The 113530-nt window shown below is 62.2% G+C and carries 113 protein-coding genes and 1 pseudogene (1 of these 114 cut by a window edge); 48 read left to right on the forward strand and 66 right to left on the reverse strand.

The features are described from left to right. Positions 1-2213: DUF5801 repeats-in-toxin domain-containing protein (locus tag FJ942_RS00005; protein ID WP_210240107.1), on the reverse strand; the 2213-nt coding region annotated here is incomplete at its 3' end. A gap of 323 nt (positions 2214-2536) precedes the next feature. On the opposite strand from FJ942_RS00005, the gene FJ942_RS00010 reads away from it, so the two are divergent. Continuing rightward, a complete protein-coding gene (locus FJ942_RS00010; protein WP_140555703.1) occupies positions 2537-3505 on the forward strand; it encodes a transglutaminase-like cysteine peptidase in 969 nt (322 codons plus the stop codon). Positions 3506-3633: 128 nt separating this feature from the next. Here the strand turns inward: FJ942_RS00010 and FJ942_RS00015 are convergent, their stop codons facing one another. The 7 genes from FJ942_RS00015 to FJ942_RS00045 form a co-directional block, all read right to left on the reverse strand. After that, positions 3634-4269 (reverse strand): ribbon-helix-helix domain-containing protein, encoded by a 636-nt coding sequence (locus tag FJ942_RS00015; RefSeq protein WP_140515174.1) that lies wholly within the window; start codon positions 4267-4269, stop codon positions 3634-3636. Then, a complete protein-coding gene (locus tag FJ942_RS00020; RefSeq protein WP_140897046.1) occupies positions 4259-5548 on the reverse strand; it encodes an HlyD family type I secretion periplasmic adaptor subunit in 1290 nt (429 codons plus the stop codon). The genes FJ942_RS00015 and FJ942_RS00020 overlap by 11 nt, the downstream gene beginning before the upstream one ends. Before the next feature lie 45 nt (positions 5549-5593). Further along, positions 5594-7726, reverse strand: a complete 2133-nt coding sequence (locus FJ942_RS00025; protein WP_140897047.1) for a type I secretion system permease/ATPase — start codon at positions 7724-7726, stop codon at positions 5594-5596. A gap of 40 nt (positions 7727-7766) precedes the next feature. Continuing rightward, positions 7767-9215, reverse strand: a complete 1449-nt coding sequence (locus FJ942_RS00030) for a TolC family protein (RefSeq protein ID WP_140663378.1) — start codon at positions 9213-9215, stop codon at positions 7767-7769. Positions 9216-9603: 388 nt separating this feature from the next. Then, the gene (locus tag FJ942_RS00035) at positions 9604-10017 is read right to left on the reverse strand and encodes an MAPEG family protein (protein WP_140564442.1); all 414 of its coding nucleotides are present in this window, start codon (positions 10015-10017) and stop codon (positions 9604-9606) included. Positions 10018-10093: 76 nt separating this feature from the next. Further along, positions 10094-10582, reverse strand: coding sequence for an SRPBCC family protein (locus FJ942_RS00040; protein ID WP_140564441.1), 489 nt, complete (start codon positions 10580-10582; stop codon positions 10094-10096). After that, the gene (locus FJ942_RS00045) at positions 10579-10896 is read right to left on the reverse strand and encodes a metalloregulator ArsR/SmtB family transcription factor (RefSeq protein WP_210243338.1); all 318 of its coding nucleotides are present in this window, start codon (positions 10894-10896) and stop codon (positions 10579-10581) included. Before FJ942_RS00045 ends, FJ942_RS00040 begins: the two co-directional genes overlap by 4 nt. Before the next feature lie 261 nt (positions 10897-11157). Here FJ942_RS00045 and FJ942_RS00050 point away from each other — a divergent pair, with 261 nt between their 5' ends. Genes FJ942_RS00050 through FJ942_RS00060 form a run of 3 tightly spaced genes read left to right on the forward strand, consistent with a single transcriptional unit; the run spans position 11158 to position 13896 of the window. After that, positions 11158-12048 carry a D-amino-acid transaminase gene (locus tag FJ942_RS00050; protein WP_140564468.1) on the forward strand — a complete coding sequence of 297 codons (891 nt, stop codon included), beginning with the start codon at positions 11158-11160 and terminating at the stop codon, positions 12046-12048. A 16-nt stretch (positions 12049-12064) separates the two neighbouring features. Then, complete coding sequence (locus FJ942_RS00055; RefSeq protein ID WP_140897049.1) at positions 12065-13093, forward strand: P1 family peptidase; 1029 nt, start codon at positions 12065-12067, stop codon at positions 13091-13093. 2 nt (positions 13094-13095) lie between these two features. Next, positions 13096-13896, forward strand: coding sequence for a M55 family metallopeptidase (locus tag FJ942_RS00060; protein ID WP_140525154.1), 801 nt, complete (start codon positions 13096-13098; stop codon positions 13894-13896). Here FJ942_RS00060 and FJ942_RS00065 read toward each other — a convergent pair. Beyond that, on the reverse strand, positions 13883-14863 hold the full coding sequence (locus FJ942_RS00065) for a LysR family transcriptional regulator (RefSeq protein ID WP_140897050.1): 981 nt from the start codon (positions 14861-14863) through the stop codon (positions 13883-13885). The genes FJ942_RS00060 and FJ942_RS00065 overlap by 14 nt on opposite strands. A gap of 294 nt (positions 14864-15157) precedes the next feature. Here FJ942_RS00065 and FJ942_RS00070 point away from each other — a divergent pair, with 294 nt between their 5' ends. The 7 genes from FJ942_RS00070 (at position 15158) to FJ942_RS00100 (ending at position 23712) form a co-directional block, all read left to right on the forward strand. Beyond that, positions 15158-16783, forward strand: a complete 1626-nt coding sequence (locus FJ942_RS00070) for an amidohydrolase (protein WP_140897051.1) — start codon at positions 15158-15160, stop codon at positions 16781-16783. A 67-nt stretch (positions 16784-16850) separates the two neighbouring features. Next, positions 16851-18443 carry an ABC transporter substrate-binding protein gene (locus FJ942_RS00075; RefSeq protein WP_140515182.1) on the forward strand — a complete coding sequence of 531 codons (1593 nt, stop codon included), beginning with the start codon at positions 16851-16853 and terminating at the stop codon, positions 18441-18443. 111 nt (positions 18444-18554) lie between these two features. Then, positions 18555-19490, forward strand: a complete 936-nt coding sequence (locus FJ942_RS00080) for an ABC transporter permease (RefSeq protein ID WP_140497345.1) — start codon at positions 18555-18557, stop codon at positions 19488-19490. Between the two features lie 3 nt (positions 19491-19493). Beyond that, positions 19494-20315, forward strand: coding sequence for an ABC transporter permease (locus tag FJ942_RS00085; RefSeq protein ID WP_140497347.1), 822 nt, complete (start codon positions 19494-19496; stop codon positions 20313-20315). Continuing rightward, complete coding sequence (locus tag FJ942_RS00090) at positions 20312-21229, forward strand: ABC transporter ATP-binding protein (RefSeq protein ID WP_140671970.1); 918 nt, start codon at positions 20312-20314, stop codon at positions 21227-21229. The genes FJ942_RS00085 and FJ942_RS00090 overlap by 4 nt, the downstream gene beginning before the upstream one ends. Then, positions 21226-22176 carry an ATP-binding cassette domain-containing protein gene (locus FJ942_RS00095; RefSeq protein WP_140671968.1) on the forward strand — a complete coding sequence of 317 codons (951 nt, stop codon included), beginning with the start codon at positions 21226-21228 and terminating at the stop codon, positions 22174-22176. The genes FJ942_RS00090 and FJ942_RS00095 overlap by 4 nt, the downstream gene beginning before the upstream one ends. Before the next feature lie 9 nt (positions 22177-22185). Further along, positions 22186-23712: a M81 family metallopeptidase gene (locus tag FJ942_RS00100; RefSeq protein ID WP_140671967.1), complete on the forward strand. Its 1527-nt coding sequence runs from the start codon at positions 22186-22188 to the stop codon at positions 23710-23712. A gap of 143 nt (positions 23713-23855) precedes the next feature. On the opposite strand, the gene FJ942_RS00105 is transcribed toward FJ942_RS00100, so the two are convergent. The 3 genes from FJ942_RS00105 to FJ942_RS00115 all read right to left on the reverse strand — a co-directional run bounded on the left by FJ942_RS00105 (position 23856) and on the right by FJ942_RS00115 (position 26149). After that, the gene (locus FJ942_RS00105) at positions 23856-24767 is read right to left on the reverse strand and encodes an alpha/beta hydrolase (RefSeq protein ID WP_140671965.1); all 912 of its coding nucleotides are present in this window, start codon (positions 24765-24767) and stop codon (positions 23856-23858) included. A gap of 395 nt (positions 24768-25162) precedes the next feature. Next, complete coding sequence (locus tag FJ942_RS00110) at positions 25163-25903, reverse strand: SDR family oxidoreductase (RefSeq protein ID WP_140897052.1); 741 nt, start codon at positions 25901-25903, stop codon at positions 25163-25165. A gap of 33 nt (positions 25904-25936) precedes the next feature. Beyond that, positions 25937-26149, reverse strand: coding sequence for a 4-oxalocrotonate tautomerase family protein (locus FJ942_RS00115; RefSeq protein WP_140497359.1), 213 nt, complete (start codon positions 26147-26149; stop codon positions 25937-25939). A gap of 125 nt (positions 26150-26274) precedes the next feature. On the opposite strand from FJ942_RS00115, the gene FJ942_RS00120 reads away from it, so the two are divergent. Continuing rightward, positions 26275-27213: a LysR family transcriptional regulator gene (locus FJ942_RS00120; protein WP_140897053.1), complete on the forward strand. Its 939-nt coding sequence runs from the start codon at positions 26275-26277 to the stop codon at positions 27211-27213. A 58-nt stretch (positions 27214-27271) separates the two neighbouring features. Here FJ942_RS00120 and FJ942_RS00125 read toward each other — a convergent pair whose 3' ends face one another. From FJ942_RS00125 to coxB, 5 genes are all read right to left on the reverse strand, one after another. Continuing rightward, complete coding sequence (locus FJ942_RS00125; RefSeq protein ID WP_140555689.1) at positions 27272-28642, reverse strand: cytochrome c; 1371 nt, start codon at positions 28640-28642, stop codon at positions 27272-27274. A 107-nt stretch (positions 28643-28749) separates the two neighbouring features. Next, entirely contained in the window at positions 28750-29091 is a 342-nt protein-coding gene (locus FJ942_RS00130) for a hypothetical protein (protein ID WP_140497365.1), read from the reverse strand. A 1-nt stretch (position 29092) separates the two neighbouring features. Next, positions 29093-29695, reverse strand: coding sequence for a cytochrome c oxidase subunit 3 (locus FJ942_RS00135; RefSeq protein ID WP_140497367.1), 603 nt, complete (start codon positions 29693-29695; stop codon positions 29093-29095). Then, positions 29692-31635: a cytochrome c oxidase subunit I gene (gene ctaD, locus FJ942_RS00140; protein WP_140555688.1), complete on the reverse strand. Its 1944-nt coding sequence runs from the start codon at positions 31633-31635 to the stop codon at positions 29692-29694. The genes FJ942_RS00135 and ctaD overlap by 4 nt, the downstream gene beginning before the upstream one ends. Next, entirely contained in the window at positions 31632-32621 is a 990-nt protein-coding gene (gene coxB, locus FJ942_RS00145; protein WP_348640483.1) for a cytochrome c oxidase subunit II, read from the reverse strand. The genes ctaD and coxB overlap by 4 nt, the downstream gene beginning before the upstream one ends. Before the next feature lie 353 nt (positions 32622-32974). Here coxB and FJ942_RS00150 point away from each other — a divergent pair, with 353 nt between their 5' ends. From FJ942_RS00150 to FJ942_RS00165, 3 genes are all read left to right on the forward strand, one after another. Continuing rightward, positions 32975-33286: a hypothetical protein gene (locus tag FJ942_RS00150; protein WP_140555686.1), complete on the forward strand. Its 312-nt coding sequence runs from the start codon at positions 32975-32977 to the stop codon at positions 33284-33286. 406 nt (positions 33287-33692) lie between these two features. Then, a complete protein-coding gene (locus FJ942_RS00160) occupies positions 33693-34988 on the forward strand; it encodes an Nramp family divalent metal transporter (RefSeq protein WP_140650311.1) in 1296 nt (431 codons plus the stop codon). 85 nt (positions 34989-35073) lie between these two features. Continuing rightward, positions 35074-35562 carry a hypothetical protein gene (locus tag FJ942_RS00165; protein ID WP_140497376.1) on the forward strand — a complete coding sequence of 163 codons (489 nt, stop codon included), beginning with the start codon at positions 35074-35076 and terminating at the stop codon, positions 35560-35562. Between the two features lie 69 nt (positions 35563-35631). On the opposite strand, the gene FJ942_RS00170 is transcribed toward FJ942_RS00165, so the two are convergent. After that, complete coding sequence (locus FJ942_RS00170; RefSeq protein WP_140897054.1) at positions 35632-37743, reverse strand: catalase; 2112 nt, start codon at positions 37741-37743, stop codon at positions 35632-35634. A 292-nt stretch (positions 37744-38035) separates the two neighbouring features. On the opposite strand from FJ942_RS00170, the gene FJ942_RS00175 reads away from it, so the two are divergent. Then, positions 38036-38599 carry a sigma-70 family RNA polymerase sigma factor gene (locus FJ942_RS00175; protein WP_140555722.1) on the forward strand — a complete coding sequence of 188 codons (564 nt, stop codon included), beginning with the start codon at positions 38036-38038 and terminating at the stop codon, positions 38597-38599. Here FJ942_RS00175 and FJ942_RS00180 read toward each other — a convergent pair whose 3' ends face one another. The 12 genes and pseudogenes from FJ942_RS00180 to FJ942_RS00230 form a co-directional block, all read right to left on the reverse strand. Continuing rightward, positions 38600-38752 (reverse strand): hypothetical protein, encoded by a 153-nt coding sequence (locus FJ942_RS00180; RefSeq protein WP_181165412.1) that lies wholly within the window; start codon positions 38750-38752, stop codon positions 38600-38602. Between the two features lie 185 nt (positions 38753-38937). Continuing rightward, the gene (locus FJ942_RS28725) at positions 38938-39156 is read right to left on the reverse strand and encodes a hypothetical protein (protein ID WP_224519089.1); all 219 of its coding nucleotides are present in this window, start codon (positions 39154-39156) and stop codon (positions 38938-38940) included. Positions 39157-39369: 213 nt separating this feature from the next. Further along, positions 39370-40212, reverse strand: a pseudogene (locus tag FJ942_RS28730) (methyltransferase domain-containing protein); the annotation flags it as partial. Beyond that, complete coding sequence (locus tag FJ942_RS00190) at positions 40157-41137, reverse strand: GNAT family N-acetyltransferase (protein WP_181169760.1); 981 nt, start codon at positions 41135-41137, stop codon at positions 40157-40159. The gene FJ942_RS00190 and the pseudogene FJ942_RS28730, both read right to left, overlap by 56 nt. Before the next feature lie 8 nt (positions 41138-41145). After that, entirely contained in the window at positions 41146-42210 is a 1065-nt protein-coding gene (locus FJ942_RS00195; protein ID WP_140497386.1) for a glycosyltransferase family 4 protein, read from the reverse strand. After that, the gene (locus tag FJ942_RS00200; RefSeq protein WP_140897055.1) at positions 42207-43043 is read right to left on the reverse strand and encodes a PIG-L family deacetylase; all 837 of its coding nucleotides are present in this window, start codon (positions 43041-43043) and stop codon (positions 42207-42209) included. Before FJ942_RS00200 ends, FJ942_RS00195 begins: the two co-directional genes overlap by 4 nt. Positions 43044-43050: 7 nt before the next feature. Next, positions 43051-43977 (reverse strand): beta-xylosidase, encoded by a 927-nt coding sequence (locus FJ942_RS00205; RefSeq protein WP_140497390.1) that lies wholly within the window; start codon positions 43975-43977, stop codon positions 43051-43053. Beyond that, positions 43970-44731, reverse strand: a complete 762-nt coding sequence (locus tag FJ942_RS00210; RefSeq protein WP_140497392.1) for a TIGR04290 family methyltransferase — start codon at positions 44729-44731, stop codon at positions 43970-43972. Before FJ942_RS00210 ends, FJ942_RS00205 begins: the two co-directional genes overlap by 8 nt. A gap of 2 nt (positions 44732-44733) precedes the next feature. Next, positions 44734-45531 carry a sugar phosphate nucleotidyltransferase gene (locus tag FJ942_RS00215; protein WP_140497394.1) on the reverse strand — a complete coding sequence of 266 codons (798 nt, stop codon included), beginning with the start codon at positions 45529-45531 and terminating at the stop codon, positions 44734-44736. Next, complete coding sequence (locus FJ942_RS00220; protein WP_140897056.1) at positions 45531-46631, reverse strand: glycosyltransferase; 1101 nt, start codon at positions 46629-46631, stop codon at positions 45531-45533. The genes FJ942_RS00215 and FJ942_RS00220 overlap by 1 nt, the downstream gene beginning before the upstream one ends. 14 nt (positions 46632-46645) lie before the next feature. Further along, positions 46646-47242 (reverse strand): histidine phosphatase family protein, encoded by a 597-nt coding sequence (locus tag FJ942_RS00225; protein ID WP_140515201.1) that lies wholly within the window; start codon positions 47240-47242, stop codon positions 46646-46648. Then, positions 47239-48342: an inositol-3-phosphate synthase gene (locus FJ942_RS00230; RefSeq protein WP_140515202.1), complete on the reverse strand. Its 1104-nt coding sequence runs from the start codon at positions 48340-48342 to the stop codon at positions 47239-47241. The genes FJ942_RS00225 and FJ942_RS00230 overlap by 4 nt, the downstream gene beginning before the upstream one ends. Before the next feature lie 434 nt (positions 48343-48776). Between FJ942_RS00230 and FJ942_RS00235 the strand changes: the two genes are divergently transcribed. Beyond that, positions 48777-50249 carry a hypothetical protein gene (locus tag FJ942_RS00235; RefSeq protein ID WP_246679622.1) on the forward strand — a complete coding sequence of 491 codons (1473 nt, stop codon included), beginning with the start codon at positions 48777-48779 and terminating at the stop codon, positions 50247-50249. A gap of 3 nt (positions 50250-50252) precedes the next feature. Here FJ942_RS00235 and FJ942_RS00240 read toward each other — a convergent pair whose 3' ends face one another. From FJ942_RS00240 to FJ942_RS00280, 9 genes are all read right to left on the reverse strand, one after another. Continuing rightward, positions 50253-50438, reverse strand: a complete 186-nt coding sequence (locus tag FJ942_RS00240; RefSeq protein ID WP_140497402.1) for a hypothetical protein — start codon at positions 50436-50438, stop codon at positions 50253-50255. 139 nt (positions 50439-50577) lie between these two features. Then, positions 50578-51618 (reverse strand): UDP-glucuronic acid decarboxylase family protein, encoded by a 1041-nt coding sequence (locus FJ942_RS00245; RefSeq protein WP_140525130.1) that lies wholly within the window; start codon positions 51616-51618, stop codon positions 50578-50580. A gap of 23 nt (positions 51619-51641) precedes the next feature. Beyond that, entirely contained in the window at positions 51642-52745 is a 1104-nt protein-coding gene (locus FJ942_RS00250; protein WP_140497406.1) for a glycosyltransferase, read from the reverse strand. After that, the gene (locus FJ942_RS00255) at positions 52745-53836 is read right to left on the reverse strand and encodes a glycosyltransferase (RefSeq protein WP_140878752.1); all 1092 of its coding nucleotides are present in this window, start codon (positions 53834-53836) and stop codon (positions 52745-52747) included. Before FJ942_RS00255 ends, FJ942_RS00250 begins: the two co-directional genes overlap by 1 nt. After that, complete coding sequence (locus FJ942_RS00260; protein WP_140897057.1) at positions 53833-54963, reverse strand: glycosyltransferase; 1131 nt, start codon at positions 54961-54963, stop codon at positions 53833-53835. Before FJ942_RS00260 ends, FJ942_RS00255 begins: the two co-directional genes overlap by 4 nt. Before the next feature lie 2 nt (positions 54964-54965). Beyond that, the gene (locus FJ942_RS00265; protein WP_140897058.1) at positions 54966-56066 is read right to left on the reverse strand and encodes a glycosyltransferase family 4 protein; all 1101 of its coding nucleotides are present in this window, start codon (positions 56064-56066) and stop codon (positions 54966-54968) included. After that, positions 56051-57343: a TIGR04295 family B12-binding domain-containing radical SAM protein gene (locus FJ942_RS00270; protein ID WP_140525127.1), complete on the reverse strand. Its 1293-nt coding sequence runs from the start codon at positions 57341-57343 to the stop codon at positions 56051-56053. Before FJ942_RS00270 ends, FJ942_RS00265 begins: the two co-directional genes overlap by 16 nt. Further along, positions 57340-58419, reverse strand: coding sequence for an NAD-dependent epimerase/dehydratase family protein (locus tag FJ942_RS00275; protein ID WP_140497416.1), 1080 nt, complete (start codon positions 58417-58419; stop codon positions 57340-57342). The genes FJ942_RS00270 and FJ942_RS00275 overlap by 4 nt, the downstream gene beginning before the upstream one ends. Continuing rightward, positions 58416-59522: an SDR family NAD(P)-dependent oxidoreductase gene (locus FJ942_RS00280; protein ID WP_140663342.1), complete on the reverse strand. Its 1107-nt coding sequence runs from the start codon at positions 59520-59522 to the stop codon at positions 58416-58418. The genes FJ942_RS00275 and FJ942_RS00280 overlap by 4 nt, the downstream gene beginning before the upstream one ends. 216 nt (positions 59523-59738) lie before the next feature. Here FJ942_RS00280 and FJ942_RS00285 point away from each other — a divergent pair, with 216 nt between their 5' ends. Beyond that, positions 59739-60011: a hypothetical protein gene (locus tag FJ942_RS00285; protein WP_140497420.1), complete on the forward strand. Its 273-nt coding sequence runs from the start codon at positions 59739-59741 to the stop codon at positions 60009-60011. 40 nt (positions 60012-60051) lie between these two features. Here FJ942_RS00285 and FJ942_RS00290 read toward each other — a convergent pair whose 3' ends face one another. Then, on the reverse strand, positions 60052-60648 hold the full coding sequence (locus tag FJ942_RS00290) for a response regulator (RefSeq protein WP_140497422.1): 597 nt from the start codon (positions 60646-60648) through the stop codon (positions 60052-60054). Between the two features lie 268 nt (positions 60649-60916). Between FJ942_RS00290 and FJ942_RS00295 the strand changes: the two genes are divergently transcribed. Continuing rightward, complete coding sequence (locus FJ942_RS00295) at positions 60917-64024, forward strand: CheR family methyltransferase (RefSeq protein ID WP_140555674.1); 3108 nt, start codon at positions 60917-60919, stop codon at positions 64022-64024. Continuing rightward, complete coding sequence (locus FJ942_RS00300) at positions 64021-64392, forward strand: response regulator (RefSeq protein WP_140515210.1); 372 nt, start codon at positions 64021-64023, stop codon at positions 64390-64392. Before FJ942_RS00295 ends, FJ942_RS00300 begins: the two co-directional genes overlap by 4 nt. A gap of 404 nt (positions 64393-64796) precedes the next feature. Here FJ942_RS00300 and FJ942_RS00305 read toward each other — a convergent pair whose 3' ends face one another. The 3 genes from FJ942_RS00305 to FJ942_RS00325 all read right to left on the reverse strand — a co-directional run bounded on the left by FJ942_RS00305 (position 64797) and on the right by FJ942_RS00325 (position 69973). Beyond that, entirely contained in the window at positions 64797-65975 is a 1179-nt protein-coding gene (locus FJ942_RS00305; RefSeq protein ID WP_140497428.1) for a zinc-dependent alcohol dehydrogenase, read from the reverse strand. A gap of 72 nt (positions 65976-66047) precedes the next feature. Then, positions 66048-66833, reverse strand: a complete 786-nt coding sequence (locus FJ942_RS00310; protein ID WP_140729454.1) for an SDR family NAD(P)-dependent oxidoreductase — start codon at positions 66831-66833, stop codon at positions 66048-66050. A gap of 806 nt (positions 66834-67639) precedes the next feature. After that, positions 67640-69973, reverse strand: a complete 2334-nt coding sequence (locus FJ942_RS00325; RefSeq protein WP_140897059.1) for an FdhF/YdeP family oxidoreductase — start codon at positions 69971-69973, stop codon at positions 67640-67642. 142 nt (positions 69974-70115) lie between these two features. Between FJ942_RS00325 and FJ942_RS00330 the strand changes: the two genes are divergently transcribed. The 7 genes from FJ942_RS00330 to FJ942_RS00360 all read left to right on the forward strand — a co-directional run bounded on the left by FJ942_RS00330 (position 70116) and on the right by FJ942_RS00360 (position 74175). After that, positions 70116-70370: a hypothetical protein gene (locus FJ942_RS00330; RefSeq protein WP_246675619.1), complete on the forward strand. Its 255-nt coding sequence runs from the start codon at positions 70116-70118 to the stop codon at positions 70368-70370. A gap of 34 nt (positions 70371-70404) precedes the next feature. After that, entirely contained in the window at positions 70405-71007 is a 603-nt protein-coding gene (locus FJ942_RS00335) for a diguanylate cyclase (protein WP_140515214.1), read from the forward strand. 139 nt (positions 71008-71146) lie between these two features. Continuing rightward, positions 71147-71383, forward strand: coding sequence for a hypothetical protein (locus FJ942_RS00340; RefSeq protein WP_140497440.1), 237 nt, complete (start codon positions 71147-71149; stop codon positions 71381-71383). A 476-nt stretch (positions 71384-71859) separates the two neighbouring features. Further along, positions 71860-72246 (forward strand): hypothetical protein, encoded by a 387-nt coding sequence (locus tag FJ942_RS00345; RefSeq protein ID WP_224647132.1) that lies wholly within the window; start codon positions 71860-71862, stop codon positions 72244-72246. Continuing rightward, positions 72243-73463, forward strand: coding sequence for an Nramp family divalent metal transporter (locus FJ942_RS00350; protein WP_140497442.1), 1221 nt, complete (start codon positions 72243-72245; stop codon positions 73461-73463). Before FJ942_RS00345 ends, FJ942_RS00350 begins: the two co-directional genes overlap by 4 nt. Further along, positions 73463-73822 carry a hypothetical protein gene (locus FJ942_RS00355; RefSeq protein WP_140897060.1) on the forward strand — a complete coding sequence of 120 codons (360 nt, stop codon included), beginning with the start codon at positions 73463-73465 and terminating at the stop codon, positions 73820-73822. Before FJ942_RS00350 ends, FJ942_RS00355 begins: the two co-directional genes overlap by 1 nt. Positions 73823-73824: 2 nt before the next feature. Next, positions 73825-74175 carry a hypothetical protein gene (locus FJ942_RS00360; protein ID WP_140685196.1) on the forward strand — a complete coding sequence of 117 codons (351 nt, stop codon included), beginning with the start codon at positions 73825-73827 and terminating at the stop codon, positions 74173-74175. A gap of 82 nt (positions 74176-74257) precedes the next feature. Here FJ942_RS00360 and FJ942_RS00365 read toward each other — a convergent pair whose 3' ends face one another. Beyond that, positions 74258-74587 (reverse strand): hypothetical protein, encoded by a 330-nt coding sequence (locus FJ942_RS00365; protein WP_140515219.1) that lies wholly within the window; start codon positions 74585-74587, stop codon positions 74258-74260. Between the two features lie 247 nt (positions 74588-74834). Between FJ942_RS00365 and FJ942_RS00370 the strand changes: the two genes are divergently transcribed. Together FJ942_RS00370 and FJ942_RS00375 are read left to right on the forward strand one after the other, a co-directional pair. Further along, positions 74835-75581, forward strand: coding sequence for a DUF4142 domain-containing protein (locus tag FJ942_RS00370; protein WP_140685197.1), 747 nt, complete (start codon positions 74835-74837; stop codon positions 75579-75581). Positions 75582-75602: 21 nt separating this feature from the next. Further along, on the forward strand, positions 75603-76196 hold the full coding sequence (locus tag FJ942_RS00375) for a general stress protein (RefSeq protein ID WP_140628925.1): 594 nt from the start codon (positions 75603-75605) through the stop codon (positions 76194-76196). 138 nt (positions 76197-76334) lie between these two features. Here the strand turns inward: FJ942_RS00375 and FJ942_RS00380 are convergent, their stop codons facing one another. From FJ942_RS00380 to FJ942_RS00410, 8 genes are all read right to left on the reverse strand, one after another. Then, complete coding sequence (locus FJ942_RS00380) at positions 76335-76496, reverse strand: hypothetical protein (RefSeq protein ID WP_140497454.1); 162 nt, start codon at positions 76494-76496, stop codon at positions 76335-76337. 83 nt (positions 76497-76579) lie between these two features. Beyond that, positions 76580-77050, reverse strand: a complete 471-nt coding sequence (locus tag FJ942_RS00385) for a YbhB/YbcL family Raf kinase inhibitor-like protein (protein ID WP_140897061.1) — start codon at positions 77048-77050, stop codon at positions 76580-76582. A 133-nt stretch (positions 77051-77183) separates the two neighbouring features. Further along, positions 77184-77321 carry a hypothetical protein gene (locus FJ942_RS28395; protein ID WP_181167175.1) on the reverse strand — a complete coding sequence of 46 codons (138 nt, stop codon included), beginning with the start codon at positions 77319-77321 and terminating at the stop codon, positions 77184-77186. 154 nt (positions 77322-77475) lie between these two features. Continuing rightward, positions 77476-77994: a ferritin-like domain-containing protein gene (locus FJ942_RS00390; RefSeq protein WP_140497458.1), complete on the reverse strand. Its 519-nt coding sequence runs from the start codon at positions 77992-77994 to the stop codon at positions 77476-77478. Between the two features lie 227 nt (positions 77995-78221). Beyond that, entirely contained in the window at positions 78222-78770 is a 549-nt protein-coding gene (locus FJ942_RS00395; protein ID WP_140561660.1) for a DUF6496 domain-containing protein, read from the reverse strand. Between the two features lie 120 nt (positions 78771-78890). Next, the gene (locus FJ942_RS00400) at positions 78891-79349 is read right to left on the reverse strand and encodes a DUF1772 domain-containing protein (RefSeq protein WP_140896929.1); all 459 of its coding nucleotides are present in this window, start codon (positions 79347-79349) and stop codon (positions 78891-78893) included. Between the two features lie 80 nt (positions 79350-79429). Then, a complete protein-coding gene (locus tag FJ942_RS00405; protein WP_140515223.1) occupies positions 79430-80095 on the reverse strand; it encodes a dienelactone hydrolase family protein in 666 nt (221 codons plus the stop codon). 29 nt (positions 80096-80124) lie between these two features. Beyond that, positions 80125-82116, reverse strand: coding sequence for an erythromycin esterase family protein (locus tag FJ942_RS00410; RefSeq protein WP_246676633.1), 1992 nt, complete (start codon positions 82114-82116; stop codon positions 80125-80127). Positions 82117-82408: 292 nt separating this feature from the next. Between FJ942_RS00410 and FJ942_RS00415 the strand changes: the two genes are divergently transcribed. Beyond that, positions 82409-82600, forward strand: a complete 192-nt coding sequence (locus FJ942_RS00415) for a DUF2934 domain-containing protein (protein ID WP_140497466.1) — start codon at positions 82409-82411, stop codon at positions 82598-82600. Between the two features lie 81 nt (positions 82601-82681). Here the strand turns inward: FJ942_RS00415 and FJ942_RS00420 are convergent, their stop codons facing one another. From FJ942_RS00420 to FJ942_RS00440, 5 genes are all read right to left on the reverse strand, one after another. Next, positions 82682-83110, reverse strand: coding sequence for a hypothetical protein (locus FJ942_RS00420; protein WP_140515225.1), 429 nt, complete (start codon positions 83108-83110; stop codon positions 82682-82684). A gap of 252 nt (positions 83111-83362) precedes the next feature. After that, a complete protein-coding gene (locus FJ942_RS00425) occupies positions 83363-84193 on the reverse strand; it encodes a sensor histidine kinase (RefSeq protein ID WP_140819019.1) in 831 nt (276 codons plus the stop codon). 3 nt (positions 84194-84196) lie between these two features. Further along, on the reverse strand, positions 84197-84397 hold the full coding sequence (locus FJ942_RS00430; protein ID WP_140819017.1) for a hypothetical protein: 201 nt from the start codon (positions 84395-84397) through the stop codon (positions 84197-84199). A 178-nt stretch (positions 84398-84575) separates the two neighbouring features. Continuing rightward, the gene (locus FJ942_RS00435; RefSeq protein ID WP_140896927.1) at positions 84576-85349 is read right to left on the reverse strand and encodes a Crp/Fnr family transcriptional regulator; all 774 of its coding nucleotides are present in this window, start codon (positions 85347-85349) and stop codon (positions 84576-84578) included. Next, a complete protein-coding gene (locus FJ942_RS00440) occupies positions 85346-85735 on the reverse strand; it encodes a response regulator (protein ID WP_140655479.1) in 390 nt (129 codons plus the stop codon). The genes FJ942_RS00435 and FJ942_RS00440 overlap by 4 nt, the downstream gene beginning before the upstream one ends. A 231-nt stretch (positions 85736-85966) precedes the next feature. Here FJ942_RS00440 and FJ942_RS00445 point away from each other — a divergent pair, with 231 nt between their 5' ends. Beyond that, on the forward strand, positions 85967-86188 hold the full coding sequence (locus tag FJ942_RS00445; RefSeq protein ID WP_140497477.1) for a hypothetical protein: 222 nt from the start codon (positions 85967-85969) through the stop codon (positions 86186-86188). Between the two features lie 121 nt (positions 86189-86309). On the opposite strand, the gene FJ942_RS00450 is transcribed toward FJ942_RS00445, so the two are convergent. Beyond that, entirely contained in the window at positions 86310-86609 is a 300-nt protein-coding gene (locus FJ942_RS00450; RefSeq protein WP_224519082.1) for a DUF1236 domain-containing protein, read from the reverse strand. Positions 86610-86986: 377 nt separating this feature from the next. Between FJ942_RS00450 and FJ942_RS00455 the strand changes: the two genes are divergently transcribed. Next, entirely contained in the window at positions 86987-87565 is a 579-nt protein-coding gene (locus FJ942_RS00455; RefSeq protein WP_246679624.1) for a DUF1236 domain-containing protein, read from the forward strand. A 93-nt stretch (positions 87566-87658) separates the two neighbouring features. Here FJ942_RS00455 and FJ942_RS00460 read toward each other — a convergent pair whose 3' ends face one another. Genes FJ942_RS00460 through FJ942_RS00470 form a run of 3 tightly spaced genes read right to left on the reverse strand, consistent with a single transcriptional unit; the run spans position 87659 to position 90348 of the window. Continuing rightward, positions 87659-88768: a mannonate dehydratase gene (locus FJ942_RS00460; RefSeq protein ID WP_140515229.1), complete on the reverse strand. Its 1110-nt coding sequence runs from the start codon at positions 88766-88768 to the stop codon at positions 87659-87661. 10 nt (positions 88769-88778) lie between these two features. Next, positions 88779-89564, reverse strand: coding sequence for an SDR family oxidoreductase (locus FJ942_RS00465; protein ID WP_140897063.1), 786 nt, complete (start codon positions 89562-89564; stop codon positions 88779-88781). Continuing rightward, on the reverse strand, positions 89557-90348 hold the full coding sequence (locus FJ942_RS00470) for a FadR/GntR family transcriptional regulator (RefSeq protein ID WP_224671760.1): 792 nt from the start codon (positions 90346-90348) through the stop codon (positions 89557-89559). The genes FJ942_RS00465 and FJ942_RS00470 overlap by 8 nt, the downstream gene beginning before the upstream one ends. 134 nt (positions 90349-90482) lie before the next feature. Between FJ942_RS00470 and uxuA the strand changes: the two genes are divergently transcribed. From uxuA to FJ942_RS00535, 13 genes are all read left to right on the forward strand, one after another. Further along, entirely contained in the window at positions 90483-91667 is a 1185-nt protein-coding gene (gene uxuA, locus FJ942_RS00475) for a mannonate dehydratase (RefSeq protein ID WP_140525113.1), read from the forward strand. A 129-nt stretch (positions 91668-91796) separates the two neighbouring features. Then, a complete protein-coding gene (locus FJ942_RS00480; protein ID WP_140564404.1) occupies positions 91797-92945 on the forward strand; it encodes an extracellular solute-binding protein in 1149 nt (382 codons plus the stop codon). Next, positions 92945-93796, forward strand: coding sequence for an IclR family transcriptional regulator (locus tag FJ942_RS00485; protein WP_140564403.1), 852 nt, complete (start codon positions 92945-92947; stop codon positions 93794-93796). Before FJ942_RS00480 ends, FJ942_RS00485 begins: the two co-directional genes overlap by 1 nt. Before the next feature lie 27 nt (positions 93797-93823). Then, complete coding sequence (locus FJ942_RS00490) at positions 93824-94855, forward strand: sugar ABC transporter substrate-binding protein (RefSeq protein ID WP_027027652.1); 1032 nt, start codon at positions 93824-93826, stop codon at positions 94853-94855. A 132-nt stretch (positions 94856-94987) separates the two neighbouring features. Beyond that, positions 94988-95971: an ABC transporter permease gene (locus FJ942_RS00495; RefSeq protein WP_140515234.1), complete on the forward strand. Its 984-nt coding sequence runs from the start codon at positions 94988-94990 to the stop codon at positions 95969-95971. Next, positions 95961-97493 (forward strand): sugar ABC transporter ATP-binding protein, encoded by a 1533-nt coding sequence (locus FJ942_RS00500; protein ID WP_140564402.1) that lies wholly within the window; start codon positions 95961-95963, stop codon positions 97491-97493. Before FJ942_RS00495 ends, FJ942_RS00500 begins: the two co-directional genes overlap by 11 nt. Positions 97494-97496: 3 nt before the next feature. Continuing rightward, complete coding sequence (locus tag FJ942_RS00505; protein WP_140515236.1) at positions 97497-98492, forward strand: ABC transporter permease; 996 nt, start codon at positions 97497-97499, stop codon at positions 98490-98492. 2 nt (positions 98493-98494) lie between these two features. Further along, positions 98495-99280 (forward strand): SDR family oxidoreductase, encoded by a 786-nt coding sequence (locus FJ942_RS00510; RefSeq protein ID WP_140497497.1) that lies wholly within the window; start codon positions 98495-98497, stop codon positions 99278-99280. 22 nt (positions 99281-99302) lie between these two features. Then, a complete protein-coding gene (locus FJ942_RS00515) occupies positions 99303-100508 on the forward strand; it encodes a CaiB/BaiF CoA-transferase family protein (protein ID WP_140515238.1) in 1206 nt (401 codons plus the stop codon). Positions 100509-100510: 2 nt separating this feature from the next. After that, on the forward strand, positions 100511-101299 hold the full coding sequence (locus FJ942_RS00520; RefSeq protein ID WP_140497502.1) for an enoyl-CoA hydratase/isomerase family protein: 789 nt from the start codon (positions 100511-100513) through the stop codon (positions 101297-101299). Beyond that, a complete protein-coding gene (locus FJ942_RS00525) occupies positions 101296-102312 on the forward strand; it encodes a hypothetical protein (RefSeq protein ID WP_140897064.1) in 1017 nt (338 codons plus the stop codon). The genes FJ942_RS00520 and FJ942_RS00525 overlap by 4 nt, the downstream gene beginning before the upstream one ends. After that, on the forward strand, positions 102309-104096 hold the full coding sequence (locus FJ942_RS00530) for a CoA-transferase (protein ID WP_140897065.1): 1788 nt from the start codon (positions 102309-102311) through the stop codon (positions 104094-104096). Before FJ942_RS00525 ends, FJ942_RS00530 begins: the two co-directional genes overlap by 4 nt. 6 nt (positions 104097-104102) lie before the next feature. Then, entirely contained in the window at positions 104103-104945 is an 843-nt protein-coding gene (locus FJ942_RS00535; protein ID WP_140555648.1) for an SMP-30/gluconolactonase/LRE family protein, read from the forward strand. A 14-nt stretch (positions 104946-104959) separates the two neighbouring features. Here FJ942_RS00535 and FJ942_RS00540 read toward each other — a convergent pair whose 3' ends face one another. From FJ942_RS00540 to FJ942_RS00560, 5 genes are all read right to left on the reverse strand, one after another. Further along, the gene (locus FJ942_RS00540; protein ID WP_140515241.1) at positions 104960-105880 is read right to left on the reverse strand and encodes an ABC transporter permease; all 921 of its coding nucleotides are present in this window, start codon (positions 105878-105880) and stop codon (positions 104960-104962) included. A gap of 31 nt (positions 105881-105911) precedes the next feature. Then, a complete protein-coding gene (locus tag FJ942_RS00545) occupies positions 105912-107006 on the reverse strand; it encodes an ABC transporter permease (protein ID WP_140897066.1) in 1095 nt (364 codons plus the stop codon). Next, on the reverse strand, positions 106990-108537 hold the full coding sequence (locus FJ942_RS00550) for an ABC transporter ATP-binding protein (RefSeq protein WP_140555645.1): 1548 nt from the start codon (positions 108535-108537) through the stop codon (positions 106990-106992). Before FJ942_RS00550 ends, FJ942_RS00545 begins: the two co-directional genes overlap by 17 nt. Before the next feature lie 98 nt (positions 108538-108635). Then, a complete protein-coding gene (locus FJ942_RS00555) occupies positions 108636-109730 on the reverse strand; it encodes a BMP family ABC transporter substrate-binding protein (protein ID WP_140555643.1) in 1095 nt (364 codons plus the stop codon). After that, complete coding sequence (locus FJ942_RS00560) at positions 109727-110560, reverse strand: GntR family transcriptional regulator (RefSeq protein WP_140497518.1); 834 nt, start codon at positions 110558-110560, stop codon at positions 109727-109729. The genes FJ942_RS00555 and FJ942_RS00560 overlap by 4 nt, the downstream gene beginning before the upstream one ends. A 249-nt stretch (positions 110561-110809) precedes the next feature. On the opposite strand from FJ942_RS00560, the gene FJ942_RS00565 reads away from it, so the two are divergent. The 3 genes in view from FJ942_RS00565 to FJ942_RS00575 are tightly spaced (at most 31 nt apart) and all read left to right on the forward strand, a layout consistent with a single transcriptional unit that may run on beyond the window. Continuing rightward, positions 110810-111667, forward strand: coding sequence for an aromatic ring-hydroxylating dioxygenase subunit alpha (locus FJ942_RS00565; RefSeq protein WP_140497520.1), 858 nt, complete (start codon positions 110810-110812; stop codon positions 111665-111667). Positions 111668-111698: 31 nt separating this feature from the next. Next, positions 111699-112589: an aromatic ring-hydroxylating dioxygenase subunit alpha gene (locus FJ942_RS00570; RefSeq protein WP_140561634.1), complete on the forward strand. Its 891-nt coding sequence runs from the start codon at positions 111699-111701 to the stop codon at positions 112587-112589. A 21-nt stretch (positions 112590-112610) separates the two neighbouring features. After that, positions 112611-113530, forward strand: partial view of a Rieske 2Fe-2S domain-containing protein gene (locus FJ942_RS00575; RefSeq protein WP_140561633.1) — the 5' portion only. The gene runs 847 nt beyond the window's last position; 920 of the gene's 1767 nt are visible here — the first part of the coding sequence; it begins with the start codon at positions 112611-112613; its stop codon lies off the right edge, out of view.

The following is a 113530-nucleotide window of genomic DNA, read 5'->3' on the forward strand; positions in this document are numbered from 1 at the left end:
GTGGTCGCCGTCTCGTCAAGCGCTACCGTAACGCCGGTGGCGGCGACAGCCGTCACCTTCGGCCCGTCGTCGTCGAAACTGATCTGGCCCGAGACGTCGGCGCTGGCGCTGGCGGAGTCGCCATCGCTATCCGTGATCGTGACCTTCACGGCCAGCGAGCCGGCGGTGAGTGCAACCGTGTCGTCGGGATTACCGGTGTCGGAATGGTGGAGCGACAGATATTGCTCGACGGTCACCTTGCCGGTGGCCGGATCGATCGACAGCGCGAACGCGGCCTCGCCCTTGAACGCGCCGCCCTGCACGACTCCGACAACCACTCCGTTCGCAAGCGTCTGCAAGGTGATCGTTGAGCCGTCGGTGACGGTCAGGCCGGAAACGGCGTTCGTGACGCTCAGCTGATAGACGGTGGCGGTGCTTGCCGCCGGGCCGTCGCCGCCGAACAGCGCCGTCACATTGACCAGGGCGCCGTTGCTGGTGCCGGAGGTGATCGCCCCGGTACCGCCGATATCGGGATCATCGCCCTTGACGATGGTTCCTGTGTTGATCGCAGCCGCCATGCTCAAGGCCTGCGTTTCGTCGAGTGAGACCACGGCGCCGGCGTCGGCGACGACTGTTACCAAAGGTCCATCGTCGTGGAACTGGATCGCGCCGCCGATCTGGGCACCGCCGAATGCGCTGTCGCCATCGAAGTCGGTGACGGTCACCGAGGCTGTGATCTTGCCCGAGAGGGTCAGCACGTCGTCATGGGCAGCAGCGCTCGATCCATCGACAGTGTGCTCCAGCGGAGCGTATTGGGTGACCGTAAGCGTGCCATTGCCGTTGATGACGATGGTAAAGGCGGTGTGGGTGCCGCCGTTCTGATAAGTGCCGGTGACCGTCGTCGCATTGGTCTGCAGCAGCGTGATCGCAAAATCGCCAATGGCCGTCTTCAGGCCCGAATCGAGCGATGCGACATTGCCGGTCAGGCCCAGCGCATAGGCGATGCCGCCGCCGGCGGCGGCGCCGTCGGCACCGAAATTGGATGCAACGGAAATAATCGGGTTGGCGCTCGTCACATCGATCGGAAAGCCGGCCGGCGAACCGGCATTGGTTTCATCGAGCACCGCGGAACTGGCTGCCGTGTTGCCCACCGTCAGGGCAGGGCTGTCGTCCTCGACGATCACGGTCATGTTGGCCGTTGCCGAGCCGCCGAACGGATCCTGCACGGTAACCGGGACGACGATGGAGAGGTCATCCTCGAAACCGGCCAGCGGGTGGTCGAGGGGACCGAGCAGGGCGATCTGGAAGGTTCCCGTGCTCGCATCCGTGATGGTGACGCTGATCACGACGTCCGATCCGACCCTGCCGACGAGATGCGTCGAATCGACCAGTTCCCACACGACGTCGGTGCCGTGCGAGGTAAGCGTCGTGGCAGGCACTCCGAGGCCGTAGGTCAGCGGATCGCCATTGGGATCCGTAGCGCCGAAGCTGCCGTTGATCACCGAAAGATTCGATTCGTCGAAGGGTGAGCCGGGATCGCCGTCCGGGTTTGCGCCGGAAAGCCCTTCTTCCGACACGCGGACGGTGAGATCGCCAAATTCCGGGTTCGCATTGGGAAGGAACAGTTCCCGCCTCTCGGCCTGCCCGAACTGCAGATCGGTCGGCGGCAAGAGCGCCGAAAGATCAAATCCATCGCCGATGCCGCCAGGAGGAATTTCAAAATTTCCACCGGCGCTCGAGGTCGAACCTCCAGGGCCAGCCGACATCGAACCATCGGCGCCGAAGGCGACATCCACATGGCTCGCCTCGAGCGCGGCGATCAAGGCGACGCGCGGCACCTCGACATCGCCAAGGACGAAGGTCGGCACGTTGAGCGCGCCGTCCTTGATCACGATGACCGAGCCGTCGGCCTGTTCGAGCACGAGATTGTGGCCGTCAACCTTGATGTTGTCGATCGAGACGTTCGCCGGAAGCTTCACGACGTTGCCGGCGTCGGCGACGTATTCGTGCGGCGCGGCTGCCGCCTGGGCCTTCGCCTCCGCGGGTGCTTCCGCCGGCGCGCCACTGCCCACATCGACCGGCACTGGTTCGGCCGCTGCCGGCGCGGCCTGTTGCGTCGAAGCCGCCTGTGCGACCTGGAACTCTGCCGGCGAGGTCTGGTCGTGACGTTCACTGGCCATGGAATGCTCGTCCCACGAACCCGAAACGGCGTCCAATTCGTTATTGATGGTCATTGCTTGTACCCCTCCGGCATTTCCCCGAAAGAGACAGCGGCAACCATTACTTTGCAACCGTCCGTCAATCTACTTTATATACCATTATATGCCTACAATGGCATTTTTTACGCGTGGTAAACTGGGAGCATATATTCTGTTATATAAGTCGATAGGTGCCAGTGCGGATGAGGCCTCGCCCCCGGTTGCATGGTAAATAGAAGTATAAATTCAAATAAAATTTTACGAAAAATAGGGGAAACAAGTTTCGTCGCCATTATCTACCTTCATTGCCAATAATTTGAGACAAGATCGGTACCGTCCACAGTCAAAAGGTGGGCGTTATGAAAAAAGAAAAAACCGCGCCGGGAACAGCCGGCCTCAAGCTACTCTTGCTGACGATCAGCCTCGCAGGCCTGCCGCAGCCATCGCTCGCGAGCGTCCATTTAGAGGACACCGCTTCGGTCGGCGGGCTTGTTGAAGACGTGCGGATGCCGCCCAGCCTGGGCGGCGTTTCCCTGGAAAGATTCCAGCCTTGGCGATCGGCGGTAGGATACCAGCCCGACCTGGTTTCCATGAGTTACACGATCGACGATGCCCAAGCGGGCGTTGCGCCGGCGCCTGCGAATGCCGGAATTGATCCCATCAAGACGGCAACGATTATCCCCGGCGTGTTCGGCTCGGTCGCGTTGTCCATGCATAACTTTCCCGTCGCCGCGCGGTGGGCACCGGTCTACCAGGCAATTGTCGGCTGCTCGGCGGGCAGTGCCTGCGAGCAGAAGAGCGCGGCTTTTGCCAGGCTGATCTCGTCGGCACAGGGCAAAGGGTTCAGCGAGAAACTGTCATTCGTCAACAGCGGCATCAATCACCTGATCGCCTACAGGAAGGACAGCGTCATCTATGGCAAGCTCGATTACTGGGCAAAGCCCACCGAGGTGCTCGATAAGCGCGCCGGCGACTGCGAGGATTTCGTCATACTGAAGATGACGGCGCTGCTGAGGGCCGGCATCCCCGCGCAAAGCATGGCGTTGGTTGTTCTCCAGGATCGCAGGCGGGGATTCTTCCATGCGGTCCTGTCGGTAAGCACGGCAAGTGGCGTGTTCATTCTCGACAGCCTCAACAACACCGTGCTGCGCGACAGCGATCTCCCCGATTATGTGCCGCTTTATTCCTTCAGCACGGACCGAGCCTGGATCCATGGTTCGAGATCGGGCAGCGCGCAGGTCGCGGAGATCAAGGGCGGTTTTGCAGGCGTCGCGCCCGGCGAGGGATTGCAGCCCGACACGGCTTCTGGAGCGCTTGCCCGTCGGTGAGCAACCGCGGTTCGCCGGCTTTTATGGAAAACGCCGAACCGCTCTATCTCTTTGTTTTGCGCAATTCCCAAGGGAAAGCGCTACACGCTTTTCCCGGGAAGCGTTTCGCACTTTTCCTGGAACTGCTGCTAGCCGCTGACGAATGCCATCAGCAGGTCCTGCCCGACCAGCGGTGCTCGCACGGCATTCAATTGGCCGCGATATCGGCGTTCGCCGGCGCCGATGACGAACCCGCTGGCGACCGGAATCTCGCCATTGGCATCCAGCCGCGCGAAGATGTCCGCCACGTTGAGATCGAGCGCCAGCCTGAGATCCTGACGCCCGTCATCGCTCGGCGCCGTCGGCAATTGGCGCTTTACCAATTGTTGGAACGGAGCGTTGAAGGTCAGGATCTTTTTCGACGATGAAAGGGCGAAGGCGGGCGAGGGGCAGGCGACCAGTATCGCGGTGATCGTCCTGATCGATGCAAGCCTCTTCAACGTCAGGTTTTCTTCCGTCAAGTCACGAATGCAGGCAACCCTGATCGCCGACGTCAGATTGCCGGCCGGAGGCTGGCTCTCGGCGATCTCATCGACAAGCATGCCGATCGTGCATTTGCGGCTTTCCGCCATCTGCCTGAGCGACGTCCAGAACGTCCGCTCCAGGCGGATGCCGCGGCGGATGCCGCGGCGCGCGACAACCCGGAACTCCATGCCGAGGTCTTCCGTGGCCATCGGCACGAGCAACCGCTCGAGAACAGCGGGAGGCGTGGCGCTATCGTTCACTCATCGCCTCCTCTCGTGCCTTGTTGATGGGTTTCAGCAGGTAGGTCAGGATCGTCTTGCGGCCGGTCTTGATGTCGACGGAGCAGATCATGCCCGGGATGATGGAATAGGTCTTGTCATCCCGCGTCAGCGTCGACCTGTCGGTCGCGACGCGCACCTGATAATAGGGCTCGCCTGTCTTCTGGTCGACGAGACTGTCGGCGGTGATGTTCGAGACCTTGCCTTCGATGCCGCCGAAGATCGAGAAATCATAGGCGGTGACCTTGATCAGCGCCTCCTGGTCCGGCCGGATGAAGGCAACGTCGCGGGGCGAAACCCGCGCTTCGACCAGCAAGGTCTCCGAAGTCGGAACGATGCCGGCGACCACCGCGCCGGGCTGCACGAAGGCGCCAACCGTATTGATGTCAAGCGTGTTGACGATACCGTCGACTGGAGAACGGATGTCGGTGCGGGCCACCTTGTCGGTCGCGCCGCGAATGGTTTCATCGACCACCGAGAGGTCAGCCAGCGCCTGCGTGAGGTCGCTCAGCGCCTCCTGTTGCAGCTGCAGGCCGAGCTCGTCGACCTGAAGCTGGGCCTCGGTGATAGCCGATTTGGCTTTCTTGGTGGTTTCTCCAGCAAGCGTCAGCTGCCCATTGAGCTCGGTCTGCTCGCGTTCGACCCGGAGTTGCTCGGTTCGCGCCATCAGGCCTTTCTTGACCATGGCTTCGACCAGCTTTGCCTCCTGGTCGCTGACGACCAGATTCTTCGTGAGGCGATCGGAATTGGCGGTCGCCTCGTCCAATTCCTTCTCGCGCTGATCGAGGCGCGACTTGAGAACCGACAGCTTGACTTCGAAGTTGTCGCGGCGGGCCACGAGCAGCTTCTGCTCGTTGTCGCAGATTTCCGGGGCGACTTTCTGGATTTCGGCTGGACATGGAAATTCGCCTTGCAGATCGCCGCTCTGCTCGAACTTCAGCCGTGCAATGCGGGTCTGTAATGCCCGTGCCTTGGCCTGTTGCTCGCCAAGGCTGGAGGTGTTGAACGTATTGTCGAGGCGGATGATGAGGTCGTTCTTCTTCACGACCTGCCCGATCTTGACGGCAATTTCCTGGACGACGCCCGGCTCGCTGGCCTGGATGATCTGCGTTTTGGAAGCAGGTATGACCTTGCCGTCGCCGCGTGCGATTTCATCCACCTCGGCAAAGGACGCCCAAGCGACGGAAGACACGAAGAGTGCACCTATGATAAATATGGACGCCGACGCAAAGAGCGGCGGCCGGTCTTCTCTTGCAAGCATTTCCCACGGCCCCAACGCATTGAATACTTTGATAGTTTTCGTTCTTCAGGTGCTTTTTTTCTGCAGCGCCTGTATCACTTGGTCCTTTGGTCCATCGGCAACGATCCTGCCTTGCTCGATGACGATAAGCCGGTCGGCAAGTTCGAGCATGCTGAAGCGGTGCGTCGAGACGATCAGCGTGGTGTTTCGATCGAAAGCCACTTTGAGCTGCTTGATCAGTTGACGCTCGGAAGCCAGATCCATCGAGCCGGACGGCTCGTCCAGGAAGACGACTTTCGGTTTCGTCAGCAACAGCCGGGCGATCGCCATCGTCTGTCTCTGGCCGCCCGAGAGATTGGTGCCGCGCTCGCCGACATTCATGTCATAGCCACGCGGGTGGCGGGAGACGAAATCGTCGACGCCGGCGGCCTTGGCCGCTTCGACGATCTGCTCATCGGTCGCCTCCGGACAGGCCATCAAAAGATTTTCCTTGATGGTGCCTGAAAACAGATCGTTCGCCTGCGCGACGATGCCGACGGCGGCGCGAACCTCGGAGGGGTGGTATTGACGGATGTCGATGCCGTCCAGCAGCAGTTCGCCGGAACTCGGCAAGAAAAGCCTGCCGATCAGCCGCCCCATCGTCGTCTTTCCCGATCCTATGCGGCCGATGATGCCGATCCGCTCCCCCGGCTTCACGGAGAAATTCAGGCCGGTCAGGACTTCGTTCTCGGAGCCGGGATAGGTAAAGCCGACGTTCCGGAACACCATGGCGCCGTTGCGGATGGGCCGGTTGACGAAGCCCACAGTGTCCGGACGATCCTCCGGCTGAGCCATGATCGAATTCACCATCCGCAAAGAGAGCATGGCCTGGCGCAATCTGGACAAGGTGATGGCGATCTGCCCGAGCGGGGCCACAGCCCGGCTGGCCAGCATGACGGTGCCGATGATGGCTCCGGTGGAGACATGTCCTTCGGAGAAGGCGTAGGCGCCGGCCACCACCAGCGCGACGGTGACCAGCTGCTGGATGGCCTGCGTTATATTGCCGGCGGCGGCCGAAAGCTGCTTGATCTTCTCGGAGGTGTTGGAGGCGTTTTTGGAATGCTCTCCCCATTTTCGCAACAGGTAGGCTTCGGCGCGCAGCGACTTGATCGTCTCCAGCGTGGAAATGGATTCGACCAGCAGCGCCTGGCGCTGCGAGGCCTCGTTCATGGAGGCCGCCACACGCTTGCCGATGCGCCGCTGCGTGACCAGTCCGACGATCACCGACGCGACGAAGGCCAGCGCGGGTATCATGACCAGCCAGCCGCCTATCGCATAGATGACGAGGAGAAAAACAAACACGAAAGCCGTGTCGATGAACACGCTGATGGTGTTGGACGTGAAGAATTCGCGCACGAATTCATATTGGGTCACGCGATTTGCGTATTCGCCCGTCGAGCCCGGCCGTGCCGCCAGAGACGAGTTCAGCACCTTCTCGAACAGCATGTATGAAATGCGCAGATCCGCCTTGCGCCCGGCATAGTCGATGAGCGATGCCCGGGAGGTCTTTAGCAGCAGGTCGAACAGGATGACCGCGCCGATGCCGATGGCCAGCACCCAGAGCGTCGATATCGCTTTGTTCGGCAGGATTCTGTCGTACACGTTCATGGTGAAGATCGGCGAGGCGATGGCGAGCAGATTGATGAACACCGCCGACAGGACAACCTTCGAATAGGTGCGCCAGAACGGCCCCATCGTTCCCGTCAGCCAATGTCGCCGCTCGATTTTCGGCGCCGAGCCGACGCTCATGGCCTCCGTCGCGTTGGCGTAGGTGATCGAGAAGGACGCACCGCCGCTGATATAGCTGTTGGCCAGTTCCGACCGGCTGATCGTGGTGCGCCCGTCCTCCTGGGGAGCGGTGAAATATTCGCCGGCTTCACCATCGGCCAGCAGCGCGACCGGCAGCTGGCTGACGCGAAAGACGATCGCGGGGAGGTCGATGCGCCCCCGAACAAAGTCGCGCTGGCTGAACTCGGTTATTTCAAGGCCGACGCGCTCGGCAAGATGCCGGATCGCGTCGATGTCGATGCGCGTTTCCGCCAGCGGCACGCCGGCAAAGAGCACGGTTTCGGCGCTGGGGCGGCCGAGATATGCGGCGACGGCCGAAAAGCAGGCCTTGAAAGCCTCTTTCGGTGACAGGATGTTGGGTTGCTGGTTCACGATCCGCCCGCGGGGACTCTCGATCGATCCTTAGGCCCGCCTATTTTTTCCTGACCGGTGCCAGAATATCGAACGGCACGTCGTTTTTCTGTTCCGAGGGCGTGCGCGCATAGGTTTCGGTGTCGGCCGTTTCCGGCGCGGCGAACTCGGTCCGCGCGTATGCCGTAGCCTGTTTTGGCGGGTGGACGTCCATCGTTTTCAGCAACTGCCCGGTCGCCGCCAGAAGCCGATATTGCGCGAAAAGGGATGCGTAGGACGCGGTGTCGGCCAGTGTCGCGGTGTTGAATCGCGTGTTCTGCGCATCGAGCACGTCGAGCAACGAGCGCTGACCGACCTTGAACTGTTCGCGATAGGACGCGACCAGCTTTTCGTTGGAGGCTGCTTGTAGCTTCAGGGTCTTGGCCAGATCGGCCTGCCGGAAGCGACGATCCCATGACGTGCGAACGGCTTCCTCGATCTCTCGGAGAACCTGGTGCATCGCGAGCCGCTGCTCGCTGGTGCGGCGGATCTGCTCCTGCTCATTGGCCTTGTCGATGCCGCCCCGATAGAGATTCCAGCGCAACACCAGACGTGCCTGCAGATCGGATGCGTCTCCATTGTCGCCGTCAATGTCGTAGCCCGCCCGGGCAGAGCCTTCGGCAATGATCGAAGGGCCGTATTTCGCGCGCGCCGCGTCCACCAGCGAGGCCGCCGCGGCAATATCGCTGTTGGCCATGTGGACGCGCGGGTTGCTCTCGCGCGCAAGGCCCAGCGCATCGTCCAGCGACCTTGGCAGCGTGCCGGACACGTCGGCCGGCCTCGCTGCATTGGTCAGCGGCTTGCCGACAGTCTTGAAAAACCGTATCCGCGCGGCCTCCAGTTCCTCCGACGCTTCCTGCATGCGGGCCTTGGCCGCGAACAGCCGCTCCTCGGCCTGTTGCCGGTCGGCTTCGTTCAACCCGCCGCCGGCAATGCCTTCCTGGATGTCGTGGAGGATTGCTTGATGGAAGCCCAGGTTTTTCTTTGCCTCGGCAACAATCGAAGCCTGGAGCATGTATTCGAGGTAGTCCTGGACAACAGAGAGGCCGATGAATTCCGACCGTTCCAGCACTCGAAACGACGCGCCATCGACGCGGGAGGCCTGGCGGTTCAATTCTGCGCGCCTTGCGCCGCTGTCATAGAGCGTCTGCGAAACGGTCAGGTCGGTTTCTGCCGGGTAAAGCGCGTCGTCCTCTATCGAGAGTGCGCGCCGTGATGAATTGTCGAGACGACGAGCGCCAGCCGACGCCTGCAGGTCGACGCTGGGCAAATAGAGGCCCTTTGCCTGACGCAATTCGAACTCGATCGCTTCGCGATTTTCTATCGCCTGGCCGATCTCCGGATTGGATTCGACCGCTACCGCCACCGCCTCCTTGAGCGTGAGGGCGTTCGCCCCCCCGCAAGTCAGCATCGTAGCCGCCATCAAAAGACCAAGGCGCTTGCCTATGGCCGACATGCCAGTTCTGTTCATTTAGCCCACCCGTTTCCCCAACGCCTTCCTCAAGGCGCTTAAGCGGGCCAACCCCAAGCCCACCATTGCCGAATTACCCGATATATTCAGAAAATACGTGAGCGAATATTAATTTAGGCGACTCTAAATGGGTTTTCCCAGTCATGAGCAGCGACATGTAGCAAAAATAACACATAACAACGGGGCCGATGGGGGTGGGAGAATGCCGATCGGCTGCAACGAAAAATGCCTTGGTTGGAGCGGTGAGGGCTCTTTTTGAAAAATCGCGCAGTGGTTCCCAACAGTTGGACACGTTTGCCCGGGCCGAGACGGTGGCGCTGTTGCCGAACGGGGATGCCGGACGCGGACTATAAAACGGATGTAGCCTCCGATAAGTGCCGATAACGCGTCAATGGAATGCTGCCCATCCAGTCACAAGGATAAGGGCAAGCGTAACCAGCGCTCCCGAAACGTACAGAACCGTCCTGACACTGCCTCCCTTTGCGGCGTTTCCGCCACGTAGGTAGATTCCCAGATGAATCAGGCGTATCGCCAGGTGCAGCCCCACAAGCGTCGCCAAAGTGGTCGGTCCAACACCAACCATCATCGCCAGCACCGCGGGCACGACAAAGGGCGCCAGCGCCTCAACCGAGTTCATGTGGACGCGGTCGATCCTGTAGAGCCTGTTGTGGTCGTCCGCCGGGACTACCGGTCCTGAAAGTACCCCTGCAAATCCCTTGGACGAACCGGAATAGACCGCCAACACCACCGACAGCAAACAAAGCGTAAGCACGCCGAGGATGCTTAACCAATAGACTTCCATGTTGTCTCTGCTCCTGGAATCTCAGTGGGCGATACGGTGCTTGCGAGTCATACCCCCATGAACTGCAACGCGGTTGTCAGGCTGCCCGATGGTTGAACAGGCCGTGGAACCGTTGCAGGTAGAGCGGCCAGCCCTGATCGCTATCAACTGCACCCCTCACGCCCTCCCAGCCTTGCCCATGGCGCTCGAAATGCCGGTGCTCGATCTCAACCCGGGTTCTGTTCTCGGTCTCGGCCGTGAATCGGACCTCCCATTCGCTCGTCTTGTTCGGGTCGGTCTCGATCTGCCACCGAGGGCTGATGTCCCAGCTCAGAACCAGCCGGCTGGGCGGATCGTAGGCCAACACACGAGCCCAGCGGCACTCGCTGCCATCCACACCTCGGTCGTAAACGTGCCCTCCGACCCGGGGTTCGAAGATCGTTTCTGCGATCGGAACGGCAAGAAGATTGTGCTCTCGAGGTTTGAATCTCCCGAAATCCTCGGTGAAAACCTTGAAGGCATGCACAATGGATGCCTCGACGACGACGAAATGCCTTACGGGCGCGAGTGCAGGATCCTTACTCATGCTTGATCCTTTTTTGGATACTCGACGGCTAATTTGTAGCCCGCCAGGGTCTTGCTCCAGAACTGGTCGATTTCCGCGCGCAGGCCTGCCAGCCCATCCTGATCGATACGGTATATGCATTCCTTGCCCGAGCGCGTGTCGGCCACAAGCCCGGCAGCCTTGAGTATCTTCAAGTGCTGAGAGACAGCCGGCCGGGTTACAGGCAGGGCACGAGCAAGTCCGCTGACCGAGCAGGGCTGTTCGACCAGCAGTTCGAAGATCGTGCGCCTTGTCGGATCTCCGAGCGCTGTCCAGTAGTTCGCGTTAGTCACCACTAACACGAACTTAAATCGATGGCCGCGATCTGTCAATATCGGGAGGTCAACGATGCGTCATCCAAGCCTCCGTCCGGCTCCGCGGATTAAAGGAAACCATTTCAGCGACCTGCGCTCGCTCGTGGCGTGAACCATGCGGCCGTCGCAGGGAGTGTCCGTTGCGCTTTGACGTGATCGGCATACCGAATTGCATTTTTTGAATTGGTCTTTGCCGACCTGCCTTGGCATTTATCGAGCAGTCAGTTGAAGCTGGGATCGAGGATGGCCAAAGTGGCGCAAGTCTATTGCAATCGGCGTTACATGCCCGAAGACGAGGCGCGCATCGGTCTCTTCGATCGGGGATTCCTCTTTGCAGACGCGGTCTACGAGGTGACCGCCGTGATCGGCGGCAGGCTGATAGACAATGATTTCCATCTCAATCGTCTCCAGCGGTCGCTTGCCGAGATATGTATTCCCATGCCCGTGACGCTGCCTGAGATGGAAGCCATTCAATTGGAACTGATCTCGCTCAACGGATTGGATGAAGGAACGGTCTATCTCCAGATTTCGCGCGGCGAAGCCAAGCGCAATTTCCTGTTTCCCGATGATCTTGAGCCGACCATGGTCGCCTTCACAAGCGCCCGCAAACTCGTAGGAACCAAGGCTCAGGCCGAAGGCGTCGCCGTCGACCTGGCGCCTGATCCGCGCTGGGCGCGGCGCGACATAAAGACTGTCATGCTGCTGGGGCAGGTTCTGGCAAAGCATGCTGCAAGCGAGAAAGGCTTCGATGATGTCTGGTTTGTCGAGGGTGGACAGGTGACCGAGGGCGCATCGGCGACGGCTTTCATCGTTACGCACGACGGCCGTGTCATTACTCGCGCCAATTCTCAAGCCATCCTGCCCGGCTGTACGCGGCGAGCAGTGGCGCGTCTATGTGAAGACCAGGGCATTTTGTTTGAAGAGCGTGCGTTCTCGCCAGAGGAGGCGTTTTCGGCGGCGGAAGCGTTCCTGACCTCCGCCTCCAGCCTGGTCACCCCCGTCATCCGTATTGCCGGCCACAGGATCGGAAACGGCCAACCTGGTCCATTGACACGCCGCCTGCAGGAAATTTACGTCCAGACAGCTTTTGCAGAGATGAACGGGCATGCGGCCGGAAGAGCGGCCCTTGCTTGATGAGTGGGATGTGAAAATGGGCGCGGCACGGCGTTTAGGCCTTTGCATGGGGCGGCTGCCGCCCGGCCCGAACAATGCGATCACGGACGTGCCGGGTGTCCTGGTCGGCCATAAGACGATCATCGCCGACGGGCTGGCGACAGGCGTCACCGCCGTCTTGCCCCATGGCGGCGACCTGTTCAGATCCAAGGTCAGGGCGGCGGTCGATATCATCAACGGTTTCGGCAAGTCCGTCGGGCTCATGCAATTGTCCGAACTGTGCACGATCGAAACGCCGATCCTTCTGACCAACACGTTCTCGGTCGCACCATGTGCGGAGGCGCTGATCAAGCGTGCCATTGCCGCCAACCCGGAGATCGGGCGCAAGACCAGCACGGTCAACCCCGTCGTTTGCGAATGCAACGACGGCGGCATCAATGATATTCAGGCAATGGCGGTCACCCGGCATGACGCCGAAGCGGCGCTGGATGCCGCGAGCGCCGGTCCGGTCGAACAGGGCAGCATCGGCGCCGGCACCGGAATGACGTCGTTTGGCTTCAAGGCGGGTATCGGCAGCGCGTCCAGGTCTGTCGAGATCGGGTCTCGCGCCTTCACGCTTGGCGCTCTGGTGTTGTCCAACTTCGGCAGGGCAGGGGATCTTGTCCTCCCGGATGGCCGCAGAGCCGATCCCAGAGGGCTCGGCGAGCCTGAAAGCGGGTCGATCATCATCATTCTCGGCACGGATATTCCTCTTGACGACCGGCAATTGAACCGTGCCGCCAGCCGGGCCGGCGCCGGCATTGCCCGCCTCGGTTCGTATTGGGGACACGGCAGTGGCGATATCGCCATCGCCTTCACGACCGCCGATCCTCTGCCGCACGTCTCGCCTTCACCGTTCATTTCGATTTCGCGTGTCGATGACAGATACATCGACCTCGTTTTCGAAGCGGTTGTGGAAACCACGGTCGAGGCCGTTCTGAACGCCCTGTGCGCCGCGCAAGGCGTGGTTGGACGAAATAGACGCAGGATTCCGGCGTTGACCGACTGGCTGAAGGAGCCCCTTTGAGCATGAAGATTTTCATTTCGGCCGATATCGAAGGCACCGCGGGCATTCAATCCTGGGACGAGGCGGAAAGAACGCATGCCGACCACAGGGAATTCCGCGAACTGATGACCGGGGAGGTCCTGGCCGCCTGCGAAGGAGCGCGAGCCGCTGGCGCCACCGAAATCATGATCAAGGATGCGCATGACAGCGGGCGCAACCTTATTCTCGAACGCATGCCGCCTTTTGCGCGCATCGTGAGGGGCTGGTCGGGACATCCGGACGCAATGATGTTCGGGATCGATGAAAGCTTCGATGCCGCGCTCTATACCGGCTACCATTCCAAGGCCGGCGTCGAGGACAACCCGCTTGCACACACATCGACATTGCGAATATCGCGGCTGATCCTGAATGGCGAAACAGCGTCCGAATTCACATTGAATGCGTTGTGCGCCGCGCGCTATGGCGTGCGCTCGGTATTTCTTTCCGGCGACGAAGGCATTTGCGCCGACGCCAGAGCCCTCGTCCCGGGGATAGCCACTGTCGAAACCCTCAAAGGCATCGGCGCGGCCACCATCTCCCTGGCGCCTGCGGCGGCGCGCGGCGCAATATGCGAGGGCGTTGAAAGGGCGTTGCGCGACAGGGCGCGGCAAGCTTTGCCGTCAATGCCGGAAAGGGTCGAGATCATCATCGAATTCAGCAACCCCGTCGATGCCTATCGCGCCTCCTGGTATCCCGGAGTGCGCCGGCACGGGCCACGTGCCGTCGCCTTTGCATCGAACGACTATTTCGAGGTGCTGCGCGCCTTCCGCTTCATGAAGAGCTGAAGGTCGCCGTGCCCGCGGCTGGCGCGGCGGGCTTCAACGTTTGCGCCAGCGCCTTGGATGATTGCCAAAGAGCCTCTACCATGGTGCTTCGCGTCTTCTCCGAGCTGCGATACAATCGTATCTCGAGATCGAGCGTCCATGTGCTGTCATTCGAACAGATGACAAGGGCTCCATTGGAGATGTCGTTCTCGACGAGGCTTTCTGGCAGCCAGCAGATGCCCGCGCCGGTCAGCGCAAGTTCCTTGAGTCCGGCGCTTATTGTGCTTTCATGCACTGTCTGACGCCGGAACGGCGAGTGCTTCGAGAAGAGTTTTCCGAGGGCGACGCCAAAGAAAGAGCTGTAACCATAGCCCAGATAGGGCAAAGCTCGCTTTGCCGTTTCCGGACTGTCCAGAATGCCCGTCGCGGGCACGGTCGACTTGTCGAAGCGCAGTTCCGGCGCCGCGACCGGGATGAGCCGATCCGATCCGATAGCCAGATGAGAAAACTTGTCGCGATCCAGGTGAAACGGCACTTCACGGTGCGCATAGGTCAGGAAGAAGTCGGTTTCGCCATCGGTCAGTGCAGCCAGGTTCGCCTCGATGCCACCCCTGTCAGCCATGAAGGATGTGCCGAAGGTGCGAGTGTTCCGCTGCACCTCCCGCAGCCAAACCGGAAAGAACGTGATGGTCAATGTGTGAAGGGCCGCAAAGCGTACAAGCCCCTGTTCCGCAGGCGGGCGCAGAGACTCGCGCACCGAATAGAACATCCTGATGGCGTCTTGCGCCATGGGAAGAAAATTGCGTCCGGCCGATGTCAGTTCGGCCGGCATGGTGGCACGACTGATGAGCGGTGCTCCGAGCCACGTCTCAAGCTGCTTGATGCGCCGACTGAAGGCCGACTGGGTGACATTGCGGATTTCGGCTGCCCGCGAAAAGCTCGATGTTTCTGCAAGTGTCACGAAATCTTCGAGCCATTTGATTTCCACGCGGCCTCTCCTCCACTGCGTTCGAGCATTGATCGAACCGCAATGGGGAACATATTTCATTATAATTGCTATGTTATGCAAATTTTGCATGCTTGATTGCGAAAACCGAATTGGCCTTGTGATCGCCGACGCCCCAACGTCTGCAAAACGAAAAAGCTGGCAACTGGAGCCGGTGGCAGGGGAACGTGACGTCGAGCGCGGGAGAAGAATCTGACCGCACACGAAACGGAATGCCACTCAAAGTCAAATCTATGTCGGCGACGTCCGTGAACGCCGGGGAGAAGAAAAGGCAGCATGAATTCGCAGAACCAAGCCGATCTCGTTTTGCATGGCGGCAAGATTTGGACCGGTTACGGAAATCCGATCGCGGAGGCGATTGCGGTCTTGGGCAACCGGGTCGTGGCCAGTGGCTCCAACGCCGATATCAAGCCCCTGATCGGAAAGGGCACGAGGGTCGTGGATCTGGCCGGGCGCTTCGCAATGCCCGGTTTGAACGATGCGCACCTGCATCTGATCTCGACGGGGCTCCTGCGTGGCAAGGTCGATGCGACGCCCGATGCCGCGCCGACCCGCGGCGCGCTGATGGCTGCGCTGCGGGCACGGGCCGCCGAAACGCCCAAAGGCGCATGGGTGACCGCGCGCGGTTTTGACCAGACCCGATATCCGGACGCACTTATGCCGACCGTGAAGGAGCTGGACGCCGCCCTGCCGGATCATCCCGTTTCGGTCACGCGCGCCTGCGGCCATGTCACTGTCGTGAATTCGCTGGCGCTGGCGCTGGCGGGAATCGATATCGACACGCCCGATCCGGATGGTGGCGTCATTGGGCGCGAGGCCGGGCAACTGACCGGAATGCTGGCTGAGAACGCCCAGAACCTCGTCTACGACGTCCAGCCGACACCCTCTTTCGCCGAGATACTCGATGCTATCGAAGCGGGGGGCCGTGACCTTCTGCGGTTCGGCATAACGTCCTGCATGGACGCGGCCACTGGCCAGATCGACGGTATGACCGAGATCGAGGCTTATCATGAGGCCGAGCGCAGCGGCCGGCTCCCGGTACGGGTCTGGGCAACACTTCTGGGCGACCCCGGTTCGTCCATCGTCGAGCCTTGCCATGCCGCGGGTCTCGTTACCGGGGTCGGCAGCGACATGTTCCGCATAGGCGGCGTGAAGATATTCACGGACGGCTCGGCCGGCGGACGCACGGCCTGGATGCGCCAGCCATATATTGGCCAGCCTGACAATTTCGGTGTCCGGATGCTGCCAGACGCTCAATTGTTCGAACTGGTCGACCGCTACACCGCAATGGGCTACACCATGGTCTGCCATGGCATTGGCGATGCCGCCATCGACCAGCTCGTGCGGGCTTATGAACGTGTGCGCGCCGCAAGGCCGGATCACAAGCACCGGCACCGGATCGAGCATTGCGGTTATGTCGATGGTGCCATCAATCAGCGGATGTTGAAGGCAGGCATCCTGCCTGCGCCGCAGCAGGCCTTCATCTATGATTTCGGCGACGCCTACGTCTCTGTTCTCGGGCCGGAGCGCGGGTTGCGCTCCTATCCGATCGGAACCTGGGATCGCCTCGGCATGAAGCCGTCCACCGGCAGCGACTCGCCGGTCTGTTCGCCCAATCCCTTCCCGGACCTCTACGCCATGCTGACGCGCAAGACGCACAAGGGCACGGTAATGGACGCTTCCGAGATACTGACGCCCGAGCAGGCGTTGCGCGCCTATACCGAACACGGTGCCTACTCCCAGGGCGCGGAAATGGTGAAGGGCCGGTTGGAGCCTGGAATGCTCGCGGACATCGCCGTGTTCTCCAACGACCTCCTGACGGCCACACCGGAGACAATCCTGCGTGAAACGCGCTGTGAGATGACAATTCTGGATGGGCGCATCGTCTATGAAGGAAGTTGAGGCGGGATGCCGGTTGGGCCCGTCTCTGACAGGAAATCAACAACGAACCACAGGGAGGAATTGAGGGATGTTGAACAGACTTGGCTTGATCGCGGCGCTTGCGCTTGGAACGGCGACCGCCGCGCTGGCGCAGGACGCCACACCGAAGGATGGGGGGAAATTGGTGTTCACCGCGCCCTATGGCAACTCCATCACATCGCTGGACATCACGGCGACACCGCATACGCAAGACGAGATCGTGGCCAAAGCGATCAACCGCTCCCTCTACAAATGGAACCCGGAAAGCGGCAAGCCTGAGCTCGACCTCGCCGAAACGGTAGAGAAGTCGGCGGATGGCAAGACCTATACCTACAAGCTCCGGGAAGCGACCTTTCACAATGGCGACAAGCTCGACGCCGATGACGTGATCTGGTCCTACAACCGTCTTGCCGATCCCAAGAAGGCCCTGCCGGGCGCCGAGCAGATGTTGCAGATCGCCGGCGTCGCCGAATTTCAGGCAGGCAAGGCCGATCATATTTCCGGGTTGAAGAAGATCGACGACAGGACCATCGAAATCACCTTCATCAACCTGGCCGATCCGGGCTGGAACCTGATGTCCAACTATGCGCCGATCTACTCCAAGGACTATCCGGAGGATCAGCTGGCCTCCAAGCCGAACGGCCTTGGCCCGTTCAAGCTCGCCAATTACGTTGCGGGCTCGAAGGTCGAACTGGAGAAGTTCGACGGCTATTATGAGAAGGGCAAGCCGCATCTCGACAAGCTCGACATCATGCTGATGGGCGAAGCTTCGGCTCGCGACGTCGCCTTCCGCAACGCGGAGATCGATACCAACGTTCTCGGCCCTGTGCAGTATGAGGCCTACAGCCAGGATCCGGCGCTGAAGGATCACATCCTTGAGGTGGCCGAAGTCTACACCCGCAATATCGGCTTCAATCCGAAGGTCGAGGCATTCAAGGACAAGCGCGTCCGGCAGGCGATCAATTATGCGATCAACAAGGACCTGATTGTCGAGAAGCTCTTGAAGAACAAGGCTTATCCCGCGGTCTCCTGGCTGCCGATTTCATCGCCGGCCTTCGACAAGGACGCCAAGCCCTATGCCTATGATCCGGAAAAGGCCAAGGAACTGCTGAAGGAGGCAGGGTTCGAGACCGGTCTGAAGTTCTCGGTCACCGCGACCTCGAACGAAAGCTGGGGCCTGCCGATCGTCGAGGCGATCATCCCGATGCTGGCCAAGGTGGGCGTCACCGTGACGACCGACCCGGTGGAAAGCTCGGTCCTGTCCGACAAGATCCTGTCCGACAATTTTGATGCCTTTATCTGGTCGAACTCGTCGGGCCCGGATCCGCTGAAATATCTGAACTGCTTCTATTCGAAGACATCGCAGACCGCCTGCAACTACGTCAAGTTCAACAATGCCGACTTCGACAAGCTGATCGAGCAGGCAGGCAACGAAACCGATCCGGCCAAGCAGAACGATCTTCTGAGGCAAGCCAACAACCTGCTGCAGGACGAGGCTCCGGTCTGGTTCTTCAATTACAACAAGGCCGTCATGGCCTACCAGCCATGGGTCCACGGGCTGAAGCCGAACGGCGCGGAACTGGCTATCCAGGATTACGAGGACATCTGGATCGACGACAGCGCACCCGCATCACGCAAGTAGCGCGATGGCATGGCTGGCGGGCGGGACCGGTTTGTACGGCCCCGCCCACCGCATGGCGCCCACTCCTCGCCCGCCGCATGGCGCCCAGTTGTTGAAAGGCAGGATTCGCGGATGTCGCGCTTCATCTTTCGTCGCACGCTGCAGATGATCCCGACCCTGCTGGCGGTCGTGCTGATCATTTTCGTGATATTCAGCGTCGTCCCCGGCAGCTTCATATCGAGCCTGATGTCGGAGGGGCGCAACGCCACGAATGCCGATGTGATGGCGCATCTGAACGAGCAGTTCGGGCTGGACAAGCCTCTGCCGGTCCGCCTGTGGGACTATCTGTGGGGGCTGGCGCATTTCGACCTTGGAATTTCCTACCGCACCCGCGAACCGGTGTGGAACGTGATCGAGCCGCGGCTCTGGCCTTCGATCAAACTGGCGCTGGCGGCGATGGGCTTTGCCGCGGCAGTCGGTATTCCTCTGGGATTTCTGGCCGCGCTGAAGCCCGGCAGCGTGTTGGACACCGGCACGATGATGCTGGCGGTTTCCGGCCTGTCGGTTCCCGAATTCTGGCTAGGTTTGCTGCTAATGTACGTCTTTGCGCTGCAGCTCGGTCTGCTGCCGAGCTTCGGCTACCAGCCCGGCGGCATCCGCTACATCATATTGCCTGCCATCGCGCTCGGCGTATCGCCGATGGCGCTCCTGGCGCGAACCACCCGCGCTGGCGTTCTGGACGTGATGAACGCGGATTTCGTGCGAACGGCGCGAGCCAAAGGGTTGACCGAACCGCGTCTGGTGCGCAGTCACGTCACCCGCAACGTGCTGGTGTTGATCCTGACCACGCTTGGCCTTCAGATCGGTTCGCTCATGGGGCAGGCGATCGTGATCGAGAAACTGTTTTCCTGGCCAGGGATCGGGTCGCTTCTGGTCGACAGCGTGTCGGCACGCGACATTCCCGTGGTTCAGGGTACGGTCATCGTGATCGTGTTGTGGTTCCTTGTCATCAACATGCTGGTCGATATCGCCTATGCCATGATCGACCCGCGCATCAAGGTGGCCTGATCCATGCGGTTGCGTTTCAATTTCGCCCTTGGCCTGGCGCTGGCGTTGCTCGTGGTCGCCGCAGCCGTCAGCGCCGGCTGGATTGCCCCGTACAACCCGATATTCGACGCCGACCTGATGAATTCTGAAATGCCGCCGAGCTGGGACCATCTTTTGGGCACGGACGGGCAGGGTCGCGACGTCTTTTCCCGTATCCTCTACGGCGCCAGGGTGTCGCTGACCGTCGGCCTCGTTTCGCAGTTGATCAACTCGTGCATCGGTATGGCGCTTGGGGTTTCGGCCGGTTATTTCGGAGGCTGGTGGGACGACCTGGTGAACGGGCTGACCAACGTCATGCTGGCGATCCCATCCCTGGTGTTCGCGCTCGCCATCATGGCGGTGTTGGGACCCGGCTTGCCAAGCCTCCTGATCGCATTGGGCCTGACCAACTGGTCCTGGACCTGCCGCATCGCCCGCAGCTCCACCTTGTCGCTCAAGAATCAGGGCTTCGTGCAGGCCGCCAGGGCGGCCGGCTTCAGCGACGCCAATATCATGCGCACGCAGATACTGCCGAATATCGTCGGTCCGGTGCTGGTCATCGCGACGCTTGGCATCGGCGGCGCGGTTCTGGCGGAAGCTGCACTGTCTTTCCTCGGCGTCGGCATCCGGCCGCCGCAGCCGAGCTGGGGCAACATGCTGACCGATGCGCGCGAACTGATCCGCACCGCCCCCTGGGCCTCGCTGTTCCCCGGCCTCGCAATCTTCGCCACGGTCCTTGGCTTCAATCTGCTCGGTGACGGGCTGCGCGACATGCTGGATCCGCATATGAGGATCAGGCAGGCATGAGCGGCGTTCTTCCCGATCCTGTTCTGTCCATCCGCGACTTGCGCATCGGCGTCGGCAAGCGGAACGAAATCCTTCACGGCGTGTCTTTCGATATCCTGCCTGGGGAAACTTACGGACTTGTCGGCGAATCTGGTTCGGGCAAAAGCATCACCGGCCTTTCGGTGATGGGGTTGCTTAAGCGCCCGCTGGAGGTGACCGGCGGCTCGATCTTCTTCCGGAGCCAGGACGTGTTGAAGCTTGGCGGCCGTGCCAGGCGCCGTCTGCGCGGCGACCGTATGGCGATGGTGTTTCAAGAGCCCATGACGGCGCTCAATCCACTGATGGCGATTGGCCGTCAGATCGCGGAAATGTTCGTCGTTCACAGGGGCTTCGGGTGGTCGGATGCGGGCAGGAAAGCCGTCGAGGCGCTGGAAAGCGTTCGTGTGCCGGCGCCCGAGGAACGCGCCCTGTCCTACCCCCATCAGTTGTCGGGAGGGATGCGCCAGCGCGTCATGGTCGCCATTGCACTGGCCTGCCGTCCCGACCTGCTGATTGCGGACGAGCCGACCACCGCACTTGATGTGACGGTCCAGGCAGGCGTCCTGGAATTGCTTGCCGAGCTTTGCACGGCTGAAGGAACGGCCGTGCTGCTGGTCAGTCACGATTTGGGCGTGATCGCCAATATGTGCCGGCGCGTCGGGGTCATGGACCGGGGGCGGCTCGTCGAGGAGCAGGACACCAAGGCTCTGTTCGAAAATCCGCTGCATCCCTATACCCGAGGCCTGCTCGCGGCACGCCCTCGCCTGGGGTCGCGAACGCTGGTGGGACGCGCCCGCCTGACCGAACTGGACCAGGTCGTGGGCAGCGAGGAGCGTGGACGCGACGCACCGACGCTGACCACGCCGCGCGGCCTTGGTCTGGAGGCGACCGCATGAACCAGCCTCTTCTGGAAATCCGCGACCTCAACGTCCATTTCCCGCTGCCGCGTCGCTCGCTGTTGGGGCCAAAGCGGACGCTTCGTGCCGTTCAGGGCGTGAATCTGACCCTGAACGACGGAGAGTGCCTGTCCATCGTCGGTGAATCCGGCTGCGGAAAATCCACCACCGCGCTGACCGTGATGGGTCTGCAGGAGCCGACTTCGGGAAGAATCCTGTTCCAGGGCAAGCCGTTGACAGGCCCTGGCGCTCCCGCCCGCAAGGAGCGCGCGCGCATCGCTCAGATGGTGTTTCAGGACCCGTATGCGTCGCTGAATCCGCGCCAGACCATCGGCCGCATGCTGTCCTCGCAGCTTTCCCTGCACGGAATCGCCAAGGGAGGCGAGGCCAGCCACCGCGTCGCCGAGATGCTGACCCGCGTCGGCCTGACGCCCGATCACGCCGACCGTTATCCGCATGAATTCTCCGGTGGGCAGCGCCAGCGGATCGGCATCGCGCGGGCGTTGATGCTTGATCCGAAGATCCTGGTGCTGGACGAGCCGGTGTCGGCATTGGACGTGTCTATCCAGGCGCAGATCATCAACCTGCTGATGGACCTGCAGGAAACGCTGGGCTTGAGCTACATCATGATCTCCCATGATCTGAGCGTGGTCGAGCATGTTAGCGACCGGGTTGCCGTGATGTATTTCGGCCGCGTGGTGGAAGAGGGTGACTGGCATTCGATTTTCAGCCGCCCGACGCATCCCTACACGCGTCGCCTGATCGGTTCGGTTCCCGATCCCGACGCGATCCTGACCGGGGCACGCGCCTTGCCGGATGCTGCCTTCGTCCCAGACGCCGCCCGCTTTTCGCCCGACATTTCGCGCCGTCCGGACCCCGACGAAGAACCCGAGTCAAGCGAGCTTGTCGAGATCGGCCGCGGTCATCGCGTGCGTCTCGCGCAATAGGAATTGCCCATGACCTTCAATGTCCTTACCTGCGAATTCATGCACGAGAGCAATACGTTCTCGCGCTTCCGTACCGACTTGCCGCAGTTTCAGGTGGACACGCTTCTCCTTGGCGACGACGCGATCCGCGCCCGGCGCAACGCCAATACCGAACTTGCCGGATTCATGGATGTGGCGGAACCGGCGGGCTGGAACGTGATCCACGCGATTTCGGCACATGCCGTGCCCGGGGGGCGGGTGACGAAAGCTGCCTATGACCACATCGCCGGTATTATCCTGGAGGCAGCGCGTTCGAACAAGAGCCGCCTCGACGGAGTGCTGCTTGGACTTCATGGCTCGATGGTGCCTGAGTTTTGCCCGGACGGGGAAGGGTATCTGCTAGGCCTTCTGCGGGCCGAACTTGGAGCGGACATTCCTGTCGCGGTAACGCTCGATCTTCATGCGATGGTGTCGGAAGACATGGTCCGGGACGCGCAGATCCTTGTCTCCTACAAGACCTATCCGCATGTGGACATGCGCGAAATCGGCGCGCATGCCGCCCGTATCCTGGATCGCGCAATGAAAGGTGAAATCGCGCCCCGGACCGTCAGGGCGCATGTGCCGATGCTGGACGAAGCGAATTCCGGCCGCACCGACATTCCCGAGACGCTGGCCCTTTATGACCGCGCCCGCGAGGCCGAGGCCGAGGGCTTGCTCGCGGTTTCCGTCAATGCAGCCTTCACGGGCGCCGACGTGTCCTGCGTCGGTCCCACCGTGCTCGCAACCTATGACAGCCGTGATCCCGGCGCCAAGCCAGCCGCCATGCGTGTGACAGAGGAACTTGCGGACAGGATCTGGCAGGGCCGGACCAGGAAGCGCAATGTTTTCATCGAGGTCGACGAGGCTGCTGCCGAGGCGCATGCCTGGCGCGGCGACAAACCGCTTGTTATCGCCGATTACGCCGACAATCCCGGCGCCGGTTCCTACGGCGACTCGACCGCGCTGTTGAAGGGCCTGCTTGATGCGGGAGTAAAGGGTGCGGTACTCGCGCCGATGATCGATCCTCAAGCGGCAAATGAATTGCACCGTCACCGGCAAGGCGAAACCGTGACGGTGACGATTGGCGGCAAGGGCGACGCCAACTTCGGCGGCGGCCCGCTGACGGTGACGGGTGTGCTGACTAGGCTTTCGGACGGCGCCTATGTCGGCGACGGACCGATTCAGGGCGGGCTCACCCATAGTTTCGGCCCCACCGCCGTAATCGACGTCGACGGGATCGAAGTCCTGGTCGTTTCAGAAGCGCAGCAGATGGTCGACCTTCAGCAATTGCGCGCTTTCGGGATAGAACCGACGGCTCGCCGCGTGTTGGTCCTGAAATCGATGCAGCATTTCCGGGCGGCATTCGAGCCGATATCGGGCAAGGTCATCGTCTGCGATGCAGGCGCGCTGGCAACGCCGCGGGCAGAGCGGCGCCCCTATATCCACGCGCCGCGCCCGCTCTGGCCGCTCGACAAGGATTTCGAGCGCTTCGTTCGTCCCTTGGTCGACACATTCTAAATTACCAAAGCGGGCCAGTGCAGACGGCCCCTTCCTGGATGCGAATGCTGACAGCGAGCGCACTCTTCGCAGGCCCTGCGTGGCGACGGCGGTGCGATCGATCATCGACCGTCAAGTCACAGACATCGCCGATACGCTTCAGCTCATCTATTCGCTCCGGCCTGCGGGCCTGCCCGGGCCGTTGTTCGAGGCTCGGAAAACGGCGGCGTCCGCGCTGCATCGTGACGCGCGCCGTCCCGGTGCCAGAAGTCGAGAACGGCTGCGGTAATAGCCTCTGGCGCGTCCTCCTGAACAAGATGCTTCGCATCCGGTACGACAACGAGTGGAGCGTTTGGAATGCGCCGTGCGAGTTCCTCACCATCTTTCAGCGGGATGAATTCATCCTCGGCGCCCCAAAGAATGGTCACGGGGCAGCGGATTTCGCCGTAACGATCTTCGATCTCCTCGCTGTACTTGTCGTCCATCTGCGCCACCTGGCGCCAGAACGCCTTCTTGCCCTCCTCGCTAAGCCAAGGCTGGAGGTAAAGCCGCATCTTCTCTTCGCGCAATTTGTGCTTCGCTGCGGCACCAATATACGCGCGCAGGACGGCTTCATGGATATAAGCCGGTAGACCGGCAAAAACGTCTTGGTGCGTCTTGGCCGCCTGCACCAGCGCGGATCCCTGCGGGCTGATTGCGACAGGATCGATCAGCATGAGGCTGCTGTAGTCGATGCCGTCCATGAGATGGGCGCGCAGCGCGGCAGACCCGCCAAAGTCATGCGCGACGACGTCCGGGCGCTCTATACCCCAGTGCTTTACCAGCGCCGCGAAAAGTCCATTCTGAAGACCGTGCAGAACGTCGGTATCCGGCTTGTCGGACTGCCCGAAACCTACCAAATCATAATAGAAAACCCGACGGTGCCGCGCGAGCCACGGTGCAATTCGCCGCCACACCAGCGAGGAAAATGGCGAGCCGTGCAAGAGGACCGCAGCCTGTCCCTCGCCGAGCGTGCCCCAGGCGATCGCATGACCGCGGTAGATGAAGCGTTCAGGCAGAGTCCAGTTCGCAATCATCTCGTCCTCCGTATCCAGAGACTTGTCGAGGAATCCGACAGGAAGCGGGTCGGACCGAAACTCTCAGCCATGGTGCGATGGTGCGAATTCCGGCCCTGGACAATCTCTCGGCGACAGAAACCCAGGTGGTAGCGTCGTCAGGCCAGCCGTGCAGCAGCAAAGCCGCTGTGTCATGCTTCGCGCCTTCCTCCAGAAAGGCGATGTCGAGCATTTGTGGCCGCGGTTGACGGCATGATGAAGCGCGCGTGGGTCTGCATCCCTGCCCAACGAGGACGGCGCGATCGGGTTCCTTGGCATGCGACCATCAGGCCGCTCTTGTCGACCTCCGTCCGAGGCAGCGCGTTCACGGAAAGCCTTCCCCTATCCGAGCCGGACTTGCTTCATGATCCTGTTCCTCAGATGACCCCGCCATTCGCTCGGACGATCTGGCCGTTGATCCAGCCGCTGTCCGGTCCAACCAGCAGGGAGACGACGCGCGCGATGTCGTCGACCTCGCCCAGACGGCCGAGCGGGTTCATCTGTTTGATACGATCGAGCGTAGCCTGATCCTTGCCTTCGAGAAAAAGCTCGGTGGCCACCGGCCCCGGCGCAACCGCGTTGACCGTGATGGCGCGGGATCCCAACTCCTTCGCCAGAATGTGGGTGAGCGCTTCGACCGCGGCCTTGGTGGCCGCATAAACGCCATAGGTCGGCTGGTAGAGTCCGACGACGCTGGTCGAGAAGTTCACGATGCGGCCGCCGTCGCGCAGGCGCCTCGCCGCCTCGCGAAGGCCGTTGAACGTGCCCTTGAGATTGATCGCGATGGTCTGATCGAAGGTCGCATCATCAAATTGAGCGACCGGCGCGAGCTTCATGATGCCGGCATTGTTCACCAGCACGTCGACGCCGCCATGGGCCGCTTCGGCGGAATCGAACATCCGTCTCACAGCTTGCGGGTCGCTGACATCGGCCTGGAAGGAGGTGGCCCGACCGCCGGCCTTTTCGATCTCGTCCACCAGCTTGGCGGCCGCTTTGGCGCTGCCTGCATAGTTGACGACGACCGTGAGGCCGTCGCTCGCCAGCCGGCGGGCGATGGCCGCTCCGATGCCGCGAGAGGCTCCCGTGACGATTGCAACCCTATTCGTTGAGGTGGTCATTGTGGTTGTTCCTTTGCCGTGTTGTTGCCGATATCAATCCTTCGCTCGATATTCCTGCGGGATCACGAAGACCTCGTCGGCGCGGGCGTAACCGCCGTCCTTGACCTCCTCGATCAGGACCATGGTATGCGGCCGAGCGGCCTCGGAGAAATATTCCACGAGCATCGCGGTGGCCCGATGGACGATCTCTTCTTTCTGGGCCCGGTTCAGCGCCGCCTCGGGAACCTTGAAATTGACGAAAGGCATGATCTTCACTCCTGTCGATCTGAGGACTTGAATGGTGTGAAGGTAGCCGTTTTTAAAACCAGCACTAGAAAGCCGATTTCAACACCACCATTTCAAAAACCATAACAATCGACTACGAGATGGTCATGGATCGTATCGACGTCATGCGGCTCTTCGTCAGGATCGTCGAGCGTGGGAGCTTTGCCCAGGCCTCGCGGGACCTGCAGGTTCCGCGGCCCACTGCCACTCATGCGATCCAGCGCCTGGAAGCGGATCTCGGCGTTCGGCTCCTCGAACGGACAACCCGAAATGTGAGGCCGACGCTCGATGGCGCACTCTACCATGAACGCTGCATCCGGCTCCTTGCGGACCTGGATGAGGTGGAGAGCGTCTTCAGGAATGCTGAACCCAAGGGTCCGCTTCGTGTGGATATGCAGGGGACCATCGCGCGGTTTTTCGTCATGCCCGCCTTGCCCGAGTTCATCACGCGCTATCCCGGCATCTCGCTCAGCCTCAGCGAAGGCGACCGGATGGTCGACCTCATCACTGAAGGCGTCGATTGCGTCGTGCGAGCCGGCGAGCTGTCCGACTCGTCTCTGATCGGTCGCCGAATAACCGCATTCGAGCAACTCACCCTGGCGAACCCAGCCTATCTTGAACGTCACGGCGTCCCTTCAACACCGGATGATCTCGGCGGCCATCGCATGGTTGCCTATACCGCCTCCGCGACAGGGCAGCCGTACCCGCTGGAATTCTATAAGGACGGCGCGGCAAGGGAGGTTCCACTGCCCTACGATATCGTCGTCCGGGGCGCCGAAATCTACACGGCCTCCGGCGTCGCCGGGCTCGGGTTGATACAGGTCCCGCGTTATCGCGTAGAGCATCAGATCGCCACCGGGCAATTGGTTCCGATACTGGAAGCCTTCCCACCACCGCCGATACCCGTATCCGTGCTCTATCCCCAGAGCCGCCATCTGTCTTCGCGGATCAGGGTGTTCATTGATTGGCTGGCGGAGGTTTTTCGGGCCCCTCGCGGCGTTGCCGGGAGTTCCTCTCAGAAGGGCTCGGTCGAGATATCAAGCTGAGGCAGTTCATCGTTGCACGGAAAGGCGGAACAGGTCCGCCACGCTTCGGCACACCGTCTCATGGCCTGCCCCTTGACACGAATGTGAGATGCCTCTGGTGCCTTCTCAGGCGAAGGCGTCTGGCGAGCAGAAGCGCCAGACCAAGCACAAATACGATGCCGCCCCCCACCAGCCCCTGGGCCGCCAGAACCAGCACCGTCTGCTCTGTCGTCGAGCCTGCCCGCATCTGGCGCACATCGGCTGCCGTGACGCTGACTTGCGGGTTTCCGAAGCGCGCTGTCACATAGTTTGCAAGGGCCGCCACCTGGCCGTCGTCCAGCCAGCCGTCAAAGGCCGCCATCGATTTGCGGCCCGCGACGCCGCCTGCCTTGACGCCTTCAAGGATGGTCATGACGACATTCTCAGGCGAGGTTACGCCGAGAGTGCTGTTGTTGGTCAGTGATGGATAGGTGCCATCCGCCGATCCGCCTCCATTCAGGCCATGACATCCCGAGCAGAGCGACCGGTAGAGATCGTCGCCCACCGCGACCCCGCTGCCCTCCACGCTGGTCTTCGTCCCGGCATCGCGGGCGGCTGCGGGCGGATTGGTCCACGCGAAGCGCGGCCGCTTCTCGTCTCCCGATTGGGCGGGCACGGTCCTGAGATAGGCGACGATGGCATGAATGTCGTCGTCCGAAAGATATTGCAGACTGTTCATGACCGTTTCCGCCATCGGACCGCCCGCATATGCCTTTCCAGGCATGGCGCCGGTCTTGAGAAACCGAAACAGCTCCTCATCGCTCCAGCCGCCTATGCCCGCGATCTTGTCGCTGCTGATGTTGAACGCCTGCCAGATACCGGCGCTGCCGCCGGCAAGCTTGCGATCTTCATCCATGCCGAACGTTGTATTCCTTGGAGTGTGGCAGGCGCCGCAGTGGCCAAGCACCTCCACCAGGTAGGCGCCCCTGTTCCATGCGCCGGTTCGGCTTGGATTTGGTCCGAAGCCGCCGGCGTGGAGGTTGGCAAGTTTCCACAACCAGAGCGTCCAGCGCTGGTTAAATGGAAAGGGCAGTATGTTTGGCGGCGGCGGCTGAGAAATCGGCGCGGTCGTGAGCAGGTAGGCTCGGATCGCGAGCACATCCTCGCGGTTCATCCCGACGAAGCTGTCATATGGCATGGCGGGATAGAGATCGGCCCCGTCGCGTCTGACGCCTTTCTGCACGGCTCGCACGAATTCGTCGGCGGAATAGCGCCCGATGCCTGTGTCGAGGTCCGGTGTGATGTTGGTGGAATAGACATCGCCGAACGGCGTCGGCACCCGATAGCCTCCGGCGAAAGGCCGGCTCGGATTGGACGTGTGGCAGCCGACGCAATCGGCGGCTCGGGCAAGATATTCGCCTTTCTGGATCTCGTTCGCCCGCAGCGGCGTGCCAGGCGCCAGCGACGCCATGACGGCCGCGACTACACGTAGGAGAACGGCGAGGAACGGAACGCTCGCAGCAGGCCACCGCAAACGCTGCCCATGGCGGATGACCGCTCGTCGGCTCCGCTGCACAGTCACAGTTCGCATCCGCTGAAGATCAATCCGGCCGCCATTTGCGCCAGCATGACGAGCGTGAACAGGGCCCCGATGCCTACCGAAGTCCTGGCCAGAAACGCGCGCGTGCGCGCCTTCAGGGGCGGGCTCGTGCCGTGCCCTGGATCATGAACGGCGCGCCATGACGACAGGACGCCCAGCGCCGCGACGGCGGCGCCTGTCAGCGAGAACAGAACAGTGGGCCGAAACCCGGCGTCGCATTGCCAATATGCGATTGAATAGTCGAGCTGCAGCGATATCGCCCACGCCGTTGGTCCGGTGGCCATGCCTGCCCAGGAAACGCCCGTGCGGATCGCCTGCATGTTACATCCTCGGAACCCAGTAAATTACGAGATAGAGCACGACCCATGAGACGACCACGAAGTCCCAGTAGAAGGCATTGTCCGACACGTCGCTGAAGTGGCGTCCGGTGTTGCCTTTCTTGGTGAACATGAGAACCGCGAGCACGATCGTGTCCCCGACATCGGTGAGGAGGTGTGTCGTGTGCAGGCCGAGCAGGAGCCAGACGATCGACCCGTAGGCGTTCTGGTCCCAGGAGATCCGGAGCGCGGGAAATTCCCAGATGCGCACGATCAGGGGAAGAATTCCGGCGATCGACATGACGACGATGCCGATGCGCACCTTCACAAGGTCCTGCCGCCGCGCCCAAAGATCGATCAGACGGTTGGGGACGGCGCTGGCAAGCAGAATGATCAATATTGCCGTGCCCGGCAGGAGATCGGGTGCCGGCGCTCCGATCGGCCAATGCCGCGCCTGCACAGCCAGGTAGAAATAGGTACCGATCGCCAGGGCAAAACCGGTTGCTTCAAGGGCGATGAAGGCCACCGTTCCCCACCAGATCGGGCTTGCCGATCCAAAATCATAGGTGGGCAGGTGGCTGACGTCGACGGTTGGCCGGTGTCTCATTCTTCGTCCTCCGGCTCGCCTTTCGGCCAGAACCAGCAGATAAAGCCGATCGAGACCGGTATCGCGCCCCAGACCACCGCCCATGGCGTGTATATTGAGCCCAGAAACGCGCCACCCACGGCGATGGCCGAGAGCAGCGGCCAGATCGAATTGTCGGCCGATGGCACGCGCAGTTGCGGCACCGCATCGGCGACCGTGCCGGCAAGCACTTCGCGCGCATCGACGCGCAGGCCCTCGACCACCGGGAGTATGTCGGGTTCGGCCCAGAGCGGCTCGCGATGGGTCACCACTGGCAGGCGCGAAAAATCGTAGGAAGCCGGCGGTGACGTCGTTGCCCATTCCAGTGTGCTCGCCCCCCAGGGATTGTCTCCCGCGAGGCGACCGTTGCGAAGGCTGAGCAGCATGTTCAGGACGAGAAGCGCGAAGCCGGCGAACACCACCAGCGACGAGATGCTGATGAACAGGTTCGTGCCGCCCCAGCCGCTCGCCGGCGGATAGGTGTAGACGCGCCGCGGCATGCCTTGCAAGCCAAGGATGTGCATCGGGAAGAAGGTGAGATTGAAGCCGATGAAGACAAGCCAGAAATTCCAGCGGCCGAGCCTCTCGGACAGCATGCGGCCGGTGATCTTGGGAAACCAGTAGTAGACGGCGCCGAGCAGGGGGAAGACGGCGCCTCCGACCAGCACATAGTGGAAATGTGCGACGACGAAATAGGTATCGTGCACCTGCAGGTCGAGCGGCACCGAGGCGACCATGACCCCGGTCAGCCCGCCGATCACGAAGGTGAAGATGAAGCCGAGCACGAAAAGCAGCGGCGTGGCAAAAATCGGCCGGCCGCCCCAGATCGTCGCGATCCAGCAGAAGATCTGGATGCCGCTCGGAATGGCGATCATCATCGAGGAGGCGGTGAAGAAGCTTTCGCCGAGCTGCGGCAGGCCCGTGGCGAACATATGGTGCACCCATAGTCCAAAGGATAGGAAGCCGATCGCAACCAGCGACAGCACGATCCCGAGATAGCCAAAGACCGGACGGCGCACGAAGCTCGGCAGGATAGCCGAGACGAAGCCGGTCGCGGGAATGAAGATGATATAGACCTCCGGGTGGCCGAAGAACCAGAACAGGTGCTGCCAGAGCAGTGCGTCGCCCCCCGCCGCCGGGTCGAAGAACCTGGTGCCGACCAGCCGGTCGAGGATCAGCATGGTGCTCGACACCATCACCGCGGGCATGGCGAACAATATGATGAAAGCCATGACGAGGACTGACCAGACATAGAGCGGGATGCGATCGAGCGACATGCCAGGGGCGCGCTGCTTGAACACAGTCGCGATGATCTCGACGGCGACCGCGAGTGCGGACACTTCGGTGTAGGTCACCATCTGCGCCCAGAAATCGGGGCGCTTGCCGATCCCATATTCAGGTCCGGCGAGCGGCACGTAGGAAAACCAGCCGGCATCCGCGCCGGTGTCGAAAGCGAAGGCGATCCAGATCATCAACCCACCGGAGAGATAGACCCAGTAGCTGAAGGCGTTGAGCCGCGGGAAGGCGACGTTTCGGGTGCCGATCATCAGCGGCACCAGGTAGATGGCGAACGCTTCCATGACCGGTACGGCGAACAGGAACATCATCGTCGTGCCATGCATGGTGAAGAGCTGGTTGTAGAGATCGGGGCCGATATGGCGTGCCTCCGGCGTGGCAAGCTGGAACCGCATGGCAAGTGCCGACAGGCCTGCAAGGGCGAGGAACAGGAAGGCCGTCACCATATAGCGCCGGGCGATCAGCTTGTGGTCGACCGTGACCAGCCAACCATAGAGGCCGTTCGGCGTCCGCCAGGCATGCGCCAGATAGTCGTGCAGTCTTGCCTCGTCGAGCCCGGTGTCGCGGATGCCTTTCAGGGCCGCTTCCTGTTTTCGCCTAGCCGTCTTCCTGGCAACGCCACTCATTCAAGACTTCCAAGATAGGCGACGACCGCACGAAGATCGTCGGCGCTGAGAGCAATGCGCGGCATCTTCGCGCCGGGTTTTATGGATTGCGGATCGGCGATCCACGCGGCGAGCGCGCCGGGTGTCATGGCCAGCGTGTCGGCGGCCAATGCACGCCGGTGTGCGAGATGGGTAAGGTCGGGCCCGACCGCTCCCTTGGCCGGCGTCCCCCTTATCGTGTGGCAGAGCGCGCAACCGGTGGAAAGAAAAGCCCGCTGGCCGCGGCGTTCCTCCTCGCTGGCAGGCGCGATGGCGGCGGCGTCTTGTCTGGACCGCCATGCCTCGAACGCTTCGCGGCTTTCCGCGATGATGGTGACGGCCATGTGAGCATGCTGGTAGCCGCAGAACTCGGCGCACTGGCCGCGATAGATACCAGGCCTGTCGGCAATGAGGGTGATCTCGCTCGGCCGGCCCGGAATGAGGTCCCTTTTACCGGCGAGGCTTGGCACCCAGAAGCTGTGAATGACATCGGTCGAATCGAGTTCCACCTTTACCCGTTCGCCGACGGGAAGATGGATCTCGTTCGCCGTGACAATCATGCGCGACCGATCATCGTTGGGATAGCGTATTTCCCACCACCATTGATGCCCTGTGATGCGGATGGTGAGCGTCTCCTTTCCGCCCAGCGAGGCAATGGATTTGCCGGCGAAGAAGCTCGTTATCGTCAGCGCGGCGAGAACCAGCACGGTCGCCGCGACGGCGCTTCCGACCGCGCGGCTAAACCTGTGCTCCTGATGGCTGTCGATGACCAGCGGCGGGGGTCCTGCTTGTGCCCGGCGCTGATGGAAGAGCGCCATTGCCAGGGCCAGCATGACGAGCAGCCAGGTGATGGTCGCCACCGCGCCAAAAGACCAGATGAGATCGAGAATCGCACGGGCATTCGCACCATGTGCGTGGAGTGCGGATTGCCAGCCGCTGCACCCGCTCAGGACCGGTGCCGAGACCACTGTAGACGCGAGGCCGAGCCATTTCAGGACGCCTGGAAGACGGCTGCCGGACGTGCTTCGAGCTGGACGTGCAAAGGCGGACGCAATGGGCCATTGCCGCCGTTGCCGCAGGCGGATGGACGGGCCCGTGCATCTTGCCATGTGAAATCCCCATGGATGCCAAGGCGATAACGCGAATCGCTGTAAAAGGATGCCTGGCAACGATGGCCGGCTTTTCTCCGCCATGCGATTGGCGCCGGGCCGATGCTTGCGCGCCGGGAGCGCAACCAAATGGCGGATATGTCCGTTTCTCCAGGCAAAGGCGCGGGACGCGCATCGGACGGTTCCACGCCGCGAAAGCTTAGGAACTAGCCATGAGCAACACAGACAAAACGGCCGGCGGAAATCGAAGCGTCGCAGGCAAGGACGATCACAGCCAGGACGCGACGCGCAACGACCGCCGAGGCAGGGAAGAGACGCGGCAGGAACAGGCTGCGGACAGCCATCCGGAAGAGGATCCGGCGGAGGGCTCTCGCCAAACGGTCGAGCACGAGTTGGACAGGCTGGATCGGTCGGGGCGCAGCGCCTCGCAATCCGCGGGCGAGGGCCAGGTGGAACGCGCGCGTGAGGAGCTGCGGAAGCAGGTCAGCGAAGAGACGCAATTACCGGGACGAGGTTCCGCCTGACAGCGGCTGTGGATCGCCCCGCGGTTGGCTTTTTGTTTCGATTCATCGGTGTCAGACGGCACGCAGGTCGTGTCGGGCCTGCCGCCTTCCGCTTTCCCGGATCCAGAGGGTCGCCATGAGCAGCGCCGCCCCGCCATAGATCAGGCCGGCTAGGGGAAGGTGCGGGTGAAGAGCCTCACCGCACTCTTTTCGACCGTCGGCCCCAGGCATATCCATGTCGATCTTCAAGGCGATGCGGCTCCAGCCGCATCAACGGCCAAGGCGGGCGCTGCGTTTCATTGGCGGTTGGCTTCCACAGGAACAAAAAGCTTGACCGGAGGTTCGAACCTCAATCTCGGCATCGGCACTTGGTCGGAACAATCGACATGATTTTTTCCCGTGTGGCCTCGTTGGACACGCATCTCCCATGAGTGGAGCAGCTGACGATGCCGGCCGAAGCGAGGGAAAGCGAAAAGACGGCGGCATCACACGCGCTCTCGGGCTCGGACTGATCACTGGGGCGGCTGACGACGATTGCTCGGCCATTGGCACCTATGCGAGTGCCGGAGCCCGGTTCGGGCCCGACCTTTTGTGGACGGCTCCTGTCACTCTCCCGATGATGTACATCGTCGTCTATCTCTCGTCCAAACTTGGCCAGGTGTCGGGCCGTGGTCTTTTCAAGGTCATTTCCGATTTCTATCCGCGTTGGCTGCTGTGGTCCGTGCTGGTGGGCGTGCTGATCGGCAACACGATCGAGGCAGCCGCCGACCTTGGCGCGATGTCGGCGGCTGTCGTGCTGTTCGTTCCGCTGCCTTCAAACTCGGTCGTCATCGGTGTCGCGATGATTATTTTTGCCTTGCAGATGTTCGGATCCTACAAGCTAATCCGCAACATATTCCGATGGTTGGCACTGGCCCTGCTCGCCTATGTGGTCTCCGCTGTGCTCGCCAAGCCGGATGTGGTCTCGGTGCTGCGCGGCACCTTGCTGCCGAAAATCGAGTTCAGCCGCGAATATCTGTCCATCATCGTCGCCATCATCGGCACGACGCTGTCCGCCTATCTCTACACCTGGCAGTCCAATCAGGAGGTGGAGGAGGAGATCGCCAAGGGCAGGACGAGCCTCGAAGAGCGCAAGGGAGCCACCGAGGGTGAACTCCGCCGGTCCCGGCGCGATATCCTGATCGGCATGATCTTTTCCAACCTGATCATGTATTTCATCATCCTTTCGACCGGATCGACGCTGTACGAGGCGGGGCATACCCAGATCGAAACGGCAGCGCAGGCGGCCGAAGCGCTGCGGCCGCTTGCGGGCGACGCGGCAGGAATTCTCTTTGCGGCCGGGGTGATCGGCGTCGGCTTCCTGGCGGTGCCGGTCATGACTGCCGGCGCCGCTTTCGATTTCGCGCAGGCCATGGGGTGGAAGAATGGCTTGAACGCCAAGCCCCGGCATGCGCCCAAATTCTACATCGCGACGGGAGTGATCACCCTGGTGGCGGTGGGTCTCAATTTCTTTGGCTTCAACCCGATGAAAGCCTTGGTCTGGTCCGGCATCGTGCAGGGTTTTTCGACGCCACCTCTGCTGCTTCTCATGCTCATCATGACCAACAATCGCAAGATCATGGGCGACAAGGTCAACAGCAGGGCCACCAACATTCTGGGCGGCGTGACGACCATAGCGGTCTTTGCGGCGTCCGCGGGACTGGTGGCGACCTGGTTCATGTAGTTCGCCGGCGCGGAAGGACGTTCAGGCGCAGTGGAACATCCACGGTCAACTCTCGTTGAAATGCGTGTGAGAGAAAGGGCTGTCCATGTCAAAGCTCCAAGCCGCCACTCAAGAGCATTTAGAGCAACTGAGACTCGAGGCTTCGGCTCGTTTCGCCCCGATGATGCTGCATGAGGCATTGTTGCGTCTTTCCCGGGCCTGCGGGGGTGATAGCCTTGCCCGGTTCGAGAAAGCCATGGTCGATCAGATCGAGGCGACCAAGGACGATCGAGCCGATTTCGAGGCAATCAAGGAATTCGCGATCGAACAGCTTTATGCCTGGATCAGGAACGCGAACGAATCGCCGGATAAGAAGCAACCGCTGGAAAAGATAGAGGACCGCAGAACCCCCGGCCGCTCGGAAGAGCCGCAAACGCTGGAGGATCAGCTGCAGGCCGGTCTGGAAGATTCCTTTCCCGCCAGCGACCCGCCAGCGGTGGTGTCCACCTCCATTCCAGGCGGAGCCAAGAAGCTGGTCGGAACCGACGAAGTGCTGAGAAAACAGCGGGAGGCCAAGGAGCAAGACCGCCCCTAGCCCGCACCGACTGGAATCCCGCTGGCCGAACCGCCGCTCACGGACGGGAATCCGTGCCGGTCGATAGCGTCACAGCTTGACGGCCGCTTCCCGGGCCCACAGCCGCAGCTTGCGGCAAGCCTGCACGAATGTGTTGGCGGAGGCTGCGGAGTCCAGCCGCATCAATCCCTCATCGGCATCGGCTGCGATGCCTGCCTTGGCCAGGAGAGGCGCGGCTCCCGGTGTGAGGCCGATGAATTTGCAATGCGCAAAGGCATCCGACACGAAGTCCTTCGCGGCTGCCTCCTTGACCAACAACTCGGCGCCCGGCTCGGACAGGAGCAGTACCACGGCGTCGAACAGGACCGACGGACCGCCGTCGATCATGTGTCTGGCTTCGATGTGGGTGCCGTCTGCGGCCTCGACGCCGCCCACCTTGGGCGCTATCACCTCCATGACCGCGCCTTCCGTTTCGATGGCCGAGCGAAGTTGTTCGAAAAGGGCCGTGTCGGCCCCGTCGCTCAGCAACACGCCGACCTTGCGGCCTTTGAAACTGTCGGGGCCGTTCTCGATAATGCTGAGAGCCGGAGACGGCGGCAGGTCGTCGCGCGGCGGGACGGCGGCCTCGGCGGGGTCGGGCATGTTTCGAATGCCAAGCTTGTCGGCGACTTGAGTCGCCAGCGTTTCATCTATGTTCAGCAGATGCGCCACCATGCGTTCGCGGATCGCCGGTGCCTGCACCTTGCTCAATTCGAATGTCAGCGCCATGGCGATATGGCGTTGCTCCGGCGCTGTCTGGCTGTTGAAGAATTGCCGCGCCTGGCTGTAGTGGTCGGCGAAGCTCTCCGCCCGCAGACGCACCTTCTGCCCCTCTTCGGCGTCGGCGAAAGAGCGGAAGCCGCGTTGCGGATCCTCGCGGGGACCCGAGCCCCACGAATTCGGCTCATAGTTGGCGCGGCCGACCGGGTTGTGCATGGCCATGTGCCCGTCCTGCTGAAAATGTGCGAAGGGGCATTTCGGAGCGTTGATTGGAATATGGGTGAAGTTCGGGCTGCCCAGCCGCTTCAACTGGGTGTCGAGATAAGAGAAGTTGCGGCCCTGCAGAAGCGGGTCGTTGGAGAAGTCGATCCCGGGTGGCACGTTCTGGGTCATGAATGCAACCTGCTCGGTCTCGGCGAAGAAATTGTCCGGCATACGGTCGAGCACCAGCCGCCCGACCGGGATTGGCTCAATGATCTCTTCAGGGATGATCTTCGTGGCGTCCAAGATGTCGAAGTCGAAGCTGTCGGCAAAATCCTGGTCGAACAATTGCACCGTCAGCTCCCATTCCGGGAAGTTTCCTGACTGGATCGCTTCCCACAGGTCGCGGCGGTGGAAGTCGGGATCGGCGCCATTGATCTTGACCGCTTCGTTCCAGATCACCGACTGCATGCCGAGTTTCGGCTTCCAGATGAATTTGACGAATGTGGATTCGTCGTCGGCATTGACGAGGCGGAACGTGTGGACGCCAAAGCCTTGCATGAAACGGAAGGAGCGCGGTATCGCTCGATCCGACATGATCCACATGACCATGTGCATCGATTCCGGCATCAGGCTGATGAAATCCCAGAAATTGTCATGTGCGGTCTGGGCCTGCGGGAAAGCCCGGTCTGGCTCCTGCTTGGCAGCATGGATGAGGTCCGGAAATTTGATGGCGTCCTGGATGAAGAACACGGGAATATTGTTGCCGACGAGGTCCCAATTGCCTTCTTTGGTATAGAGCTTGACGGCAAAGCCGCGCACGTCTCGGGCGAGGTCGAACGAGCCCTTGTTGCCGGCAACCGTCGAGAACCGCACGAAGGCAGGCGTCTTTTCGCCGGCGCGCTGGAAAATGTCGGCACGCGTGTATTTGGCCAGCGATTCATAAGTCTCGAAATAGCCATGAGCGCCGTAACCACGGGCATGCACCACCCTTTCCGGGATGCGTTCGTGATCGAAGTGGAAGATCTTGTCGCGAAAGTGGGAGTCCTCGATCAGAGACGGTCCGCGCTCGCCAATTCGCAATGTGTTCTGGTCGTCGGAGACAGGCGTTCCCAGGGCAGTCGTGAGAACAGGCGTGTCGGCTTCCGCGATCTGGTGCAATTCGCCGCCATTTCCGCGCGCGGCATTCTGATCGTGCATACGCGCCGATTTGGGAGCTGAACGGTGTGCGGATTTGGCCATGATTTTTTCCTCGATTGACGCCCGTGGGCTGACTTGGCTCAAGGCGCCGAACTGCCGGTGCATGGCTTTGTTCCCGCACAACGGCGCGTCGCGCCTATCCTAAGCCAGCGCGAACACGCTGGTGGACGGCGCGCAAGGGGGCGCGGCCGCAGCAGGATCGTTCGGCCGCATCAGAATTTTCTGGAGAGTTGTCTTCAACGCCCGGAACGATACAAACGTCCATGCATTTAGCTGGGGTCTGCATTCATACTTCTTTCTGGGAGCTGGACCATTGTCAGGCGAAGGCTATCTTTTGGCCGACCAGGAAACCCATGAAGTTTCCATCGTTGACCTGATACCCGCGCTACGGGCTTTCGCGCGCACCTTCTGCCGTATCCCCGACGATGCCGACGATCTGGTGCAGGAGACGTTGACGAAGGGCCTTGCCAACATCGACAAGTTCGAACCCGGCACGCGCATGAAGTCGTGGCTCTTCACCATCATGCGCAACACCTACTACACCCGGGTCAAGGTCGCGGCCAGGGAAGCGCCTGGCCTGCTCGACTGCGCGTCCTCGAGGCCGATTTCGGAAGCCACACAGGAATGGACCGTTCAGAGCAAGGAAGTTCACGGCGCCATCCAGAGGCTCCCTGAACACCAGCGCGAGGTGCTGATGCTGATCGGCGTCCTAGGTGTCAGCTATGAGGAGACGGCCGAGATATGTGGCTGTGCGGTGGGAACGGTCAAAAGCCGGCTCAACCGTGCCCGCGCCGCCGTTCTTGAGTTCCTGGGGGAGAGTTCGCTGCAGACGCTGATGGAAAGACGAAATCATCTGTCGGACGGGCAGATCGATATTGATGCCGACAACCGCAGATAGTCAGTTCTTTATGTCGCGCCGGCGTTTCGCAAGGAGCGCGTTTTGCAGTTCGATCGCCAGTCTGGTCAAGCGATCAGGAACCTTTTCCTGCTCGATCGCGATCAGCAGAGAGGCAATCTCCTGATCCATCGCCATTCCTGCGCGCGGGTCCATTCTATCATCGCTCGAACGAGACATCGTATTCCCTGGCTGGATGGATGGCAGTCCGTCATCCTATTGTGATGACAAGCAACCGCCATTACAAGGAGATGCCCGGTGCCGAAACCGTTGCCGGCAGCCCTTGCACAGGTTTTTCTTCCACTCTCGATTGCCGAGGTCACAGATCCACTGCGGCGCTTTCAGTCCTTCGGCAATCGATTTGCGGCATGATCCTGATATTGATCGGACTTGATCTGATTGCCGTCCAGGCCGCGTTCCTCGCTGTGCTGCTTCTTGTCCCTGTTGGATAAAACGGCATTCTCTTCGATTTTGTCCTTGGCCAGTTCGGTCATTGCTCCGGCGCCGGCCCCTTTGCCGTGGCTGCCACGGCCGATATGTTTCTTGCTGCCGGATGCCATGCTGTCCTCCTTCGAATTGGCGCCGCTCTTCAGCGTCGCTGTGTTCGACGCCCGAACTGGCATTGGCTGGTAATGTTCCGTCACGCCGGCAAGCAGGAAGGCGTCGCCGTCCCACAGCCGAAACGCTTTTTCGCCATCGATGACGACCTGCAATCCGTGACGTTGCGCCAGGTGACGGATATCGGAGCGGTCCAAAAACAGTGATTCGCGATATGAGTAGTTCAGCAAGGCCAGCCTGCCCGGCCTTTTGAGGACGCGCGCAATTTCGCCGAAATGCCGCTCCGCCACGCCGGCTAGCACCAGATAGGGGAAACTGTCGACCGCCAGAACGCAGTCGAAACTCGCGTCGCCGAACTCCGCCAGATCCAGGCCTGAGGTCCGCCGCAACTCTACATTGCCAAGCGCTGCGCATTGCTCACGGGCGATCGATATCATCCTCGACGATATGTCGATACCGACGACCCGCCCACAGGATGCCGACAGCGCGCGTTCGAAACGCCCGATGCCGCAACCGATGTCCAGAATGTTGCGTCCAGCACCGGTGAAGTCTTGCGCTGTCAGCCATGCAACGATTTCGTCGGTCGTGGCTGCCAGCCTTTCCTCATCGCCAAGGGAAGCCAACTGGACACTCGCCACCCGGGAAATCGCTGCCGCGGCATCAAAGCCCGAGGCCAGCCGCGTCACGACATCTGCATCCGTCTCGTCGTCGTCGCGTTCGTGACGAACGGCAGAACCCGTTTTCTGCAACGTGGCAAAAACCTTCGATCCGCGGCGAAGCAGCCCGGCTATCTGCTGGAGCCTTTCCCTGTCTCGAGTATCGACCGGATCGATCTCCGCCACGATCTCCGCCAATTCGACTGCCCCGATGCCTGGGTGGAGATGCAGCGCCAGCCTGGCGATGACGGCCTCGGCACTGACAGCGTCCGCCATACAGTCCTCGACCGCCAGCCTGACCGCTATCCGGCGGCGCACGGATGTTGGTTCCATCGAAACCATGGTCTCATTTCCGCGTCCAAGTCCTTCGCATCGTCCACCTGTCGCCAGCGCCCCAGCCATATTTGTACGGCTCCTGGCCGCGCAGGAAGTCGAACTCGCGCGCACCTTCGCGGATCGATTCGGCGATTGCGTGGCCGACCAGGATCGCGCCTGGACTTTCCTCGGCATAGGCAGGATCGAAACCGCCAAGATAGGCATAGGCACGGCCGCGATGGTGAAATCCGTAGTAGGCGCCGATTGGCTTGCCGTCGATGGCGAGCACCCAGCGTCGGGTCAGATCTCGAGCGTCGAGCAGGGGAAGCGAGCACCTGTGGAATTGCTCGACGGCGGGGTCGGCCAGCACGCCGCCTCCGTTTCCGGCCCAGCGCGCGCCGTGCAGGCCTATCAGGTGGTCGAGGAACAGTTGAGGATCGCCTCGTGCCGGCGACAACTCGACCCGGCCGCGTCTGGATGCGGCGCGGCGCGCCCGGCGCAACTGGCGTCTGCGCCGGGCAGGGACGCAGCCCGCCAGCGTTTCATCGCCGTCGGTGGCAAGCACGGGACAAACGGCGTGGCCGACCAGTCCATCGGCTTTCAATTCGGGATGTTCGATCGCCAGACCGGCACTGCCTTGCGGCAGATCCGGCAGGATCCACTGCGACCACTCGATCGAGAGTATCTTCTCTGCAAGGGCAGTGGCGACCTGGGCCTCGCTGCCGGGCACACACAGCACGTCCAGATAGTCGCTGAGGGAAATGCCGATCGGAAGCAGTTTCGAGCCTTCCGTGCCATGTTCGAGATAGAGCGGCGCCAGGCCCACCAGATCGTTGCCGCGCCAGATGGCGACCGTCGCCAGCTCCCCCGGAGCGAATGTGCGCCACCACGGCAGCAGCCAGGCGGGACATTGAAAGGGCGTCGCCGACGAACTCTGCTCCCACAGGTTCCACCAGTGCGGCGCCAGTGCATGCAATTGCTCTGGATCGCCGATGATCTCGCTGCGCAGCATCTGCTCTTTCACCGCACCGCGGCGAGACGCCTGCGGTCGGCGCCGAGCCGGGCCAGCGCCAGATAGGCGCTCATGTAGGACGAGACCATGCGCTCGAGCGAAAACCGCCGGCGCGCCTCGCTTCGGCACGTCTCGGCATCAAGGCTGGGTGCCGCGACAATTGCTTGCGCCATCTCGTCGACATTGTTGACGATAAAGCCGGTCTTGCCGTGCTCGACCACTTCGGGAAGCGCACCATTTGGAAAGGCGATCACCGGTGTGCCGCAGGCGAGTGCTTCCATCGCGACCAGCGAACTGGTCTCGGCGGCGAGGCTCGGAACGACTAGGCAGCGTGCTGCATTGAGCAAGCGCCGCTTGGCGGCGAAGCCGAGCGGACCGAGGAAGCGGCGCCGGCCGTCGAGGCGAGGTTCGACCTCATCGCGAAAGTACTGGATATGCGTCTCGTAAGGATAGACCCGCCCGCCGATGACCAGCGGCACATCAGCCTGCCTGGCGGCATCCAATGCCAGGTGTATGCCCTTTTCCGGGCAGATGCGGCTGAGCACGACGGCGAAGTCGCCCCTGGGCCGCGGCTGGTTCAGCGCGTCGATATCGACACCATTCGGGATCGGGGCAACCAAGCTTGCGTCCGGCGGTGCGGTTCTTTGCTGGGCTGACGAGACGGCGTGAAGCCAGAGATCGTCGCGCCCTGGGCGCAGCGCCCCGGCCGGGTACCAGTCGAGCGGCAGGTGAAGCGTCACCAGGGTCGGACCGTCGGCAGGCAGGTAGGCGTCGAAGTCGATGCCATGCAGGTGAACCACGTCGATCGGCCATTGGGCGCGGGCAGCGGCGATCGCGGCGCGATGGGACTCCTGTGCCCGGTTTTTTGCTGACTGGTCGAGCACGCCGGCTTCGGCGGGCGTTTCCACCAGAATGCCGCTTGCACTGGAACCCTGGCAGCCGATGACGATGGACCGGTGACCGGCGCGGGTCAGGGCCTGATCGAGCATTGACAGCACCTGCTCGGCGCCGCCAACGGCGTTCGGTCCCACCGGCGCGAGAGGATAGGCAACATTGAGCACTGTGAGCGTCATGGCTGGTCGAGCCGGAGCGCCTCGTGAGCACGGGCGCTTGCATGCAGCCAGGTGCCGGGCTCGAAACCCAGCGGCAGCGATTCATAGTAGAGCCTGCCATCGTTGGGCAGCTTCAGGAAATCATAGGTCGGCGCCAGCCGGAAACGCTCGGTGCGGGTCGAGAACGGCGCCAGCGTCCGCTGCTGCGTCAGGTGGCTGGCCAGCATGCGCTGCTTTTGCTGAAAGGCCGCTTCGGTCAGGCAGACCTCTATGCAATCACTGCCGGTGCCGCTGGCGAAATCCTGAAATACCGGGCCGTCCGGGCCAGCCGAATAAAAGGCCATTTCGATGATGGTGGGCACGGGCCGGCGGTCACGGCGCAGAAGATGGCAGGCCGCGTGAACGGCAAAAGCGGTCGCGTCGTGGTCGGGATGGCCTCCCTCGAAAGGATGTGTGCAGACGAAGCGGATGTCGGGGTCGCAAACAAGGCAGGCGAGTTCCTGCGCGAGCGCCACGAGATTCGCCGCAGCCTCCTTGTCGGGATAGCCAAGAGCGGTCAGGCCCGATGGCGATATGCCGGCCGCGGCCAAGGCTTCCGTCAGTTCCGCACGGCGGGCATCGGCATAGTCCTGCCATGTCTCGAAACCATGCGCTTGCGCGTCGGCAAGATCGCGTGGTGCTCCGTCCGTGACATGGACGATGCGGCATGACCGCAGTCCGGCAAGATGCCCGCCGATGCCGATTGTCTCGTCGTCCGGATGCGCGACGACGACCATGAGGGCGGAGCCATGTGCTGCGTCACTGCCCGTCAACAGGGCCGCGAATTCGCCCAGGGTTGCCGATGGTTGATGCATGGGAGCCTCACGCTGCCGAGGCTCGCCGCTTCGACGTGGAAGCCACGCCGGGCGCGTAGCGGCGGATCATGGTTGCACAGAATTCGGCGAATTCCTCCGGCACCAGCGGCGGACTGGTGTGGTGAGGCATCATCCCGCGATGCTCTGGCGTGAAGCAGAAGGTGACGGTCACGTCGAAATCGGCGAGCGCTTCCATCTGTCGGTCGAACCAGTTCAATGCATTCGGCCTGAAACTGTCGGCCCAGGAAAGTCCGGTCCGCATATTGGTGACCCCGAGCCGCTTCATCCAGGCGACGGCGTCGTCCAGCCGCGGGTCCTCGAAATGAAACCACTGCACCAGCCCCATCTCGGGCGTATGGCGCAGGAATTCCTCCAGTGCCGGTTTTGGCGTGCCGTCCTGGCGCAGCAGCCCCATATGGAAGTGACGATAGTAGGAGGAGCCTTCCGCTTCGCGATGGCGCGTTGTTGCTTCCCATTCGCGCGGAAGATCATAAAGGCTGTACCACTGGATGCGCGGAGCGTTGCCGAGCAGCAATTCAGCGGTGCGCCTGAGGCCCCAGACCTGGATCTCGTCGGCGCCGAAGGTCGATACGCCAACTTCGCTGACCCAGATCGGGAGATCGGTGACGGCCGCGATCTCACCGATCTTCTGTGGCCATTCCTGGATCTGCCACAGGTTCCAGTCGAGCGGAAAGCCATGCACCGCGACGGCATCGACGTGGTCCAGCAATCTGAGTTCCTTCATGCGCGTGACGAAGCCGGGGTCGATCGGAGAGATGCCGCCGAGCACCTTGGTCAGGGCCGGGTTCTCGGACGCTATCGCATCCGCCGACAACATTGCCATGGCGGCGAATCGGCTCCAATCGGGGTCGAGCTCGGGATCCCAATGCGATTTGTTGTTGGGCTCGTTCCAGATCATCGCGGCTTCAATCATGGATCTGTCCTTTCGACGGGTAGACGGCGCCGCCGCCGGCCGGATCGCCGGCGGAACGGCAAAAATAAACCTCCTGCTCGGGGTGCAAAAAAATCTCGAAGCCGGCGCTGCGCAACATCGCTTCGGTGCAGGCGCGGTTGGGAATCCACCAATTGGTCGGATCGTCGGCATATCGATGTTCGATGAAATGCAGTTTCGGAAATTCCGGCCGCTCGAACAGGTCGTGCGTCCAGAAATGATAATTCTGCTCAAGCGCAGGCAGATCGGCGCTGCCGCGTTGCATGGACTGGAAGATCATCAGGTCGCCGGCGACATGCCCGCGGATCAGGTCGAGCGCGAGCAGGGGATGGCGCAGGTGGTAAAGAACCCCCATGAACAGCACGATGTCGAATGTCTCGCGCAGGGCGCCGACGTCATAAACCGAAAGCTTCTGGAACTCGATGTCGCAGTCCGCGATCTCGGCGGCAAAGCGCGCCTGTGCCAGATAGGCCTCGTCGAAATCGATGCCGAGGACGCGACCGGCGCCGCGCCGTTTCATTTCGATGGAATAGAAACCGGCATTGCAGCCGATATCGAGCACGGACTTGCCGGACAGGTCGGCTGGAATGGCATAGGCGAACTTGCGCCATTTGACCAGCGGGTAGTTACCGAGAAAATGGTCCGGAGCAGTTTCGACGCCGGCCAGTTCCATGTTGTGGAACCATGGGCCGAGGGCATCGATACGGCGTTGGATTTCAGCATGGGAATGCAGCATGGCTAAGCTCCTTCGCCCGGAACGGCATGCGAATGTGCCGTAGGCGCGATCATCGTGGGCCGGTGCTGTTTGGACGCAGCATCGTCGTCGAGCAGCCGAAGGGCCGCGCGATAACCGTTGAAAGTGCCGACATCGACGTAGGCGGCCCCTGCCTTCACCCCATACGCCTGACCGCCCGCCGTCAGGTAGGCGTTGATCAACGTGCCGATATATTCGTCATAGCAATCCCGCTCGCGCCAGAGTGCCGCGAGCTGGTGCAGGACATGGCCCGGCATCTTGAACGCGCCCCATATCCAGTTCGTCGCCGCGTCCTGCCGCTTGACCTGGATTTCCCGCACCCGGCCCTCCTCGTCGAGAACCACGGCATCGAAGAATTCCGGCCGATCCACCGGGAAGAGCAGGAATGACAGCCGGTCGTCCGGCAGACGGCAGAAGCCGTCTTCGGGAAACCAGATCGTATCGGGAAGCCCGATCAACACCGTCTCGTCCGGTGCGACGAGGGGTGCTGCCCGGAAGATGGCGTCGCAAAGGCCAACAGGGTTGGGTTGTACCACGAACAGAGCGGTCGCCGCTCCGTAGCCCGCGGCATAGTATTCGAGAATGTCGGATTTACCCGATCCGATGATGAAACAGACCTTGTCGACGCCGGCGCGCACCATCCGCCGCACCAGGTACTCGCTTACGGCACATGGGCGCTCTGTCTGTCCATCGATCCGGCTCCCGACCGGCAGCAGCTCTTTCGAGAAGCCGAGCGGTTGAATGCGGCTGCCGCGTCCGGCAGCGGGCACGATGCCCAACATCAGACTGCTTCCTTCATCGGTTCGCCGGCCGACCTCTGCAAGGCTTCGTTCAGGATGCGATCCAGTTCCGCCGCGCGCCGCCTGGATGTGTGTTCGTCCAGAACCCGTTCACGCGCACGGCTTCGAATTGCATCGAGCTCGTGCGATGGCAGTTTGAGCGCCGCGATCACGTCGTCTGTGTCGTACGCCAGCAGGATCTCGCTACCGGGTTCGAAGAAACTGCTGAGGCCCGGCCAGGTGTCGGTGACGATCGGCACGCCGCATGCCGCTGCTTCGAACAGCCGGCCCGAAGGGCACCACCCCTTTTGCGCCATCGCCTCGCGCGTCACATTCAGCGTCAGGCGGGACGACGAAAAGAAGGCTGGATGATCTGCCGGCGGAAGATGCCTGACGAAGAAGATGTTGTCGCTCCACGGGAATTCCTGTGGATATTGTGCACCGCCGATGATGAAGCGGTGGTCAGGCAGGAGTGCGGCCGGACGGACCAGCAGTTTCTCGACGCCGGCCTGGCGATCTGCCGCATAGGTCCCGAGATAGGACAGATCGCCCGCAAATTCCGGCCTAGGTACTGCCGGCCGGTGTTGGTCGGGATCGACATGGCCATAGAGCGGCACCACGTGGCGTGCACCGAGGACCGACTTGAGTGCATCGATTGCCGAGCCGCCCGTGTAACTCAGGACGAGATCGAAATCGGCAAGGCCCTCGGGCCCGAAATAGGGCGGGCGTTCACCTTGATCGAGGCGCGCCAGAGTGACCGGAGTGTCCAAGTCGTAAAAGACGCGCAGCCCGCGGCATGCCTGCTGCGCCAGGCGCGAAGCGTCCACGGCGTCGGGACAGTAGGAGGTAATGATGACGACGTCGGATTGCTTGATCGTCTGCTCCGCGACCCTCCGGATGTCCTCCCAGTCGGGGTAGAGCACGATATTGCCGCCATCCAGTTGATCGAGGTCCCGCGCACCGGCATAGTAGGGGGTGTTGCGCTCGAAAAAGGTGATGGACCAGCCGTGCCGGGCCAGCGCGCGGATCAGGCCACGCCACAGGGTGGCGTGGCCGTTTCCCCATGAAGACGTGACGGTGAGACCGAAAATGACCATCTGCATCCGGCAAGTCCTCGTCAGGCAAGTTCGTTCAGACGGATGAGCTTTGCTCCCCAGTCTCCGGACACGATCGTCGTGATTGAGGCGGGGTCGATATCGAAGCGAAAACTGTCGCCGACGGGCAGACCAAGCACATGGCAGATGGCTGCCTTGATCACGTCGGCATGGCTGATCAGCGCGACGCATTGATTCTGATGCCGCTCGCGAGCCTGATCCATCAGCGAGACGATACGCTGTTGGACATCCAGCATGGTTTCGCCGCTTGGGGTGCTTGCTTCCTGCCGCCGGCTGTTCCACGCCTGCCAGCCGGCATCGCCGTTCAGCTCCTCGAACGTCTTTCCCGACCAGATGCCGAAGTCGATCTCGTCGAGTTCGGCGCAGATCGCGATTTCGCCGACATTACAGGCAGTCGCGATCGGCTTGGCGGTTTCCTGCGTGCGCTCGCGTGGGCTGCACCAGATAGCGGCAATCGGCTCGCGGGCCATGCGGCGGCCAAGATGCGCCGCCTGAGCCCTGCCGGATTCGCCAAGGCGAACTCCGCCCATCCGTCCGGCCAGATAGGAGCCGACATTGTCGTGTGCCGCGTGCCGGATCAGGAAGAAGGTCGTCGTCATTCCGCGGCATCGAGCATAGGCTCGTCCCTGCCTGTGATGAATGCGAGCGTGCGCTGCCGAGCTTCGGCATCGGTGAACTGCTCAGGCGGAGACTTCATGAAATAGCTGCACGGACCGGTCAGCGCGCCGGCGATGCCGCGGTCAAGCGCCAGCTTGGCGCAGCGCACGGCGTCGATGACCACGCCGGCCGAATTGGGCGAATCCCAGACTTCCAGCTTGAGTTCGGCGTTGAGCGGCACTCCACCGAAGGTCGTGCCTTCAACCCGGATGTAGGCCCATTTGCGATCGGTGAGCCATGGCACATGGTCACTGGGGCCGACATGAATGTTGCCCGGCTCCAGGGGAACATCGAACTGGCTGGTCACGGACTGCGTCTTCGAGATCTTCTTCGATTCCAGCCGCTCGCGTTCCAGCATGTTGAGGAAATCGGTGTTGCCGCCGAAGTTCAACTGATAAGTGCGGTCGATGCGGACGCCGCGCTCGCGGAAGAGATTGGCCAGCAACCGATGCACGATTGTCGCGCCGACCTGGCTCTTGATATCGTCGCCGACCAGCGGCAGCCCGCGTTCCTCGAAACGCAGGCGCCATTCGGGCCGTGACGCGATGAAAACCGGTATGCAGTTGACGAAGGCGCAGCCGGCCTCGAGGGCGCATTCGGCATAAAAGCGCGTCGCTTCCTCCGACCCCACCGGCAGGTACGAGACGAGCACATCGGCACCGCTGTTCCGCAGGATTTCGCTGACATTGGCAACCGGCTCCGGCGCTTCCTCGATTTCCGTGCGCAGATATTTGCCGATGCCGTCCAACGTGGGGCCACGCTCCACGCGAACCCCGGTTGCAACCGCATCGGCAAAACGGAACGTGTTGTTCGGGGCGCTGTAGATCGCTTCGGCCACGTCGCACCCGACCTTGCCCTTGGCGACGTCGAACGCACAGACGACCTCGATGTCATCGACGTGGTACCCGCCGAGATCGGCGTGCATCAGCCCGGGGATCGGCTCGTTGCCTTTTGCGTCTCGGTAATAGGAAAGGCCTTGCACCAGGGAGGATGCGCAATTGCCTACACCGACGATACCGACACGAACTTTCTTCGATCCCACGAAACTGCCGTCCTGTGCTGTCCAAGGTAAGTTCCTGGGCCCGAACCGTCAGCTTGCCGGAATGTTCCTTGGCATGTGGAAAAATTGCGCGCGGCAGGATGGATCAAAGCCGCGCATGCCGCGTTGGCGCACGGCGAGCTTGGAATCGGTGGATGATCGTCTACGGCGACCACAAACGAACGGAAGACGCGCGACAGCTTCGCGAGGCTGCAAGCGAAATGGCTGAAAGCCTCGATTGCAGGCCCTGCGGCATTCAACGCCACGCTGCGCTGGTAGGGTTGTTCGTCAAGGTCTCGGAACTGGTCCAGGCACTGGCCGATGTCGAGTTCGAGGCCCGCGGCGGGGACACCCCTTCGCCGAGGCAGCGGCAAGGTGCCAAGCTGCTGGTCGGCCTTGCGGCGGAAGTGGCGAGGTCCTGGCGAAGCGGCTTCACAGTGACCGGCGCCGTCGATCCCATGCTGAGGCATATGCTGGCCGCGCTCGACTGCCGGGGCGAGGTTCTTACCGGCGCGGCCGAGGGATACGCCCATTATGCGCTCTATCCTGAAAGCTATCTCGGCGCGGGGCGGGCATCAGGCCTCGACTCGAATACATGCGTCATCGGCATCCGCAGCATTGGCCTCGGGCTTGCCGCCTTGGTCGCCGCGGCGATCGACGCGCCGGCACCCATCAGCGTGCGCCCGATCGGCCATCCTTTCCGCAGGTATGTCAACGCCGATCCGGAATTGATCGGCGCCTGGAGGGGCAAGCCGTCGGCTTGCTTCGCTGTCGTCGACGAGGGCCCCGGCCTGTCGGGCAGTTCAATGCACGCCGTCGTCGCATGGCTGCGGCGGCTGGGCATCGATAGGGATCGCATTCACCTGTTCCCGAGCCATTCCGGCGGCCCGGGTGCCGAAGCCTCTAAGGAGGTTCGTGAGACATGGTCGGGTTGCCGAAAACATGTGGCGCGGGCCTTCGAACGCACCTTCCCGGGCGGCGCGCAAATGCCGACGCTGCGCGATTGGGTGGCGGAGGCTGCCGGCAGCCCGCACTTGGCCCTGACCGAAATATCCGCTGGAGAGTGGCGAAACCTCCACTACGCCGAGGAGAGGCTCTGGCCGCCGAGTCAACGCGGCATCGAGCGGCGAAAATTCCTGGCGTCCGCGGGACGCGATCGGTGGCTCGTCAAATTTGCCGGCCTCGGTCAAACCGGGCAGCGCAAGATGCAAACCGCGGAGATGCTGCACGAAGCCGGCTTCGGACCGCAGGTCGTCGGGCTTTGTCACGGTTTTCTGGTTGAACGGTGGATCGAGGGAAAGACAATGGATCAGGCAAGCCTGTCGAGAGACAGGCTTGCCGCGGAGCTCGCACGCTATCTCGCTTGGCGTGCGGCCAATCTCAGAACTCCGGAACTGGGTGCTAGATTGCCGGAACTCGCTGAGATGGCCGTCCACAATGGCGCCGAAGCCCTGGGTGAGCGGCGCGCGGCGGAGCTGCGGAACTGGTTCTCGAAGCGTGCCCCTGCGCAAGCGCTGCCACGGGTCGAGATCGACGGAAGGCTTCACCCGTGGGAGTTTCTCGTTTCTGCCGACGGGATGTTGATCAAGACGGATGCCGTCGATCACTGCCGCGGGCATGATTTGATCGGCTGCCAGCCCATAGAATGGGACATTGCCGGCGCTCGCGTCGAACATGGATTTTCCGACAGCGAGCTAGCGACGTTGGTCCACCGCATGGAAGCCGGGGAGCGGCTCAATATCGATACCGGCCTCATTGACTATCTCGAACCTTGCTACTTGGCGTTTCAATTGGGACTCTGGAACGTTGCTGCCCGATCCGAGCATGGCCCGGAGAAGCCAAGGCTGGTAGCTGCGGCAACGCGGTACAAGAAAGGGCTGCTACGCTTCCTGGAGAGGTCCGGGCCGTGACGATCAGTCCAGTCTTCGCAGCATGTCCGCTTCGCGTTCGAGAATGGTGGCCACTTCCTCGCGCTGCAGATGCGTCATCATCAGGCTGACGCAGCACTCGAGATAGGTGATGGAGGCCCGTCGCAGAAAGGCAGCCGTCTCTCTTTCCGCAATCTGCTCGATATCCTTTGCGGATCGTTTGGGTTGCACAGGTCCGTTCTCCATAGCGGGATCTCATCGTCAAACCCCGAGCTTGCCAGGATGTTCCGCGCAATCCGCAAAAGTGCGGCAGGAGGCATGACCGTGCTTAAGCGGTCATGCCGGAACACGTGGCTGCGGCGGCCTGGCCTCAGGCCGGAAGGTCCTGCAACCTGCCCGATCTTGCGTTTGTCGCAATAGCTGTCATCCGGCCGTCGATCTCGCTGGTTTCGAGATTGGAGAAGTATCCGATCGTCTGCATCAGCCCTTGCCTGAGGGGCACTTTCGGCGTCCAGCCGAGCAGCGCCTTTGCACGCGAGATGTCGGGCTGCCTGCGGCGGGGATCGTCTTGCGGCAAGGGCAGGAATTTCAGATCCGATTTGGTTCCGGTCATGTCTCTCACCATGGATGCCAGTCGCATGATGGTGAATTCTCCGGGATTGCCCAGGTTGACAGGTTTTCCGGGATTGGGGTCGAGATCCATCAGGCGCATCATACCTTCGATCAGATCGGAGACGTAGCAGAAGGACCTTGTCTGCAACCCATCACCGAATATCGTCATCGAGCGCTTCTCAAGCGCCTGCATGATCAGGTTCGAGACGATGCGGCCGTCGGCGGGGTCCATCCTGGGACCGTAGGTATTGAAGATGCGAGCCACGCGAATATCGGCTTTTGCTGCTCTCAGATAATCGAAGCAAAGCGTTTCGGCGGTGCGCTTGCCTTCGTCGTAGCAGGCGCGCGGGCCGGTGAAGTTCACATGGCCAACATAGTCTTCCCGTTGCGGATGTTGTTCCGGGTCGCCATAAACTTCACTTGTCGACGCCTGCAGGAATCGCGCATTGTTGCGGGCGGCGAGTTCGAGCAGGTTGAGCGTTCCGATGACGCAGGTGCGTGTCGTGTGTATCGGATCGGCCTGGTAGCGCGGCGGCGAAGCAGCGCATGCCAGGTTGAAAACGCGATCGACCGGCTCGCCGAGGTTCAGCGGCCGGCAGATATCCTGCTCGATCAGCCGGAAGCGCGGCTGGTCCATGATCGAGACGATGTTGTCCATGCGGCCGGTAAGGAAATTGTCGACGCAGATCACACGCCAGCCGTTGCGGAACAACGTTTCGCAAAGATGCGAGCCGAGGAAACCCGCGCCGCCGGCGACAAGCACTGTCTTCGCCCTTCGCGCTTTTCTTGTTTGCCGCATCGCTGTTTTCTCCTGTCTTTCAGTCATGCTGCGGTTCCGATATCGAGATCGATCATCGCCGCTCTCGGTCGTGTCAGCAGCGACACGAATTCGCGGGCCCTGGCCGCACCGGTATGTGCTGCCAGGACGAGTTCGCGCGCCCGGCCGGCCATGGCGAGCCGGGCGCGCTCGGATTCCCTGAGCAGGATATCGACGATGTCATCCGCCTTGTCGGCCGTGCGGATCGCCGAAGCAGGAAAGAAGCTGTCGAGACCCGGCCAGCGATCGCTGATAATCGGCGTGCCGCAAGCGGCAGCCTCGAAAAGCCGTACGCTGGGCGACCATCCGGCGGCGATCATCGATCTGCGCGTGACGTTCAGCGTGTAGCGCTGGCGGCTATAGAATGCGGCATGGTCGGCCGGCGGCAAATGTTCGATTCGTTCGACATTCTCAGGCCAGACGATGTCGGACGGATATTGCGAGCCGGCGACGACGAAACGGCGCTCCGGCATGCGCCGTGCGGGCTCGAGCAACAGCGCGTTGAGCGTTGCCTGCCGGTCGGTGCTGTAGGTGCCGAGATAACCGAGGTCCCAGCCGACTGGGTCGGCGGTTCGGTGATGCCGTTGCGGATCGACCGAACAGTAGAGCGGTTCGGCACGGCGCGCACCGAAATCCTGCGCCAGTCGGCCAAGCGTCGGCCCGCCGGTGAAGGAGAAATAGACATCGAAATACGGAATCTGCCGCCGACTAAGATAGTCGCATTCATCCGTCGAAAGCTTTGCCAGGGTCACCGGCGTGTCGATGTCATAAAAGCAGAGCGCCCCTTTGCAGAGCGCCACGGCAATGTCGATGACCGCGCGCCCCTCCGGAACGAAGGACCCGACGACCACGACATCGGCCTGTTGCAAGCATCGTGCCCAGTCCTGTTGCAACTCCTGCGTCGTTTCGTAGTAGCGCAGAGTGCAGAAATCGGGATCGCGCAAGTCGCGGTGATTGGCATACCACGGCACGTTGCGCTCCAGGAAGGTCACGCGGTGACCGAGTTCATGCAGGCCTTTCAGCAGGCCTCGAAATGTCGTGGCGTGGCCGTTTCCCCAGGACGAGGAGAGGGACAGGCCGAGAAAGACGATGTTGAGCCGCTTGGTCATTACGCCGCCTCCACGGTCCCGCGCTCGAAGTGCCGCCTCAAGACCGTATCGGTCACGGCCGCTCTCATGGCGTAGGTATGTTCACCGCGGACGCGGCGCAGCGCGGACGCGCCGATCGCCTTTGCCCGATTGGGGGTCAAGGTGCGCATGATTTCGGCGACATCGCCGCCGTCGCGTGCGACCAGGATCTCCTCGCCGGGTTTCAGGAACAGTTCGACGCCCAGCCACGCATCCGTGATGAGGCAGGCACCAGCGCCCGCCGCCTCGAAAACGCGGGTGGCGGGCGAAAAGCCGTTTGCGGCCATGCTGTCGCGGCTGATGTTCAACACCGCCTTGGGCGTGACATTGAAGGCGTTGTGGTCGCGGGTGCCGACGTGGCCGAGCCAACTGACATTGCCGGGAAGCGGCTTGTCGCCCCAGCCCGATCCGCCAAGCAGGAAACGCTGCTCCTGCAAACGGCTGGCCGGATCGAGAAAAAACGCCTCGACGCGCGCCTCACGGTCCGGCAGCCGGTTTCCGAGGAAGGCGAGGTCGCAAGCAAAACGCGCCTGACTGGCGACTGGATGATGCGTTTCAGGATCGAGCGCATTGTAGATCGGCACGCATTCCTTCGCTCCAATGGCGCGATAGGCCCAGACCACGGGGTCGCCGCCGCCATAGGTCAACACAAGATCGATTTGCCGCAGCGCGGCATGCAGCGGATGGTCCGGTTCATCGCGCAATTGGCCGAGCGTCGCCGGAGCGTCCACGTCCCAGAACACGACGAGCGCGTCACGACGCGCGTGATCGAGCACGGCGCGCAGCAGCGCCTCATCCTCAAAACCGACGCCGCTCGCCTTGACGACGATGTCCGCCTCGGCGGCGTGCGCCGCCACCTGCATCAGCGCGTGCCGGGTCGCCTCGTACACGACGACGGCGCACCACTCCGGCGCCTCGATGTCGCGGTTGTTCCGGCGGTCATAGACGTCAGGTTCATAGAAGGTGATTTCGTAGCCGAGTTGGGAAAGCGCCTTGAGCAACCCACGGTAATAGGTAGCGGCGCCGTTCCAGTAGGACGACAACAGGCTCGATCCATAAAAAGCGATCTTCATTCAGCAGCTTCCTTTGCGGCGGTCGGATTGGTGATGTGTTGAGGTCCGCATTCGGCGAGCACGCCGAACAACTCGTCCACGCGGTGCCGGCATGTGTGCCGCAGGCGGATGGTCTCGAGACCAGACGCCGCCAGGGAGGCAGCGAAATCCGCGTCGCCGAGTACGGCCCGGAGGTGTCGCCGCATCTGGGAGCCATTGTCCGCGAACAGGAAATCGACGCCTGGTCTGAACATTTGCTCGGTGTCGGACCACGGGGCGGAAATCAGCGGAATGCCGCAGGCGAGCGCCTCGAACACGCGGATGGTCGGAATGCCGGGCAGGCCTTCCCGATAGGGGCGGCGCGGAACATGCACCGTGACACGATGCGCTGCGAACGCTTTCGGCACGTCGGCATTGGCGATCCAGCCTTCATGGCGCAGGCCGGCGGCTGCGAGATCGGCGAGCGCCTGCCTGGGGTAGCGCACGCCATGAACGGTGGCATCGAGGCCGAGTTCGTGCACCGGCTCGATCAGAAATTCCGTGAGCTCCGCGGTACGCTCGTCGTCGCCCCAGTTTCCAATCCAGATCAGATCGGAGGTCGGGCGGATCTCAGGATGCGGTCTGAACAGGCGGTCGTCAGCCGCCTCGTGCCAGGTGAAGACGCGTTTGCCCCACCCGGCGCGCAGGTAGCTCTCGCGCAACGCTTCGCCAAAGGCCAGAACGCCGTCGTAATGCTCCAGCTGGAGCGCCGAGATCGCCTCGGTCGCCGACACGGCGCGGTGGTGGGTGTCGTGAAACAGGAGGATGAAATTGCCGCCGCTGGCCCTGGCGCGACCAATGCGCGCCACGAGGTCCGGCTCGGTCCATTCATGGACGACCACCACGTCCGCATCGGTGATCCAGGCCTCGTGGTCAAAGCCGGCATCGTAAGTCACCGGCATCAGCTCGGGGAAATCGTTCCTGAAGCGCTCGATGGCGAAGGAGCCCTTCTCGGCCAGCAGATTCGAGCGGCTCCAGCCGTCCGCCGGCTCCAGCGCGATCGCCTGATGCTGGCGTGCGACCAGCTCCCGCATGACGCCGCGCAGGAAATGTGCGTTGCCGTGGTTCCAGTCGGAAACGACCGAATGGGTATAGAACAGAAAGCGCATGATCAGCGCTCCGCCATCGCTAGGGCCGCTTTGTCGTAGACGTCGCGCATGGCCGTTGCCTGCCTCGCCAGCGAAAACCTGCGGCTCCGGCGCAGGGCTGCCCGTCCGAGCTCCCGCCTGTGCTGCGCATCCGCGGAGAGACGGTTGATGCAGGCGGCGAGGTCGTGCGGGTCGCGCGCGTCGTAGAATAACGCGGCCCCGTCCCATAACTCGCGGTAGGTGGCGATGTCGGATAGAACCAGCGGCGTCGCCGACATGGCCGCTTCCAGCGTCGCCAGGCCGAACGGCTCGTAGAGCGATGGCGACACGAAGATTCCGGCGCGTGCCATCAGGGAGCGCATCTCATCATGCGGTAGCGCTCCGAGAGCGACGGCATGGCTGAAGCCGGCGCGCTGGCCGTCCGGACCTAGCGTGGAACCGGCTGCAAAGACGGGCCATTGCGTTATCGACGCGGCCTGGTCGATCACCGCGGCGTTCTTGGCTTCATCCCACCAGCGAGCGGCGGCGAAGACGAGCGGTTGACGCTTTTCGGCTTTCGCTACCGGGCGGGCGCCGTTGGCGACGACATTAAGATGCGCGATTTGTCCATAGCAGGTTTCGAGCATGCCGGCGTGGCTGTGGCTCGGCGCGATGACGGCGTCGGCCCTGTCGAAGCCGCGCCTGTTGCGCTGCTTCTGCCAATCCCATGCGCTGTCCACCGCCTGTCCCTTGACGGCATGGAACCATGTGACCACGCAGGAATGCGAGACCACCACGACAGGGCAGGGCGCATCGAGCCCCACTGCCTGCGTCGGCGCATTGAGATGAACAAGGTCGATGGCGTGGTCACGAATGGGCGCATGCAGCTCCCCCGGCAACGCATCGAGGTCGCTGGCATTGCGGGTCATCCAGTCCGGCGGCGTGTTCAGCCAGCTCAGTGTCGCCAAGGACCGTGCTTCTTCGGCCTGTTGCGTGGATGGTTCCGGACCGAGACCGGCGAGCAAAACGCTGTCCCCGCCATCCACGAATTCCCGCGCCAGATCAAGCGCGTACCGCCACACGCCGCCCACGGCATCGACCGTCATCAAGATGCGCCGCGAACGCGGGGTCAGTGTCCGCAACATGTCGCCTCCAGTTCCGCCAGCGGACGCGGGCGCTTCTCCTGGATGTCGCTGAATTTTTGGAACGAGGCGAGATAGTGTTCATGCGCGCGCTCCCACGCGATGTCATCGGGCTCGCCCCAAAGCTCGCGATAGCTGGGCGAACTCGGGTAGGGATAGAGCGGTACCGGCTCATTGGCCCATACGCCGTTGTCGATCAGGTGGTTTCGCCAGTAGTCGACCAGGGCAGGGTCATCTTCGACCACGCCGATCAGATTGGCCTGGACGAACGGAACATGGCGTCTTGCATCGACGAGCAGCGCGGCGAGTTCCTCCGTGCCCAGGCGGCAGCGCTTGGCCAGCATGGCCCGGCCCTCCACTGTCAGGCTTTCGAGGCCCGCTTCGATTGACACGCAACCGGCCGCGCCAAGCAATTCCAGCAGTTCGGGCTTCCACAGGTCGATGCGGGTCTGTACGCCGAATTTCACGTCACGGTCGACCAGTGCCTCCAGCAAGGCTTTCTGCGGCAGGAAAATCTCGTCGATGAAGTAGATATAGCCGACACCTTGGGCGATCAGCCGGTCTATTTCCGTCACGACCGCCTCGTGATTTCGGCGGCGATAGGCATCGCGGAAATCCATCTTGGCGCAGAAGCTGCAATTGTAAGGGCAGCCGCGCGACGCCTCGACTTCCGCGCCGAACCCCACCTGGTGGTCGTCGAACCTGTGATGGTGGTGCGCGTGCGCGGCGATCCAGTCCGATGGCCATTCGAGCGGCGGATGGTCGATGAACGAACTGGCGTGGACGCCGCCGTTCGAGACCAGCCTTGCTTCGCTAAAGTAGGCGGTTGACGACACCGCACTCCAATCATCGCGCCGTGCAAGGTCGGCCACGACCTCCTCGCATTCGCCGCGCACGATGATGTCGACGCCGAGCTTGCGCAGCGTTGGCGCCGGTGTCGCCGAGCCATGCGGCCCGACCGCGACGGTGCGCCCGCCCCGCCCGGCAAGGCGGTTGAGAAAATCGGCCGGCACGCGCAATTCCGGCGGCGCGCAGCGCCAGAACAGATAGGTCGGCGCGGTGGTGACGACCGTCATTGCCGGCGCGAACTCGGCCACCCGTTCGGAAAGGCTGGAATTGTCAAGCTTCTGAAGCTGTCCGTCCAGCATCAGAACCTCATGGCCAGCCCGTTCGAGCAAGGCTTTCGAGTAGCCGAGTTCCAGGGGTAGATGCGGTTGGCGGCAGCCGAAATAGATGCTGTCGTCGTAGGTCCAGAATGGGTTGACCAACGCGATTTTCATGCGACGTACCTCTCGGCTTCGGCGTGGGGTTCGAGCCGGTGACGCTGCAACCATTCGGCGAGGTCGCGGATGCCTTCGCGCCACGAAACATGCGCCGTCCAGCCAAGCGTGGTTTGCATCTTCCTGGTATCGGCGACGAAGAAGGGCTGGTCGCCCGTCCGCTCTGCCTCATAACGGATCGACAGTGCTCGATCCGTCAGGCTGCCGATCTCGCTCAACAGCATGCGCAGGCTGAGCGCATTTTTCGGTCCGCCGCCGAGATTGAACGCCTGGCCCGTGATCGTCTCGATCCGGTCGAGCACGGCCCTGTAGGCTGCAACTGCATCGGAGACGTGCAGGATGTCGCGCACCTGCCTGCCGTCGCCGTAAATGGTTATCGGCCGCCCCGAAAGCGCGCAAAGCAGGAAGTGCGCAACCCAGCCCTGGTCCTCCGTTCCGAACTGGCGCGGGCCGTAGATGCAGCTCATCCGCAGGACCGCCGTCGGCAAGCCATAGGACTTGGCGTAGTCGAGCACGTACTGGTCGGCCGCGCCTTTGGAGCAGCCATAGGGTGTGCAAAAGTCCAGGCTGCGGCCCTCGCCGATGCCCTCGGTGCGGATCGCAGGGTCGCAGGGCACATAGCGCTCGCCCTCCGGGCGAACCGCAATGTCGGGGAGGCTGCCGTACACCTTGTTGGTGCTGGCGAAGATCACCGGGATTCGTTCGCCGCTCTGTCGCGCCGCCTCCAGGACGTTGAAAGTTCCTCTAAGGTTAATGTCGAAATCCTCGCCCGGCCGAACCAGGCTGGTGGTAACGGCGGTCTGCGCGGCCAGGTGGAATATGGCTTTCGACCCCGTGAGGGCCGAAGCCAAGGCGTTGGCGTCGCGCACATCGACGGTTTCCACGGTGAGGCGGCTTCCATGCTTGTGCGACAACCATTCAAGGTTCTGTTCGACACCAGCGCGACTGAGATTGTCGATCACCAGCACCGGCTCGCCGTCCGACAACAGGCTGTCGGCAAGATTGGACCCGATGAAGCCGCTGCCGCCGACGATGGCGACAGGTGCTTCGCGACGGTTGCGCCTACCCGGCTTCATGACACCAGCCCGCGTTCTTCGAGCTCGCGTTTCATGTCGGCGCCCCGATCGATGGCAATCGTGTTGCGCACCCAGGAAACGAAGTCGCCGAGCGAATTCTCCAATTGCCGCCCTGGTTCGAAACCCAGCAGTTCGCGCGCCTTGGAAATGTCGGCGAAGCAGTTGCGAATGTCACCGGAACGCGCTTTGCCGAGCAGCTCGGGCGAGCGGTCCGGCGTTCCCATGGCCTCGGCCAGCAGGCGCGCGACATCGCGGATCGCATAAGCCCGGCCGCTTCCGATGTTGATGACGTGGCCTTTTGCCTGGCGTTGCTCCAGTGCCAGGCGAAAGGCGCGGGCGACGTCACGTACATGAACGAAATCGCGCTTCTGCTGGCCATCTTCGAAGATCATCGGCCGCTTGCCGTTGGCCAGACGCGAGGCGAAGTTGGCCAGCACGCCGGTATAGGGGTTTGAAAGCGCCTGTCCGGCGCCGAAAACGTTGAACAGGCGCAGCGCCACCGCATCGACGCCATAGGCTTCGCCGAAGATCAGCACGGCGCGTTCCTGGGCATATTTCGTCAATGCATAGATGGAGGCGAGATCGATCGGCTTTTCTTCGTCTGTCGGCAATGGCGAGAGAGGTTCACCGTCCGCAGACAAGGGATTCCATTGTCCGCCTTTGAGGTCGTTGGCCTTGCGCCGGGCGTTGCCGACGCGCCGGCCGTCGGGCGTGGCGTACAGACCTTCGCCGTAGACGCTCATCGAGGACGCGACGACGATCCGCTCGACCGGGTGCTTGATCAACACCTCGAGCAGTGTTGCAGTGCCGAGATCGTTGGCGCCGACATAGCGGGCGATCTCGTACATGGATTGGCCGACGCCGACTTCCGCAGCCAGGTGAACCACCCCGTCGACGCCCTTCAGCGCCTTGGTGACGGCTTCGCGATCGCGCACGTCGCCCTTGATCAGTTCGGCTCCAGCGGGAAGGTTGACCGCTTCGCCGGCATGCACCTGATCCAGCAATGCATCTAGGATGCAAACCGAATAACCGTGATCGGCGAATTCTTGTGCGACGTGGCGACCAATGAAACCACAGCCCCCTGTGACCAGTATACGTTTCACGACAACTCCTCGGACTGGTGACCTCGGCGCCCCCAACTTCTCGGCAAAAGCTTTGTTCCCTGCGCATCAACAAAGTTCTCCTGGCGGTTTCATTCGACAGCAGGCGCATCGCACCACGCGACGGGTGCTGGAACATTGCCTGCCGTGTGCTGTTAGGACGCTCAACAGTTGCCGCGGTGCGTGCGCGGCGAGAGAGCTGGCTGAAAGGAGATTTCAATGTCGCAATCGCAGACGACCACCAATCACGAGGAGATTCGCAAATGGGCCGAGGAGCGGAACGGCCGGCCGGCAGTGGTGCGAACCAAGGGCGAGGGCGGCATCCTGCGGATCGATTTCGGCGAGCCCGAGGAGGCATTCGAACCAGTCGAATGGGATGAGTTCTTTCGGATATTCGATGAGAACCGTCTGGCTTTTCTTTACCAGGCCAACACCGGCGGCGGGCAAACCAGCCGTTTCAACAAGTTCGTCGAGCGTGACCAAAAGGGCTGACCGAGGGCCGGCTGGCGATCAATCGGAAACCTGGTTCGGCTCAGTTCAGAAGCCTTGCGCCGCCGGACTTTGCCAAATCGCGCATGATGGCGTTAAGCCAGTCTTCGGTGGACTGGCCGATCCGCCTTTGGTCGATGTCACGGATCGCTCGCTCGAGCGTCCTTTCGACAAGCCGGTCGGAGGCTTCCACATCCCCCAGCAACAGACGTGCCGCAAGCCTGAGCTTGGGCAGGAGCGAAAACACGTCATCCGGCGAACTTGGCACAAAGCCGCTCGCCTCAGCCGGGCCTTGCGGCGGGAAAAGGGCGTTGAATACAGCCCCGCTGCCCGAGGATTTTCGCAGGTTGCTGGCATGCCGGAGATGTTCGGGAATGGCGATATCGCTGTCACCGCTGAAAAACACGAACGGGACGCCGCGGCGCATCAGTTCGTCCGCGATCGGAAAGACACGTCGCCCGTTGAGGTTGACGTCGAGGATGGCAGCCTCGGCCGATTCAGTGTGCAATGATGCTTGTTCGACCGTCGCTGCCGGTCCCAGGATGATCGCACCCATATTGCTGAAATAGCGGGCGAGATCTCCGGCTACCATCCATTCGTCTTCGACGATCAGAAGATGCACCCCTTGCAGATCGCGCACCCGGTCATCCTTTCTCGAGCAGTATCTGGTGGAAACAGTGTCGCCGAGCCTGCTGGCGTTTCGGCACGAGCCCGGCAATTCCACGCCGCTGACTCCATGTGCGTCGGGAGCTTTGTTTCAGATGGACGTTTGGTCATTGAACACGTGAACTCCAAATTCAACGCCATCCGTCGCGACTTGTTCCGTATCTCCGCCGCGCCTATGCTTACCTGCTGTCCAGCCTGCTCATAAGTGATTTCGCACAAAGGTGCCGAAAGGGGAACTTCCAGTGACAGCCCAGGCGAAAAGATTTCCCATCGTGGGCGTCGGCGCGTCCGCCGGCGGGATTCCGGCGATGGAAGGGCTGTTCAAGGGGATGACCGATCAGCCCGGCATGGCGTTCGTCGTCATTACTCATCTCAGCCCTAAGCGAGAGAGCCTGTTGCACGAGGTCGTCGGCCGCTACACCGAAATGGCGGTCGAAATCGCGGCGGACGGCATGGTCGTTCAACCGAACCACGTCTATGTCATGCCGCAGAACGTGACCATGACCATCGACAAGGGAATGCTGCGCCTGCGCCGGCCCAATGGGTTCAGCCAGGAGCGCAAACCCATAGACATCTTCTTCAGCGCACTGGCCGAAGACCAGGGCGAACATGCCGTCGGCGTCATCCTGTCGGGCGGAGATTCCGATGGAACCTTGGGCGCCAAGGCGATCAAGGAGCATGGCGGGCTCACCGTCGCGCAGATCTCCGACGGCTACGGCCCGCGCAACCCCGATATGCCGCAGAGCGCCATCACCAGCGGACTTATCGATATAGCCGCGCCCGCCGAGGAGATCGGCACGAAACTGGAAGCCTTCACGCGCGGCTTCGACGCGTTGAATGGGTTGGCGGAGGAGGATAGCGTCCGCACGGCGGGTATGGAAAAGGTCCTGTCTCAGATCTACGGCATCCTGCGCAGCCACTCAGGCCATGATTTCTCGGGCTACAAGACCAAGACGTTCCTGCGACGCATCAAGCGGCGCATGCAGATCGCGCAGATGCAATCCATTGGCGCATACGTGGAATGGCTGCAGAAGGACCCTCGCGAGGTGATGAACCTTTTTCGCGACCTGCTGATCAACGTCACCAACTTCTTTCGCGATCCCGAGGCCTTCGAAATGCTCGAGCGAAAGATCGTACCGCAACTCTTCGAAGGCAAGACCGCCAACGACATCATCAGGGTGTGGATTCCCGGCTGCGCCACAGGCGAAGAGGTGTTCTCCATCGGCATCCTGCTACGCGAACATGTGGAAAAGCTCCCGGTCGTTCCGCGAATCCAGATATTCGCGACCGATATCGACGAACCGGCGCTGGCGGTGGCGCGGGCAGGGCGCTATCCCGAAGCCTTGCTGCAGGGACTTTCCCCCGAACGCCGCCAACGGTTTTTCAATGGCGACGGCGACACCTATGTCATCAGCAACGAGATACGGGAGCTGTGCATCTTCTCGCCGCACAGCGTCGTTCGCGACCCGCCTTTCTCACGCATGGACCTGGTCTCGTGCCGCAACCTGCTGATCTATTTCGGCCCAGCCATTCAGAGCCGGGTCATTCCTATTTTTCATTACGCCCTGAAGCCTGGCGGTTACCTTTTCCTCGGCACCTCGGAGAGCGTCGGACAGAACGACGATCTGTTCGCTACCGTCGACAAGAAACATCGCATCTTCCAGGCGCGGGAGCATGCCTCGCCGCATGTCAGGCTGCCGGCCCTGATCGGCGATGGCCGTTCAGGCGCATTCCCGTCCGAGAGCACTGGCTTGAGGAAGGGAGCCGCCGGTTATCCCCTACGCCAGGCGGTCGAGGCGCAGGTGCTGGAGCGCTTCGCCCCCCCGCATGTGCTGGTCAACGCCGAGGGCGATGTCGTCTACTACTCAGCTCGCACCGGCAAATATCTCGAAGCGCCGCAAGGCATTCCCAGCCGGCAACTGTTGACAATGGCGCGCCGTGGGCTGCGACTCGACTTGCGCGCCGCGCTGCGGGAAGCGACGTCGACGCGCCGGACCGTCATACGGGAAAATCTCACGGTCGAGGAGGATGATGAGCGGATCCAGCCGATCAAGCTCACCATTGAGCCGCTGGCGGAACGCGACAATGGCGAGCCGCTCTATCTCGTCCTGTTCGAACCGTCGGGACCTACGCAGATCCGCACAGACCAAGGCGGCAGCCATGACACCGACAGCACCGCCGATCTGGAGCGAGAACTGCGCGATGCGAGGGAGCGCCTGCAATCGACGATCGAGGAATATGAGACCGCACTGGAAGAGGTGAAATCGTCCAACGAGGAACTCGTCTCTGTCAACGAGGAGGCCCAGTCGACCAATGAGGAACTTGAGGCCTCGAAGGAGGAAATGCAGTCGCTCAATGAGGAACTGAACACTATCAATGCCGAGTTGACGAACAAGATCGAGGAACTCGATCACGCCAACAGCGATCTGCGCAACCTGTTCGAAAGCACGGAGATCGCGACCATTTTCCTCGATCGCAATCTGGTGGTGCGGACCTTCACGCCCGCGGCTTCGTCGTTCTTCAGTCTGCGACCCTCCGACGTCGGCCGGCCGCTGACGGACCTGTCGAGCCAGTTGGAGTATCCCGAGTTGAAGCAGCATATCGCCGAGGTGTTCGAGACAGGCGAGACCCTGAACCACCACCTTGCGCGCGACAGCGCCGGGCGGTTTCACATGGTCCATATCAATCCCTATCGGGACAAGAGCAACCGCGTTCAGGGTGTGGTCGTGACACTGGTCGACGTCACCACTCTGGCTCAGGCGGAAGAACATCAGCAGGTTCTCATCTCTGAGCTCAACCACCGGGTCAAGAACATGTTGGCGGTGATCGTCAGCATTGCGAGCCGCACGCGGGAGAAATCCGTGTCGAAGGATGAATTCGCGGAAGCCTTGATCGGGCGCTTGCATGCGATGTCGCGGGCCTATGGGTTATTGAGCCGGAAAAGCTGGAAGGAAGCTTCGGTCAGCGAGCTGCTTCACCAGGAGCTCGAGCCGTTTGGCATTGAACGGTTCGAACTGAACGGCCAGGAGATAGAACTTGGACCGCAACAGGGCCTTTCCCTTAGCATGGCCGTCCACGAACTGGCCACCAACGCGGCCAAATATGGCGGTCTTTCCAAACCTCGTGGCAAGGTGGTGGTGATGTGGTCGATCGCTGACGACATGTTTACGCTTACCTGGCGCGAGAAGGACGGTCCCCCTGTCAATGAACCCGTCGGCAGCGGCTTCGGCCTCACGCTGCTGCAGGGAGAGATCGGCTACAGGCTTGGCGGCCATGTCGAAACCGTTTTTCGCAAGGAAGGCCTCAACGTTCAGATCGCATTTCCCGTTAACCGGAAGGAGGGGTCGTGAACGACGGACCGCGCGTCCTGGTTGTCGAGGATGAATGGCTAATCGCGGAAGACACCGCGTTAGTCCTGCGTAGCGCCGGTTACCAGGTGGTCGGTCCCGCGCCTTCGGTAGCCGCGGCGCTTCGTCTCGTCGGCTCGGACAAGATCGACATGGCGTTGCTGGACATTCAGTTGAACGGTGAAACGAGCCTGCCCCTCGCGGAGACATTGCAGGCGCAGGGTGTTCCCTTCGCCCTCATGACGGGATTTGGCGCGCGCGACCTACCGGCATCCTTTCGCGACTGCAAATTCGTGCCCAAGCCGGCGACTGAAGCAGCTATCCTGGCTGCGCTGGCCGACCTGGGGTCGCTGCGCGACGTTTCGCGTTGACGGGCACTCGAAGGGCGCCACAGGATCAGTCCAAGGGCTTGTCCGTCGGTCGCGGAGTCGTGCTGGGCTGACGGGGACGACCGGCATTTCGATTGGCTGTGGGATTGTCCAGGGGAGGGGCTGAAGGGTGAGATCCTCCGGCAGTCTTCGGCGTCGGCGATTTCGCCCCTGCGTCCGTATCACCGGCGTCTCGCCTCGGGTGTGGCAAACCATCGGTGTTCGGAGACCGAATAACGGGTTTCGAGCGAGAATTCTCGTTGGCCATGGCGGCACCCTTCTTCTGAACCGAACTCAGCGGGTCAATCGCCGACACAGCAGAAGGTTCCGAACTGCCAATGCCGATCGGGCGGGCGTCCAACGGATGCCGGGAATGAGACAGCTCTTGCCTCTGGAATTGCGACATCTCAGCCATGCGGCCGCATAACCACCTTGATGCAACCATCCTGCTTGTCTCGGAAGGTCTTGTAGAGGTCCGGCCCGGCTTCGAGCTCGGCTCTGTGGGTGATGACGAAAGACGGGTCGATCTCGCCATTCTGGACCTTGGCCAGAAGTGGTTCGAGATAGCGCTGGGTATGGGTTTGGCCCATTCGGAAGGTCAGCCCCTTGTTCATCGCGGCGCCGAACGGGATGTGATCGACCAGGCCGATATAGACGCCGGGAACCGAGATGGTGCCGCCCTTGCGGCAGCAATAGATCGCCTCTCGCAGCACATGCGGCCGATCGGTGCCGAGATAGACGGCGGCCTTCACCTTGTCGAGCATGGCGTCGGCGCTGGCGCCGGGGTCGGATTCAGTGCCGACGCAGTCGATGCAGCGATCCGGGCCGCGGCCGTCGGTCATCGCCATCAGTGCATCGTAGATATTGGAATTGCTGAAGTCGAGCGTCTCTGCTTTGCCGTGTTCACGCGCCATGGCCAGCCGCTCCGGCACCTTGTCGATGGCGATGACGCGGCCGGCGCCGAGCATCCACGCGCTCTGGATGGCGAATTGGCCAACCGGGCCGCAACCCCATATCGCGACCGTATCGCCCGGCTCGATGCCGGCGTTCTCTGCCGCCATGTAGCCGGTCGGGAAGATGTCGGAGAGAAACAGCACCTGTTCATCTTCCATTCCCTCCGGCACCTTGATCGGACCGACATCGGCGAACGGAACCCGCAGATATTCCGCTTGTCCGCCCCAATAGCCGCCGACAAGATGCGAATATCCGAAAAGGCCGGCCGGCGATTGACCCATCGCTTCGGCGGCCTGTTTTGCGTTGGGATTCGAGCGGTCGCAAAGCGAAAACAGCCCGTTCTGGCAAAACCAGCACTCGCCGCAGGAAATGTTGAACGGCACCACCACCCGGTCACCCTTCTTGAACTTCGAATGGCCCTGACCAACCTCCACCACTTCGCCCATCGTCTCGTGGCCAAGCACGTCGCCCGATTTCATCGTCGGCATGTAACCGTTCATCAGGTGGAGGTCGGAGCCGCATATGGCGCAGCAGGTAACCTTGATGATCACGTCGCGGTCATCCTCGATGACGGGATCGGCCACTTGGTCGCAGCGTATGTCGCCTTTGCCGTGCCATGTAAGGGCTTTCACGATGTTGCTCCTGAGTTTCGAGGGCGCGTTTCAACGCGCGTTTCTCGTGCGTGGCGCCGAAGATGCCGCCGGTCAGTCCTGGGACGCCGAGCCCGGCGCAGCCATCTCGCGGTGCTGTTCGGCCAGCGTACCCGCTGGCGTGACATGCGCAGCGGCGACCTGAAGCTTGTTCTTCCAGCCGCTGACCACCTGTTCTTCGCCAGTCATCATCGCTTCGTAGCCGGCCTTGGCAACGTCGGCCGGATTGTCCTTCTCGTCGGTGCCGACCTTGGTGTCCATCATCTCGGCGCGTTCGAAGAAGCGTGTCTGCGTGGCGCCGGGCATCAACACGGTCACCGTGACGCCGGTGTCCTGCAATTCGTGACGCAAGGCGATCGCGAAGGAATCGATGAATGCCTTGGTGCCGTTGTAGACGGCCTGGAAAGTCCCGGGCATGAAACCGGCGATCGACCCGGTGAAAAGAATGCGCCCGCGCCCGCGGCGAGCCATCTTGGCGCCGAGTTCATGCGCGAGACACACCGTTCCGGTGATATTGGTGTCGATGATGCGCCGGATCTTCCCCCAGTCCTGGTCGACGAAGCCATTGCCGAGCCCGCGTCCAGCGTTGAGAAACAGCAGGTCGATGTCACGCTCGCCGATTCGGGAGATCAGCCGATCCACGCCTTCGACGGTCGCGAGATCGGCCTCGACGGCTTCGACTGCGATATTATGTGAGCCGAGTGCCTCGGCGGCCTGCTGGATTGCCGGTTCATCAGCCGCAACGACGAGATCGTAGCCGTCCTTCGCGCAGAGTTTCGCAAGTTCCTTGCCTATGCCGCTCGAGGCGCCGGTGACCACTGCGAGTTTTGCATCCGTCATGATTTCCTCCGTCGTGCCGGCCGAACCAGCAGAGGAGATGATTGTTCCGTGGATCGGTATCGTCCGGTCGGCGCCCGCCGGGAGTCTGACTTCTGCTCTTGGCCGGGCGATGGATTTTCGGAATTCGGGCGGGAACAACGGGTTGGTCCCGCAGTTCGGCGCGTGCAGGAGGAACATGATGCAACATGCTGATAAGATCGCGCTCCGGCGTGTGAAAATGCTGGTCGAGCAATATGTGCTGACCAGGAGCAGGCGATATGATTTCGTGTCGACGGAGCTGGCTTGCAGGGCCATTCGTGAGGTGATGCGCAGCCCCATCGAAGATGCCGAACTGGATCGCATGTTGGCCAGAAGCGCGGCCAGGCAGGGGCTTTCGGTGCGATTCGACCGGATGGAAGCTTGGCAGGCTGCTTCGCCATCTCCCACCGAAGGAGTATCGATATGAGAGCCGTGTTGCTGATGCTGGCACTGGTTTGTCTGGCCGGGTGCAACAATCCCGATCCCGACAAATCCAAAGCGGATACGAACAGTCAGCCGGTCGACAAAAACCCCACAACCGACACGAACCCCACCCCACAAACCACCACCGGCGGAGATCAGCAAGGCACCCAACCGGCCCAGCCGGCATCCCCTAAGCCGGCTGGCGGCTAGCTACCGGCCTGGCCCACCAGACTGGGACCGCCATAGAGCAGTTCATCGTCTGCGGAAACGGCTAACCACTCTGTGTTGTTGTTTTTGCGCAATTCCTAAGGGAAAGCGCACCGCGCTTTTCCCCGGAAAGCCGTACACACTTTTCCTGGATTGCTTTAGTGGCGCGCCGAGCTTCTCGTTTTGGGTTCCCTGGCAACAATTCTGACGGGAACCGACTTTACGGCGGGGACGTGAGCCTTCTTGGCCCGGTGCCACAGAGGAACCAGGGGATTGAGTTCCGGATAATAACCGGCGCAGTTGCCTTCGGGCACGGAGTAGGGGGTGATGCGCAAACCTCGAACCCGCCGCTCCACGCCATCGTCGGCATGGGTTTCCAGATCGATTTCCTGCCCGGCGCTCAATCCGAACCGCTGAATGTCGGCCTCGTTCATCAACAGGACCATGCGTGTGCCGTGTATGCCGCGCAGTCTGTCATTGTACCCATAGACGGTGGTATTGAACTGGTCATTGGAGCGCACCGTTATGAGCGTCAGCACATTGTGACCCGAAACATCGATGTCCGGGTCTGTTTCAAGCGTCGTCGGCAGCTTGAAATTGGCTTTCTTGTTCGGCGTCTCCCAGACCCGTTTCGAGGCCTTGATATCGCGGTGAAAGCCTCCCGGCGTCAGGAACCGCTTGTTGAACTCACGAAAATGCTGCGGGTAACAACGCTCGATCTCATCGCGGATAAGGGAATAATCGGCGACCCATTTATCCCACGGGATCGAACTCACCCCCGATACGGTGGCCTTGGCCAGTTCCGCCACGATCTTCGGTTCGGAAAGCAGATGCGGTGAAGCCGGCGGACGCGAACCGAAGGAGCCGTGGATACAGGCGGTGGAGTCCTCCATCGAAACGGTCTGGTCGCCGCTCGCCTGATGGTCCCTTTCCAGCCGCGACAGGCAGGGCAGCAGATAGGTCACCGCCCCTGGCAGCAGATGGCTGCGGTTGAGCTTGGTGGCGACTTCGACATGCAGCCCAAGCCGACGCCATGCTTTCTCGATCAGGCCGGTTTCGGGAACGGCGCGAACGAAATTGCCGCCGAGTCCGATGAAGCCTTTCACCGAGCCGGCGATGACGCCCTCGCAGGCCTCGACCGTGTCGAGACCCTTCTCGCGTGGCGGCTCGAAATCATAGAACCGGGCGAACTTGTCGAGCGGAACGAGCTCGGGCTTTTCGGATATGCCGACAGTGCGCTGGCCCTGGACATTGGAATGGCCGCGCAGCGGTGAAATGCCGGCGCCGGGCTTTCCCATGTTGCCGCGCATGAGCAGCAGGTTGCATAGCATCTGGACGTTCTCGGTACCGTGCCGGTGCTGTGTCAAACCCATGCCGTAATTGCCGATCACCGCGTTGGAGCGGCTGTAGACCTCGGCAACATGTTCGAGATCCGCCTGCGCTATTCCCGAGCGCCTGACGACTTCGTCCCACCTGGCTGCCCGCAGGTAAGCCTCGAATTCGGCAAAACCATCCGTGTGCTCGGCAATGAAATCGACGTCGAGGACGCGCGGATTCCCGTGTTCCCGTGCCGCGTCGTCGAGCGCCAGCACCGCCTTGGCGATGCCGGTCATGGCGGCGATATCGCCGCCGCTGCGGACCTGGAAGAAGTCGCTGGACATCTTCGTGCCGGGCCCCGGCGACAGCATCTCAAGGGGATCTTGCGGATTCTTGAAGCGCTTCAGCCCCCTTTCCGGCAAGGGATTGAAGGTGAACACCGGCACCCCGCGTTGACGAGCCTCTTGCAGCGGATGCAGCAGCCGCGGCGCCGTCACCCCGGTGTTGTGGCCAAAAAAGAACATCATGTCGCACTGGGAGAAGTCCTCGAGCTGCAGGGTTCCAACCGGCGAGCCGATCGATTCGGGCAGCCCGACCGAGGTCGATTCGTGGCACATGTTGGAAGAATCGGGCAGGTTCGATGAGCCATAGATACGCGCAAAGAGCTGATACATGAACGAAGCCTCCAGCGAGGCCCGGCCGGATGTGTAGAAGACGACCGATTTCGGATCGAGCCGCCGGAGCTCCATCCCGATCTCGAGGAACGCGTCATCCCAGGAAACCGGTTCATAGCGGTCGGTTACGGCATTGTAGCGCAGGGGATCCGTAAGCCTGCCCTGTTTTTCGAGGTCACGATCCGGCCAGTCGAGCAGTTCGGTGACCGTATGTCGTGCGAAGAAATCGGGGCCGCAACGCAGCTTCGTCTGATCCCACATGGTCGCCTTCGCGCCATTTTCGCAGAACTCGAAGGGCCGCGGATCGGCCGGCTTGGCCCATGAACAGGAAACGCACATGTAGCCATCGGCCTTGTTCTGCTTGAGCAGCGTGCTCCATATGCCCGACATCAGCAGGCCTTCGCCGTATGCCTTGCGGACCAACGACCTCAGGGATCCCCATCCGCCGGTGGGATGGTTGTATTTTTTTGTTTCGATACGGTCGGTTACGGCAGGTTTCATCGAGATCGTCCTTGAAGAACCGATACCGAACCTCGCCCGTCACCGATTGTTCCCGCGGCTCCGTGCAGTATTGGCGTCGAATCTTGCGTGTCGAAGCCGACGCGACCGAGGAGCGATCGCGGCTGGTTGTGGAACTATTTTCGTGATCGGCTGTTCGGCTTGGGAAGGGAGCCTGGCAATGGTGCGACGCAATGCAGTGCTTTCGCTCGTGATAGCCGCCATCATCATCATCGGCTTCCTCATAGGATTTCTCTATGCCGACATGGGCTGGCATACCTCGCCACTGAAGCGGGCGCCTGAACAGAACCGGGGCGGTAACGCGCCGACGGATACTTCGCCAGCCGCGGGTGTCCGGAAAAATCCCCAGGAAAACACCGAAATGCCGGGGCAGCAGTAGCGACCTCGAACGGGATCCCGCGCGAAAGGATGTCATGCTGTCAGATCCTACCGTGCTGATCTTGATGTATTTTCTGCTGCCGGTCTGGTTGGCCGCCGGATTTGCCGACTGGCTCTGCCATCGCGCCTCTCACATCGAATCGACGACAGGCGCCAAGGAATCGTTGATCCACCTTCTGATGTTCGCCGAGGTCGGAATACCTTTGCTGGCCGCCATGTTTCTTGACGTGAATGCTCTCATCATTCTCGTCATGATCGTTACCTTCTTCGTCCACGAGGCGACAGCGATGTGGGACGTCAGCTACGCCACCACCGCCCGCACCGTCACGCCGATCGAGCAGCACGTTCACAGCTTCCTCGAGATGATCCCGCTGATGGGGCTGGTCAGCGTCATTTCCCTCCACTGGGGACAGTTCCTCGCCTTGTTCGGGGCAGGGACGGAAACCGCGCGCTTCGAACTTGTCTGGAAATCGCAGCAGCTGCCGGTGATCTACATTGCCTGCGTGATGGCCGTGATCCTGCTTTTCGAACTGCTTCCCTATCTGGAAGAGCTCGTCAGGGGATTGCGGGCCAACGCCGGGAAACTGATCCCGTCGAAGGCCAGGCGAGGAGATCCGGGCCAGACGACATGGCGTTGACACGGATCGCGCGGCAGCACCCCTCCAGCCGCCGGCGTCGGATATCCCGCCGGTCCGCAATGCCAGCATCCTTGTGCGGAACATTTCTGCCGGGCTGGCCATTGAGCGAGCGGGCATGGCAGCGATGGGGAGTGCGATGATGGGATTTCTATCCGACCTCGACAAGAAACTGACGGACAATGTCTACGAACATGGCAGCCAGCTCACCGATTCCGCCGCGGATCTCCCGCAGACGGTCGGCGAAATTGTCGAACGGCTGATGCCTTTCGTCCAACCTGAGGCGCGCGAGACGGTCAAGGCTCAGATTCTGGGCCTGATCCACGAGTACAAAGCCGAGCGCACCCGGAGCGCCGCCGAGCAGGATCATCCAGACTGAACTACCCGTTCTGGTCTATCGCGTGAGGCGCCGGCTGGCTGCCGCCCCCGCTGCCCGATGTATCGCGCCCGAACCATATCCAAGCCGCGACAAGCACAATCACCACGATGGCTATCCAGGCAATGAGACGGGGCATCGAGGGGTCCTTCCCTGCCAGTCGATCGTTCGGGCGGCGCGGCGATCAGGATGGAAGTCGAACCGCCCGACTCCTCGTTAATCCGATTGCCGATCCTTTGTTCCGCTCGAGCTGGTCCCCGTCGCTGCCGCTTGGCACCTGCCGCGGCCGACAGACTTGCACTCCGTGCTGGGCTCGATCGTGGCCTCGGTTGACGGGGAGGGCGGGCGCGCTAGATCAAAACTTACGCCGAACATGGTTTTCGTTGGTGGGGGAGGTCATTCGTGTGGCGGGTCCAACGCCGGATCTAATTCTTAGCGGTCGTCGCCTTGGCCGCAACAGCGCATGCCTGCTGTTGCTCATGGCCATGTCGACCGCGTGCTCGTCCTCGGACCAGATCGAACAGCAATCCCGAACTGCCGCCTCGACGGCGCAGACCGTATCAATGACGCTTGATGCCTGGGCGGCGGGAGCTGCCCCTTCCAAATATGCTTCGGGCACGCTGCAATCGGCCGGCACGACACTGGCCGATATCGACGCGAAGATCCGATCGGCCACTACGGCTGAACCTGCCGAGCAGGCTGCGTTGGCGGAGGCGGTCAAGGACCTGTCGATCGCGGTGAACCGCGCCCAGGCGGGAGTGCAAGCGGACCGCCGCCCGCAAGTGCAGGAGGCTCAGGAAGATATTCGGACGGCCACGCGCTCCCTGGCCGCCGCTTACTTCAGATATTTCGCGCCGAAGCCATGAAGAAGCTCCTGGAAATATCGCTGGGCATCGTCACCAGTGTTGGCGGCTTCCTGGAAGTCGGATCGATGGCGACGGCAGCCCAGGCAGGTGCGACCTTCGGGTTTCAGCTGATCTGGGCGGTGGTTCTCGGCACCATCTGCATCATTTTTCTGGTCGAGATGGCCGGCCGGTTTGCCGCCGTGAGCCATCACACGATCTCTGACGGGATCCGGGAACGATTTGGCTTCAACGTTTCGCTATGGCCATTGCTTGCCGCCCTGCTGGTCAATTTCATGGTGCTGTCCGCCGAGATCGGTGGTGTTGCCATCGCGCTCGAACTTGCCACCGGCATTGGCTTCCAATGGTGGGCTTTACCCGTGGCTTTGATGGCATGGCTGTTGCTGTGGAAAGGCACGTTCGGACTGATCGAGAAAGGCGTGTCGATACTCGGCCTCGTGACGCTGTGCTTCGTGGTCGCAGCGGTGATGCTGAAGCCCGATTGGACAGCTGTCGCGTCCGGCGCGGTGCCTACACTGCCGGCCCACGACGCGGCGAATTACTGGTACATGGCGGTCAGCATTCTTGGCGCTTCGATATCGCCTTACCTGTTCATGTTCTATTCCTCGGGGGCTATCGAGGACCAGTGGGACAGAAGCTATCTCGGAACCAATCGGGCCATCGCCGGACTGGGCATGGCGTTTGGCGGCACCATTTCGATCGGTGTCTTGATGGTGGCCGCGCTCGTGCTTGCAACGCACGGCATCGATCAGGTCGACGACTATCATCAATTACCATTGATGCTGATCCCGATATTCGGCTTCTGGGGCTTCGTCCTGTTCGTTGCCTCGCTCGCCATCGCTTGCTTCGGCGCCGCACTCGAGGTTGGGCTGCAACAGGCTTATCTCGTGGCGCAAGGGTTTGGATGGAACTGGGGCGAAAACCTCAAGCCACGCGACGATCCTGGCTTCAGTGCCGTCTACACGGTATCATTGTTTCTGGCCGCCATCCCCATCATGCTTGGCCTGGATCCGCTGAAGCTCACCATTTTTTCCATGGCGCTGACCGCCGCCAGCCTGCCGCTGACGGTAATTCCTTTCCTTTTTCTGCTGAACGACAAGCGCTATGTCGGCGAGCACCGCAACGGCATCGTCTCGAATGCCGCGGTGATCTTCATCATCGGGCTTGGTTTCGTGCTCGCCGTGGTGACCATTCCCCTGCAGATATTCGGAGGCACGTGATGGATTTGCTGCGCGACATCCTCGACAAGCAGATCGTCGACCGCGAGCAGGTCAAGATCGGCAAGATCGACGGGCTGGTGGCCGAGTTGCGGCCGAGCAGGCCGCCGAGGATCGTCGCGGTCGAACTCGGATCCGTCACCTTGGCGCGTCGCCTGGGCGCACGGCCAGGGCGTTGGATGACGCATCTCGCGGCAGCGTGGGGCGGCAAACGCCATCGCAAGCCGCACCGGATCGCCTGGAGGAAGGTCCAGGACATAGGCGTCGACATCCAGTTCGATATCGATGTGCGCGAAACCTCGATCTTCGCCTGGCAGGACTGGCTGCGCGACCATGTCATCGGACGCATTCCTGGAGCTTGATGATGTCCACCGTCAACCTCGAACATCTGGCCGGGCGACGCGTTCTCTCGCGGCAAGGCGAAAGCATCGGCTATATCGAGGAGATACGAGCCGAACCGGCCGGCAACGACTTCGTCGTTACCGAATACCATGTCGGTATCTACGCCGCTTTCGAGCGTCTCTCGGCCTCGACCATCGGTACGGCGGTGCTGGATTTCTTCCGGCTGCGCCGTCGCGACGGCCTGTACCGTATTCCCTGGGACAAGCTCGACATCTCCGATCCTGCACGGCCGCGGCTGCTGTGTTCGACAACGGAACTTTCCGGCATGAAGGGCGCCCCCGAAATTCATCCACGAGGGAGGCAGGATCGATGACGACCCAGGCGGACGGCCGCGCGAAAGTACTCGAACTCAGCCAAGGGTTGTCTGATGCTGTCTGCACTCAGGATGATGCGCCTTACCGCAGCAGGCTGGCTGCCAGGAACACCGCGGCCGCTATCAGCACGACGGCCGCAATCATCATTAGCGGCCAGTTGCTGCGGGGCTGCAGTTCGGGCTCGTTCTCCACCGGCCGCATCGCGTTGGCGAAGCTGGCATCGTTTTCGAATTTTGGCCGGAGAGAACGCTGCGGACCTGCTTCAGTGACCGGGTTCTGCGTGTCCGCCGCCTCGGCGTCGGTCTCGAACGGGGCAACTGCAGGATCGAATCCGGGCGTTTTGTCCCGTGTGGCTCCGGCCTGAACTTCTCCCCTGGCTGCGGCAGGTGTGGAATTTGAAATCTTGGCCATGAACTCTCCTCGGAACCCAATTCTGCAAGTTCGCTCGGTCGACAGATTGACGCTCATGGGTCGCATTTAAAATCAAATCTCGCAGCCGCCGATTTGTTCCGCGCCGCGGTCCCGATGTTGAAGGTCTCCTGGCCGGCTGTGGGGTCTGTCCGAAGGCGCTTGCAGCGCATCGCACGGCGCCGGAACAAAGCCCATCCTGGCTTGTTAGGGCGCATCGTAAGTTCGCGCATCGACAAGGACAAAGCCAATGAAAACGCGACACCTTCTTGCCTCGCTCGCCGCTGCTTCCATGCTTATCGCAATGCCTGCTTTGGCTGCTGCCGACAGCGCCCAGGATTTCGTCGACAAGGCCGCCGTCGGCGGCAAGTTCGAAGTCGACTCAAGCAAGATTGCCCAGGACAAGGCCCAGGATCAAAGCATCAAGAATTTCGCGCAGACGATGATCCGGGACCACGGCGCGGCCAACGCCAAGCTGGAAACAATTGCCGGCGAACAGAAGTTGAAGATGCCGACGGCGCTCGATGCGCAGCATCAGGCCGATCTGGATAAGCTCCAGAACGCACAGCCGCCAATCGATCCGGCCTATGTGGACATGCAGCGCAAGGCGCACGCCGATGCCGTCAATCTGTTTGAAAGCTACGCCCGCGACGGCGACAACGCGGCCCTCAAGGCGTTCGCCCAGCAGACGGTCGATACGTTGAAGATGCATCGGCAGATGATCGAAAAGATCGCCGCCGGCCAGGACTCCATCACGGGAGCGACAACGCCCGCTGTGAAAACCACGAACACGCCCAATGCCGCGGCCCTGGTGCCCGGCGCAAACAGTTTCACCGAGACCCAGGCAAAGAGCCGCATCGAGGATGCCGGCTATTCCAATGTGTCGAAGCTTGCCAAGGACGATCAAGGCATCTGGCGCGGCCAGGCGACCAAGTCAGGCCAAAGTGTCGCCGTCGGGCTCGACTATCAGGGCAACGTCGTCGCCGACAGCAAATGAGCACGATCAGGAGATATCAAAATGAAAACCGTAACTGCACTGTTCGACAACTATGACGACGCAGCCGACGCGGTCGGCGAACTGGAAGCGTCCGGAGTGCCACATTCCAATATCAGCATCATCGCCAACAACTCGGATGGCTGGTACGAGAGAGATCGTTCCGAAGCCGCTGAAGATGCCGCGAGCGGTGCAGGGATAGGGGCCGTGGTCGGTGGCGCCGGCGGTTTGCTGACAGGGTTGGGCGTCATGGCCGTTCCGGGCGTCGGACCTGTGGTTGCGGCCGGATGGCTTGCCGCTACCGCCACCGGAGCGGTTGCCGGCGCGGTGGCTGGTGGTGCGGCGGGCGGTATCATTGGCGCTCTGACGGATTCGGGCGTTTCCGAAAACGATGCAAATGTCTATGCGGAGGGCGTACGTCGTGGCGGTACGCTGGTGACGGCCAAGGTGGACGATGAGCTTGTTCCGGAAGCCGAGGACATTCTGGGTCAGTCCAGCTCGGTTGACGTGATGGAACGCCGCAGGGCATACGAGGCGGATGGCTGGACTGGCTTTGACGTCAACGCGGGCGACTATGCCCCTGAGCGCGACGGCGGCAGGGCAATAAACCGGCCCTGAAGAACAAGCCTGCCAGGGTGGCGGGGCACTTTGTAGCCAGGCCGGCGTGGGTGCCTCGCCCGAAATTTGATCTTCGGGACATGTACGAGGGATGTTTGGTCCGCTGATCGAGTTTGCTGTGGGCCACGGTAGCTACAATCAATCCTTGTCCTGATGATAGAGCCGATCGGTGGCTCGATCGCTTTCTCTGCGTTCTGCGGGACCGCGGCGACGTCGGGTGACAATGACGTAGGCCAGCAATACGAGCAGCAACAATGGCCCGCCGGCGACGACGATCAACCACATGACGCTTTCAAACATGGGACGTCTCCTTTCCCTCACAACCGGCAAGGAGAAGAACCGTTCCGCGCGTGGACGACGGCGCCCGGATCAACTGCCTTCAATTACCGGCCACGTTCGTAGGTTCCGACGAGTTCTGCCTGCTCCAGCAAATGTTTTTGCGCCTCCTGCCAGATACGCTCCACGCCCGTGCTTGCGGGGATAGCAAGGTTCGGCGCGTCGAGCGCCGCCAGCCGGAAGTGGTAGTGATGGACACCGTGGCCCGCAGGCGGTTCAGGGCCGTCGTAATAGGCGTTGCCGAAATCGTTCCGCGCTTGCCTGAGGGCCTGTGGACCCGGTCTGCCGCTTTCCGCTTCGGGCAACTCCTGCACCTCCGGCGAAATGTTGAACACCCCCCAATGGCCGAACATTCCGCTCGGCGCGTCGGGATCCTGGACGACAAGGACGAGGCTCTTTGTGCCGTCCGGTACCCCGGCCCACTTCAGAGGCGGAGATACGTTCTTGCCGTCACGAGTATAGGCTTCGGGGATCTCTCCGCCGTCGGCAAAGGCGGGGCTGCTGAGCGTCAGGGGCATGGTTCGCACTCCTTTGGGGAACATTCGATCGCATCACCGCCGCCTCGCAAAGCGTGCCGGAATTGTTTGCGGTCATCGAATTGCTTGCGAGCACGTTCCGGCGCGGCTAAGCGCGCTGCGGCTCGAAAGGATTCTAAGATCCCGTCATAAGCGGCTTGAGGACGAATATGGCCAAGAGGCCAATAAAAAACACGGCGGCGATCACGACACCCCAGGTGATGAGCTTTCCGGTACCGCGTTGCTCTTCCTCGCGAGACAGGTCTTCCGGCATTGCGCGGATCCTCCTGTAAGGTTCGATGATTTTAACAACCTGTTTTGTCGAGGTCCCGGCAGCCAAATCCAGAGCAGGACCCGCAGTTCAACTCGAACACACCCCGCTCTGGACAGGAAGGCTGCCGGGCGCTTAGCGCCGGGCTGCCCCGCGGCTAAGCGGCTTTCTCAAGAGCGCGCTCATTGACCCCGCCTTCGCCTAAGCCTGTAAGCGCTTCATCGGTTGCCACTTCCTCTTTGAGCGTCTCGTTGAGGAGCTTGACCGCGTCGCTCTTGCCAAGCTGTTCAGCCCACGCGATCAACGTGCCGTAGCGTGCGATTTCATAGTGCTCGACCGCCTGTGCCGCTCCGACCAGTCCTGCATCCAATGCTGGGTCGCCCTTATAGTCGTCGAGAATCTCCGACCCCTCTTCGAGAATGCCGTCGATTGCCGGACAGGTCTTGCCGCGGGCTGGCTTGTCCATCAGGTCGAACACCTGTTCGAGGCGGTCGACCTGGCCTTCGGTTTCCACGCGATGTTTCTCGAACGCCGCCGCGACCTCCTCGGACTCGGCACCCTTGGCCATCTTGGGCAGCGCCTTTAGTATTTTCTTTTCGGCGTAATAAATATCCTTCAGCCCGTCGAGGAACAGGGCTTCCAGCCCTTTCGTCGCCGCCTTCTTCGCAGTCGCCATGTTTTCGTCTCCCTAAGGTTGTCATGAAAGCTCCACCACCGGTGTAGCTTTCCATAACCTTGAACACGGGCCGTTGTTCCCGCCGGATCGAGACAAAGACAAGGACGGCCGTATCTCACACGATCGCACTGTCCCAGCCGCCATAGTGCGCATCGCTTGAGGCTGGCTGCGGTCCAGCTACCTGTCACCAGCCGGCTGGAGAGAGCGCGCAGCGGGTTTTCGATCTTCTAGCTTTGGCCCGCACGCGTGCTGGCGGCCTTCTGCGCTGCTTTCTTTCTTCCGGCAGCACCCTTGGTGTGGACCGCCTTGCGTGCGGCGGCGGACCGGCCGGCAGCGCCCTTCGTCTCCGACGCTTTCTTGGCTGCGGCCGAGCGCTCCTCATCCGTCCGGCGCGACGCCGCCTGTTTGGTCTGTCTTGAGAGCGCCTCATGGGATGCCGTGCTCTTGGGTTCGTGCTTGAGAACCTCGGAAACGGCCTTCGAGACCTTGGGGCGGCGTTTTGGCTTGCGTTCGCCCTGGCCAACTTCATAGGCGTATTCGGCGCTCTTGCGGGTGCTCTCCTTGACGCTTCGTTTCTTGGGCGGAGGCAGGTCGACGCCTGCGCGGCGCGCCTCCGAAAGGCCGATGGCGATCGCCTGCTTGGTCGAGCGCGCACCGTGCTTGCCGCGACGGACCTTCTCGATCTCCTCATGCACGAATTCGCCGGCCTGCGTGGTGGGCGATTTGCCTTCGCGCTTGTCTTTTTTCGCTTTCTCGATGGTTCTCTTATCCGGCATCGCTTTCTCCTTGTTGGATGCAGCGAGACTGGTGGCGGTGCGACGTCGCGACCTCCAGAAAACCCAACGCATCGATGGCGCGAATGATCCGGAGGAAAAGAGACTTTCTCCGGCGAGGATCTACGGGCCGGCCGGACGCCACGAGAGCGCCGACGTCGTCGCGAGACAGAGCGCTGCGAATACAATCGCAGTATTTGCCGCATGAGAATATTCCCATTGCTGCCTGAGCGCTTCCCAGTTTGCAGGAACTGTCGTCCAGTTCTGCGTCGCCTGGTTGGCGGGGAGCGTCCAGACAACGAAGATCGCAAGCATGATCGCGAAACACAGCGCCGCAAGCAGGGCGAGCCAAAACGGCCAAGCCTGTGCGCGCACGGAGATCGCCAGCAGTGCATTCACGATCAGCGCGGCAGGCCAGAGCAACCCGAGAATCGCCCATCCGTAATAGATGCCTTGGACGGTGAAATATTCCGGCTGCGGCAGAGATATCTTGTTGGGAAGAGCGGCGAGATGGGCCCCTGCCGGGATGAGCGCGAGGGCCGAAATGACAATGGCGAGAAATTGCAGAACCCTGACTGTCATGGAAGCTTCTCCGCGGAATGATTTTTAACGCGCCGACGACCCAATCGATCTGGCTCTCTGATGAGGCGTTGGCGCCGGCGTCACGCGGGCAGTTGGCGCAGGAACCATTGGATCGCGAGGTCCGCCACTTCTTCCATCGCGCCGGGCTCCTCGAACAGGTGCGTCGCAGCCGGAACGATGGCCAGCTCCTTTTCACACCGCAGCGCCGCGAACGCCGAACGGTTGAGCGCAATCACCTGCGTGTCTGCGCCGCCGACCACGAGCAGCGTTGGTGCCCGGACGCGGGGCAGGGCAGGTGCCGCAAGATCCGGACGCCCGCCGCGCGAGACGACGGCGGCCGCTCGATCCGGGCGCTCTGCCGCAGCCATCAGCGCCGCGGCAGCCCCTGTGCTCGCGCCGAAATAACCGACGCGCAGCGCCGACGTTTCCTCGGACATGTGCAGCCAGTCGGTAACCTGAACCAGTCGATCGGCGAGCAAGCGGATGTCGAACCGCAACTCGGCGGTAATCTGGTCGATACGCTCCTCTTCGGTCGTCAACAGGTCGATGAGCAACGTGGCGAGTTCCGCCTCGTTCAACCGTCCGGCCACATAGCGGTTGCGCGGGCTGTGCCGGCTGCTGCCGCTGCCGTGAGCGAAGAGGACGAGCCCACGGGCTTCCTGCGGCAGCGACAGGTTGCCCGCGAGCATTGCGCCGCCGGCGGGAACCTGCACGGCCTTCTCGTTTGTCTTGAGGACTGAGACCATGGCGATCTCCATCTCAACTGGATCGGTCCCTAAACCCCGAACGGATAGGTCTCCGCGAGCTCACCGGCGTCCCATTGCGAGCTGCGCTCCAGCGGCTCAACCGCCCGCGTCTCGTCGAAATGCAGCAGCATGTCGAATTGCGCGGCAAGGTCGGCATGGAAGTAGTGGCTGGCCCGTTCGGTCTCAGGGCGGTAGATGACGCCGATCGCGCGCTCCAGGAGCCGTCGCGGCAGGGCTTCGCCGTCGCCGCGCAGATCGAGCTGGAAGCGATCGGCCGGGACAGCATGCAGCAGCGCCTCATAGCTGCGCGCCAGGGCAGGCCGGACAGCCTTGCGCTCCGCCGGACCGTCCCAGTTCGACGCGGCCGTCACCGTTCCTTGATACGTCGTGAAGCCGACGAGGAAGGCCTCGCGCTCATGCTTTTCGCGGATAAGCTGTCCGAGGTTGATTTCGCCATGCAGGCTCCTGTCTGTCGCCCTGGCGTCGCCAAGATGGGAGTTATGCGCCCAAACCACGATCTTCGGCGATCGCCCGAGCCGGCCGAGATGAGCGGTGAGAGCTTCGAACGTCTCGGCCATGTGCCGGTCACGCAGGTTCCAGGTCGATTCAGGCGCCAGGAACATGGCCCGATAATAGGCCTCCGCATTTTTTACGAGGCGGGCGTTTTGCTGCGCCGCGAAGAGTTCGTCCGCGACGGCGCCTTCGCGCGGCTCGGCCTTCGCCGGGCGCCGCTTCAGCATCTCGACCAGCTGTGCGACCACAGCCTCCTGGCAGGATTTGTCGACCTCATTGCCGGCTATGAAGCCATAAGCCTGCGGGTCAGGGCCGAAATGGTCGAAACAGGCATAGCGGCGACGCGCGATCTCCGCCGCGGCCGGGTCGGCCTTTTCGAGATAGCGTAGCACCGCCTTCATCGCGCCATGCAAGGCATAGAGGTCGAGCCCGTAGAACCCGGCTTTCGGATTGCCCTTGCCGGGCGCTTCATTGTGCCGGCGCAGCCATTCGACAAAATCGACGACGACCCTGTTCCGCCACATCCAGGTCGGGAAGCGTCGGAAATCGGCGAGCGCCTCTTCGGCGTCGATATCCCCGCCTGTTCCCTGAACATAGCGGTTGACCCGGTATGTGTCGGGCCAGTCGGCTTCGACAGCGACGGCGGCAAAATCCTGCTCCTCGATTAGCCGCCGCGTGATCCGCGCGCGCTCCTCATAGAACTCGTGTGTGCCGTGCGAAGCTTCACCGAGCAACACGAAGCGCGCCTCGCCGATCGCCGCCAAGAGCTCGTCGTAGTCTCGCGCGTCTCCGGAGAGCCGAACGACGTGCTTGTGCAATCGACTTGCCGTATTCTGCGGCGCATCGCGGCCGGACGGTGCGGTTGGTCGCCCCGCCTTGGCGAGAAGGGCGCGGACCTCGTCGTCGCTCGTTTGGGAGAAGTCTTCATACCAGCGCCCGACGCCGATGAGCGGCTGCGGCGTCGTCGCACAGACGACCTCGTCGGCCTCGCTCTCCATCGCCTCGCAGGTGTCGGGACTGCCGACCGGAACGGCCGCGACGATGCGGGCCGGCCGCTTTTCCCGCAGCGCCCTGACTGCCGCGCGCATGGTCGACCCAGTGGCGAGCCCATCATCCACGAGAATGACGGTGCGTTCCTCCACAAGGAGTGGCACCCGCTCGCCGCGATAGAGGTGCTCGCGGCGTAAAAGCTCCCTCTCCTCGCTGGCCGTGACCGCGTCGATGACATGGGGCGGCACGGCGAGGCCTTCGACGATCTCGTCGTTCAGGACGCGTACGCCGGAGGTCGCGATCGCGCCCATGGCCAATTCTTCGTAACCGGGAACGCCGAGCTTGCGCACGACGAAAACGTCGAGCGGTGCCTTCAATGCCTGTGCGACTTCGTAGGCGACAGGCACGCCGCCGCGCGGCAGCGCCAGCACGGTGACATCATCGCGCGCTGCGAAGTGGCCGAGCTTGCCAGCGAGAACGCGTCCGGCCTCGCGACGATCCGAAAAAACAATAGTCATGATCTCAAGCCCAATATTTACGCCGCGCCCGCCTTCTCGGGTCCCGCCGAGGCCACACGGGGCGGCAAGGCGTGGCGCAGGCACATCATTGGCGTGTTCGTCGCCAAGAGTTCGGGCGGCGGGCATTCCCAAGTCATCCACCACTGCGCCGATGCTCGGAAACGGCCTAATCCCCCAAGGGTTCCGTGTCGCTCCGGTGCGGCTAGTCCGGATCGCTCCAAAAGCGTTGCCTTTGTTTCCGGAGGGAACAAAGCGGCCTGCCGGAGATTGGGGCACGCAGGAGGAGTTTCCAATGGACAAGGAAGAACTCATAAAGCGACGAGCCTACGAGATCTGGGAGCGTGAAGGCCGCCCGCCGGGCCGAGAGCAGGAGCATTGGGACCAGGCCGTGCAGGAAATAGAGGCGGAAGGATCGGAAGCCGAGCGCGGTCCGGTGGTGCCCGATCCGACCATCGGCAGCGGGTCGGAGCCTCGAAGCTCCTGAAGCGACGTCACTTGCCGCCAAGGAGGAAAAATGCGTCGACCGACTGTTCATTCCGTCGACGCATTCGAGATGGCGTCTCGGTCAACGTCCGAGCAGCGCCCTGAGCCTGGCGAAGATATTGAAACCTTCGCCCATGGCGGCGCGCACGCGAACGGCGACCCACCCGGCTTTCATGGTCGCACCGACGTGGCAATCGCAGACGATGTTGTGCAACTGCCAGTTGGACAGTTCGAAAAAGCGCTTTGCCTCGCCATAGGTGTCGCCTTCCAGACCCTGCGCCCGCAGTATCGGATCTTCGAACGCGACGCTGATGGGGGATTGCACGCAGTAGGCGTTTTCGCGCATGTCGGGGCTCATATATTCGGTGCCCGGAAGCGCTCCGAGGCGCCGTTCAGGATGACGCTCAAGAAGACTTGCCCAGCGCTCCAGGCGTTGGTTCCGCGTCATTGTCGGGCACACCGTATCAACTTCCGCGATTGCGTGTAGTTGTTCGAGTGTATGGGACTTCATGGTCAGCTCCTGTTGATCCAGGTTCCTCCCGCTTCAAGGTGAGTCGCGAGATCACGACAGCGCGCTCGCCGTCGCCGCGCTCCGAACTCTTTGTTGTCGCTGAAGTTCCATCATTTTGAGAATTTGAAGGCCGGTGCGGCGGCAACTCGGCAAACCCCGGGGCCGTTGCGCCACCTCGGTCGGTGCTGGGTCAGCCCCTTCCAACTCCACGCTCCTGGCCCCGACCGCCTTTCGGCGCAGGAGTGTCGGTGTTCAATGCTGGAGATCGTCGGGCGGGTCCTCCAGGCTCCTGCTGGGGTGAATTTCGTTCGAGAGGGGGATATCCATCGTGCAGATCACCTCGGCATCGGTGAAGCGCAGCGAGCCAGCTCCGCCGATCTCGTAGGGCACCACCTTTTCGATCAGCTCGGATCCGAAGCCGCGTCGCGCAGGTATTGCTGCCGGACCATGCAGGTCCTCGATCCAGCGGATCTTCAGCTCCTGTCTGGCGGGCGTGCCATCCACTTTCCAGCTTACGCTGATTGATTTGTCGGCTGCCGACAGCGCGCCATATTTCATCGAGTTGGTGGCGAGTTCGTGGAAAGCCAGGCCCAAGGTCTCCGCCGCCTTTCCGGACAAGGAAATATCCGGGCCATCTATGGTGAACTGATCTTCGGTCCGGCCGCCTTGGGACGCAAGCTCGTCAAGGACAAGCATGTCAAGCTGCACGGTGGCCGAGGCCGATCGCATCAGCACATTGAGCGTGCGTGCGAGCGCATTGATGCGGCCCTCGAGGTGAAAGGCATAGTCCTCGACATTGTCGCTGTTTTCAACCGAGCGGCGAGCGATCGAACGGACAATGCTCAACGTGTTGCGAACGCGGTGCTGCAATTCGGCGGCAAATGCCTTCGTCACCTGGAGGCGGTCGCGTGTGACCTGGAGTTCGGCTTCGAGCCGGGCGATATGATCGTCACGTTCGTCCATCTGTTCATCGACATGGCTGAGCCGCATCGACGCGGAAGCATCGCGTTCTTCGGCGGACAGACCTTGCGGACGGGAGGGTGTACCCGCGACGTCCTTCTTGCGAGGTCTTTTTCCAGCCACCTGTCAGTCTTTCAACCGTTCCTCGATGATGCGCGGTGCCAGGCGCATCGTCTCGTCAACCTTTGGCTCGCGTTCACGCAAGCAGGATTGGCTTTCGTGCCGCCGCGCGCGGTTTTCAGCCGGCGGCGATGACACCGTCGAGCCGGCAGGAGCATTAATGCCGCCCCTGTCGGCGGAAATATGGAAGGCGATCGCAGCGGCCAACTCCCCAGCGATGTCATTGAGGTAGACCCCAGCAGATCGATCGTACCTGCCGAACCGCCGATCAAATCGCGCTTGGCCATCGCTCGCTACCGCTTCCGGTCACGCCGAACCGGCAGAAGCCGGCCAGGTTCCCTATGATGTTTCATTTTTGCGCTCCACTCGATGAGCCCGTGCCTGGTCATGCAAAAGGCTCCCTGGCGTCCAACAGATGAAGGTAGTCAGGATTGAAAAAGGCCGCCGCCTCCAGTTTCGCCAGGTTCTTGATCGTTACAGTGCCGTTGTTGAACGAAATGAGGCCGTCGCGCCTGAGATCCTGAAGCGTACGGTTGATGTGCACGTTCGAAAGACCGAGCGTATCGCCCAGGGTCGCCTGGGTTACCGGTAGGGGATAGCTCTTGCCGGCCGTTTCACCAATCGCGTGAAGCCTGTGGAACAGCTCGCAAAAAAGGTGCGCCATCCGCTCATAAGCAGTCCGCTGGCCGATGTTGACGACCCATTCGCGGGTGATCGCCTCGTCGAGCAGCGTGGTCCACCAGAGCGCACGCGTAAGATTGGGATAGCTGTTGGTGAAGCCGAGGATGGCGCTCTGCGGGATCACCGCAACCTTGGAGCGGCTGAGAGCACCGATCGAGTGGTCCATGCGCCGCAGCAGGAACACGTGAAGATCGCAAAGGTCGCCCGGCACCAAATAGGCAAGGATCTGTCGCCGACCGTCTTCGAGAATCTTGTAGCGGCAGGCAAATCCTTCGAGCAGCAGGTTGACCCCGCCTGTCCGGTCGCCCCTTTGGATGACGTCATCGCCGGCGGCGAATTCGGCGACCTTTGTTGTCGCGCTCTCGATGGCGTCGCATTCTTCCACGGACAGGACCGTGAAATTGGACAGCTTGCGGATAAGCGGGTGCCGCGCGGTCTTCGCTCTCAGGCCAACCGCCGGCTCGCTTCTCTCGTTCATCGCGTATCGTGTGCCGTCGCGGCAACGAACTCGACAATGCTGCCGAATTCCAGAGGCTTTTCAAATCGCCTGATCCCGCCGAGCTCTGCTGGAATGGCCGTCTGATCATAGCCGGTGGCGAAGGCGATCGGAACGCCTTTCGCCAACGACTCGCGGGCAATCTCGAATGTCTGCTCGCCGCGCAAGTTGATATCGAGAATCGCAAAATCGCATTGACCGCTGTTCAGCAATTCGATTGCGGGCTCGACCGTGGCGACCGGGCCGAGCACTGTCGCCCCTTGTGTGACCAGAGCCTTACGCAGGTCATCGGCGAGAAAATATTCGTCTTCCACGATCAAAACGCGAATCCCGCCCAGAAAGGCTGATTTCGCCGCTTCCCCGTCCATGGTGCAAGCACTCTCCCTTTGCGGCGGCCATCACTTGGGACACTATACCGCAACCCGCTGCACTCCCAGCTATATTTCCACCGATGCAGCGGAGGTGAACTCCAAAGCCACCGCCAGCCCCTATTTTCCTGAATCGACATCTTTTTCGTCTGCCGTTTTAACAATTGTGATGGCAGGTTTCGGTGTCCGTCAACACAGTGAGAAAAACGGGGAAATAAGGAGGAGGAACCGATGCCTGTGATCGATATGACCTCGAAGGAACTGATCCGGGCCATCGATCACTACATCAATTCCCGCAGAAATCTCGAATGGCCAATTTCCACGGCGCAGGCGGTGTCAGCCATCCGTTACGAACTGCCAGAATGCACTCTCTCCGACAAAGAACTGGCGGACATTGTTGCCAGCTCAGCAATTCAAAAGCATCGCAACATCGCATTTGACCTGCAGTCGTAGCCATGCTCATGCATGTCGCCCAAAACGCCTCGGTTTGGAACAAAGACATGCATGAAAACAGAAACCTGACACACGTCGCCCGCCTCGACGCATGCCGGGGCGGGCGCTTTGGAACATGCGGTCATTGAAGGACCTGGACGATTTTCCGGGTTTCCGGGTCGACCAGAACTGTTCGATTGTCGACCACGACGTAGCGGTATTTCACATCGGGAACTTCATGAAGTTCGACCGTATCAGGCACGGTGGATCCGACATTGAGTTCCACGCCGGGCAGCTGGACCGAGGCCAGCGGCTGCTTCTTCACATACTCCTTGATAACGGTTTCTTGCTCCGGCTGGATGACCACATCTTGCGCCGCGGCCGCTCCGGCCCCCGCAAGAAACAGGATGCCCACTGCCGTTCCCAGTAGATATTTTTCCACTTCTGTCTCCATCAGATGTTGCGCAGGGCGCCGAGCCGACGACGCCACCGGCATTTCGGCAGGTGCGCCCCATGCGCCGAACTTCGCAAAATGCCGGCAGTTCCATCCGCTCCGGAATATATTAGTCTGCGGTGGAACAATCGCGGGGCGGCAAAGTTTTGCCGCGAAGGGACTGCCATCCTAGGAGACCTCCCATGAGAACCACTCTGATAACCAGCATGCTAGCGCTTACCCTCGGATGTGGGGCGGCAATCGCGCAGACCCAGCAGCAGTCGGGCGAAGCGGCCCAATCGGGTGGGGCAGACACTTGCGCAGCCGGCTCGGCCGATTGCCAGAAGGGCGGCAGCACCGAGCAGCAGACGCAAGGCAAGGCCGGCATGAAGACCGACGAGCAGGCGCAAGGCAAAGCCGGAGCGAAGACCGATGAGCAGGCGCAAGGCAAGGCGGGCGTGAAGACCGATCAGCAGGCGCAAGGCAAGCCCCGCATGAAGACCGACGAGCAGGCGCAGGGCAAGGCCGGTACGACTACCGGTCAGCAAGCGCAGGGCAAGGCCGGTACGACGACCGATCAGCAAGCGCAGGGCAAGGCCGGTATGACAACCGACCAGCAGGCGCAGGGCAAGGCCGGTACGACTACCGATCAGCAAGCGCAGGGCAAGGCCGGTACGACTACCGACCAGAGTTCAACCGCTTCAATCAACAATATATCCGTCGAGCAGAAGACCGAAATCACCAACGTCATCCGCGAGACGAAGGTGGAACCGGTCTCGAACCTCGACGTGGACATTTCGGTCGGCGTGAAAGTGCCGAAGCAGAAGGTGCGGCTGCATCGACTTCCGCACCGGATCGTCGAAATCGTTCCTGCCTATGAGAGCTATGAATATTTCCTCCTGGCCGATGGCAGGATTGTTATTGTCGATCCGAACTCATATGAGATCGTCGCTATCCTGAGTTAGGAACCGAGCCGACTAACAAAAGCCCGCTCTCCATCGAAAGCGGGCTTTTGCGGCGCCTTCGGGCTCGAAAAATGTCAGTCGTGCGTCCCCTATTCACTCCGCTGCCATGTCGGGTGCCCGGCTTCGTACCGGGCCTAGCGCGTCGGCGTTCTGCACCAGTGCGCGCATGTAGCCCAATGCGAAGGCCTTGCCGGCGTGCCATGGCGCGTCGCAGGCCATCTCAGGCGTGTGATCGGGTATCATGACGCCTTGATAATTCTCGTCGCGCAGAATGCGCACGATCTCGGCCATGTCGATGTCGCCGTCGTCGACGAAGGTTTCGTGATATTTCGGCACTTTGCCCCGCACATTGCGGAAATGGATATAGCCGATGCGGCCACGCCGCGCGAAACGGCGCACATGGCTGTAGATCTCCTCGGTCTGCGGCATCTCCTGCAGCGAGCCGAGGCAGAGCTCCAGCCCGTTGGCGGGCGAGTCGACGATATCCATCAGCCGATCATATTTCTGCGGCCGGTTGACGAGGCGCGCCGTGCCGCGCAGCGCCTCGGCGGGTGGATCGTCCGGATGCGCAGCCATCACGACGCCGGCCTCTTCGGCCACCGGTACGATTTCGCGCAGAAAGACGCCAAGCCGTTCCCACAGTTCTTCTTGCGAGACCCTGACAGGCGCGGCGCCGGCTCGGCCCGGCCGGTAGCGCATATTCCAGACCACTCCGTCGGGCAGCGGCAGGTCGGGATCGATATTGGACAAATCGAGCCCCACGGACATGGCGTCGCCGCGCGCGAATGGCCCGCGCTGCCAGCCCCACACGCCCGCGATCGAGAAGTTGTAGCCTATGCAGGGAATGCCGGCCCGGCCGGCGTCACGCACCAGGCGCTTGAGGCCGTCGAGCTGCCTCGACCGATCGGGGCCGCCGAGCAGCACGTCGGACCAGAAGCGCGGCGACAGGTTTTCGATGCCGGCGATCTCCAGGCCGTTGTCGCGTACGGTTTTCACCAGTCCGGTGAAATCCTCGTAGCTCCACAATCCATCCGTTGAACAATCGCCCCAGCCATCCGTTTCGGTGCCGGCCGACAGCGAGGGATCGCGGCCGCGAAAATAGTTGGTCAGATGCGCAACGACATGCGTTGCGCCGGCCTGCCGGGCAAAGCGGAAATTCTCCGGCGTCAGCGAATCGCGATAGAGGCCAAGTCCGATCTTCATCCGCGTTACCCTACTTGACGCCGATGCCGGCGGTGAGGCCGCCATCGATCTTGTAGTCAGCGCCGGTGCAGAAGCCGGCTTTCGATGAACACAGGAAAGCGATGAGCTCCGCCACTTCCTCCGGCTCGCCGATGCGGCCGAGCGGATGGGCGGCGCCGAAGCGTCTGTAGGCTTCTTCGACATCGGCGTCGCTTCCATTGTCGCCACGCGCTGCCTTCTCGAGGATTGGCGTGCGGATCGAGCCCGGGCTGACCGAATTGACCCGGATGCCGGCCGCGGCATAGTCGAGCGCCAGCGAACGCGTCAGCGTGTGGATGGCGCCCTTGGTCGTGGCATAGGCGGCGACGTTCTGCTGGCAGGCGAACCCCTGCACCGAGGCGACATTGACGATGGCACCGCCGCCTCGGCGGATCATTTCGGGAATGCCGAAATGCGCGGTCAGGTAGATCGACCCGACATTGACCGTCATCGCCCGGTTCCAGGTTTCCCAGTCGGTGGTGGTCGCCGTGCCGTAGGGGTGGACCGCCGCCGAATTGACGATGATGTCGATGCCGCCGAACCTCGCGACGCCCGCTGCGACCGCGTCGCGCACCTGGTCGGAAACGGAGACATCCACCGTTTGCACCAGCGCATTCGCTCCGGCCTTGGCGAGGCTCTCCTGCATGGCGGCATTGGCCGCCCGGTCGATGCCGCAGGCGATGATCGCAGCGCCGCCTTGCGCCAGGCGACTCGCAGTGGCGAGCGCGATGCCGGTCGTGCCGGTGACCAGCGCCACCTTGTTCTCAAAATCAGACATGATGCAAATCCTTGGAAGATGCCGGACCCGGATGCACCGGGTTTGCCGCCGACATACGGGCGTTTTCGAGGTCGTCGGGAACGAAGCGCAAGCCAAAATCGAGATGCCGGCTCATCAGGTAGCAGTAGGCAATGCGGTCGCGCGCGCGCAGCGCCGCGATGATCTCGCCATGCGCGTGGCGTGTTTCGCTCAGCACCGGCCGGATGGATTTGCCGACGGTCATGATGTGCAGGATGACCGGCGACAGGAACTGATAAGTCTGCACCAGCATGCGGTTGCCGGCGAGCTTCATCAGCGCCAGATGGAAATCGAAATCGCGTTGCGCGGCTTCCTGGACATCCTTGCTGGTCTCGATCAGGCCATTGACCTCGTCCAGGGCTTCAAGTTCGGCGGCGCTGGCATTGAGGATGATGTGGTCGCCGACGCTCACTTCGATGATGCGGCGAAATCCTTGTATGTCGTGAAAGGACGTTTTCGATATGTCCATTTGCGCGGCGAAAAAATTCTGGATCGCGACATTCTGGCGATCGGCGAGCACCGCGCCGACGCGCGGCTTGGGATCGATCAGCCCATAGGTTCGGATGGTGCGCAGCGCCTCGCGTATCGTGTTGCGGCTGGCGCCGAACAGTTCGCCAAGCTCCCGTTCGGTGGGCAGCACATCGCCGATGGACATGGCGCGATTGCGGATGAGGTCGAGGATCTGCCGCACGGTCTGGTCGACGGCGGAACTGCTGATCCCGGCTTCGTCTGCCGCCTCCATCGAATCGTGGCTCGCCTGTTCCACCGCAGAACTCCTTGCTATTTGTTGGACCACCCTAGGGCTCGATCCACAGGAAATCAACTGTATGGCGAAGGAAAGGTTCTGTTGACAGGCTTGTGGTCCGACAATATGGTCGCCGCCAACCCTGAGGAGGCTTCATGGAACAGTGCTGGCGCTGGTATGGTCCCGATGATCCGGTGACGCTTGAACATGTCAGGCAGGCCGGCGCCACCGGCGTTGTCTCCGCGTTGCACCAGATCTATGACGGCCGCGCCTGGCCTGAGGCCGATGTGCTCGAGCGCAAGCGGATCATCGAGGCGGCTGGCCTGAAATGGTCGGTCGTCGAGAGTATTCCGGTGCACAATTCCTTCAAGATCGGCGCGCCCGAGCGCGAGCGCTATGCCGGCTACTACCGCGACAGCATCCGGGCGCTCGCCAAGGCCGGCATCGAGACTATCTGCTACAATTTCATGCCGGTGGTGGACTGGACCCGCACCGACCTAATGTATCGCCTGCCGACAACCGGCTATGCGCTGCGCTTCGATGCGATCGATTTCGCGGCCTACGATCTTTTCGTGCTGCAGCGCAAGAACGGTGCGGCAAGCTATACGCCGGCGCGTATCGCCGAGGCCGAGAAGCGGCTGAAGATGCTGACGCCAGAGCAGATCGACCGGATCGAGCGCAACCTCATTGCCGGCCTGCCGGCGACCGAACGCAGCTATAACAGGGACAGTTTTCGCGAAGCCCTGGCTGAGTACGATTCGATCGGGCCGAAGGAGTTGCGCGACAACCTCGCCTGGTTCCTGCGCGAGATCATTCCGGCGGCCGAAGAGGAGGGGGTGCGCATGTGCATCCATCCCGACGACCCGCCATTCTCGCTCTACGGCCTGCCGCGCGTGGTTTCGACGGCACAGGACGCGCGTTTCATCCTCAACGCCGTCGACAGTCCCGCCAATGGACTGACCTTCTGCACCGGCTCCTATGGCACGCGCGCCGACAACGACATCGTCGCCATGGTCAAGGAATTCGCCGACCGCATCCATTTCGTCCACCTGCGCAACATCACCATCGAAGAGGACGGCTCGTTCTATGAAGCCGAGCATCTCGAAGGCGGCACCGACATGGCGCACGTCATCCTGGCTCTGATGCAGGAAGAAAAGCGTCGTCGCGAGCAAGGCCGGGCCGACTGGCAAATCCCGATGCGGCCGGACCATGGGCATCTGCTTGCCGACGACATCGGCAAGAAAAAGATCAACCCCGGCTATTCGCTTATCGGACGGCTCAAGGGGTTGGCTGAACTGCGCGGCATCATGCGCGCCGTGGAGCGTTTCGATCTGGCTTGAACCCTGCATCGGCCAGTCGGGAGGATGTGTGTGCTTTTTGCGCAAATGAAAACAAGTTGCGCATATGAAAAATGGTGCTAGTGTCGATGGCGAGCCGGCTATTGCCGGTGCCGGGAGGATTTGAGTGGCATGACGAAGCTGCGCGGACTGGCGTGGGATCATAGACGATGCTGGGGTCCGCTGGACGCCAGCATCGAGTCCTATTGCGCCGCGCATCCCGGCCTGGAGATCCAATGGGACCGCCGCAGCCTCTATGAATTCGGTGAGGGCGCCCTCGGTCCGGTGCTCGGCACTTACGATCTGGTCGTGTTCGACCATCCCTTCATCGGCGATATCGCCCAGGATGAACTGATGGTCCCGTTCGACGCTTATCTGTCGGCCGAACAGATCCATTTCTTCGAACGTGACTCAGTCGGGGCGTCCTGGCGCTCCTACCAGAAGAACAGCCGTCAGTGGGCGCTGCCGATCGATGCCGCCTGCCAGGTCGCCTCCTATCGGCCGGATTTGCTGGAGCGCTACGGGCCGGTGCCCAGCACGCACCAGGACGTGCTGGAGCTTGGCCGGCGCGCGCGCAGCGACGGCAAGTGGCTCGGCCTGCCCTTCGTGCCGACCGACGCCATGTGTCTGCTTCTGACGCTTGGCCGTCCCCAGGAAGATGGCGAGCAATTCATCGCGAAGGAAATGGTCGAGCAGGCGATTGCGCAATTGCGCGAGCTTGTCGCGCTTTCGCACCCGGACTCGTCGAAATGGAATCCGATCCGCTGCTACGACCACATGATCGCGCATGACGACGTTGTCTACGTGCCGTTCGCCTTCGGCTATGTGAATTACGCCTCGAAACCCGACAGGCCCCATCTGCGCTTCGCCGACGTGCCCACCCCGCAAGCCGCCGGCGCCTTGCTCGGCGGTGCCGGCATCGGCGTCAGCGCCCAATCGAAGCACAAGCAGGCCGCGATCGACTACGCACTGTTCCTGTGCTCGCCCGAATACCAGCGCGGCGACTATGTGAAATCTGGCGGACAACCGGGTTCGCTGGCTGCCTGGAAGGATGCCGGGGTCAATGGTCTTTCCGGCGATTTCTTCGGCTCGACGCTGCGGACGATCGCCTCGTCCTATCTGCGTCCGACCCATCCGGGCTTCATCGCCTTCTTCCGCGAATGCGCGCCGCATGCCGCCGCAGCCATAGCCGGTGACATGTCGGCGACCGAACTCGCAGGCCACGTCAACAGCCTCTACCGCGAAACCAGGCAAGTCCAGCCGGAACGGAGCGTCGCCTGATGGCCGCCAGCGTTGCCGAGACGCTCGACGAGGGCGAAAGCGGCCGCAACGGCTATCGCGTGCCGGCGGTGGAGAAGGCGCTCGACGTTCTGGAATTCATGGCCTCCAGCGCCGAAACGCTGACCCAGACCGAGATCGCGACCGGCCTCGGCCGCTCCATTCACGAGATCTACCGTATCCTGCTTCTGCTGGAGAAACGGGGCTATATCTTTCGCACGCAATCGGACCGTTTCCGGCTGTCGCTGAAGCTGTTCGAACTGGCGCACATGCATCCGCCGGTAAACCGGCTGGTGGAATGCGCTCTGCCGGTGATGCGCGAATTGACCGCCAATGCCGACCAGAGCTGCCATCTCGTGGTGCGCGAGGGCCAGAACGCACTGGTGGTTTTGCAGATCGATTCGCCGCTGCCGATGCGCTACTCGGTAGCACTCGGGTCGCATTTCCCGATCCTCGAAACAAGTTCGGGTGCCGTGCTGCTCGCCCATTCGAACCGGGCCGAGCGCGACCGCATCGTCGAGCGCATCGTGGCCGCCGGTGAGGGCCAGGGCACGCGGGCCGAAATCGAGGCGCGGCTGAACGAGGTCGCCAGGCTCGGCTACGAGATGCGCGCTTCCTTGGCCGTTGCGGCCTGCACCAACATCTCCATGCCTGTGCACGATCACACCGGTGCCGTCATCGCCGCGCTAACCGTGCCGCTGCTGCCGCAGAAGGCGGCGCGGTTCGACAGCGAAATCGTCTTCGAACGCACCCGCGCCGCCGCCGAGAAGATATCGGCGGCACTCGGCTGGGGCGAAGCCACCAACTCCTTACGTGCCGACCCGGAACGGCGGGACTATCCGTTCAGCGACTAACAAAAGCGATAAATCTGGGAGAAGAAAATGCTCTGGTCCAAGTCAATCCTGTTTGCGTCCGCCGCCGTGCTGGCGCTCGGCGCCGCCGCCGCGCATGCCGAGAACATGCCCAAGCGCATCGGCTACGTCACCAACTACGCCACCCATGAGTGGTATCAGAACGTCATCAAGGGCATGAAGGCTCACGGCAAGGAACTCGGCATCGAGGTCGAGGTGCAGGATGCCAATCTCGACATAGCCAAGCAGGTTGCCGCGGCCGAAGACTTCATCGCCAAGGGCGTCGACGTGCTGATCATCACCCCGGTGAACGAAGAAGGCGTGGTGCCGCTGCTGCGCCAGGCCAAGGCCGCCAACGTGCCGGTCGTGCTGGAAGGCAATCCGGTCAAGGGCATGACGACCATGGTCGCCATCTGCGACTACGACACCGGCTATTTCTCCGGCGTCGAGGCCGGCAAATACGCGAAGGAAAAGCTCGGCGGCGTTGCCAAGGTGATGAATGTCGGCCTGCCGCTGCTTTCCGCCACCGTGCTGCGCTCGCACGGCTTCATGGACGGGCTGAAGACCATCATCCCCGATGCGGTCATGGTCCACGATCTCGACGGCGGCGGCAATCCGGACCGCGCTCTCGAAGTGTCCTCCGCGGCACTGGCCAAGAACGCCGATATCAACATCATCTACGGCATCAATGATTCGTCTTCGTTGGGTGGCCTGCAGGCCTGGAAAGCGGCGGGCAAGTCGCAGGATGGCCTGTTGACGGTCGGCACGGGCGGCGAAGGGCTTGCCTTCATCAACGCGATGCAGAACGAGCCTTCCTACCGCATCGAAGCCGCGATGTTCCCCGAGAAGGAAGGCTTTACCGCCATCGATGCCGCGGTGAAGCTTTTCAACAATGAGGAAGTGCCGGAGCACATCGTCAGCCCGACCGCGCCGATGAACGGCGACGATTGGAAGAAGTTCTATGACTATGACGGCACCACCCGCACCATCAAATGGGATGCCGTCAACGCGCTGCAGCCGCCGGCAAAGTGCATGAAGACCTCCGCCGACCTGAAGAAATAAGGCCGGCCGATATCGCCCTTCCCGTGTTGCGGGAAGGGCAGGCGGCCAGGACCTTTCGGTGGCCAAGACAAATGCCGGGTTCGACACGACAGGTTCCAGAGGGACCAGGCAAACGGCCGGGAATGGACTGAAATGAGCGAGCTTACACAGGCCTCCGCGTCGAAGCGTTTCATCGGCGGCAACCTTCTGGGCAGCAGCCAGCTCGTGCTGGGCGCAATCCTGGCCGTGCTGTGCATCGCCATCTCGATCGCGGCGCCGCAATTCTATTCGGAGGCCAACATCATCGCCATCCTGCGCCAATGCGCTCTGGTGCTGATCGTCGCCTCGGGCATGACCATGCTCATCATCACCGCCGAGGTCGACTTGTCGGTCGGCGCGTCGCTCGCCTTCGTCGGCTGCATCGGCATGGCGGTGCTCAATTCCACCCATAGTCTTACGCTCGGCATGCTGGCGGCGCTCGCCTTTGCCGGCGGGGTCGGCCTGTTCAACGGGCTGGTCGTCACCAGGCTCAGGGTGAATTCGCTGATCGCCACCATCGGCACGATGATGATGCTGCAGGGCGGCGTCTATCTCTTCACGCGCGAGGCGGTGCAGAACCACAACCAATTGGCAAACTTCACCGATCTCGGCGCCGGTTATGTCGGCCCCGTGCCGGTTCCCGTCATCCTGGCGGCGCTGATCTTCGTGGTTGCCTATGTGACGCTGCGCTTCACCACGCTCGGCCGCTACCTCTACGCGGTCGGCGCCAATGAAAAGGCGGTGCGCCTGTCAGGCATTCGCTCGGAACGGCTCAAGCTGTTGGCCTTCGTCGTCACCGGCCTGTGCGTCGGTGTTGCCGGCATGATCCTGTCGTCGCTGATGAATGCCGGCCAGCCGACCGCCGGCCGTGGCTTCGAGCTGACGGTGATTGCCGCCGTCATCCTCGGCGGCACCAGCCTGCTTGGTGGCCGCGGTTCGCTGTTCGGTACCTTGCTTGGCGTTCTGGTGCTGAAGGTGATCGACAACGGCATCATCATCCTCGGCTGGAACCAGGATTTGCAGATGGTGGTGCCGGGCATCGTCATCATCCTGGCAACCTATCTCGACATCATCCGGAACAGAGCCAATGTCCGTTGATTTCCTGCATCCTGGCGAAGGCGCGGCCATCGATACCGATGTGCCGGCGCTGGAATTGCGCGGCATCGGCAAGCGCTTTCCCGGCGTCGTGGCGCTCGACAATGTCGACTTCACCCTGGAGCCCGGCAAGATCCATGCGCTGATGGGCGAGAACGGCGCCGGCAAGTCGACGCTGATCAAGATCATGGCCGGCGTCTACGGCAAGGACGCCGGCTCCATTCGCATGCGCGGACGCGAGGTCGACATCAAGTCGCCGCGCGACAGCTTGAAGCAAGGCATCAAGGTCGTGTTCCAGGAGATCGCGCTGATCTCCGAATTCACCGTTGCCGAGAATATCTTCCTGGAAGGCTATCCGACCGGCAGGACGGGCTCCATCGACTGGAAGAAGATCCGCGCCGATTCAGCCGCGCTCTTCGACCGCATCGGCTTCAACGTCGATCCGGCGGCGCGCACCGGCTCGCTGCCGGTCAGTCAGCAGCAGATGGTCGAGATCGCCCGCGCGCTCGCTCATGAAGCCCGAGTGGTGGTGATGGACGAGCCGACATCCTCGCTGACGCCGAACGAGGTTTCGCTGCTGTTCACCGTCATCCGCCGGCTTGCCGGCCTTGGCATCGCGGTGGTCTATGTCAGCCACAAGCTCGACGAAGTGTTCGAGATCGCCGACACGGTGACGGTGCTGCGCGACGGGCGCCACATCTCGACCAAGCCGATCGGCGAGCACACCAACGACACGCTGATCCAGGACATGATCGGCCGGCGCATCGAAAATCTGTTTCCCCGCAAGCGTGGCGCACCGGCTAGCAAGGTAGCCCTGTCAGTGGACAAGCTCAGCACGGCGAAGAAGCTCAACGGCGTGTCCTTCGAGGCGCGCGCCGGCGAGGTGCTCGGCTTCTTCGGGCTGATGGGCGCCGGTCGCACCGAACTCGCCAAGGCGATCGTCGGTTACGATCCGATCACTTCGGGCACGATCACCGTCGACGGCCAGCGCCTCTCGCCGCACGATACGCGCACCGGCGTCAGGTTAGGTATCGGTCTGCTCACCGAGGATCGCAAGAGCGAAGGGCTGATGGGCGAGCTGCCTGTCTACCAGAATGCCAGCCTCGCCTCGCTCGGCGCCTTCGCCCGCATGGGCTTCGTCGATAGGGCCAGGGAACACAAAGCGGTGCAGGATTACGTCGACCGCTTCCGCATCAAGACGCCCAGCCTGTTCCAAGAGGTGAAAAACCTCTCAGGCGGTAACCAGCAGAAGGTGCTGATCTCGCGCTGGCTGATGCGTGGCCTCAAGGTCATCGTCGTCGACGAGCCGACCCGCGGCATCGATGTCGGCGCCAAGTCGGAGATATTCGCCTTGATCGACCGGCTCGCCGGCGAAGGCCTGGCGGTCATCATGATGACGTCGGAAATGCCGGAGCTACTCGGTCTTGCCGACAGGGTCGCGGTGATGTGCGAAGGCCGCCTGACCGCGATCATGCCGCGCGACGAAGCCACGCAGGAGAAGATCCTCAATGCGGCGATCGGATAAGACATGAGCGTTGTGAATACAGTCTCCGCGAAAGCCCGGCCGTCCATGCTGGCGCGGCTCTTTGCCCGGCAGGAACTGGCGCTGCTGGTCTGCCTCGTGCTGGTGCTGGCTTTCTTCTCCGTTACCGTCGAGAATTTCTTCTCCGTGCGCAACATGACCAATGTGCTCGGCCAGGCCTCGCTCGCGCTCACCGCCGGCATTGGCTGCGCCATCGTCTTCATTTCCGGCGAGGTCGATATTTCGATCGGATCGCTGCTGGCGACCATTGCACTGCCGCTGATCATCATCATGAACGACACCAATTCGCTGCTGCTCGGCGTCGGCGGCGCGCTGTTGTTCGGGCTGATCATCGGTGTCGTCAACGGCTATCTCACCGCCTATGCCGGCATCAACTCGCTGATCGTGACGCTGGGCACGATGTTCATCATGCGCGGCGGCGTCTATCTCTACACTGGTCAGCGCGCGATCCCTGACGATGCCAGCCTCGACAGCTTCATCGCGCTGTCGGATGGCCGCCTGTTCAACGTCATCCCCTATTCGGCCGTCATCGCCATCGTCCTGCTCGCCGCCTTCGCCTACATGATGCAGCACCGGCCGTTCGGACGGCAAATCTATGCCGTCGGCGGCAATCAGGAAGTGGCCCGTCTTGCAGGCTACGACGTGCGGCGGGTCAAGTTCATCTGCTTCATCATCAGCGCGCTGCTGGCGACGGTCGCCGGCATCATCCTGGCCGCGCGGGTCGGCTCGGCACAGCATACGGCGGGGCTCAATTTCGAATTCCAGGTGGTTGCCGCCACCGTGCTCGGCGGGGTCAGCCTTGCGGGGGGCATCGGCAGCCTGACCGGCATGGCGCTGGGCGTGCTGATCCTGCAATTCCTGTCCAACGGCCTGCGCGGGCTTGGCCTGCCGACCGAGTGGCAGTTGGTCATCACCGGCATGATCATCATTGCCGCGGTCGCCCTTGATGAAGCGAAACGCCGGCGTGCGAATGGAGGCTGAAGATGGCTCGTCTTGAAGCAAAAATCGCCGTCATCACTGGTGCGGCCGACGGGATCGGCCACGCGATCACGCAAGCGATGGCGCGCGAAGGGGCGCATGTCTTCCTGGGCGACATCGCCGACAGCGCTGGTGAGGATTTCGCGGCCGCACTTCGCGCCGCCGGCCACCGCGCCGACTATCTGCATTGCGACGTTTCGCAGGAGGCCGACATTTCAGGCCTCATCGACAGTGCCGTCAAAAAGACGGGACGCCTCGACATCCTCGTCAACAACGCGGCCATTGCCATTGGCGGCATGCCGGTGCACGAGATGACCGACGAGCAGTGGCACCGGCTGATAGCAGTCAACCTGACCAGCGTGTTTCGCGGCTGTAAATACGCGCTGCCGCACATGATCGCGCAGAAATCGGGCTCGATCATCAACATGGCCTCCGCGCAAGGCCACATCGGGCTTGATGGCTGGACCGCCTATGCCGGTGCCAAGGGCGCGGTCATGGCGATGACACGCCAGATGGCGGTTGAATTCGGGCCGCTGAACATCCGCGTCAATTCGATCTCGCCGGGCACCATCAACACGCCGATGAACGACAAACTCATCAAGGAGATCGGCGGCAATCTTGCCAAGGCCTGGGTCAAGATGCATCCGCTCGGCCGTATCGGCGAGCCTTCGGAAGTGGCCGAGGCCGCCGTCTATCTTGCCTCCGATGCCGCCGGCTTCACCACCGGCACCGACCTGCGCGTCGATGGCGGGCTGACGGCGGCGCCGCGCTACGTTCCCGAACTGCTTTGAAAATTTTGAAACGAGACATGACATGAACAAGGCCCTCGAAGGCGTCCGCATCCTCGATTTCAGCCATCTGCTGCAGGGGCCGTTCGCTACCCAGCTGCTCGGCGACATGGGCGCCGATGTCATCAAGATCGAGCGCGCCGGCGCCGGCGACATGTTCCGTGGCATGACCTTCTTCGCCAAATGGGTCGGCGGCTCGGAGAGCCCGAACTTCCTCGCCTGGAACCGCAACAAGCGTTCGATCGCGCTCAACCTGAAGAGCCGCAAGGTGCATGCCATCATCATGGAAATGGCGAAAAGCGCCGACGTGGTGGTGCAGAACTTCCGCCCAGGCGTGCTGGCCAAGCTCGGCTATGGTTATGAGGATTTCAAGACCGTCAATCCGCGCATCATCTATTGCTCGGGCTCGGGCTATGGCGAGGAAGGGCCTTATGTCGAGCGCCCCGGCCAGGACATGCTGATCCAGGGGCTCGCAGGGCTGATCGCCAACACCGGCCGCGGCGATCAAGCCCCGGTTCCCGCCGGCGCCGGCCTCGCCGACCAGATCGGCGCCATGAACATGGTCTACGGCATCCTGTCGGCGCTCTATTATCGCGAGAAGACCGGCAAGGGCCAGAAGATCGAGGTCAACCTGCTGGCCGGCCTTTTGGCGCACCTCAACCAGGAATATGTCGCGGTGCTCAACCTTGGTGAGGACTTCGTGCGGCCGAATTCCGGGATCGGCCATCCCGGCATGCAGGCGCCGTTTGGCATCTACGAGACCAGCGACGGCGGCTACGTGTCGATCGCCATGAGCCCGTTCAAGACGCTCTACGAGGTGCTGGAGGCGCCGCAGCTTGCCGTCTACGACGATCTCAAGACTTTGTTCGACAAGCGCGATGAAGTCTTCGAGAAGGTGAATGCCGAGACCAGGAAATTCGCCACGCAGGATTTGTTGGCGCGGCTGCTGGCAGCCGATATCTGGTGCGCCGAGGTGAAGGATATCCGCCGCGCCGCTGAGGACCCGCAGGTCAAGCACATGGGCATGATCACCAGCTACGACCATCCGCGCGGCGGCAAGGTGCAGGTGGTCGCCCCGGCGGTCAAGATGAGCGAGACGCCCGCGACCATAGAACGGCCGGCGCCGCTGGTCGGCCAGCACGGCCGCGAGATCCTGGCCGAGTTCGGCCTCTCCAAGGACGAGATCGCCGCATTGGAGGCGTCCGGTGACATGACCGTGGACGCCGCCTGACGATGCGCGCCTACCAGACACTCACGGTCGAAACCGCGGGCCGGGTCGCGATCGTCACCTTCCGCCGCGCCGATCAGCTCAACGCCATGAACCGGCTGATGCAAGGCGAGATCACTGAAACCTTCGAGTCGCTATCCGGCGATGCAAGCATCGGGGCGATCGTGGTGACAGGGGAAGGGCGCGGCTTCATGGCCGGCGCCGACATCAAGGAATACGCCGCCCAGACCGGACCGGAATTCGACATTTTCCAGGCTGCCGGCATGCGCATGTACGCGGCCATCGAGAACAACCGCAAACCGGTGATCGCGGCGGTCAACGGCTTCGCGCTGGGCGGCGGCATGGAGCTGGTGCTGTGCTGCGACCTCGTCATCGCCAACCAATTCGCCAAGCTCGGCCTGCCGGAAATCAAGCTCGGGCTGATCCCCGGCGGCGGCGGCACGCAACGCAGCGTGGCCAAGCTCGGCCGCAACCGCGCCAATTTCCTGCTGATGACCGGCGCCATCGTCCCGGCCTCGGAATTCGTCGCTGCCGGTCTGGTCAACGAGATCGTCGAGGTCGACCGGCTGATGCCGCGCGCGCTGGAACTGGCCGAAATGATCGCCGCCGAGCCTGCTGCCGCAATCGAGGGACTGAAGGCGCTGACGGCGCATGCCGTGTCCGGTGATCTGGACGATGGGCTCACCATGGAGCGCGACATATTGGGTGAGCTCTATCGCAGCGAGATCGGCCAGCAGCGCGTCAAGGAGTTCGCCGAGCGGAGCACGACAAAGGCAAAGAAGGGCGGGCCGTGAACGCGGGCGACGATTATCGCGGATTGGGCTGGGCGCATGGCGCGCTGACTGTCCAGCGGCTTGGCGCGATGCTGGCGCCGGTTACGTTCATTCTGGAGGACGGTCGGCAGGTTTCGCCGATGCACATTGCGCCGTGGTCGAACGAGCCGCAGGCGCAAGCGCTGCCAGGCATCCTGCGCAAGTTGCGCGGCGAATGGCCCTGCGTGCCCTTCGGCTATTCGGTGCCGGCCGATGGATGGTCCGAGGACTGGGCTCGGGTGATGGGCTCGCCGGAGGAGGGCGAGGAAGCCCATGGCCATAGCTCCAACCATGACTGGCAATGGCGCGAGAGCGCCAAAGGATCGTTGTCACTGACACTCGCCTATCCAGCCGGAAGCCCGGTCGGGCGTGTCGAGCGGACGGTGACGCCCGATCCGTCGATGCCAGCCGTCGACGTTGAATTCAAGATCGTCGTTCGCCATGCCTGCCGATTGCCGATCGGCTTGCATCCGGTGTTCCGGCTGCCAGCGGAGATCGGCGCCGCCGCGCTGGAACTTGGTTCCTTCGATCACGGTCGCACCTATCCACACGATGTCGAAACTAGCGCTGAACTGTTCGCCCGGAACGCGTCCTTCACTGACTTGTCGAGCGTACCGGCCCGCGCGGGCGGCATGGCTGATGCTTCGCGACCGCCGCTGGTGGCCGACACGGAGGAATTGTTGCAGATCGAGGGCCTGGATGGCACGGTGGCGCTCGCCAATCATGCGGACGGGTACCGCGTGAAACTTTCCTGGCAGAAGGAGCATTTCCCGAGCCTTTTGCTCTGGTACTCCAATCGTGGCCGCAAAGCAGCACCCTGGAACGGGCGCCATGTCGCCATCGGCATCGAGCCGATCTGCTCACCCTTCGGCCTCGGACCGGCGACCGCGCTGGCCGACAATCCCATCGCCCAATCCGGCATTGCGACGGCGTTGGAATTCTCACCCGAAAGGCCGTTCGTGACCCGCTATCGCATCGAGGCTTCCCCACTGTGACGAACTGTGCCGCAACGTCCCTGGTAAAGCCGAACAGGCCGCGCTTCACCGATGTCGAGGGACTGGCCGCGATGGTTGGCCATGGTGACTCGCTTGGCGTGGGCGGCCACCATTTCGCACGCCTGCCGATCGCATTGCTGCGCGCGATCGCGCTGTCCGGCATCAGGGACTTGCACTACGTCTGCTGGGCCGGCGGGTTGCCTCTCGAAATGCTGCTCGAAGCGGATGCTGTGGCGCGTATCGACCTCTGCTTTTCCAGCCTCGACATTTTTGGCTTGCCGCCCCGGTTTCGGGCCGCTGCCGAGAGCGGCGCGATACCGGTTCGCGATTGGACGGCGCTGGCCATGATCCAGGCGCTGCGGGCGGCGCAGCAGAACCTGCCCTCGATGCCGTTCCAGCTTCCGCTGGGATCGGGCATGCTGGCGCGCGTGCCGGGTGCGAGCGCCAGACCTGATCCGATTGCCGGTACCGAAAACGGATTCGTCCCGCCGCTGCGGCTCGACACATTCGTCGTCCATGCCCAGCGCGCCGATGAAAGCGGCAATGTGCAGATCATCGGGCCCCGCGCGCTGGACTTCGCCATGGCGGGTGCGGCGCGCAAGGTGCTGGTCACGGTCGAGGAAATCGTGCCGGGCGGGACGCTGCGCCAGGACGGCCGCCAGAGCGTGCTGACCCGCAACCAGGTTTCGGCGATTGCGCTGGCGCCGGCCGGCGCCTATCCGGCCTCGTGCCTGCCGTTTTACGTCACGGATTATCAGCTATTGTCGGAGGCGTTCGCCGACCGGCAAACGCCTTTGGCGGACAATCTGCGCCCGCCTTCCGAGGGCGTGCCGAAGCCGTTGCAAACAGCCGCGAAGGTTCGAGCTGACACAGTGCTTGCCATGCCGGCGCTTGCGCGCGCCGAAGAGAAAGCATCCGTCGACGAGATCATCGCCGCTCGCATCGCCGCCGAACTCACCAATGAGAGCTTCGCCAGCGCGGGTGCGGTCTCGCCGCTGGCCAATGTCGCCTATCGCCTGGCCAAGGCGACGCACGCGCCGGACATGATCATCGCGACGATGAGCTGCGGCCATCTCGACATCGCGCCGAGCCCGATGATCCTCTCGCTGATCGAAAGCTTCGATTGCGAAACGGCTGTCGCGCATGCCGGCGGCGACGACACCTACTCGACCTATTACCAGGCCGGCGCGGTGACGCACGAGATCGTCGGCGCGGCACAGGTCGACCGGCGCGGCCGCGTCAACACGATCGCACTGCGCAAACCAAGCGGCGGCCTCATCCGGTTGCCGGGGCAAGGCGGCATGGCCGATGTCGCCAACATGCACCGCGATTACCTGCTCTACATCCCCCGCCACTCGATCCAGTCGCTGGTGGACGAGGTCGAGATCGTCAGTTCCGCCCGGGGGTTGCTGACGGCGGCCGAACGCGAGCCGATGGGCTATCGCACCGGCAGGGCGCTGGTCTTCACTGATCTCTGCGTCTTCCGGCTCGACGAGACTTCGAGGGAATTGATCGTCATCGAAACCATGCCGGGCGTTACGCAGCAGCAGATCCGTGACGCCACCGGATTTGCGGTGTCGTTCGACGCCTGTTGCCGCGAGGTCTCGCTGCCTTCCGACAGCACGCTCGCCATCTTGCGAAACCGCATCGACCCGCTCGGTCTGCGCCGTCTGGAGTTCGTCAGCGCCAAGGAGCGCGGCGCGCTGATCGCCGAGATTCTTGAAGCCGACCGCGCGATGGTCGAACGCTGCATCGCCGCGCAGACGGCGCTTGTCGAAAGCTGAGATCCCATGGCCAAGCCGTTGCTCGACATGTCAGCCGCGCGCGTTTTCTTCGACGGCATCTTCACCAGCCCGCGCGTCGCGCATCCGGAGGGCGTGGCCGTTCACCGCGATGGCTCGATCTGGTGTGGCACCGAAACCGGCGACCTGCTGCGGCTGGCCGCCGATGGCGGCTCGGTCGAGCGCATGGGCGGCACCGACGGTTTTCTGCTCGGCATCGCTTTCGACAGCGCGGGAAACTGCTTTGCCTGCGACCTCAGGCATGCCGCGATTTTCCGCTGGGATGCCGCGACAGCGCGCATGGAGCGCTTCGCGTCGGCCGGCATTCGCGTGCCGAACTACCCCATCGTCGACGAGGCGAGGGGTTGGCTCTTCGTTTCGGACAGCGTTGGCCAGGACAATCGCTCGGGCATCTTCCGCTACGATCTCAAGACGGGCGAGGGCGGCCTGTGGTGCCGGGAGGCGATGTCGTTCGCCAACGGCATGGCGATGGCGCCGGACGGCAACGGCCTCTATGTCGTGGAAAGCGACGCACCCTGCATCAGCTATGTGCCGATCCTTGCTGACGGATCGGCGGGGGCTCGTGAGATCGTCGTCGAAGGCGTGCACAATGTTCCGGACGGAGTGGCCTTTGCGCCTGACGGCTCATTGTTCATCTCATGTTATGAGCCCAGCCGTATTTATCGCTGGCAAAAGGACAAAGGTCTCGAAGTGCTGATCGAGGATCCCGCCGCAACCACGCTGGCGCACCCCACCAACATCGCCTTCAAGGGCGACAAGCTCTATACCGCCAATCTGGGTCGCTGGCATATTACCGAGATCGACTTGAGCCTTCTCCAGCAAGGGAAGTAGCATTTCGCAGAAGGTCAACTCGTCGGGCGAAAGGGTTTTGCCAGCGAGGCCGGGAAGTGCAGGGCCAGCATCTGGCGGTTTCGTGAGATCAGCACCAGAACGATGATGGTGGCGAGATACGGCAGGGCCGAGAGCAGTTCGGATGGCACGTCCAGCCCCAGCGCCTGACCTTGCAACTGAAGGATCGTCATCCCGCCGAACAGCCACGCGCCAAGCAGGATGCGCAGCGGCCGCCAGGTGGCGAAGACCACCAGCGCAAGCGCGATCCAACCCTTGCCGGCAGTCATGTTCTCGACCCAGAGCGGCGTGTAGGCGACCGACAAATAGGCGCCTGCCAGGCCTGCCATCAGCCCGCCGAACAGCACGGCCATGTAGCGGATCCTGATCACGGGGTAGCCGATCGCATGCGACGTCTGCGGCGACTCGCCGATCGTGCGCAACACCAGGCCAGCCTTGGTCCGATAGAGAAACCAACTGATGGCGACGAACATCAGCAGGGCCAGATAGACCATCGGATCGAAGCGGAACAGTAGCGGACCGATCAGTGGCAGATCGGACAGAACGGGGATGTCGAGGCGGCGCAGTGCCTCGATCGGCTCGCTGCCGAAGCCGCGCCCGAGGAAGGCGGAGACGCCCGAACCGAAGATCGCCAGCGCCAGGCCGGCTGCATATTGATTGGTCAGGAACGTCAGCGCCAGAACGCCGAACAGCAGCGAGGCGGCCGCACCCGCCAACGCGCCGGCCAGGATCGCCACAGGCATCGGATAGCCCGCGGTGACGGCCCAGAATGCCAATGCGGCGCCCATCAGCATCATGCCTTCGATGCCGAGATTGAGGACACCCGACTTCTCCACCACGAGCTCGCCGAGCGCGGCGAATATCAGCGGTGTGGCGGCAATGACGGTGCCGGTGAAGATGGCGATGAACAGATCCATCAGGCTGTCTCCCGCACGACCCGAAACCCGCTCATCGTGCCGTCTCCGGCGCATGCGTGTCCCGGACGGGTCGCACCAGTCGAACGCGATAGAAGATGAAGAAGTCGGCGGCGAGCAGGAAGAACAGCAGGATGCCCTGGAAGATCCGCGTCAGGGCCGAAGGCAGTCCGAGCGTCATCTGCACACCTTCGCCGCCGAGGAAAAGCAGCGACATCAACAGCCCGCCAAGCACGATGCCGAACGCGTTCAGCCGTCCGACGAACGCAACGATGATGGCCGCGAAGCCGTAGCCTGGCGAAATCTGAGGCGAGAGCTGCCCGAGCGGCCCGGCGGCTTCCGCCATGCCGGCAATGCCGGCCGCGGCACCTCCCGCCAGCAGTCCGATCCAGACCGCAGCCGATTCGCGAAAGCCGGCATAGCGGGCGGCAAGCGGTGCAGCCCCGCTCACCGACATCTTGTAGCCGAGAAAGCTGCGGTCGGTGAACAGCCACATCAGGAGCACGGCGACGACTGTGATGAAGATCGACGGGTTGAGCCGATAGGCGGGGTCAAAGGATTCGAACAGGGCCGCCGTCGGCAGAAGTGCCGTCTGCGGATAGTTGAAGCCGGCCGGATCGCGCCACGGTCCGTGCACGAGATAGGACAGGAACAGCGTCGCGATATAGGTCATCATCAGCGTGACCAGGATCTCGTTGGTGTTCATGCGGGCGCGCAGAAAGGCGGGGATTGCCGCCCAGGCCATGCCGGCGCCCATGCCGGCGATGAACATCAGCGGCAACAGCAGCACGCTTTCGGGGTTCGGCCAGAAAAGCCCCACGCCGCCGGCCGCGATTGCCCCCATGGTGAACTGGCCCTCGGCGCCGATATTCCAGACATTGGCGCGGAAGCCGACCGCCAGCCCGCAAGCGATGAGGATCAGCGGCGAGGCCTTGAGCAGCCATTCGGACAGGCCGTTCATGGAAGAGAGCGGCTCGATGAAGAAGGCATGGAGGGTCGCCAGCGGATCATGTCCGAGGGAGGCGAAGAAAATCGATCCGACGACGACGGTCAACAGGGTCGCCAGTGCCGGCGCGGCGACGCGCATCAGCGAGGAGGGCTCCGGCCTTTGTTCAATCCTGAAGCGCATTGTTGCCACCCCCATTTGCCAATGCGCCGTCGCTCATGCCGCGGCCCGTCATCAGAAGTCCGATCTCCTCGCGATCGGTCGTCTTGCGCGCCAGCGGTGGGGAAACCTTCCCTTGGCAAATGACCAGCAGCCGGTCGCAGATCTCGAACAACTCGTCGAGTTCCTCGGAGACGACGAGCACCGCCGCGCCGGCGCGGCTGAGATCGACGATGGTCTGCCGGATGAAGGCGCTCGCGCCGACGTCAACCCCCCAGGTCGGCTGAGACACCAGGAGGAGCTTCGGCTGGAGCGCGATCTCACGCCCGACGATGAATTTCTGCAGATTGCCGCCGGACAGGCTTTGCGCGGTCGCCTGCGGCCCGTTGGCCTTGACCTTGAACCTATCGATTATGCCGGCGGCGAACGCCTTGGCCCGGCGCCGGTCGACCAGCCCGTTGCGCACCGTGCCGAAGCGGTGCGCGGTCAGCACCGCATTCTCCCACAGCGTGTGCGAGGGCACGGCGCCGCGCCCGAGCCGCTCTTCGGGAACGAAGGCGACGCCGAGCTTGCGGCGCTGGTGCGGGCGAAGGCGGGCTGCGCCGGTTCCGCAAATCCGGATGGCGTCGCTGCGCTCATGCGTGCGCTCGCCGCTGAGCAAGGCGATCAGCTCGGCCTGGCCATTGCCGGAAACCCCGGCCAGGCCGACAATCTCGCCGCCATGCACCTTGAAAGAAATGTCCTTCAGGTCGACGCCGAAATGATCCCGGGACTTCACCGTAAGTCTGTTGACCTCGAGCACCGGTCTGTCGCTTGGCGTCGGCGGGCCGACATGCATTTCAGGCAGCTTCGAACCCACCATCATGCGGGCAAGCTCCAGCGACGTCGTCTCCTTCGGACGCGCGGTACCGGTGACCTTGCCGTTGCGCAGCACGGTGGCGGTGTCGCAGAGCTCCTGGACCTCATCGAGCTTGTGGCTGATATAGACGATGCTGCAGCCCTCGGCGGCAAGTTGGCGGAGCGTCTCGAACAGCTTCACCACCGCCTGCGGCGTCAGTACCGAGGTCGGCTCGTCGAGGATCAGCAGTTTCGGCCCCTGCAGCAGGCAGCGCACGATCTCGACGCGCTGGCGCTCGCCGACCGACAGGTCGTGCACCTGGCGATGCGGGTCGATGGGCATGCCGTAGCGACGTGACAGATCGCGGATCTTGTCGGCGAGCGAAGGCAGGTCGTATGCGCTGCTTGCCGAGAGCGCTATGTTCTCGACCACCGAAACGGATTCGAACAGCGCGAAATGCTGATAGACCATTTCGATGCCGAGTGCGCGCGACATCGCCGGGGTGTGCGTGGCGATCGGATTGCCGTCGCAAAAGATCTCGCCGGAATCGGCTTGCGTCGCCCCATAGATGATTTTCATCAGGGTGGATTTGCCGGCGCCGTTTTCGCCCAGCACGGCATGGATCTCGCCGGGTTGAATCGACAGCGACACATCGTCATTGGCGACGACGCCGGGATAACGCTTGCAGATGTTGCGCAGTTCTAGTCGCGGATGCATGGCGGGTCCTGCCGTGGCGTGAAGCGAGGTTGGACGGGAACCAGGCAAGGAGACGCCGAAGATATGGACTTGGGCGTCTCCCGGCACTTTTACGGCGATCAGCTCAGCCTGCCGATCATCCCCTTCACGAACCAGTTCATGCCGCGAATGTCGTCATCGGCCAGAACCGAACCGGCGGCAACCTTGACGTTGCCGTCCTGATCCTTCAGCTCCCCGGCGTAGGGATGAAGCTTGCCGCTGCCGATGTCGGCCTCGAGCTGCTTGAGCTTGGCGCGCGCATCGGCGGGGATACCCTCATTGTAGGGGGCCATTTTCACCACCCCGGCCGCCAATCCGTCCCAGCGTACTTCCGGCTTCCAGGTACCGGCGGCCACGGCCTTGGCTGCGCCGACATAGTCGCTGGTCCAATCGAGAACGAAAGAGGTCAGCTGCTTGCCCGAGGCGAATTTCGACATGTCGCTGGCATAGCCGATCGACCAGGCGCCACCTTCGCCGGCGACCTGTACGCCGGTCGCGGTGTCCGTCATCGAGCAGACCACGTCGCAGCCTTGAGAGATCAGCGTCTTGGCCGCCTCCTTCTCCTTGCCCGGGTCGAACCAGGAATTCAGGAAGATGGTGTTGCAGGTCGCGTTTGGATTGACGCTCTGCGCGCCAAGCAGCAGCGCATTTGCCGGACCGACGATGTCGGGGATCGGAAAGCCGCCGATGAAACCGATCTTGCCCGATTTGGACATGTAGCCGCCCGCCGCGCCGGCGACGAAGGTGCCTTCGTAATATTTCGCTTCGAAGGTTCCCAGATTGGCTAGGTGGACGATGCCTGAGCAGTGTTCGAACGCCACCTTGGGAAAGCGCGGCGCCACCTTCTGCATCGGCGTTCCATGCGAAAAGCTTGTGCCGAAGATCAGCCTGTTGCCGGCGCTGGCCAGTTCGCGGAAGACCCGCTCGGCGTCCTGCGGCATGAAGATGTTGTCGATGACGGTGAGCTCGACCTTGTCGCCGAATTCGGCCTTGATGGCCTCGACGCCGAGGCTGTGCTGCTTGGTCCAGCCGATCTCGGCGACCGGCGAGACGTAGACGGCACCGATCTTCAGCACCTCCTGCGCCTGTGCGATGGTGCTCAGCGCTCCCGCGCCAAGAGCCGCGCCGGCCGCGCCGCTGTGTTTCAGGAATTCACGTCTCGTCAGTTTCTTCATGATGGTAGCCCTCTGTTGGTCTTTTTTGTTGATGCCCGGCTTGTCGGTGCCCGGTCTGTTCTGGGGATATGGAGGTGGAGATGCGTTGCCGCGTCGCCGCCGCCGGATGCATTCGACAATCTTCGCAGCGGCACAGTCGCGCCGTCGGCCTTGCCGTCGAGATAGGGTGCCAGCGCTTCGGCAGGCGTCATCTCTGGAAACACTGCGCGATCCATGATGTACCCGCGCACCACCGCGCGGTGGTGGGTGTCGATCAGGTCCATGGCCGGTTTCAGCCGGCCCTTCTCCAGCAGGTCGACGACCCGCGAGTGGTCGTCCAGTAGATTGCAATAGTCGAAATCGGCTGAAATGAGGGAGCGCAGCAGCGTCGTGCGGCGCACCAGCTGCGCGTGGATTTCCTGCATGACCTTGTTGCGGCTGAGGCGTACGAATACGGTATGGAACTCTTGGCCAAGCACGTCGGCCAGCGCATCGTTGCCCGCGGCAACAGCTTGGCGCTGGCGCTCGACATGCTGGCGCAGTTCGGCCCAGCCGGCCGGCCCAAGGCGATCGCTGAGCTGTGCTGCGACGCCCTGTTCGACGAGCGTCAACGCGTCGTAGATCTCCATCGCCTCCTGCATGCTCGGCTTGGCGACGAAGGCACCGCGGTTGCGTTCGATCTGGGCCAGCCCGTCATCGGCGAGCCGGATCAGGGCCTGGCGCACCACGATGCGGCTCACGTTGAATATTTCGGAGAGTTCGCGTTCGCCGAGCTTGCAGCCGGGCACGAGGCGATGGTCGATGATGGCGCGGGTCAGCGTATCCGCGATGGTCTGGGAACGGCTGCTCAAGGCATGGTTCTCCGCCATTTCGACGACATGATCAGCGGGCTTTCGTGATGGCGACATGCCTCGTCAGGACATGACATATCCCAGGTTCAGCTTTCTCATATCGGAATTCAATCATCATAATCTGTCAACACAAAAAAGGATTTTGCACGACAAAAAAATGTTGATTGGTATCCAATCTTGTGGTTTCGTCATCCCGAAACGTCGGGCTAGGTTCATGGTGAAGGGCTAGCCGAGTTGGGAGGGAAGCCGATGGCAACCCGTTGCGTTGACCGCGAGCTTTTGAACGACTGGCACATCGTCGCGGATCAGGAATCGCTAAGCCAGGATACGCGGTTTGCCACATGCCTGCTTGGGGTCGCTCTCTCCGTTCACAAGTGTTCAAACAAGATCGAAGTCGTTCGCAGCGATACGGGCGCCACGCTGAAAAGCGCCCAGCGTTATGGCTTCATCTGGACCTGCCTGGACAAGCCCTGGCGCGACATCATCTATATCCCTGAGGCCAATGAGGCAGACCGGCATCTGGTCAGCGGCGGTTCGATCGCGGTCAAGGTGTCGGGCCTCCGCGCGGTCGAGAATTTTCTCGATATGGGGCATTTCCCCTTCATTCATACCGGCTGGCTCGGCGAGGAGCCGCATACCGAGGTCGCGCCCTACAAGGTTGAGATCACAGCGCAGGACGAGGTGCTGGCGACCGAATGCAAATTCTATCAGCCGGTGGCTTCGCCGACCGCCAAGGAAGGCTTTGTCGTCGACTACATCTACAAGGTGATTCGGCCCTACACGGTGGCTCTCTACAAGAGCAACCCGATCCAGAAGGACCGGCTCGACGTCATTACCCTGTTCGTGCAGCCGGTGGACGAGGAAAACTGCATCGCGCATCCTTACCTCTGCTATCTTAAGGAAGGCATGGAGGCGGCAACGGTGCGCAGCTTCATGCAATTGATCTTCGCCCAGGACAAACCGATCCTGGAGAACCAGGTACCTAAGCGCCTGCCGCTCGATCCGCGTGCCGAGACCCCGATCCGTGCCGATGCCGTGTCGGTTTCCTACCGGCGCTGGTTGCGTGATCGGGCCGTCACCTATGGCGCGATACCGGCACAAGCCTGATGACGTCTGGGGGCATCCAAAGGATAAAACGATGACAAAATGCTCGGATCCCGTGATCCTCAATCTCTGGCATCCCGTAGGGGCGATCGCCGAGACCGTTCCCGGCGGTGTCCAGGACACCATTCTGCTCGAGGAGCGGCTCAGCTTCGCGGTCGACGTGGATGGTGAGCCCGTCGTCTGGCGCTCACGTCCCGATGTACAAGGAGTTGATCGTATTCCAGCCGCCGACAGGCTGCCGGCAAGAAGCGCCTACGGCTATGTCTGGACTTCGCTCGGCTCGCCACCGGCCGAGCTGTTTCCGATCCCGGAATATGAAGAGCCGGACCGCCGCAAGCTCAACGCGGCCACGTTTGGCGTCAACGTCTCGGCACCGCGCGCCATCGAGAACTTTCTCGACATGGGTCACTTTCCCTATGTGCATACCGACATATTGGGCGTCGAGCCGCACACTGAGGTCAAGGAATACGACGTCGAGATCTCGGTAGATCGTGACGAGATCCTGGCCACGCGCTGCCGCTTCTTCCAGCCGATGGCTTCGACCGCTTCCGGTGGCGGCGCCGACGTGGACTATGTCTATCGCGTGCCGCATCCCTATTGCTCCGTGCTCTACAAATCGAGCCCGGTCGACGAGGCACGGCGCGACGTCATCGCCATCTTCCTGCAGCCGGTCGACCAGGAGCACGTGCGCGCCCACATGCTGCTTTGCGTGCTCGACGAAGACAACGAAGACAAGGTGATCAAGCGCTTTCAGCAGACGATCTTCGGCCAGGACAAGCCGATCCTGGAAAACCAGGTGCCCAAACGCCTGCCGCTCGATCCGCGCGCCGAAACGCCCATCCGGGCCGACAAGTCGGCCATCGCCTACCGGCGCTGGCTCAGTCAGAAGGGCGTGACCTACGGTGTCATTCCGGTTGCGGCCTGACGAGATTCTTGGAGACGATTGATGTTGGAAGAAGCCAGAAGCCAGTGGCATCCGATCGCCGCTTCCCATGATTTGCCGTACCGCCACGTTTTCCATGGTCAATTGCTCGGCCGGGAATTCGCCGTCTGGCGTGCCGATGACGGCTACGTCAACATCTGGGAAAACCGCTGCCTGCATCGCGGCGTCAGGCTGTCGATTGGCATCAATGACGGGCGCGAGCTGAAGTGCCAATATCACGGCTGGCGTTATTCGAACCGCACCGCCGGCTGCACCTACATTCCAGCGCATCCTGCCGACGCGCCGGCCCGCACCATCACCAACCGCACCTTCCCCGGGGTCGAGCGCTACGGCTTGGTCTGGTCCTCCGAGGAGCCTCGCGGCGAGGTGCCGGATGTTGCCGCGCTGACCGAAGGCAAGCTGCTCGCCTTGCGCGGCATCGCGGTCAACGCGCCGGCCGACAAGGTCGTCGAAAGGCTGAAGGCCTATCGCTTTCAGCCCAACGCAGCGATCGAAGGCGAGGGCGCGGAAACCATCATCGAGGCCGCGCGGGATTTTGCCGTGGCGCTGCACTCGCGCGATGGTGGTGCCGAGACGCGCGGCGTGTTCTTCGTGCAGCCGGTTGATTCAAACCGTTCGGTGATCCGTGGCGTGCTCGATCAGGAGGCCGAAGGGGCCACCCGCATCGCCATCCTGCGCCACCACAATGAGCGGCTTTCCAAGCTGCGCGACGAGGTCGAGCGCGACGTCGCGAACGCACCGGCGCCCGCGCCGATCGAGCCGATCTACGAAAGGGTGTCGGCCGAACTCGCCGAAATGCCCGAGGTGACCGCGCATGGCCGCAAGGCGGCGCTGCGCGTCAGCGTGGCCAGGAAATGGCAGGCGGCCGACGGCGTTGCCGGTTTCGAGCTCCGCCCGATCAAGGGCATCCTGCCGACGTTCCA

The organism is Mesorhizobium sp. B2-4-2, assembly GCF_006442845.1.
GTDB lineage: Bacteria > Pseudomonadota > Alphaproteobacteria > Rhizobiales > Rhizobiaceae > Mesorhizobium.

Excerpts from the sequence above, each read along its gene's own strand:
- FJ942_RS00070 (WP_140897051.1), top strand. The coding sequence starts at position 15,158 with ATGAATTCGCAGAACCAAGCCGATCTCGTTTTGCATGGCGGCAAGATT.
- FJ942_RS00490 (WP_027027652.1), top strand. The coding sequence starts at position 93,824 with ATGCTCTGGTCCAAGTCAATCCTGTTTGCGTCCGCCGCCGTGCTGGCG.
- FJ942_RS00480 (WP_140564404.1), top strand. The coding sequence starts at position 91,797 with ATGACGAAGCTGCGCGGACTGGCGTGGGATCATAGACGATGCTGGGGT.
- FJ942_RS00495 (WP_140515234.1), top strand. The coding sequence starts at position 94,988 with ATGAGCGAGCTTACACAGGCCTCCGCGTCGAAGCGTTTCATCGGCGGC.
- FJ942_RS00245 (WP_140525130.1), bottom strand. The coding sequence starts at position 51,618 with ATGCGGCAAACAAGAAAAGCGCGAAGGGCGAAGACAGTGCTTGTCGCC.
- FJ942_RS00180 (WP_181165412.1), bottom strand. The coding sequence starts at position 38,752 with ATGGACCCGCGCGCAGGAATGGCGATGGATCAGGAGATTGCCTCTCTG.
- FJ942_RS00500 (WP_140564402.1), top strand. The coding sequence starts at position 95,961 with ATGTCCGTTGATTTCCTGCATCCTGGCGAAGGCGCGGCCATCGATACC.
- FJ942_RS00105 (WP_140671965.1), bottom strand. The coding sequence starts at position 24,767 with ATGATTGCGAACTGGACTCTGCCTGAACGCTTCATCTACCGCGGTCAT.
- FJ942_RS00460 (WP_140515229.1), bottom strand. The coding sequence starts at position 88,768 with ATGAAGATCGGACTTGGCCTCTATCGCGATTCGCTGACGCCGGAGAAT.
- FJ942_RS00160 (WP_140650311.1), top strand. The coding sequence starts at position 33,693 with ATGAGTGGAGCAGCTGACGATGCCGGCCGAAGCGAGGGAAAGCGAAAA.
- FJ942_RS00205 (WP_140497390.1), bottom strand. The coding sequence starts at position 43,977 with ATGATTGAAGCCGCGATGATCTGGAACGAGCCCAACAACAAATCGCAT.
- FJ942_RS00270 (WP_140525127.1), bottom strand. The coding sequence starts at position 57,343 with ATGAAAATCGCGTTGGTCAACCCATTCTGGACCTACGACGACAGCATC.
- FJ942_RS00010 (WP_140555703.1), top strand. The coding sequence starts at position 2,537 with ATGAAAAAAGAAAAAACCGCGCCGGGAACAGCCGGCCTCAAGCTACTC.
- FJ942_RS00080 (WP_140497345.1), top strand. The coding sequence starts at position 18,555 with ATGTCGCGCTTCATCTTTCGTCGCACGCTGCAGATGATCCCGACCCTG.
- FJ942_RS00310 (WP_140729454.1), bottom strand. The coding sequence starts at position 66,833 with ATGACGGATGCAAAACTCGCAGTGGTCACCGGCGCCTCGAGCGGCATA.
- FJ942_RS00210 (WP_140497392.1), bottom strand. The coding sequence starts at position 44,731 with ATGCTGCATTCCCATGCTGAAATCCAACGCCGTATCGATGCCCTCGGC.
- FJ942_RS00125 (WP_140555689.1), bottom strand. The coding sequence starts at position 28,642 with ATGGCGTCGCTGGCGCCTGGCACGCCGCTGCGGGCGAACGAGATCCAG.
- FJ942_RS00095 (WP_140671968.1), top strand. The coding sequence starts at position 21,226 with ATGAACCAGCCTCTTCTGGAAATCCGCGACCTCAACGTCCATTTCCCG.
- FJ942_RS00355 (WP_140897060.1), top strand. The coding sequence starts at position 73,463 with ATGGATTTGCTGCGCGACATCCTCGACAAGCAGATCGTCGACCGCGAG.
- FJ942_RS00195 (WP_140497386.1), bottom strand. The coding sequence starts at position 42,210 with ATGACGCTCACAGTGCTCAATGTTGCCTATCCTCTCGCGCCGGTGGGA.
- FJ942_RS00165 (WP_140497376.1), top strand. The coding sequence starts at position 35,074 with ATGTCAAAGCTCCAAGCCGCCACTCAAGAGCATTTAGAGCAACTGAGA.
- FJ942_RS00090 (WP_140671970.1), top strand. The coding sequence starts at position 20,312 with ATGAGCGGCGTTCTTCCCGATCCTGTTCTGTCCATCCGCGACTTGCGC.
- FJ942_RS00250 (WP_140497406.1), bottom strand. The coding sequence starts at position 52,745 with ATGACCAAGCGGCTCAACATCGTCTTTCTCGGCCTGTCCCTCTCCTCG.
- FJ942_RS00440 (WP_140655479.1), bottom strand. The coding sequence starts at position 85,735 with ATGGACGGGGAAGCGGCGAAATCAGCCTTTCTGGGCGGGATTCGCGTT.
- FJ942_RS00385 (WP_140897061.1), bottom strand. The coding sequence starts at position 77,050 with ATGCCCCTGACGCTCAGCAGCCCCGCCTTTGCCGACGGCGGAGAGATC.
- FJ942_RS00360 (WP_140685196.1), top strand. The coding sequence starts at position 73,825 with ATGTCCACCGTCAACCTCGAACATCTGGCCGGGCGACGCGTTCTCTCG.
- uxuA (WP_140525113.1), top strand. The coding sequence starts at position 90,483 with ATGGAACAGTGCTGGCGCTGGTATGGTCCCGATGATCCGGTGACGCTT.
- FJ942_RS00035 (WP_140564442.1), bottom strand. The coding sequence starts at position 10,017 with ATGGAAGTCTATTGGTTAAGCATCCTCGGCGTGCTTACGCTTTGTTTG.
- FJ942_RS00550 (WP_140555645.1), bottom strand. The coding sequence starts at position 108,537 with ATGCATCCGCGACTAGAACTGCGCAACATCTGCAAGCGTTATCCCGGC.
- FJ942_RS00130 (WP_140497365.1), bottom strand. The coding sequence starts at position 29,091 with ATGCAGGCGATCCGCACGGGCGTTTCCTGGGCAGGCATGGCCACCGGA.
- FJ942_RS00085 (WP_140497347.1), top strand. The coding sequence starts at position 19,494 with ATGCGGTTGCGTTTCAATTTCGCCCTTGGCCTGGCGCTGGCGTTGCTC.
- FJ942_RS28395 (WP_181167175.1), bottom strand. The coding sequence starts at position 77,321 with ATGCCGGAAGACCTGTCTCGCGAGGAAGAGCAACGCGGTACCGGAAAG.
- FJ942_RS00540 (WP_140515241.1), bottom strand. The coding sequence starts at position 105,880 with ATGGATCTGTTCATCGCCATCTTCACCGGCACCGTCATTGCCGCCACA.
- FJ942_RS00405 (WP_140515223.1), bottom strand. The coding sequence starts at position 80,095 with ATGGTCTCAGTCCTCAAGACAAACGAGAAGGCCGTGCAGGTTCCCGCC.
- FJ942_RS00115 (WP_140497359.1), bottom strand. The coding sequence starts at position 26,149 with ATGCCTTTCGTCAATTTCAAGGTTCCCGAGGCGGCGCTGAACCGGGCC.
- FJ942_RS00040 (WP_140564441.1), bottom strand. The coding sequence starts at position 10,582 with ATGAGTAAGGATCCTGCACTCGCGCCCGTAAGGCATTTCGTCGTCGTC.
- FJ942_RS00255 (WP_140878752.1), bottom strand. The coding sequence starts at position 53,836 with ATGAAGATCGCTTTTTATGGATCGAGCCTGTTGTCGTCCTACTGGAAC.
- FJ942_RS00060 (WP_140525154.1), top strand. The coding sequence starts at position 13,096 with ATGAAGATTTTCATTTCGGCCGATATCGAAGGCACCGCGGGCATTCAA.
- FJ942_RS00390 (WP_140497458.1), bottom strand. The coding sequence starts at position 77,994 with ATGGCGACTGCGAAGAAGGCGGCGACGAAAGGGCTGGAAGCCCTGTTC.
- FJ942_RS00510 (WP_140497497.1), top strand. The coding sequence starts at position 98,495 with ATGGCTCGTCTTGAAGCAAAAATCGCCGTCATCACTGGTGCGGCCGAC.
- ctaD (WP_140555688.1), bottom strand. The coding sequence starts at position 31,635 with ATGAGTGGCGTTGCCAGGAAGACGGCTAGGCGAAAACAGGAAGCGGCC.
- FJ942_RS00225 (WP_140515201.1), bottom strand. The coding sequence starts at position 47,242 with ATGACGACGACCTTCTTCCTGATCCGGCACGCGGCACACGACAATGTC.
- FJ942_RS00535 (WP_140555648.1), top strand. The coding sequence starts at position 104,103 with ATGGCCAAGCCGTTGCTCGACATGTCAGCCGCGCGCGTTTTCTTCGAC.
- FJ942_RS00435 (WP_140896927.1), bottom strand. The coding sequence starts at position 85,349 with ATGAACGAGAGAAGCGAGCCGGCGGTTGGCCTGAGAGCGAAGACCGCG.
- FJ942_RS00555 (WP_140555643.1), bottom strand. The coding sequence starts at position 109,730 with ATGAAGAAACTGACGAGACGTGAATTCCTGAAACACAGCGGCGCGGCC.
- FJ942_RS28725 (WP_224519089.1), bottom strand. The coding sequence starts at position 39,156 with ATGGCATCCGGCAGCAAGAAACATATCGGCCGTGGCAGCCACGGCAAA.
- FJ942_RS00410 (WP_246676633.1), bottom strand. The coding sequence starts at position 82,116 with ATGACTATTGTTTTTTCGGATCGTCGCGAGGCCGGACGCGTTCTCGCT.
- FJ942_RS00345 (WP_224647132.1), top strand. The coding sequence starts at position 71,860 with ATGGCCATGTCGACCGCGTGCTCGTCCTCGGACCAGATCGAACAGCAA.
- FJ942_RS00050 (WP_140564468.1), top strand. The coding sequence starts at position 11,158 with ATGGCCAAAGTGGCGCAAGTCTATTGCAATCGGCGTTACATGCCCGAA.
- FJ942_RS00380 (WP_140497454.1), bottom strand. The coding sequence starts at position 76,496 with ATGTTTGAAAGCGTCATGTGGTTGATCGTCGTCGCCGGCGGGCCATTG.
- FJ942_RS00365 (WP_140515219.1), bottom strand. The coding sequence starts at position 74,587 with ATGGCCAAGATTTCAAATTCCACACCTGCCGCAGCCAGGGGAGAAGTT.
- FJ942_RS00275 (WP_140497416.1), bottom strand. The coding sequence starts at position 58,419 with ATGAAGCCGGGTAGGCGCAACCGTCGCGAAGCACCTGTCGCCATCGTC.
- FJ942_RS00260 (WP_140897057.1), bottom strand. The coding sequence starts at position 54,963 with ATGCGCTTTCTGTTCTATACCCATTCGGTCGTTTCCGACTGGAACCAC.
- FJ942_RS00515 (WP_140515238.1), top strand. The coding sequence starts at position 99,303 with ATGAACAAGGCCCTCGAAGGCGTCCGCATCCTCGATTTCAGCCATCTG.
- FJ942_RS00570 (WP_140561634.1), top strand. The coding sequence starts at position 111,699 with ATGACAAAATGCTCGGATCCCGTGATCCTCAATCTCTGGCATCCCGTA.
- FJ942_RS00215 (WP_140497394.1), bottom strand. The coding sequence starts at position 45,531 with ATGTTGGGCATCGTGCCCGCTGCCGGACGCGGCAGCCGCATTCAACCG.
- FJ942_RS00110 (WP_140897052.1), bottom strand. The coding sequence starts at position 25,903 with ATGACCACCTCAACGAATAGGGTTGCAATCGTCACGGGAGCCTCTCGC.
- FJ942_RS00485 (WP_140564403.1), top strand. The coding sequence starts at position 92,945 with ATGGCCGCCAGCGTTGCCGAGACGCTCGACGAGGGCGAAAGCGGCCGC.
- FJ942_RS00400 (WP_140896929.1), bottom strand. The coding sequence starts at position 79,349 with ATGACAGTCAGGGTTCTGCAATTTCTCGCCATTGTCATTTCGGCCCTC.
- FJ942_RS00350 (WP_140497442.1), top strand. The coding sequence starts at position 72,243 with ATGAAGAAGCTCCTGGAAATATCGCTGGGCATCGTCACCAGTGTTGGC.
- FJ942_RS00335 (WP_140515214.1), top strand. The coding sequence starts at position 70,405 with ATGCTGTCAGATCCTACCGTGCTGATCTTGATGTATTTTCTGCTGCCG.
- FJ942_RS00545 (WP_140897066.1), bottom strand. The coding sequence starts at position 107,006 with ATGCGCTTCAGGATTGAACAAAGGCCGGAGCCCTCCTCGCTGATGCGC.
- FJ942_RS00030 (WP_140663378.1), bottom strand. The coding sequence starts at position 9,215 with ATGAACAGAACTGGCATGTCGGCCATAGGCAAGCGCCTTGGTCTTTTG.
- FJ942_RS00190 (WP_181169760.1), bottom strand. The coding sequence starts at position 41,137 with ATGCTGCGCAGCGAGATCATCGGCGATCCAGAGCAATTGCATGCACTG.
- FJ942_RS00520 (WP_140497502.1), top strand. The coding sequence starts at position 100,511 with ATGCGCGCCTACCAGACACTCACGGTCGAAACCGCGGGCCGGGTCGCG.
- FJ942_RS00415 (WP_140497466.1), top strand. The coding sequence starts at position 82,409 with ATGGACAAGGAAGAACTCATAAAGCGACGAGCCTACGAGATCTGGGAG.
- FJ942_RS00325 (WP_140897059.1), bottom strand. The coding sequence starts at position 69,973 with ATGAAACCTGCCGTAACCGACCGTATCGAAACAAAAAAATACAACCAT.
- FJ942_RS00150 (WP_140555686.1), top strand. The coding sequence starts at position 32,975 with ATGAGCAACACAGACAAAACGGCCGGCGGAAATCGAAGCGTCGCAGGC.
- FJ942_RS00565 (WP_140497520.1), top strand. The coding sequence starts at position 110,810 with ATGGCAACCCGTTGCGTTGACCGCGAGCTTTTGAACGACTGGCACATC.
- FJ942_RS00505 (WP_140515236.1), top strand. The coding sequence starts at position 97,497 with ATGAGCGTTGTGAATACAGTCTCCGCGAAAGCCCGGCCGTCCATGCTG.
- FJ942_RS00455 (WP_246679624.1), top strand. The coding sequence starts at position 86,987 with ATGAAGACCGACGAGCAGGCGCAAGGCAAAGCCGGAGCGAAGACCGAT.
- FJ942_RS00075 (WP_140515182.1), top strand. The coding sequence starts at position 16,851 with ATGTTGAACAGACTTGGCTTGATCGCGGCGCTTGCGCTTGGAACGGCG.
- FJ942_RS00340 (WP_140497440.1), top strand. The coding sequence starts at position 71,147 with ATGGGATTTCTATCCGACCTCGACAAGAAACTGACGGACAATGTCTAC.
- FJ942_RS00100 (WP_140671967.1), top strand. The coding sequence starts at position 22,186 with ATGACCTTCAATGTCCTTACCTGCGAATTCATGCACGAGAGCAATACG.
- FJ942_RS00170 (WP_140897054.1), bottom strand. The coding sequence starts at position 37,743 with ATGGCCAAATCCGCACACCGTTCAGCTCCCAAATCGGCGCGTATGCAC.
- FJ942_RS00055 (WP_140897049.1), top strand. The coding sequence starts at position 12,065 with ATGGGCGCGGCACGGCGTTTAGGCCTTTGCATGGGGCGGCTGCCGCCC.
- FJ942_RS00220 (WP_140897056.1), bottom strand. The coding sequence starts at position 46,631 with ATGCAGATGGTCATTTTCGGTCTCACCGTCACGTCTTCATGGGGAAAC.
- FJ942_RS00200 (WP_140897055.1), bottom strand. The coding sequence starts at position 43,043 with ATGCATCAACCATCGGCAACCCTGGGCGAATTCGCGGCCCTGTTGACG.
- FJ942_RS00120 (WP_140897053.1), top strand. The coding sequence starts at position 26,275 with ATGGATCGTATCGACGTCATGCGGCTCTTCGTCAGGATCGTCGAGCGT.
- FJ942_RS00465 (WP_140897063.1), bottom strand. The coding sequence starts at position 89,564 with ATGTCTGATTTTGAGAACAAGGTGGCGCTGGTCACCGGCACGACCGGC.
- FJ942_RS00265 (WP_140897058.1), bottom strand. The coding sequence starts at position 56,066 with ATGTTGCGGACACTGACCCCGCGTTCGCGGCGCATCTTGATGACGGTC.
- FJ942_RS00020 (WP_140897046.1), bottom strand. The coding sequence starts at position 5,548 with ATGCTTGCAAGAGAAGACCGGCCGCCGCTCTTTGCGTCGGCGTCCATA.
- FJ942_RS00420 (WP_140515225.1), bottom strand. The coding sequence starts at position 83,110 with ATGAAGTCCCATACACTCGAACAACTACACGCAATCGCGGAAGTTGAT.
- FJ942_RS00370 (WP_140685197.1), top strand. The coding sequence starts at position 74,835 with ATGAAAACGCGACACCTTCTTGCCTCGCTCGCCGCTGCTTCCATGCTT.
- FJ942_RS00375 (WP_140628925.1), top strand. The coding sequence starts at position 75,603 with ATGAAAACCGTAACTGCACTGTTCGACAACTATGACGACGCAGCCGAC.
- FJ942_RS00135 (WP_140497367.1), bottom strand. The coding sequence starts at position 29,695 with ATGAGACACCGGCCAACCGTCGACGTCAGCCACCTGCCCACCTATGAT.
- FJ942_RS00395 (WP_140561660.1), bottom strand. The coding sequence starts at position 78,770 with ATGCCGGATAAGAGAACCATCGAGAAAGCGAAAAAAGACAAGCGCGAA.
- FJ942_RS00285 (WP_140497420.1), top strand. The coding sequence starts at position 59,739 with ATGTCGCAATCGCAGACGACCACCAATCACGAGGAGATTCGCAAATGG.
- FJ942_RS00445 (WP_140497477.1), top strand. The coding sequence starts at position 85,967 with ATGCCTGTGATCGATATGACCTCGAAGGAACTGATCCGGGCCATCGAT.